We start from the raw sequence: 115343 nt of genomic DNA, 5'->3' as shown, positions 1-115343 counted from the left end.
ACGGCTTCGGTGGCGTATCCAGCTCCTCTCCATTAAGGGAAAACCATGGACGCACTTGCTAGGCATCCGATTTATGCACAGTATTGGCATGATAAGGCGCGACAGCAGCCGTATGAAGGTCGTTGTTTCATAAATGGTAGGTTTGTTGAAGCCCTTGACGGAGGGGTTTTCGATTGTTACTCACCTATTGATGGGCGGTTTTTGGCCCGTATCGCGTCAGGGAAATCTGCGGACGTAGATCTTGCAGTTGCAAGCGCTAGAACTGCATTTGAAGACAGGCGATGGGCCGGAATGCCTCTCATCATGCGTAAACAGATTTTAAACAAACTGGCGAATCTGGTGCTTGCCCGCAAAGACGAGCTAGCCCTTTTAGAAACCATGGATATGGGAAAACCAATTTCTTCTTCATGGAACGTTGATATCCCCGCCGTCGCGCAGTGCTTCCAATGGTACGCAGAAGCCATAGACAAACTCTACGAGGACATCGCACCTACCTCAGATGGACACTTGGGAATGATTACGAGGGAGCCTCTAGGCGTTGTCGGGGCCATTGTGCCCTGGAATTACCCTTTACTTACGGCTGCTTGGAAAGTCGCTCCAGCATTAGCAATGGGAAATTCGGTAATCCTTAAGCCTGCTGAACAGTCACCACTGACAGCCATTCGATTGGCTCAATTAGCGATTGAAGCCGGGGTTCCTAAAGGGGTCTTGAATGTGGTGCCGGGGTTAGGGCGTACTGCGGGAAAAGCTCTAGCCTTGCATAATGATGTTGACGGAATACTCTTTACAGGATCTACGGCAACTGGCCGTTTGTTGATGGAGTATTCCGCCAGAAGTAATCTTAAGAAAGTTAGCTTGGAGTTGGGTGGAAAGAGTCCATCAATTATTCTTTCGTCGTACTCGGATATCGAGAAGGCGGCTTCAATAGTTGCAGAAAGGATGTTCAGCAATCAGGTGCAAACTTGCATCGCACCCTCAAGATTGATCGTGGAGCGTTCTGTACATTCGCGAGTTGTTGATGCAGTGATGAAGGTTGCCGAAATGATGCAGCCAGCGGACCCGCTGTCACCTGCCACTCGTGTAGGAGCAGTGGTTGATGCTCGCCACGCTGATCGAGTGATGGGTTACATAGAACGGGCTGTTACAAGTGGTGCTCAACTTATCACAGGGGGGCAGCGTGCATTTGTGGAAACTGGCGGATCTTATATTGTGCCAACGATTTTTGACAATGTATCGAACGACATGGAGATAGTTAGGGAGGAAGTTTTTGGGCCTGTCTTATCAATAATAACTGTAGACAGTGCCACTGAAGCGGTCGCTGTCGCCAATGATACGTCCTATGGTCTCGGGGCAGGAGTTTGGTGTGATAAGCTTTCTGAAGCTCATCAGATTGCAAAAAAATTGCGGGCTGGAGTTGTATATGTTAACTGCTACAATACATGCGATTTAACGACGCCTTTTGGCGGTATAAAACAGTCAGGGCATGGTCGAGATAAATCTATGCGTGCTTTTGATGAGTGCACTTCAGTTAAGACGACTCTAATGGATATTAAAAATTGAGCAGCTGTCAATGAGTAATTCACCTGCTGCTGTCGACTCCATTGATCGGCTAATCATAAAGGCTCTGTCTGTTGATAGTAATGTTAAGCTCAAAGCGCTTTCCAAAATTGTTGGGTTATCATCACATGCGTGTAAGAATAGAGTAAGTAGGCTTTTGACTAATGGTGTGGTTAGGAGGTTTTCACTGGATGTTTCTATTGCGGCACTGGGGTTCGGTGTTGAAGCCATCTTACGAATCCGTCCAGAAGCAGGTGAGAGGGAAAATGTTTATAATATGCTAGTGCAGATGAAGAATGTTACGCATTTTGATACAGTTGGCGGTGACTATCCGTTCCATTGTCGTGCGTGCGCAGCCAGCTTGGAAGAGTTGGATAATAGACTTGATAGTATTAAAAAATATGCCTACGTAAATGTTGATGTGGTGATTACTTCGCCATTCAGTTCGCGTATCCAAGGGCTTTTATAGTGGTGATTAGTTGCGTAGGCTGGGAATTGTTCTTGGCTCAGTCGCATTCATAGTCGATTTATTTAGACAGCCCTCGTTTGCTACGATGTGGTTCCGATGCTTTTCGATTTTTCTTAATTTGTAAGATCGGTATGGGAATTGATACCGCCAAGAGATATAAATCGAGTCGATTGCGACTGCGGTCGTAATGGCGCTACCAAGAGTTCTCCTCCATCGTAGACAGGTCAGGACTGCTTCATTGAGATCGTGTCGAGTCTTTTCAAACAGGCGATCGAGATCTCGGTCTCCATCTCGTGTTTCAAATAGTTTGCGGAGTTGTTCTGCGTCGTTCAGTTTCCTGGGAGCCCAGCCACCGTACGAACTGTGATTCCGCACATTGAGTTGTCTCAAACTTGGTGCTGCCTTACAGCTATCGACCGATTACTAGGCGATGCCTGACCATGAGCGACAATCTTCCAGAATACATAGTATGCCTATTTTCTGAACTGTCTCCCTTATTTATGCAATCAAAGGTTGGCTGTTTCTGGTGATAATGGCTATTGCTTCACCGGTAAGGGCAATCATGCTTTGTGTAGTTGCAATGGAGGGTATATGGCTTTTAGGGCTGTTGCCCTTCGATATATGGCAAGCCACTGGCCCGCTCTATCCAACGCTTTGGAGAAATCCCAGCCCATCGTTTCAAAGCATTAGTAAAGCTCGAACTCTCTGTATAGCCAAGAATCTCGACGTGTCTTGAGATACTCATTGGGGTTTTCTATGTAGTAACAAGCGAGCTTTTTGCGTACTGAGTCGAATAGGCTGGAGAAGGTATGCCCTTCATCTTTGAGTTGACGGGTCAATGTCCAGATCTTGAGCCCTAAGCGGTTCGTCACCTGCTCGATGCGTGGCACTTCAGTATGGATGAACTCTACGATTTCGAATCGGACTCATACGTCCACGGTAAAGAGCACCGAGTTGGATAGTCGCAACACACTGAAGCTTTGTTCAGCGATGAGAAGGACCTGGGGATCCGAAGCGTTCAAAATCAAGGCGTTGGAGTTCTGTTAAAATCGAACTTCGGTATGAAAAGCTTTCTGATAATCGTGCCCGCACTCTGGTCGGCCATGGTGAAGTGCACATCTAGCGGTGACCAGTGCTCGCCTAAAGCCCTTCGCATGATATTGAACACGTTGCCCAAAGTCATTCGCAGATCGCTGCCACCTTATCGAGAGCGGTACACACATACGCTAACGGCTGGTTTCGGTTGAATGCAACACCTAAGCGACTAAGCCGAGCCTCGGCGATGATCGAGTTGTCCATCGGCGGGGCATCGATCATGGTCAACCTCAGATCCAGCAGCTATGCCCACGTTATCCGGGGTGAGACGCATCGTTGCGTTTTGGCTCGCTACCGCACCGATGGAAGTACGTGCCAGCACCGAGGCAGCATAAGTTCGGCTGATTGCTGCGTTTGTGTGTTCAAATCGCACAGCGTTTCTCCGCTCACTACGTTCTGAGCGAGCCGAATGAAAGTCCTGAGGCGTGAAGGAATGGGTGTTCGGCTTGCGACCCTGCGCGTAAACCAAGGTAAGTTCCATTGACCAGGCATTGGGCATTTGCCGCTACAGAAGCAGAACTGAAGGCGGTTAAACCACCTGTCACGCCAGTTGAGTCTTACCAGCAGCCCGCGTGTGTCTCAATCGCCGCAGCTTCCCCGCACGGTAGCTCGCAACTAACCGAGAATCGCCTAATGCGCTCGCGATAGCCAAGTCCAGCGCATCGGCGAAGACATCTTTGAGAAGCTGAACTAGAAGCTGCATATGGTAACCATCGAGCAACACGAGCGTGGCGATTGGGCCTGCCGTCATTGCGAAACGCTGATCGAGGCACCACTGCGGGCTCGAGTGTTTTAGGTGAGCGCCACGGCAAGTCATGGCCGAACGCTTACGACTCATTAGCCTAAATCATATGCAGCCTTAGAAAAGCAGGTTTGGCCTGGCTTTTTGATGCGGCCCGGCCAAACCTGTAGGGAGGTTAGAAAATCTTGATGGGGATCGTGGTTACTAGGCGGAATTCGTCGTAGCTGCCATCAATCTGTCCCGGGGAGCCACGGTGGTTGTAAACAATCGTCTTGAAATTCCATGCCTGCAATGGCCCTGATTGCACCACGTAAGATAAGAGTAAGCCGTTCTCATCATGGGTGGCGCCGTCAAGGCCTCTGACGTTGTAACCTGTGGCATGTCCATTTCGATCGCCATTGTAATGCGTTCCGTCGATGTCCCAACCCTTAGCATGCCAGAGGGTCAGAGCCAGGCCAGGTACGCCAAACACGGCGAAATCTAAGTCGTATCGAAGCTGCCAAGATTTTTCGTTGGGGCCGTTGTAATCCGAAAACAGGGCGTTAGCGAGGTAGTTGCTGGTCGACTCGAACACGTAATCGAAATATTCGTCGCCCATCACCTGCTGCCAAGCGAGCGTCAGGCTATGGCCAGCATGGCTTCCTGTGACGGCCAAGCTATATGCGTCATTCTTTATGTACCCGAGCCGCATCTCGCCTTGGTCTTGGGTGTGGTAGTAGCTGAAGGCAGTCTTGAGGGAATAACCTTCGTTGGAGACGAGCTTGTGGGTGATGCCGAGATAACCTTGATCCCACATATTCTCAAACCTGGAGCCAAATAAGCTGACGTCAAGGTTCGGGTAAACTCGGGCTGTTGCTCCAAGGTAATTCAGGCGATCACCCTTGATCGCCCTGTTGCCATAATATGAGGCAAGGTCTTCGGATCTGCTGCCCGTACGCAGAATCGCTTTATCGAAGCTGCCTGCCTGTATCTTCAACCAATCCCATTCGTTACTCGAAATAGCAGTGCCTTGAAAGCTGGATGGAAGGGCGCGGTTGTCTTTTGGGCGTAGCATGGGATTGTCGACCATCATCCGGCCCACTTTGATCTCCGTTTTCGAGGCTTTGAATTTTACGTCCGCAACAGCTAGGCGGCTCCACGTCGGAATCGCATCGCCGTCGCTATCCACGAGAACTCGGTCGGCACCGTTAGCAATCGCGCCATGACCCCGCTCGAGGGTTACTGCACTGAACATGCTGGCATCCAAACCAAATCCTATCTTCCCAAGTGTATATCCAGAAGAATAATTCAGCATCGCTGCCTGGACCCAGGTCGTTCGATCACGGGTGGTCTCGGCACCCCACGGTTTCTTTACACTAAGCAGCGTGGTACCCGATGTACGTTGAACTGCGTAAAAATTACGAAGGTTCAACGAGAGTCTTGACCCTTCCAAGAAACCCTCACTGTCAGCACTCGGTGCAGCGAGTGCAACTTGAACAAATGGTGCGCACAGTGAAAATATTGTGAGTAGAGAATATCGAGATGGCATGTTTCAAGCCCTATATCCTGCTTTTTATGATGTTGGGCGAACGTAGGCTAGCTGGTCGTGTAAGATGGTCACCTTACTATTCGCCCAAGGATGGTTTTTGGCAGAGCTGAAGTTGTCGTTACTGGGTATTTAAGAGGGTTGATTAGGCGTTAACGAGATTGTCTAGAACTCTGAACATGAATTGACGAGCGACTATGATTTTCATCAGTTCCTCAGAGTCCTTTTCGGACATTTTATTGTGTTCGCCAGTTGGTAATGCTGTTGACTTATGTTTCCAGAGATATTCCATCGTCTCCGGTAGCATTTCTGGGTGGGCTTGGAATCCCAGAACCTGGTCATTCCACGAGAAAATCTGGTTGCGACATGCCTCTGTTGAACCAAGCAGAATACATGTTTCCGGAAGGATGAAGGTATTCCGGTGAAAAAAATAAAGAGGTGTTTTATTAGCCACGCCTTTCAATAGCCTGCTCTGAGTTCCAGCGTCATTCAGCAAGACGGGCAACCAGCCTGATTCAGAGTGCGTATGAGGAACCAGCTTCCCTCCTAGTGCCTCAGCGAGTAGTTGTGAACCGAGGCAAATACCTAGGACTTTTTTGCCGGCTAGAATGGATTCCTTGATAAATTCGATCTCGTCCTGGAGCCAGGCCTCGCATTCCTCTGGGTTTCCTCCTAATACCACCAATAGGTCAAAGCTAGATAGTTTGGGCCAAATGATTTGTTCGTGCAAGTTTGTGCCAGTTAAAGTGTGGCTTCGCTCACGCGCCCAATACTCGATGTTGCCGATGCCAGCTCTTGGCATATGAGCTAGGAAATGGACTCGCATTTGATGCCTCCCAATCGTTTGTTTTTTTTGAGCGCTAACAGCATGATGGTGCTTGCCACTAGAAAACCACACAAAATGGAAAGCCCAAGTTGGTTGCTGCCGCTTATTTTAGACAAATAACCCATGAGGTATGGGCCGGCGAATCCACCTAGACCACCGCATGAGTTGATAATGGCTATTCCGGCTGCAGAACTTTTTCTCGGTAGTAACTGGCTAGGAATAGACCAGAATGGCCCGTTGAATGCAAAAACTCCAACGATCGCAACGATCAGTGCTCCCAACATGCTTACGGTACTTGTAAGTTGCCCGCTGATCATCGCTGCGTAAGCCAAGATCACTAACAGCAATGGGGCCGCCGCATGTGCGTAGCGCTCACTTTTGCGATCGGAACGTCTCGCCCACGCGTTCATAAATACGCCGCCCACGATGTAGGGTATTGCAGAGATCAAGCCTACCTGAGTTGCCGAAGCTGTACCTGATAGTTGCTTAACTATTTGTGGTAGAAAGTACATCAATCCAAGCGTTCCGCTGATGTAAAAAAAGTACAGGGCCGACAGATACCAGACAGTAGGGTGGGTGAAAGCACTATGATCCTGCTCGTGCATCGTAGCCGATCCACCGGCATTGACTTCCAACAATAATGCCTGCTTTTCGTCTTCAGTCAGCCAGTGCGCCTTCGGCGGGCTATCTGTCAAGTAGAAGTAGGTAATTGGTGCAAGAACGACAGCTGCAGCACCTTCAATGATGAACATCCAGCGCCAGCCTTCCAGGCTAAGGCCCGTAACATTGTCAATCAACCAACCTGAAATTGGGCCGCCGATGATATAAGCCACAGGAATCGCAGACATAAACATAGCCACGTTCTTTGCCATGCTCTTCTTTGGGAACCATGAGGCCATGTAGTAAATCAGACCTGGAAATAATCCTGCTTCAGCGAGTCCCAGCAAAAATCTTAAAATATGAAGCTGAGTTGCATTTTGAACGAAACCAGTCAAAATGACCACAACTCCCCAACTCATTAGAATGCGCGCGATCCATATTTTGGCGCCGAATTTAGCGAGTAAGATGTTGCTGGGTACCTCAAAGATAAAGTATCCGATGAAAAATATGCCCGCTGCGAGTCCGTAAATACTTGCATCAAAACCCAGCGATGCATTCATCTCCAGTGCAGCAAAGCTAATGTTCGCACGATCAATATAGGCAACTACATAAAGTAAAAGTAGATACGGTATCAGTCGTAGCGTAACCTTCTGGAGTGCTGTGTCGACTGTTGACGTCATGGCCTGGATCTCCTTCTAAAACAGGTATTTCGTGAGTGATGAATGGCAGATATTATTATTGAGCCCACAGTTGAATTCTACAAGTTTGTAGTCAGGCTGCAGTGCGCTTGAACGTTTTCTGGAAGTTTTCCTCGTTACGTATGCCGTTTGTCGCTCAGCGACGGTCCGTTAGCCAAGGCCTCATCTGAGCAGATGGCGCTGCCAGTGCCTCTTGACGTCGACGTGGAAGGGAATAGCCTTATTGTTGCTATAATGCCTAATATGATTAGATCCTCTATGAGAGTTCGTACGCTGGTTTCGAGTATCGTGAACTTGAGTTAATCCGAAAAGCAGAATAAACTTCGCTTAGGTATTAAAAAAACTAACACCGGAGGTCCGGGCTTGAATATTGACCGTCTGCCCCCCCTGAACGCAGTCCGTGCATTTGAGGCCGCCGCTCGCTTGGGCAGTTACGTTGCAGCTTCCCAAGCCCTGCACGTTACGCAGCCTGCCATCGGTAGGCATGTGAAAATTTTGGAGGATTGGCTGGGTGTTCGACTTTTTGATCGAACACCAAGAGGCGTGATCTTGACTGCCGCCGGAGCGGACTATTACCAAGCTGCATCGCAGGCGCTTCAGATCTTGGTAGAGGCGGGAGCCCGTCAATCGCAAAGAGCTGAGGAGCGCTGGCTGCGAATCCTTTGCGCTCCGGCGTTCGCCTCACGTTGGTTGACTCCTCGCATTGGTGAACTACGAGAGTTACGACCGGGGCTGAAAGTCGCTATTGAGCCAAATTCCTCCTTTACCTCAGTGGAGCATCGGCAGGCCGATTTGGGAATTGCTTATGGGTTACCGAGCAACCTTTCAGGCATACGAAAAGTTTTGATTCGTCCAGAGGCATTTGCGGTCTGTTCGCCTGGGTATCTCGCTAACCTGCCTAAACGACCCACGCTTGCTGAGCTGCCAAGCTGTCAGCTGATACACGTTGATGACGGAACGTGCTGGAATGCTTGGTTCGCTGCTCAGGGCCTCAAAATCCGCGTCAAAGCTGACGCTTCGCATATCAGCAACGAGCTGGTACTCCACCAGGCTGAGCGTGGTTACGGTGTCGCATTGGCGACAGAGGTGCTTGTCAGTGACGAGTTAAAGGATGGCACCTTGGTGCAGTGTGTAGAGCAGTCTGCTTTCATGGAGGCGTATTATCTTTTAACTCCATCACAACAGCTGAGCATTGATGCGGAGTGGTTTATGGAGTGGTTGACTAGAGCCCTTAGCGAGGCGTTTCCCAGAGCCGTGGTCTAGTGTCTTCGAAAGCTAATTTGCGGTCATGCTGGATTCTTCCTCCCGCCTTCGGCCGGCTTCTCTCTTGAAATTTAAGTCGTGAAGTCACGTCGGCGGCGAGTGTTGAAGGCTGTCCAACATCTTCGCCTTCACGCTGCGCGCATACGTCGAATGTCTAGGGCCTTGTCCAGGCATGGACTCTATATCATGGTCCTGTTTTTCCCAGCGCCAGGCCGTGAACGATTGTGCTGTCATCAGTTGAGGCCGAGCCAGTAATTGAAATCCTTGGAAAGAAGTCCAGAATCAAGGCTATTCCTTTTTAAGGGAACGTAGAAACCCCTTTATTTCAACGGCCCGCATGCCAGATGCGAGTCATATCATATCCTAGAATCCATCTTGGAGATTACCATTCAATGCTCAGGTTGATATGAAGTCTCACAGTGAAGAACCTGCCCGTGTGTCCTTCAATCCCTATGTCTATTCAGCACGCCGCCTAATCGTAACGCTGCTTCAATTTGTACCGGTCTTGGCTAACGCCCTTTCATTTAGCGTTGTCGAGAAAGTCTGCCCACTGCTGCATTAGCCCTATGCGCTTAGTGAACAAATCACCTCGGCGGTAAGCCGCTTCGACGCGATTTTCTACTGCATGAGCAAGCGCCATCTCGGCGACTTCGCGAGGCGCACTAGTGCATTCGGCGCACCAGTCGCGGAAGCTGGAGCGAAAGCCATGCACGGTAAAATGCCCGAAGCCCATCCGGCGCATCTGCATGAGGCCAATCATGTTTGACACCGGCTGCCCACGCTTGTGGTGCTCGAAAACAAAGGATCGTATTGGGTGTTGCATGGATTTAAGCAATGCAACAGCCTGAGGGGGGAGCGGTACTCGGTGAGCAACGCCGGCTTTCATTCGATCCTCAAGTATGGCCCAGACGCCGGCATCCAGATCGAACTCGTCCCAGCGTGCGTTCAATGCTTCGCTAGTACGCACGGCGGTAAGGATGATGAACTCCAGCACGCGCGGGCCGATTCCGGGCAAAGTGCGCACCTGTTGGACAAATGCGGGCACTTCTGCCCAAGGCATCGCCGGGTGATGGTGATGTTTGCTGAGACTCCTTCCGGATGGCAGCAGTTTCTCCAAATGACCGCGCCAGCGGGCTGGATTCTCGCCGCGGCGCAGCTCTTTGGCCTTGGCGTAGTCGAGGACCAGCTCGAGCCGATTGCGCACCCTGCGAGCAGTTTCAGGCACTCTGGTCCAGATAGGCTTCAACACATTCAAAACACCTTCGACGTCAACGCTGTCGACGGGGGTGTCGCCAATGAATGGGAAAGCGTAAGAGGTCAGGGTGTTGGTCCACTGTTGCGCGTGTTTGGCATTTTTCCAGCCAGCCCGATGGGTTGCAATGAAGTCTAGGGCGCAAGTGCGGAAAGTGTTCTCCAGCCCTTTCTCTTGAGCAACCCGGGCAGCTCTTCGACTTCCTGGTGTGTTTCGGCTTTCCGTACCAATGGATCGATGCCATCGCGGATCAATGCCCTGTGGGTGTCGGCGCGCGAGCGGGCCTCCTTTAATCCATAGCGAGGATAGGGGCCCAAGCCGATTTCCTTACGCTTGCCCGCGAGTTGGTAACGCAAAACCCATGCTTTTCCGGATTTACGGATGACCAGGCGAAGGCCGTCACCATCGTCGTACTTGCCGAAGTCGGTAAGGGTTTCAACCTGTTTCGCGGTGAGCTTGGGCATGGCGGAAGCCTCCAAACTTCAAATCTGGTCCCCCATTTGGTCCCCCACTCACAGCCTGGATGTGGAAGGAACACAGCGGAATAGGACAGAACGTACCAAGCTCTAAAATACGCCCAAGTAGCTGCTCTAGAGCGTCCGCACGTCACTCAGTGGATACCGGTGGTCGGGAGTGGAAAACTGCTGATAATGACTACGCTACATTCGAACTGATTTCCATATAATATTGATTTTTAACCAAAAAATCTTGACACATCGAACTATCCTGTTGAGTTCGAATCCCGGACCCTCCGCCAAACTCGGTTAGCGTGTTACGGGAAAGAAAGAAGGCAGAGACGTAACAGTTGGGGCTTCAAGCCAGGGGGCGCCAGATTAATCTGCAAGCGCTCGCTTAGTGTTGTTCCGAAGCTGATCTAAGCAGTTTGCCCACAGTTGCGCGGCTTTCCGGCCACTCAAGAGCTGAGCGCGTGCGTAAGCTGCTCCCAGCGCACCTCGCTTCCGATGCGATAGCGGCAGCTCCAGCACAATAGGATCGATGCCAAAATGCTCATGAGACATCTGCCTTGACGAGCTGGGCTTCAACGTTCAGTTACCCACCCCCGGCTCATTTCTTTCCTAGGCCAGTATTGTTTCTAGTCTGTCTCCAAGGAGGCGCCATGCTTCAGTTTTTTCCTTGGCATAATCATGGTGGAGGTAGTGCCTGCGTACTTTGGAGCCTGCGAGCAGGTGATTTTGGCAACGATCAATAATCTCTAGAGTGACGCCAAGTTCTTGCATCATGGTCGCCCCGGTACGGCGAAGGTCGTGTGGGGTCCATTCACCCTTTGTGCCGTTGTTCAGCACTAGCGAATCGTCATGGTGACGACCTGACAATGGTTTGCTGCGCTTCTTGAACCGGCACTGCCGATCACCAATCAGTTTACTCACGGTCTTGGTATCAACATGGCATTCACCGTGTTTGCTGGGGAAGCAGAAAGGGCTACTTCCAGTTTCTTCCTGCAAGCGTTTGAACTGTGCCAAAGCAAATTGTGATAGAAATACATGGTGATCCTGGCGCTTGCCTTTACGTCCTTTTGTGGCCTGTGCTGGGATGAACCAAGTGCCTTTCTCCAGGTCCACATTTTTCCATTCAGCTTTGAGTAGCTCACCTATCCGGCAGAGGGTGCTTAGGCAGATCCATACTGCGCACTGCACGCGAGAGTTAACAGGACGGATGCCGGAGTATTTCCGGCCGACGGGTAGGGTGTCATAGTCATGCTCCAGGCGAGCAAAGACGCCTTGTAGTTCATGGATTTCGTCGGGAGAGAGCAGGCGGTCACGTTCTTCTTGATAGTCGTGGTCTAGCAGTGTCCGCACATCGATCAAGTCGATTGGGTTGCCGTCAATCATCAACGATCGCCACGGTTTGCGCTTTTCGGCCCAGCGCAGCATCTGTCCAATGTCGTTGTATAGGATAACCACAGTGCGGTTTAGACCACGCGTACGAACTGCGCGTAAAGAAGCTAACAAGTCTTTCTCTGTCAGGGCACGCAATGGTTTTTTGCCAATGACAGGCAGTACGTCTTTCTTGAAACTGCGCTGCAGCTCCGCGTTGTCATCCTGTCGGGAGACACCGTCGCGCAACCATTCGTCGAACAAGTCTGCAAAAGTCTTGTTTTCCGCTGCATGGCGTTCGGCCTCTGCAATGGTGGCGGAGATGCTTGCTTGGGCTTCAATTTTGGCGGCTTTCTTGGCAGATGTCGGGTCAATACCGTCAGATACTTGTTGACTTGCCCTTCTATGCTCAGATCGAATTTCAGATAGTGTTCTACTCTTGCTGCCATTTTTGGCCCAGGTGCCGCAAGCATAGTCTTTGTGTTTTCCATCCCATTTGAAACGGTAATAGAAGCTCACCGAGACGCCTTTCTGACGAGAGATAACTTTGCCTAGTAGGTTGCCATCGTCTCGGATGGTTTTTCCGTGATCCTCAGCAGTGAGCGATTCGAGCTCTCTGACGGTTATCTTGGCCATTGTCTACCCCTTGCAGGCGGAAGGATGCCCCAAAAAACCCCTACTTATACCCCTACCGTGGCAGTGGCTCTCTGTAGAAATCTCTGGACTGGGTTAGACCAAATATTAGTCTGAAAGCCCCATGGTTGCTAGCTTTCGGTAATTCTTTTGAATGCTACTGATTTCCGCTGAATGCTTATAATTAACTGAATGGGGTGCAAGGGGTCGAGTGTTCGAATCACTCCGTCCCGACCATATATTCAATGACTTAGGCCATTTCCGAAAGGAGTGGCCTTTTTCATGTGCGTGACTTTTGCGTCACTTCTCAGGGTTTTACGCCTGCCGGCACTGTGCTTGCAACAGCTCGACCCGTACCTGGGCGACCTAGCCCTTGCGCGTAGCAGCGTGAGGCCATCCATGCCACCGGCTCGGCCCGGTGCTGGGCCGACATGTGCTAAACCGCACATCGGCCCAAGGCCAACTACAGGCTGGCCCATCGGCGCGGCATCCACCATGGCACTGATACAGAGTGATACGTCCCCTCAGCTGCCAGCGGCCCAGTGGCGCTGCTTGTCCATGATGAAGTCGACGAAGGCTCGCAGGCGCAACGGCATGTGTCGGCCTTGGGGATACAGCAGGGTAAACGGCCGCGAGCGGCCCGCGAAGGGTCGCAGCACCTCGACCAGCGAGCCCTCGGCAAGCTCGCGCTCGACGATGAAGCGGTAGGTCTGGAACAGTCCCGCGCCGTGCTTGGCCAAGGTCACGCCACCGAGCACGTCGTCCGAGCAGACGTAGCCGCCCTCGGTGAGGACTTCCCGCTCGCGGCCCTCCTCGTCGAACAGCCAGGCGATGCGCCGACCGCTGCTGGGCAGTTCGAACTGGATGCAGTCATGCCGCGCCAGTTCTTCAAGGCTCTGCGGCTCGCCCGCGTGTTCCAAGTAATCTGGAGTGGCCACCACCACCAGCCGGGCGTCTTCCAGCGGCCGGGCGATCAGGGTCGAATCTGGCTGTGCACGCACGCGGATGGCCAGGTCGTAGCCCTCGCCGACAAAGTCGATGTTGCGGTTGCCCAGGTGGATGTCGACCTGCACCTTCGGGTAGCGCCGTCGAAACTCGGGCAGCAGCGGCAGGATGCGGTGGTGCCCGTAGGTCGTGGGCAGGCTGATGCGCAGTGTGCCCGAAGGCTCCTGCTGCTGCCCTGTCACCACCCGTTCGGCCTCCATCAGCTGGGTCAGCGCCTGACGACACTGTTCGTAGTAGCCTCGCCCGCCCTCGGTCAGGCGGATGCTGCGGGTGGTACGGACGAACAGTCTGGAGCCCAAGCGCTCTTCCAGGCGGCTGATCGAGCGACTGACCGCTGCCGGCGTCACGCCCGCAGCGAGAGCGGCCGCGGTGAAGCTGCCCAGCTCCGCCGCCAGACAGAACAACTCGATGCTGCCGAGTAGGACGTCGTCGAAATGCCGCTGCATTGATTACACCATGTATCAACTTAAGTTCTCGCTGCCATATTTATCCTTATCTGAAGCAAAAATATAGTCCTCCCAACGGCGCACTTCGGCGCCACCTGATTGGGAGAAACGACATGAGCAACAGCAAAACGGTAGTGATCACCGGCGCCTCCAGCGGCATCGGCTTCGGCCTGGCCAAGGCTTTCCTCGCCAGTGGCTTCAATGTGGTCGGCAATGCCCGCTCCGCCGGACGCCTCGCCGAGGCCAAGGCACAACTGGACAGCCCCGCCTTCATCGGCGTGGCCGGCGACATCGCCAAGCCTGAGACCGCCCGCCGCCTGATTCAGGCCAGCATCGATGCCTTCGGCCAGGTCGACGTGTTGGTCAACAACGCTGGCTTCTTCCTGCCCAAACCCTTCATCGAATACAGCCCGGAAGACATCCAAGGCATGCTGGAGACCAACCTCAAGGGCGTGGTCTACGCCTCCCAGGCCGCCGCCGCGCACATGATCGAGCGGCGCCAGGGTCACATCATCAACATCACCGCTGCCGTGGCGCTGCAACCCAACATCGCCGTGCCCGCCGCCCTGCCGGTGCTGATCAAGGGGGGCCTCAACCAGGTCACCCGCGCCCTGGCGCTGGAGCTGTCGTCGCACAACATCCAGGTTAACGCGGTGGCTCCCGGCATCATCGAGACGCCGATGCACGATCCGGCCAGCTTCGACTTCCTAAACGGCCTGCAACCGGCCGGACACATCGGCCGCGTCAGCGACATTGCCGACGCCGTGCTTTACCTGGCCAACGCCGGGTTCACCACGGGCGTGGTGTTGCCGGTCGACGGCGGTATGAGTGTCGGCAAATGGTAATAGGCTGAACGTAACGGGGAGGCATCCCGCCTCCTTGCCCTGAATTCCCCACCCCATAGGAGTAATACCATGCCCTTCGTCAGCGTCCGCATCACTCGCGACGGCGTCACTCGTGATCAGAAAGCCCAGGTCATCAAGGAAATCACAGAGACCTTGCAGCGAGTGCTCGGAAAGAAACCTGAGCTCACCCATATCGTGATCGAGGAGGTCGACACCGATAACTGGGGCTACGCCGGCATGACCACCACCGAGTACCGCAGCAAAAAAACTCAGGGATGAGCTCCGAACTGCCCCGGCGGCGCGAATCAGCGCCTCCAGGGCGGCCTTGGCTCGACACGCTTGCGAAGGAGAACCCACTTGGAGACCGGGGTGGCCAATACGCTAGCGCATCTCGTATAGGGAGAGTCTCGCCCCATGTTACCGAGACTCAACTTCCTCAGGATAACGCTGGCACATAGACAACCTGGTCACGCCCCCCATGTTTGGCCGCATAGAGACCGCCGTCAGCGCGCTTTATTGCATCATCAATCTGCTCACCCTGGGTGAGCAGGGCGCATCCGATGCTCATGGTCATCTTCCGAGGGCCGCCGGGTAACAGAAACGGCGCGCTGCCGATTGACTGACGCAAGCGCTCCGCAATCTGCGTTAATTCTTGGCTATCTTTAACCCGTAGCAAGGCCACGAATTCCTCTCCTCCTTGGCGTACCAGCAGGTCATCTGGCCGAAGCGTAGCCCGCAGTCGGCGGGCGCACTCGCAGAGCACTTTATCGCCGGCATCGTGGCCATGCTCGTCATTGACCGATTTGAAACGGTCGAGGTCTGCGTATACGGCACCTAGCTGTAAACCTCGCTCCTCAGCCAAACGAAGCTCTCGGTTCTGAAATGCTGCCAATGCCCCGCGGTTCCATAGTTGTGTCAAAGGATCAAGCAAAGCCCTGCGCTGCCCGCGATCCATTTCAACACGCAGAGCGCGATTGACCTGAGCTAGGCTCCGCAGTTGCAAATAACCCTCGGTGAGCGTGGCTAAGTCCCGAAAATTAGCCTGTTGCGCTTCGCTGAGCTTCCGCGGCCGAGGATCGAACATGCACAGGGTGCCAATGGCTTTGCCATTTGAGGCACGTAACGGGTGGCCCGCATAGAACCGGATATAGGGTGGGTTCAGCACGAGGGGATTGTCCTCGAAGCGTGTATCGCACCTGGCGTCGGAAACCATCAAGGTATCTTCACCGAGAATCGCGTAGCCGCAAAAAGACACATTGCGCTTCGTCTCGCTTACCTCGATACCGATTCGAGCCTTGAACCACTGCCGATCCTGATCGATTAGGCTGATCAGAACGGTCTCCACCTGGGCTAGTTCTTGGGTGAGTCGTACCAAGGTATCAAGATAATGCTCCGCCGGCGTATCGACCAAGTCCATGTCATCAAGTGTGCGCTGACGAAGTGCTTCATCAGAGGGTAGGGGACAAGCTGGCATGTCTGTTACTCCACTCCTTGGTTCGTTTTTTCACAAATGCGGATAGAAAACTCTCAAGCATCTTGACCAATGCCGCACACGCTCGGCGCCTTCAGGCCAGGTCAGCCGGAATAGAGAGCATAGCAAACCGGTTGGCTCTATCCCGGATCCTCCAGTGGGTATACCTGCGGCGTTGATCGGCGCGGCTCGGTCGGTCGCCCAAGACCTCGACAAACTTCTCAGACCTACAGACGGCTTGAACGAACGGTTGAGGTTGTCGCCCCAGGCAGCCTTATTGGAAAGCCGGTATTGACCTCGAGTTAAGTCAAGGTTTTAGAGTGGCGTCCGGACGCTCTCGCTGCTTTCGGAAACGAACTCACAAAGGACCAGGAATGGACACTCCGACTTCACTACTGATTTTCCAGACCACCTGCTGCATTGGCTTGAGCCTGTGGCTGAGTATCAGCCTGATCAACAACCTGCAGGCCTTTGCCAGCTCAGCCGGGGCGATCGGGGAGACCATGTCGATGGCGCCGCTGGCCCAACCTCCCGGAATCAGCCTCCCTTTGCTGGTGCGAGCGATGACCTCTCACGCCATCCATCGCTTGGCCTTGTCGATCATAGTGCTGACACAGGCAGCCGCCGTTCTCGCGGCTTGGGTTGGCTGCTATGAACTGCTGCTTGGCGCCGGCTTGGAGGTGGCGCGGCCCTGGTTGAACCTGGCCTTGAGCGCAACGCTCGGGTTCCTGTTCGCGATGCTGCTGGGCGGGATATGGTTCGGCTACTGGATCCGCCAGGAAGGGTTGCAACTGACCCATCTGTTGTTGATGGTCTGGATCCTGCTGCACTTCGTCGTACTGAATGTTCGGTGGAGTTGAGCGGCCCAGGGAAGCTTGCAGCATTTCAGTTAAAAGGAGCAACAGATGAAGATGATGATCGTAGGCGCCGGAAGAGGGTTGGGCCGGGCTTTGCTCGAAGGGCTCGGCAAGCCAGGGGACACGCTGATCGGCGTATCACGCAAACAGCCGTCAGACTTGGCCCTTGCCCCGGGCATCGACCTGCAGTGGGTCGATGCCGACCTTGCCAAGCCAACGGCGGCTGTAGCACAGATCGCGGATCGGGCACCTGCCGATCTGGATGTCCTGATCTACAACGTTGGCATCTGGGAAGAACACGCCTTCAGCGAGCACTATGCATTCCTTGACGACAGCGACGAATCGATCACCAGGCTGGTCGAGGTGAACATCACGGCCACGCTGCTTCTGCTCAAGCGCCTGGTGCCCAAGTTGCTTGGTGCGTCCCGGCCGCAGTTGATCCTCACCGGTTCGACCTCAGCTCTTCGCCAGAGTGGGCGCCCGGAGGTAGCGTTCGGCGCCTCAAAGTTCGCCCTCAACGGCATGGCTGATGCGCTGCGCGAAGGTTTCAGGGATGACAACCTGGCGGTGACCGTACTTCACCTGGGTTATCTCAATACCGACGACTCCCTGAACACGCCATTGGCGCAAGCCGCAGCACGTGGCGAGCGGCGCCAGGTACCGGTGCATGATGTGGTCACTATGGTCGACGCGCTGTTGCGCTTGTCCGGGGCTTCGTTCGTACGGGAGCTGATCTTGCCGGCTATCGGTGATGAGCGCTTCTGACGCCAAAGCACCGGAGCCTTTGCGTGAGGGTTCGGCTTTGATGTCTCAGTCGATGGAACTGAATCTTGGACCGCGTCCAGCAAGAAAAGAGGCAAGGAGCTAGGTCGTTGGGTCGCCTTCAAAATCGGGAGTCGCATAGGTCTTGAAGGCACCCAGTCAATGATGAGTCATTCAGCGCATCATGCCCAGTTCAGCATCATCCATCAGTGCCTTGGCTAACGCGCAAAGGTAGTGCGAAGCCCAGATCAACTGAGGTTTATCTTCCATCAATCCATCCAGAGTCATGTCCCGTGCATAGCCCATCAGCTCGGACGCCTGTTCACGGGCGCTTTGACAAGGGATGCCGGCTTCGATGCGGAAGAGGGGATGGGTCTGGTTTTCACCTTGATAGAAGGTGGTTTTGCCGACGGTGAATTTGGTTTCTTCTGTGGACATTGTTCAGTTTCCCCAAGATTGCTTCAGCCTGTACGGGCCTATTCGCGGGTGAACCCGCTCCTACGGGAGCACGGCAGTCTTCAAGGCTGAGGGAGTGCCGGGGAGGGTATCCGTGAAGAGGCCGGCCCAGGCAGTACATCAGCGAGACGTCAGTGCGTAGTGCGAGGCTCAGTGGGCATCTGCACCTGGGCTATTGCGGACTCGAGCAAAGCTCTCAAGGTCTCCAGTTCATGCATCGAGGTCATCATCAGAATCGACGCGGGTGACTTGGGCTGCAGCAGCATTGCCTGATGCACGACAGTTGCAGCGCAAAGCGCGTAATCCGTGGCCTGGATCAGGGTGTCTTCAAGGCAGAGGGACCGGTGGGGTGGATCTGGAACGATCTTGAGCATGGCGTAACTCCAACGTCGGAAAGTGGAGCTACCTCAACCTTGCTGTCAAACAAGATGGTGGCAGCTGTACGCGGGTTGACAGACCGAGACGTTGGCACTCGGCGCACCACAGGGTGCCCACACGTACAGCCGCCATGAAAGCGAGCACATGAGGACAACGTCAGCGGTCTGTCAAAACCGGTCGCTGAATTGGCAGCGACAGGCCGAGACTAGGGCTGACTATTTCCATGTGCAACGAAAATCAGGCGCGAGGAGTATCTTTGGGAAATGGCCTACAAGGAAGGGGTAATTTCTGATTTTTCGACCCGCTCCCGTTCCCCAAAACGTCGACAGGAAACATGCGGGCAAAAGAAAGCCCGCCGAGGCGGGCTAAGTACTATCACGTAGGGATAGCTTCATCCTGCCCAAGCCACTGTGAAAATTGGGTGAAAGAAAGGTCCCCATAACGTGATCATCCAGAGGGCCCCGCGCCTTTCAAAGCTCGGCTTTCTGCCGCTGGTGGCGCTGAAAGCGGGTAACCGCGATCTGGACGGCAGCTGCAACGAGGCACAGCAGGCCGACTTTCCAGCTGCCCTCCAGGCCGTAATGCTCGGCGATCTTCCCTGTGATGATGACGCTAACGAAGATGGCGAAAGGCAGGATCAGTTTGTTCATCGGATCTTCCAGCAGGCTGCAGATGGCTCGGGTAAACATACAGTTCACCCAGTGGAAAGGCCGCGATCTTAGCAAATCCGGTTGCGGCGTGGGGGTCACATCCAGAGCGGTTGCAAGGTGTGCTGTCTGTATCGCGATAATGGCAAAGGGTCAGTATGGACTTGCGCGACCCAGCCCTCGAAACTGATCCATTCGCATCTGGACCAGGGCCGGTCATGAATAACCTGCAACGCACACTCTCTCTCATGCTGCTGCTGGCAGCCGCTTCATTGACCGCCTGCGTCCCCTGGAAACGCGAACGCGCCGCCTATGCGGACCTTTGCGAATCCGAGTTCCAGTTCAAAGTGCCAGGCCCGCAGGGGGAGACCACCCTCTACCTGGAAACCTACCTCTACGACCACGCCGCCCTATGGGGCGAAAAGCGCTATGAGCAAAGCCTGTACGTGCAGTACCCGGGCGAGAAGTACTCACGGCAGGAATTCTTTGTGCAAATGATCGCCTACAACAAAGACCGCCAACGCCCGTCGACCGATGCCAAGCGTGGCGAGCCGCCGATACCGGTGCTGTACGACAGCCGTCAGGCTTACATCACCTTTGAAGACGGCTCGCGCCTGAATGCGCGGCCCGAGGTGTACTTGGGCATCAACGAGACCTACGACTTTCCGTTGGTGAATGAGAAGACCGCCCGGCCATCGCCATACGACATCAACAGCGATGAAGTGCACCGGATGATTCCCAGGATGACCAACAACAAGCGCTATGGCTCGGCTTATGTGATCTTTCAGACGGACAAGTTCGAGGCAGATTCCAAGTGGACGATTCATCTGGGGGCACTGGATGTGCAGGGCCGCAAGGTGCAGATTCCGCCGCTGAAGCTCTGCTATCACCCCGTGAAGAAATGGATCGGGATCGAGCCGCTCATGCGGCCTTGAGTGGAAGGTGTCCGCCATGGGAGGTGTGGCGGCGCTCGATCTCACCGGCAACACAAACCCACCGGCGAACACCTCCCAGCCCCCCCATTGCGAATTTCCTGGTTTCAGCTAACTTATACAAAAACCTGTACAAGCATGAGAGGTTGTACATGTATTGTAAGTGGCCCTTCACCCTGTACTTTGACGGCGCCTGCCCGTTGTGCGCTCGGGAGATAGCCTTCCTGCGCAGGCAATCGACTGGGGGAAAGCTCATCCTGGTTGACATCAGTGCTGATGATTTCGATGCAGGGGCGTTGGGCTTGACGGTTGAGCAACTGAGGTCATGCCTGCATGGAAGGTTCGCGAGCGGGCAGTGGGTTACAGGCTTGGACGCCACCTTGTGGAGTTGGCGTGCTGCCGATGTGGGCCTGTGGGTCGCGCCACTGGCTTGGCGTCCGCTACGTCCCCTGTTTTCGGTGCTTTACAGGCTGTTCTGTCGATTGAGGCCACACTTGGCCTGGCTACCACATCCCGATGGCGGGCACCGTTGTAGCGGTGAGGAGTCCAAATGTCACATTCGTTAGCCGAGCACTATCATGAAATCCTGGTCGGTATTGGTGAAAACCCGCAGCGCGAAGGGCTTCTGGACACACCCCAGCGTGCGGCAAAAGCGATGCAGTACTTGTGCAACGGGTATGCCCAGGATCTTCACGAGGTCGTGAACGGTGCTCTGTTCGAGAGTGAAAACGATGAAATGATTGTGGTGCGTGACATTGAACTCTACTCATTGTGCGAACACCACATGTTGCCGTTTATTGGCAAGGCGCATGTCGCGTACCTGCCAACAGGACGCGTGTTAGGGCTTTCCAAGGTTGCACGCGTAGTGGATATGTTCGCCCGTCGTTTACAGATACAGGAAAACCTCACGCGGCAAATTGCGTATGCCGTGCAGGAAGTCACGGATGCCGCAGGGGTAGCGGTCGTGATCGAAGCCCAGCATATGTGCATGATGATGCGCGGGGTAGAGAAGCAGAACTCGGTGATGATTTCATCCGTGATGTTAGGTGCATTTCGCGACGCCCCCTCGACGCGGCACGAATTCCTGAACCTCATTGGACGACACAGTTGACGTCCGGTCCTGAACCGTCGCGAAGGGGCGCCCAGATGAATTCCGATGCTACTGCGTTATCTCCAAGCCGCTTCGCTGTCTTGGGTTACGGCGGTCTGCTGCCGTTTATTGGCTTGACGGCGCTCATCCTTTTTTGGGCTGAGTATCGAGCGTTTTTCTCGATGATGATGGTTGGCTATGGCGCGGTGATATTGAGCTTCGTCGGTGCCCTGCACTGGGGGTTTGCCATGACGTTGCAGGGTTTGCCCGCAAAGCAGCGTCAAGAGCGACTGGTGTGGAGCGTTATACCGGCCCTGATCGGTTGGGTTGGCACGTTGCTGCCTGTGCCGGTGGGGTGTCTGGTGTTGACCTTCGGTTTTGTCGGCCATCTTTGGCAGGATCGCAAACTGGCGCAAGCCGTGCCTGGGTGGTATCTGCCGATGCGCGTGCATTTAACGGCTGTTGCGAGCCTCTGTTTGCTGGTCAGTGCACTTTCGGTATCCGTTCATTTTTGAAACCCCCAGTAACCACCGCCGAACGCTGACGATCACTGCCGGCCGTGCTGACATGGGTTTGTGCAACCGACCCTGCATTACAGCTGCCTTCAAGGCCGTAACGCGCGGCGATCTTCCTGGCGATGACGACGCTGACGGTGATTTGTTTCTGAATGTGTGATCTCTCCCGCTCAGTCTTCGTCAAGAGGAATGCCCCTCGCCGTCGTCTGGGGATTGATACAGGGCCTTCCATGCAAACGCTGTTGAACGAGATTCTCGAAGAAGTACGTCCCTTGATCGGCAAGGGCAAAGTCGCTGACTACATTCCCGCGCTGGCTGACGTGCCGGCGAACCAGCTGGGCATCGCTGTCTATGGCAACGATGGCAGTTACCACTGCGCAGGCGACGCGCAGGTGCCATTCTCGGTGCAGAGCATTTCCAAGGTGTTCAGCCTGGTTCAGGCCATTGGCCATTCGGGAGAAACCATTTGGGAGCGGCTGGGGCATGAGCCTTCGGGGCAGCCGTTCAACTCGCTGGTGCAGCTGGAGTTCGAGCGCGGGCGGCCGCGTAACCCGTTCATCAATGCAGGTGCATTGGTGATCTGCGATATCAATCAGTCGCGCTTCGCGGCCCCCACGTTGTCGATGCGCGATTTTGTCCGACGGCTTTCAGGCAACCCCCACATCTCGATCAATACCCGGGTCGCTGATTCGGAATATCAGTTTCGCGCGCGCAACGCTGCCATGGCGTACCTGATGCAGTCATTTGGCAACTTCCATAACGAGGTCGAGACGGTGCTGCGCAGTTACTTCAGTTACTGCGCACTGCAAATGAACTGCCTGGACCTGGCGCGGGCATTCTGCTTCCTGGCCAATGATGGGTTCTGCAAGCACAGCGGTGAGCAGATCCTGACGCGGCGCCAGACCCAACAAGTGAACTCGATCATGGCCACCAGCGGGCTGTATGACGAGGCGGGGAATTTCGCCTTCAGGGTGGGTTTGCCTGGCAAGAGTGGCGTGGGTGGCGGGATCGTGGCGATCGTACCGGGGCAATTTACCGTATGCGTGTGGTCGCCAGAGCTGAATGCGGCGGGCAACTCCCTGGCCGGGATGGCGGCGCTTGAGCTGCTCAGTTCGCGGATCGGATGGTCGGTGTTCTGATCTGCGAACTCAGGGGGCAATCAGGCGTCGCCTTGGCGGGTCAGAACGCGTACACCAACGTGGCCGTGGCGCTGCGTGGGCTGCCATACCAGCCGCGCGCGCCAATCGCCGTGTAGTAGGTTTTGTCCAACACGTTGTTGAGGTTCAGTGAAACGCTGGTCTGCGGCGTGAAGGCATATTGAGCCATCAGGTCGACCACGCTGCAGGGGTCCTGGGTGAACGTTTCGTTGTTGGGCCCGGCGCTCTTGTAATACTCGGTACCCTGCCAGCGCACACCACCCCCTACCTTCAACTGTGGCAGGGTCGCCAGGCGGTAGCTGGTGAACAGTTTCAAGGTGTCTCGCGGTATTTCAGTGTTCAGGCGGTCGCCATCCGAATCCTTGCTCACCGCATAGGTGTAGCTGGCCGAGACCTGCCAATCAGGCAAAATCTCGCCCGCCATTTCCATCTCGAAACCACGTGTCTTGGTACCCGATTCGGCACGGTAGGCCTGGTTGCCGTCTGGCGCCAGGTTGCTTCCGTCGGCTACCGCCAGGTTGTCCTGGTGCACCTCGAAAACGCTGAAAGCCGCGGTCAGGCGCTGGTCCCAGAACTCACTCTTCAGACCGAGCTCGTAGTTCACGCCTTCCAGCGGGTCCAGGTAGGTACCGTTGATATCCTTGTTGCTCTGCGGCTTGAAAATGGTGGTGTAACTGGCATAGGCCGACCAGTGCTCGTTGAGGTCATACACCAGGCCAAGGTAGGGCGTGACGACCCCGGTTTCGCTACGTGAGGTGCGGCTTGTAGCGCCGGACGACAGGGTGGTAGAGGTTTCGTCGCGTTTCCAGTCGATCAGCCGCGCCCCGGTAACCAGCGACAGGTCATCCGCCAGGCTCCAGCGTACCGAAGCCACCAGGCCGTCCTGGGTTTCATCCAGCGCATCTTCCGAGGACTTGGCATGGATGGCGTCTGGTATCGCCAGCGAACCGTCCCAGGTGTAAATGTTGTCGATGGTCTGGATCGCCCACAGCGGGTAACCGTCGTTGCGGTAGTAGGCGCGGTAGTGACTGGCCCCGAGATAGGCCTGGTGCTCGCGGGACGACAGCGCGAACGGGCCCGACGCCGACAGGTCGAACGAGGTCTGCCGGGGCTCGCCGGCCCAACGCCCCGTCCAGGTGCTGATGCCACTGCCATCGGGATTGACGGTGCCGCTGGCCGCGGTGGCAAAGGCGTCGTCATAGCTGCGACGGCTGTGTTCGGCATTCAGTCTCAACTGCCAGCCGTTGTCCAGTTGATGCTCCAGCGTAGTGAATACCGTCTTGGTGCGACGCTTGTGATAGCTCCAGTCCGAAGCTGAATTGAACGTGCGGGAGGGGCTGAAGTGACTGCCATCTGAATTGAACATCGGGAAGCCGTGGTTGCCTGCCCCGTCGTTGTCCATCTCCTGATATTCCGCACCTGCTGTCAGCATCGTGCTGTCGGTGATGTCCCACTCCAGCACCCCATAGGCCACCTGCCGTTCCAGCGACTGGCGGTCGACGTAGCTCTGGCTGTCGGTATTGGAGGCGACAAAGCGCCCGCGGACATTGCCGCTTTGCGTCAACTTGCCAGAAACGTCCAGTTCGGTGCGGTAGTTGTCCCACGAGCCCGCTTTCAAGGTCAGCTTGCGTTGTGTTTCCAGGGTCGGCTTCTTGCGGATCAGGTTGACGGTGGCGCCCGGGTCGCCAGTGCCGGACATCAGGCCCGTGGCACCGCGCACTACCTCTACCCGGTCATAGGACACCATGTCGGAGAGGTCGTCCCTGAAGCCAAAGGTATCGGGGCGGTTGATGCCGTCCACCTGGATGCTGCCGACCTCGAAGCCGCGCACGTAGATATGGTTGGCGTCGCTTCCGGCGGGCCCCATGCTGTCAACGACCACGCCTGGTGTCTGTTCAAGCACCTGGGCAACATCGTTCAGGTTCTGGTCTTCAATCTGCTGGCGGGTGACCACGCTGACCGATTGGGGTGTCTCGCGTGCAGACAGCCGCAGCCCGGTTGCGGTATTGACCGAGCCGGTGGTGTAGCTGCCGGTGCCTTCGGTGGTGGCACCCAGGGCCATGCTGGAGACGGTGGTTGCCGCAAGCTCCATGGCGCCATCCTGCTCAGCGCTGACCAGCATGAAGTGCTTGTCGCCCGCTGCCTGCACCTGCAAGCCACTGCCTTGCAGCAGTTCTGCCAACGCCTGATGCAGTTCGTAATTGCCGTGCAGCCCTTTGCTGTGTAAGCCAGCGACTTCTTCTTGGCTGAAACTGATGACTGCACCGCTGGCGTCGGCAAACTGGTCGAGTGCGTGAGCCAATGACCCTGCCGGGATGCTGTAACCCACAGGCTCGGCCCAAGCATGTGCAGTGCCCAGCAGCGAGCCCGCGAAGCCGACCGCTAGCGCGGTTTGGCGAATACGGGTGGCGGGGGAGGAAAAGCGAGCGGACATCCATTGACTCCTTGCTGATCGAATACAAGTGCTCCCAGTAACAAACGTGTTGTTGACGGAAATACTTAGTAGCAAGGTGCTGATAGGGCTGAGGATCTACTTTGACAGTAATATCCTCATCGCAGCACAAGGCTGCTCCTGCCAGTGCTGTACAGGCTTTGAAACCGACATGCAGGCTCTCGGTACTTGCCCAGGGCAGCGTACGGACGGCGCCCGTGAACCCGCGCTTTCACCGGAAATGGAACCTACCGAAGATGACCCGCGAAGCGTTTGCTCCTTATCAGTGCCTTGCCACTGACTTGCTGAAGTATCTGCCGTCTGACCAGAATGATGGCTCCCACGACTTGGCCCATATTCAGCGCGTGTGGGTCAATGCGCACCGGATTCAGCGGGTAGAGGGTGGCGACCTTGAAATCTTGCTTGCGGCGACGGTGCTGCACGACTGTGTGGCGGTGGAAAAGCATTCGCCGTTACGTGGGCAGGCCTCGACGTTGTCGGCGAACAAGGCTGCATCAGTCCTTGCTGAGATGGGCTGGCCGAGCGGGCGTGTTGAGCAGGTAGTGCATGCGATCAAAACGCACAGTTACTCGGCGGGGTTGGAACCGCTGACACGTGAGGCCTGCATCCTTCAGGACAGTGACCGGCTTGACGCCATAGGCGCGGTGGGTATTGCCCGGTGTTTTTACGTCGCCGGGCGAATGGGGTCGGCGCTCTATGACGTCGAGAATCCTTTCGCGCAGCAGAGGGCGTACCAGGACGGGGCGTATGCCATCGAGCACTTCCAGACCAAACTGCTCAAGCTCGCCTCGGGCTTTAAGACCCAAGAAGGGGCTCGCCTTGCTGCCGAGCGTCATACCCGGCTTGAAACCTTTCTTACCCAGTTCATGGACGAGATTACCGGGGCCGGTTAGTCATGCCGGGCTTGTGCCGTCCTTGAATTCAGTCAGCCCAGCGCCACAGCGGCTCATCCAGCAACCCAACCCCCCGCAGCTGGGTTTGCCCTTGTATTTTTTCCAGCTCTAGCACATTGCACCCGTCACAGGCTGCCAGCGCGTTGATTAAGGGCGCACTGTGCGATACCACCCAAACTTGGCTACGGCCCGATGCACGAATGATCAGCCGTGCCAAGGCCGGGAGCAGGTCTGCGTGCAGACTGGTTTCCGGTTCGTTCAATACCATCAGCGATGGCGGCCGTGGTGTGAGCAGGGCAGCCATCAGCAGAAGATAACGCAGGGTGCCGTCCGACAATTCAGCACCCTCGAGCGGGCGCAAAAGCCCGTGCTGGTGCAGCCTTACACTGAACAGCCCGCCAGGTGGCGCATTGATCTCCAGACGGCTGCCGGGAAACGCGTCATTCAGCGCTTCCACCAGATCCTCCACATCGCCAATTTCGATAATGGTCTGCAACGCCGAGGCCAGGTTGCGCCCGTCGTGATGCAGTACCGGCGAGCGAGTGCCCAGTTGGGGGTGACGGCAAGGCGCATCACGGTCAATCCGGAAGTGATCGTAAAACCGCCAGCTGTTGATGAACGCGCGCAGGTCACCGATTTCCGGTGCCTGGCGTGGCCGGCCGACGATGTTGAAAAAGCTCTCGCCGCTGTCAGCATGCTGATCGAGCACTGCCCAGCGGTTGCCCTCGCGGGCCCGCACCAGGGCATTCTTGCGCTCGACCAGCAAGGAAGAGGGGCGATAGGCGCCAGCGCCCCAGATGGCCTCGCACTTTATTTCAGGGTCGAGCATGAACGCGCTCGGATACGGCAGGGGAATTGGCAGGCCGAGGGTGATGGCAAACCCGAGGTCCTCGGTGGCAAAGCCCAGGCGCAGGCGCCTGGCTTCGCTCGGATGCTGGCCTTGGATGGGCACTTCGCCGCGCCGCATTCGTGCGCTGGTTTCCGGGCCGGCCCACCAGGTCGAATCCAGCCCGCCCTCACGGGCGAGGGCTTCGACCACGCCGCCCTGTGCGGTTTCGGCCAGCAGGCGCAGCGCCTTGTATAGGTTGGATTTGCCGCTGCCGTTGGCACCGGTCACCAGGTTGAGTTGGCCCAGCGGCAGCACCAGGTGGTTGATCGAGCGGTAGTTGCCGATGGCGAGGGTAGTGAGCATGCAGTGCTTCCCAGCGTGGACCAGGCGACCGATTGTGGCCGAAGCGTGCCTGCCTTGTCAGCCACCCCTGCTGAGGCTGTTGCAAGTGAAGCAGGCGTGCGCACCGTCTATAGTGTGGGGCAACCTCTCGCGCAAAGGATGCTCACATGGCCAGATCAACAATCATGACAGCCATTGTCACCTCATTGGCGGTGGCCTTGGCCTCTGGCCCGGTGCTCGCCGACCCGGGTAATGGCAAAGGCCAGGGCCAAGGTCAGGGGCACGGCAAGGGTCAGGCGCCGCACGCCCAGGGCCAGGGTAATTCGGGCGGCCACAAGCAGAGTGCCGGCGGCAATGACTGGCACGGCGGCCCGTCCATCGACCGTGGCGATGTATTGGGCATCCTCGGAGGTCACCGCAACTACTGGAGCCCGGGCCCGGCATTGCCTCCAGGCATTCAGAAGAACCTGGCCCGCGGCAAGCCCCTACCACCTGGTATCGCCAAGAAACTGGATGGCCGTCTGCTGGGGCAGTTGCCTCACTATGACGGGTATGAGTGGATGCAGGCAGGCGCAGACCTGATACTGGTCGCCGTGGCGACCGGGATCATCTATGAGGTGTTGAACGGGGCGTTCGACTAAGGCCGCAGGTGCGAGCAGTCCGCCCGGTCCCTGCAGGCGCTGGCTTGCCTGCGATGGGCTGCGCAGCAGCCCAACCGCCTATCAACGCCGCCGTAACACTGCGGCCAGCCCAAGGGTCAGCACCACAGCGCACAGCATGGCCAGCCCGATGGTCACGCCAACGCCCCACGTTTCCAGCAGCCCCGCCAAGACCAGATAGAACGCAATCACCCCCACTGCGCCGATCGCATTCCCCCGCACCATCGCCGCCATCCCGGCTCGCCCGCCCTGCACATGGGCGAACACTACCAGCGGCCAGGCAATCACCGGAATCGGCGCCAGCATCCCGCTGGTCGCCGGGCCCAGCCAACTGGCCAGGCTGGTGGTGATCATCAGCAGGGAAGTGGCAGATACCATGCGCAACGGGATTTCCCAGTGCCGGTGCCGGGGGCGGGCCAAGGTATCAGGTTTGGGCTCGCGGCCGCTGGCGCGGATCAGCACGCCGATCAGCACCAACGCCACTGCAATCGACAGGTACAGGTTGCCCCAGTGGGTAAAGGCATAGGCGGCCAGGCCATAGAACAGCAATGCCAGCAGAACGGCCACGGCGATGCCGAGCGTGCGCGTGGCCAGCAGGTAGACGGTGTAGGTGGCCTGCACCGCCGCCAGGCCGCCCAGTGCGCCGGGCAATGCGCCCAGGGCGAAGGCCGTGCCCTGTTCCAGGCACAGGAAGGTCATCACCAGCGCCGAGGTGATCGGCAGGCCGGACAGCAATCCGCCTAGCAGGCCGCCCCAGCGCCGGGAGGCGAGGGAGATGGCCCACATCAGCAGGGGGGTGATGGTGAGTTTCAGGTAAAACAGGGTCATTGCGGGTGCATCCAGGCTTGATGAAGGTGCGCCCGCCTTCGACATTGGGTAGGGCGCGGAGGAATCAGCCGCGGCTGGCCTCCAAGGCCTGGGCCAGGTCGGCGATGATGTCGTCACTGTGTTCGATGCCGATCGACAGGCGCACCATGTCCCGTGGCACGCCGGCCTTCTCCAGTTCCTCGTCGTTGAGCTGACGGTGGGTCGTGGAAGCGGGGTGGCAGGCCAGTGACTTGGCGTCGCCGATGTTCACCAGGCGTACCACCAACTGCAACGCGTCGATGAAGCGCGCGCCAGCCGCCTGGCCACCCTTGATGCCGAACGACAGGATCGATGCCGGCTTGCCGCCGGTGTAGCGCTTGGCCAGTTCATGTTCGGGGTGATCGGGCAGCCCGGCGAACTTCACCCAGGCCACTTGCTCGTGGGCTTGCAGGTAATGGGCGACCTTTAGCGCGTTCTCGGTATGGCGCTCCATGCGCAGGGCCAGGGTTTCCAGGCCTTGCAGGATCAGGAAGGCGTTGAACGGCGACAGCGCGGCGCCGGTGTTGCGCAAGGGCACCACACGGCAGCGGCCGATGAAGGCGGCAGGCCCGAAGGCTTCGGTGTAGGTGACGCCGTGGTAGGACGGGTCGGGGGTGTTGAGCAGGGCGAAGCGTTCCTTGTTTTCGGCCCAGGGGAATTTGCCGGAGTCGATGACGATGCCGCCGATGCTGGTGCCGTGACCGCCGATGTACTTGGTCAGCGAGTGCACGACGATGTCGGCGCCGTGCTCGAACGGCCGGCACAGCACCGGGGTGGCCACGGTATTGTCGACGATCAGCGGCACCCCGTGGCGGTGGGCGGCCTCGGCCAGCGCAGCGATATCAACGATATTGCCGGCGGGATTGCCGATGGACTCGCAGAATACCGCTTTGGTACGCGCATCGATCAGCGCTTCGAGGGCGGCGATATCGTCATGGGCCGCGAAGCGGGTGTGGATACCCATGCGTGGCAGGGTGTGCGCCAGCAGGTTGTAGGTGCCGCCGTACAGCTTGGCCACCGAGACGATATTGTCGCCGGCTTCGGCGACGGTCTGGATGGCGTAGGTGATAGCCGCCATGCCCGAGGCTACGGCCAGCGCGCCAACCCCGCCTTCCAGGGCGGCCATGCGCTGCTCGAGCACGTCGTTGGTGGGGTTCATGATGCGTGAGTAGATGTTGCCGGCAACCTTCAGGTCAAACAGGTCGGCGCCGTGCTGGGTGTCGTCGAAGGCGAAGGAGGTGGTCTGGTAGATCGGTACGGCCACCGCCTTGGTGGTCGGGTCGGGGCTGAAGCCCGCATGGATGGCAAGCGTTTCCAGCTTCATGCAATCGTTCCTTGAGCGTGGGTGGAAGCGTTCGAGCATGCGGCGGCGAGCGCGCATGGGTCAAGGGTGTCGCTCTGGCGGATTACGGTTCGCGTGACAATTCGCTGATCGGCAGTTGATCCTGCTTCACGTCGGGTGCCTGAGGCGAGCGCACTCTGTTCGCCACCCCAAACGGTACATGCACCATCGGCAGGTTTCCCGCTGGCGATTGCAGGTGCGTGCGCTGGTCGTCGAAAAACACATGCGGCTTCAATATCGACAACACCCTGGGCTTATCCATGCCGCCTAGAAAAAAGCACTCATCCGGGGATACGCCCCAATCCTTCAAGGTCGTCACCACCCGCTCATGCGAAGGCGCGTTGCGCGCCGTGACGATGGCAATGCGCAGAATCCGCTGGTACGTCGGGTCCTCGGCCAGCTTGCGGTCCTCCAGCATGCGTATCCGCGAAAGCTTGCGGTAAAGGTCTGCCAGTGGCCCCGGCGAATGCGGGGTGCCCTTGTGCACGCGCTCGTGTTCCTGAAAGTCGTCCAGGTTGTCGTTGCGCTTGTAAACACTCTCTGCCTCGTCGTCGGCAATCACGCCATCGAAGTCGAAGGCCACCCGCAGCTCAGTGTCGATTTCATCATCGTAGATGCGCGTAGGCAGTACACGCCCGGCAGGGTAGTTGGCGTCGATGGCCTTTTGCACATCTTCCTCGTTGGCACTGAGAAACAGCGAGGCATTGAACGCCGGGATGTATTCGTAGGGCGAGCGGCCCGACATGAATGCCGCGCGGGTGATGTCCAGCTGATAGTGGCTGATGGAGCGGAACACCCGCAGGCCGGTTTCCGGCGAGTTGCGCGAGAGCAGCACCACTTCCACCGGCAACTGGTCGGGGAACGCCTTGTTGATGCTCAGGAAGCGGCGAATGAACGGGAGCGCCACACCCCTGGGGAACGGCTCGTCCAGGTTCTGTTCCTGGTGCTGGCGGTAAGCCTCGACACCTTGTGTCTGGTAGATGTCATCGGAAACGGAGAGGTCGAACAGCGCACTCGAGGCAACGCCGATGACCAGTTTTTCTTCAATGGGGTAAGGCATGCAGCGGCTCCTGCGAGTGGCATGAAGGCAAGTGTACGCGCACGTTCTGACGAAAGCCGTCAATTGCGCGACTGATCAGTGGATCCGGTAGTGTCATTTTGATAGCGTCTCGCCCCTTACCGCAGTATCCGGACAGTGATTGATGAACCAGCTACATGAACACGGCACCCTGACTCCGCTTGCCGAGGCGAATGGGAACACGATGCACGAAAGCCACCTTGAGGCAGACGCGTCGGCCCAGCAGGCCACCGAGCACGAAGCACTGCTGGCCAGTATCGAGGGGCTGAACAAAAAGCTCGTGGCAACTACCCTGGCCCGTGTGCAGAAGGAAGGGGCGATCCACAAGCGTCTTGAGCAGTGCCAGCAGCAACTGGCCGCCAGCAATCAGGCTCGGGAAGGGATGTCCATCACGGTGACCACGGCGCTGAAGAAGCTCGCGCTGGCAGCGAGCACCCAGGCAGACCGCGTGGACAGTGTGGAGGCGCGCTTGACCCGCCTGGCTGAGCGCCAATGTGAATGCACGTCGCAGTCAGCAGCCGGTTGGCCCGCGTATCTGGAGCGTCATGCCGTGTCGTTGGTTGCCTTGGCCGTGGCTGTGTTTACGCTGGGGCTGCATTTGCTCGGGTAGTGCAACTTCAAGGCTGCGCCGGGTTCAAGCGTTGAATTGCCAAGGCTTGCGGGTTGGCGACGTTCTTCGGCACCCCGTCGAAAAACGCCAGCACATTGTCGAAGGCGTCACCGAAGTACAGCTCGTAGCCGTTCTTCTCCACATACCCCAGGTGGGGCGTGCTGAGTACCCGTGGGTGGCGCAGCAGTGGATGGGCCGGGTCGAGTAACGGCTCCTCCTCATAAACATCCACCGCCGCGTAGCCCGGCCGCCCGGCATCCAATGCCTGCAGTAATGCGCCTGGTGCAATCAGTTCCGCGCGGCTGACGTTCACCAGCAAGGCGTCGGGCTTCATGTGGGACAGGTCGTCGAAGGTCACCCCATGGCGTGTCTGATCCGAAAGGCGCAGGTTCAGGCTGACAATATCCGCCTCGGCAAAAAACGCCTCGCGCGAGGCGGCAGCAGCGTGGCCATCGGCTTTGGCTGCGGCGCGGCTGTTGTCGCTGCCCCACACCAGCACGGGCATGTCGAAGGCCTGCGCATAACGCGCCAGGCGCTGGCCGATCTTGCCATAGCCCCAGATGCCCAGCGTCTGCCCGGCCAGCGCCTGGCCCAGGTTGACCTGCCATTGGCCTTGGCGGAAGGCATCAATGGCCGGCAGCAGTTGTCGGCGGGCATTGAGGATCAGCGCCCAGGCCAGTTCGGCAGGCGCTACCGGCGATCCGCGCCCCTCGGTCACGGCAATGCCGCGCGCGGTGCAGGCAGCCAGGTCGAGGTGGCTGGACACCTTGCCGGTCTGGCTGATCAGCTTGAGGTTGGGCAGGCGGTCGAGCAAGGCGGCGTCGATGCGTGTGCGTTCGCGGGTGAGTACCAGGGCGTCGGCATCGGCAAAACGTGCTGCAAGTTGTTCCAGCGTGGCAGGCGGGTGCTCATGAAGGACGCTGACAGCATGCCCGCTCAGCTTGCCGAAGCAATCGAGCGTACGGATTACATCTTGGTAGTCGTCGGGAATGACAATGCGCATGGTGGTCTGGCCCGGGCGGTACAGGGAAGCGTCGAAGATAACCTAACGGGGGGAATCGGTGTCAGATCAGGCTGCAGTCGCTGCACATCAGCACCGGCCTCTGCCGCCCAGTGATGCAACCGCCATGCGTTGGCGGCCCTGTCGCGACACGAGGCCGGCTCTACTGGCCACCAGATAGCTGCTCCACCAGAAAATCCACAAACACCCGCACCCGTGCCGGCATCGCCGGGCCGCCGACGAACACCGCATGAATCGGTTCCCGATCACCCGGGTTGTAAGCCTCCAGCAACGGCACCAGTTGCCCGTTGGCCAGGTCATCGGCCACGGTAAAGGTGCCGATACGCGCCACGCCGGCGCCCAGCCTGGCCAGCTGCGCCAGCGCCTCGCCGCTGCTGCATTCGATATTCCCTTTCACCTTCAGTGAGAACGTATGCCCGTCGCGGTGAAACGGCCAGTCAGGCATCGCGCGGCGGAAGTTGAAGCGCAGGCAGTTGTGCCTGGCAAGGTCTTCAGGTTCAAGCGGGGTACCGTAGCGTTGCAGGTATTCTGGCGAGGCCACCACTACCTGGCCGGTCTCGCCAATGGCGCGAGCGCTCAACGAGCTGTCCGGCAGGTGACCGAAGCGCAGCGCCACGTCGGCCTGGCCGCCGAGTATGTCGGCCACCTCGTCGCTGAGGGTCAGGTCAACCAGCACTTGCGGGTAGCGTGCGCTGAAGGCCGCCAGCAGCGGCACTACGGTCAACCGGGCATGGCCCAGCGCAGCGCTGACCCGCAAGCGCCCGCGTGGCACGCCTTGGTCAGTGATGGCTTCTTCCACTTCGAGCATGTCCGCCAGCACCCGCCGTGCGCCGCGCAGGTAGGCCTCTCCCTCGGGGGTGAGGGTGAGCGCCCGGGTCGTGCGCAGCAGCAGGCGGGTACCTAGGCGCTGTTCGGTGCGGGCGAGAATGCGGCTGACCGCCGAGGGCGTCAGGCCTAGCGCTCGGGCGGCAGCAGACAGGCTGCCCGCTTGCGCCACCTTGGCAAAAATCTCCATCTCGCCGGATCTGCCACTGAAGTCCATTTGTGCCTCTAAAGCAAAGGTGGTTCGCAAAAATGCAGTCTAGTGCGCGTTTTAAACGGATCGTAGCATTTGCGGCATAGATAAGGAGCTTGCCATGCGTATCAATCCACCGCTTGTCGCACTCGCCATCGGTGCCTTCGGCATCGGCGTTACAGAGTTCGCCCCCATGGGCATGTTGCCCAGTATCGCTACCGACCTTGGCGTTTCCATTCCTGCTGCCGGGCTGCTGGTCAGTGCCTATGCCCTCGGCGTGCTGATCGGCGCGCCGCTGATGACCCTGGCCACGGTGAAGATCCCGCGCCGTTACTTGTTGATCGGGCTGATGGCCATTTTCACCTTGGGCAACCTGATGTCGGCCCTGGCCAGCGACTACGCCAGCCTGCTGGTGGCCCGCGTGGTCACTTCACTCAACCACGGCGCCTTCTTTGGCATCGGCTCGATCGTCGCGGCCAGTGTGGTGCCGCCCGAGAAGCGCGCCGGGGCCGTGGCTGCAATGTTCATGGGTTTGACCCTGGCCACCATCGGCGGCGTGCCGTTGGCGACCTGGTTGGGTGAAATGCTGGGTTGGCGCATGGCGTTCTGGGGTATTGCCGGGCTTGGCCTGGTGGCGATGACCACACTCTGGTACGCACTGCCCAATGTTGCGTCGCCCAAGGGCGAGGGGGCCATGGCCGAGATCCGTGTGCTGGGCCGCAGGCCGGTACTGGCGGCCTTGTTGCTGACCGTGGTGGGTTCCAGCGCAATGTTCACCGTGTTCACCTACATTGCGCCGATCCTGCAGCATGAAGCGGCGGCGTCCACCCCCTTCGTGACGGCGATGCTGGTGCTGTTCGGTGTCGGCCTGACCTTGGGCAACGTATGGGGCGGCAAGGCGGCGGACCGCTCGATCGATCGCACCCTGATCCTGTCACTGGCTGGGCTGATTGCCGTGCTGCTGGTGTTTCCGCTGGTACTGGACTGGCCGCTGCCGACCGCCTTGGCGATCCTGGTCTGGGGTGCGGCCAGCTTTGCCCTGGTGCCGCCGCTGCAAATGCGGGTCATGGAAGCGGCCAAGGATGCGCCCAACCTGGCCTCGGCGGTGAACATTGGCGCGTTCAACCTGGGCAATGCGATCGGTGCGGCGCTGGGTGGCGCGGTGATCAACGCGGGGCTGGGCTACCCGGCGATTTCCCTGGCGGGGGCTGCGATGGCGACGCTGGGGCTGGTACTGGTGCTGCTGTTTGCCTGGCGTGGGCGAGGGGGGCTAGCCGGGCGGCAGGTTGCGGTGTAACAGGTCGGAACCTTGGGGCGCTTTGCGCCCCTCGATACACTTCCTTGCGGGTACTACGGGGTACCGTTTCGGCCATGCAAGTGATAGGCAGGGCGCTCGCTCAGGCGCTCGTAGTAATCGCGCACCGCGGGCAGGTGTGGGTGCTCGAACGGCGTTTCAAACCAGCGGTTGACCGACAGGCCGATCGGGATGTCGGCCAGGGTGAACTGGCTGCCGGCCACATAGGCACCGGTGCTGGCCAACTGGCGGTCGAGGATGCGCATGTAGCGTGACCACTCGGCACAACCGGCAGCCAGTGCTTGCGGGTCCTGGTGAGCGGGCGAATGCCTGACCAGCGACATGAACGCGTAGCTCCATGAGCGGTTCAGGTCCGAGGCCTGCCAGTCGATCCACTGGTCGATCCGCGCCCGCGCCTGGGCCTCGCCGGGATAGAACGCGGTGGCGCCGTAGCGGCTGGCCAGGTAACGGATGATGCTATTGGATTCCCACAGGGTGAAGTCGCCGTCCTGGATCACCGGAATCATGGCGTTGGGGTTCAGCGCGAGGAACTCGGTGCTGTCAGTGGCCTTGAAGCCAGAACCCCAGTCTTCGCGCTCGAACGCGATCTCGAATTCGGCGCAGGCCCACAGGACTTTTCGCACATTGATGGAAGAGGCTCTTCCCAGTATCCGCAGCATGGTGTTCGTCCTTGTGTGGGGGAGGTTGATCGTCCGCCACTGCGGGGGGCGGGTCAAGGGGGCTGAGCGGTGGCTTGGCGCTCCCTGTACAGGGTTCTTGTAGTCCATTTCCTAAAGTCACCCTTTCCACCCCTTTGTCATTGTAATGGGGTAGGCGGCGGCCTAGCCTCGGCAAGCGCCTAACCTTGAGGAATGGACATGGACAGCGAAACGCCGAAAAACAGCAGCAAGCCCTATGTCGTGCAAGCCGCGAGCCGCTTTGGCAACAGCGATGCCGAACTGGTGCAAATGAAACCGCAACTGCCAATACGCACCGCACTGATGGAAGCTTCGGGCATCATGGGCTGCATCACCGAAATTACCCGCAAGGCCATCGACAGGCCTGAAGACCGCCAGGTGATGATGAAGGCCACGCACTACCTGGCCGGGATGGCCAAGTCACTGATCGACGGCCAGCTGCTGCAGATGCGTCAGGCGCGCGAAGGCGGGGGCGAAGCCTAGCCAGGCTTGCCTGGGGGGCGCGAACTTGGCACCCTTGGGCGGTTTTAATCGTCTGTAACACGACTGAAGGAAGCATGCATTGAGCTGGGACAAGGTGGGGAAGCTACTCGTCGCCGTGCTGATCGGCCTGATGGTCCTGTTGGCCGCCTACGCGTTGCTCAGGGGCAATCCGCGCCTTGAGGCGTCACTGACCTATGCCTACCTCACTTACCCCAGCCAGTTCAGCGAGCGGATCAGCAAGGCCAGCGAGCAGCTCAAGTACGAGCAGTTGCAGGGGCGAATCAACGGTATCGTTCAAGGCCAGCTGGCCCATGATCAGGTCGAGCGGCTCATCGAAATGGCACAGGCCCCTTATGCCCAGCTGTTCGCCAAGCCTTTCGAGGCCGGGCTTGTGGACCACCGTACCGGCCTGCTGATCGAACTGCACAACAGTGGTGATGCGCAGGTCCGGCAGGTGAAAGTCCGCCTGCCAGCCAAGGGCCTGGTGCAGGTGCGCGATGCTGCCGGCAACGACACGCTGCTGGAAACCGCCATCGCCCAGGTTGATATCCCGGTCATCGAGCCAGGTGGCACCTGCAAGGTGTGGGTGTATTTCGATGCCGACTACTCGCAGATCCGCCATGGCGGGGTCAGTATCAGCCACGCCGACGGTGAGGCCCATGTGCAGGTGTACCGCGAGGTCATCGGTTTTCCGGCCATGGTAGCCCGTTACAGCCGTGAGCTGATGATACTGCTTGGCATACTGGCGGCCAGTGTACTGGCCTTGGCCTATGCCTGCCTGGCACGTCGTGCGCCGCGGTAAAACAGCCTGCAGAAAGGTGCGTGCATTCGTTCTGCAATCAAGGGTCATTAGCGCAAAACTCAACACGCCCCCGCAGACGACGCTCTATAGTGCTCGGCATGACGAAACCCCTGCCGAGCCTGCCTGATGATCCCTTCTCTGGACGCCATTTTTTCTCGCCTGCGCCTTCGCCAGTTGCGCTTGCTGATCGAGCTGGACCGCTGTGGCTCGCTGCATAAGGCAGCTGAAGCCATGGCCATTTCCCAGCCCGGTGCCACCAAGGCCCTGCGCGAGGTCGAGGAGGTGCTGGGCGTACCGTTGTTCCAGCGAATGCCCAGCGGCCTGGTTGCCAACGACGTGGGCCGCTGCGTGGTGCGCTACGCGCGGCTGATCCACAGCGACCTGGGGCATCTGCGCGAAGAGGTGTTGGGCATCGTCCAAGGCCAGGGCGGGCGGCTGGCGGTGGGCAGTATCATGGGGGCTATGCCCACACTGGTCAGCGCCCTCGGGCGCTTGCGCCGCAAACAGCCGCAGCTGGCAGTGGAAATCGCCGAGAATACCAGCGCCAACCTGCTCGCCCAGCTGGACGAAGGGCGCCTGGACCTGGCCATCTGCCGGCCAGGGCTGGGCCGTAACGCGGCGGAATATGGCTTTGTCGAACTGGCCCAGGAGCCGTTGGCGGTGGTCGCGCATCCGCAGCATCCGCTGGCCGGGGCGGCGGCACTCAAGATCAGCGACCTTAGCCATTATCGCTGGGTGGTTTATCCGGCCAACATGCCCATGCGCCAAGCGCTGGAACGCGAGTTGAGCGAGGCGGGGGTGGAGGTGTCACGGTATCCACTGGAGACCTTTTCCACCTTCGCCACCTTCATGCTGCTTGAAGATGACCCGACGTTGGTGGCAGTCATTCCCCGTGCGGTGGCGGCCTTTGCCGAGCAGCGCGGGTTGCTGGTGTCGCTTGCGGTGCCGCTACGGGCGCTGAGCGAGCCGTTCGGCATCGTGCACCGGGTCGCGGCGCCGTTATCGCCTGCGGCACGATTGCTGGTGGAGGAACTGACGGCGGGTGAAGTGTGACGGTCCCCATTGATTTCCAGTCCGTTGTCGAAGCGCTGGCAGGGATAAGCGGCGGTTATCGGTGGATCAGTTCTTTTCATTATCGGTGGCCCTGTCCCGTCCTCTAAATTGCCCCGGCAGCGCCTGTCAGTCACCCTGTCACCCTGATTGCATCAAGGAGCAAACCAATGGATCTAGGCATCACCGGCCGCTGGGCCATCGTCTGCGCGGCCAGCCAAGGCCTTGGCAAAGGCTGCGCCGAAGCGCTGGGCAAAGAAGGCGTCAACCTGGTCATCAATGCCCGTACCCAAGCCACCCTGGAGCAGACCGCCAGCGAGTTGCGCAGGGCCTGCCCGGGCATCGAGGTCCATACCGTGGCAGGCGATGTTGCCGATCCCAAGGTGCGCCAGGCGCTGTTGGCGGCCTGCCCGCAGGTCGACATTCTGGTCAACAACGCCGGTGGCCCGCCACCGGGGGACTTCCGTGATTGGGGGCGTGATGACTGGCTGAAGGCGCTGGACGCCAACATGCTCACGCCCATCGAGCTGATCAAGGCGGTGGTAGATGGCATGGCCGAGCGTGGTTTTGGCCGGGTGGTGAACATCACCTCCGGCGCGGTGAAGGCACCGATCGACATGCTGGGTTTATCCAACGGTGCCCGCAGTGGCCTGACCGGATTCATTGCCGGCCTGGCCCGGCAGCAGCGTCTGGCGGGCTGCAATGTGACACTCAACAACCTGTTGCCTGGGGCGTTCGACACGGCGCGCCTGCAAAAGACCTTGAAGGCTGCGGGTGGTGATGTGGAAGTCACTGCCCAGGCGCGGCGCAAAGCCATTCCGGCGTCGCGTTTTGGCGATGCCGCGGAGTTTGGCGCGTATTGCGCATTTCTGTGCAGCGCGCATGCCGGGTACATCACCGGGCAGAACCTGCTGATCGATGGCGGGGCGTATCCGGGAACCTACTGACGCCGTTGGCGCTATTGCTTGCAGCCGCCTTCGCCCTCATGCAGCGCCAGGCTCTGGCGCAATTGTTCAATCATGGCCGCACGCAGCGCCTGCGGCGCCTGGATGCGGATCGACCCCGCCTGGGACAGCAGCCAGCCCATCAGCGCGCGGTTGTCGTCGACGGTGGCCACCAGCGCTGCGCCGCCGCCAGCCTGCGGCGTCAGTTGCATATCGACGGACAGGGGGGATTGCTCCAGGCGGCGGGCCAGCGCGTCATCGACCCAGGCATACAGTACGACGTGTGTCGGTCGGGCAAGTGCGTCGGGTTGCAGCTGCTGCGCTTCGCCCAGGCTCAAGCCCGGTTGCCAGTACCAGCCATAAGGCATGCCTTTACTGTTGCACTGTAGGGGGAACAGTGCGGCGAGCTCGACCAGGTCGCGCTCGACCGTGCGTTTGCTGGTGGTATGGCCCACGGTTGTCAGGGCAGCCTGCAACTGGGTGGAGCTCATTCCCGGGTGGCGGCCGGGCAGCAACTTGAGCAGTTGCCACTGGCGGGCGATGGTGTGGCGGGTCGGGTGGCTGGGCAAAGGCTCGTCCTTGAAGGCAGGCACCGAGCCTGCCTGGGTAGTGGCGTTTAGCTATTGCCTAGCATACCCCGTCACAAGATGGGATCCAAGTTGTGGCGTAAGGCCTCGGTCAAGTGGTCCGCCGCCAAGTCAACGACGAGCGTGTCGTTGTGGTAGTGGTAATCAGTTGGCAAGCGCGAATGCTGAGCGGTCTATCGAGCGGCTCAGCGCGTCAGGTGATGACCCGCTGCAACGCCTCGATAAACATCTCCTCCGCCCGGCTGAATCGCTGCTCTCTGTTCCACAGCAGGTGAATGTCCACATCGGCAATCCCTTCGTGCGGCGACAGCTTCCAAAGCAAGCCCGCGTCAACATCCGGTGCCACCACATGTTCGGGCAGGCAGCCGATGCCAAACCCGGCAATCACCAGTCGGCGCACTTCTTCAAGGCTTGGCGATGACGCCACTATGCGTCCGGCAAACCCTTGTTGGTCGCGGAAAATGGTCAGCGGCGACAACATGCCGCCAATTTGGTCGCTGGTGAAACTGACAAAGTTCTCCCGCTGTAAATCGCCTTCGGCCTGGCCGAACAAGGCATGGTGCTTGCCACAGAAGAATGCATATCGTTGGCGCAGAAACAGCCGCTGCTCCAGCCGTGGCTGTGCACGCCGGTTGAGGCTGAGGCCCGCTGTAGCGGTTTTCTCCTGTAGGGCGGCGACGATATCGGAGCTGCGCATCACGTCGATTTCCAGCTCGACCCTTGGGTGCTGGCGATGGAAGTTGGCCAGGAAGTCATCGAAACGTTCGCTGACGATGCGACTGATCATCAGCAGGCGCACTTTGCCCACCAGCTCGTCCGCCGGTTGCTCCAGCAAGCCGCCGATCTGCGACATCTGCCCGTACACCTCGCCAGCCAGCTGGAACAGCTGCTCGCCCATTTCTGTCAATACGAAGCGCGGTCCGCGACGGGCAATGAGCTGGCGGCCAAGCTGCTCTTCAAGGCGTTTGAGCGCCTGACTCACTGCCGGCTGGGTGAGGTGCAGGCGGGCGGCGGCACGGCTGATGGACAGCTCCTGGCCGATGACCCGGAAGGTGCGCAGCAGGTTCCAGTCGAGGCGGTCGTTGAGCAAACGGTCAGGCATGGCAGGGCTCGATGATAAGCATGGCTAATAGTGCGCATAATAAATAGAAAATTGACTAATCATAGCCTCCGGCCGATAAATCGCAGTCATCGAAACCTGTTGCATCGACGTTGCCCCTCTTCGCGGGTGAATCCCCGCCTGCAGTGATCGCGCAGACGCTGTGGAAGCGGGTTGTCCCGCTGAAAAGGCACCATCGAGTCAACAGACCAAGCGCCAGCAGAGCGCCCCGTGACCCTTGCAACTCCTGCCAGAACAACAAGCAAAGGAGCCCCCATGAAGCCGACCGCTTCCGCTCAACCGCGTCGTGCCGCCGCCGCCGCATTCATCGGCACCATGATCGAGTGGTACGATTTCTACATCTACGCCACCGCCGCCGCGCTCGTCTTCGGTGCCTTGTTCTTCCCCTCCGACGACAGCCTGTTCAGCACCATGGCCGCGTTCGGTACCTTCGCCGTGGGCTTCTTCGCCCGGCCGCTTGGCGGCATCATCTTCGGTCACGTGGGCGACCGTATCGGTCGCAAGAAGTCGTTGGTCATCACCCTGCTGATGATGGGCATCGTCACTGTCTGCATCGGCCTGCTGCCGACTTACGCACAAATCGGCGCGGCCGCGCCGGTGCTGTTGATCCTGCTGCGCATCGTCCAGGGGATTGCCGTGGGCGGCGAGTGGGGCGGGGCGGTACTGATGGCCGGCGAGCATGCGCCCAAGGGCCGCCGCAACTTCTTCGCGTCGTTCGCCCAGTTGGGTAGCCCGGCGGGCCTTATCCTGTCGCTGCTGGCGTTTGGTGCGGTCACCCGTCTGCCTGAAGAGGCGCTGATGAGCTGGGGCTGGCGCGTGCCGTTCCTGGCCAGCGCACTGCTGCTACTGGTGGGGCTGGCTATTCGCCTGGGCGTGAATGAGTCGCCCGAGTTCATGGCCAGCCGCGAGCAGGCAGAAAAGGCCAGGTGCAAGGAGCAGGCTCCGGCCCTCGAGGTGCTGCGCACCGCCTGGCGCCCGCTGTTGCTGTGTATCGGCGCCAATACCCTGGGCATTGCCGGGGTCTACTTCACCAATACCTTCATGATCAGTTACACCACCCAGCAATTGCACCTGGAGCGCTCGTTGATTCTGGAATGCCTGTTCTTCGTGGCGATCATCCAGTTCTGTGTGCAGCCCCTGGCGGCCTGGCTGTCGGAGAAGATCGGTGCAACTCGCTTCCTGGCCCTGGTCGCCTTGCTGGCGATGGCCTCGCCCTACCCGATGTTTGTGCTGGTGAGCTCGGGCCACGGGCCCCTGATTGTGCTAGGCATCGCCTTGGCCGCTGCCTGCATGGCCTCTTTCTACGCGGTGATCGCCGGCTACGTCAGTGGCATGTTCGAAACCCGCGTGCGCTACACCGCCATTTCCCTGGCTTACCAGATCTGCGGCGCCCTTGCCGGCGGCCTGACCCCGCTGATCGGCACCTGGTTGGCCCACACCTTTAGTGGCCAGTGGTGGCCGATGGCAGTGTTCTACACCTTCATCGCCACCCTTTCGCTGGTCTGCGTGCTTGCCCTGGCGCGCCAGTACGCCCGTAGCCAGCACCTGGAACTGGCCTGATCCGATTGACTCTGGAGTACCCGCACATGTTGAAAAGCAATGGCGAACGCCTGTGGGCGAGCCTGATAGCCATGGCCGAAATCGGCGCCACCGCCCGCGGCGGTAGCTGCCGCCTGGCGCTCAGCGACGAGGACAAGGCGGGCCGTGAACTGTTCAGCCACTGGTGCCGCGAAGCCGGCCTGACGCTGACGGTGGATGCCATAGGCAACCTGTTCGCCCGTCGTCCAGGTAGTGACCCGAATGCCGCACCGGTAATGATGGGCAGCCATCTCGACACTCAGCCCGAAGGCGGTCGTTTCGACGGTGTCTATGGCGTGCTGGCCGGGCTTGAAGTGGTGCGCCGCCTCAACGAGCTGAACATCCACACTCGCAAGCCGCTGGAAATTGCCGTGTGGACGAACGAGGAGGGCGCGCGCTTCACGCCGGCCATGTTTGGCTCGGCAGTGTTCACCGGCAGCCTCGCGCTGGCCGAAGCGCTGGCTATCCGCGATGCCGATGGCCTCAGCGTCGCCGACGAACTGCAGCGAACGGGCTTCGCCGGCCAGCGCCCTTTAGGTGGCCCGGTGGATGCCTATTTCGAAGCGCATATTGAGCAAGGTCCGATCCTTGAAGACAACGCCAAGGCCATTGGTGTCGTCAGCGGCGGGCAAGCGATTCGCTGGCTGGACGTCACGGTCGAAGGCATGGCGGCTCACGCGGGTACGACACCGATGCCCCTGCGCAAGGATGCCCTGTATGGCGCGGCGCGGATGATCCAGGCGGTCGAGCAGTTGGCAGCGGACTTCGCACCCGAAGGGCTGACCACTGTGGGCGAGTTGTCGATTGCCAAGTCCTCGCGCAACACCATTCCTGGCCTGCTGCGCTTTACGGTCGACTTGCGCCACCACTGCGATGAAGCCATCGAAGCCATGGAGCGCGACCTGAGCCTGAAGCTGCAAACCATTGCCAGCCAGCGCGGCCTGCAGGTACGCATCGAACGCCACTGGGTCAGCCCGGCCACGCCGTTCGACCCTGCATGTGTGGCTGCCGTGCAGCAGGCGGTGGACGAACTGGGCTACGCCCAGCAATCAATCGTCAGCGGTGCCGGTCACGATGCCATCCTGCTGGCCCGATACTGCCCGACGGCCATGGTGTTCATCCCCTGCGTCGGCGGCCTGAGCCACAACGAAGCCGAAGACGTATTACCCGACGATGCCCGACAGGGTGCCGATGTGCTGCTGAACGCCGTGTTGGCCCGTGCGGGCCGTGTCGAACAAGGAGAAGGCTGATGCGTTGCTACTTCCACCCCGAACAACTGCTGCACCACCCACGCAGTTACTACTCGCGCGGCGCCATGCGCACCCCGCAGGAAGTCCCCGAGCGCGCCCAGCGCCTGCTGAAGGCGGCCAAAGACCTGGGTTTCGACATCCGCCAGCCCGACGATGCCGGCCTTGAACCGCTAAAGGCCGTGCATGGTGAGGCCTACCTGGCCTTTCTCGAAGAGGCCCATGCACGTTGGAAAGAAGTGCCCGAAGACTGGGGTGACGAGGTCATGTCCAACATTTTCGTGCGTGAGCCCAACGCTCTTCGCGGCATCCTCGCCCAGGCCGGCCGCTACCTGGCAGACGGTAGCTGCCCGGTGGGCGAACACACCTGGCACTCGGCCTATTGGTCGGCGCAAAGCGCGGTTGCAGCGGCCAAGGCCATCCTCGACGGGGAGCCCGCCGCCTATGCCTTGTGCCGACCACCGGGGCACCATGCGCGGTTCGATGCCGCTGGCGGCTTCTGCTACATCAACAACGCCGCCGTGGCCGCCCAGGCCCTGCGCAGCCGCTACAACCGTGTAGCGATCCTCGATACCGACATGCATCATGGACAAGGAATTCAGGAGATCTTCTACGATCGCCGTGATGTGCTGTATGTGTCGACCCATGGCGACCCGACCAACTTCTACCCGGGCGTGGCCGGGTTCGCGGACGAGCGTGGCAGGGGGGAGGGGGAGGGTTACAACCTCAACCTGCCGATGGCGCATGGGGCGAGCGAGGCGGACTTCATGGGGCAGCTGGAGGTTGCGCTGGCTGCAGTGACGGACTTTCGTGCCGAGGTACTGGTGCTGTCGCTGGGGTTCGATATCTACGAACTGGACCCGCAGAGCAAGGTGGCTGTGACCACTGAAGGGTTCGCTGCGTTGGGTGAGCGAATTCGGGCGTTGCGCTTGCCTTGCCTGATTGTCCAGGAGGGGGGCTATCACCTGGAGAGCCTGGAGGTGAATGCGCAGGCGTTCTTTGCTGAACAGGCGGACTGGCGATAAGTGCCAGAGGCCGGCATCGGTGGTTTGGCTGCCGGCCTTTTCGCGTGTGAACCCATTCCCATGGGCGCTTTGCAGCTTTCGAGTTTTTGCCCGCCATCGATAGGGGTCGACACCCCCTACATCCCACCCCGTCGCACGTGCTTCACCAACACCTTCTCCAACAACTCCCACATCGCCGGGTCCGTACTGAACGCCACGTTGAACCGCATCCACCCGGTCGCCTTGGCGTCGACCATGAACAACTGCCCAGGGCCTAGCATGATGCCTTTCTCCAGCGCATCGTCCAGCAACGCGGCACTGTCGGGAATCGCCGGGTGGCGGGTCCAGATGTACATGCCTTCATCCGATTCGGTGAACAGTTCGAAGCCCAATCGATGCAGATGCCGGCCAACTTCCTGATGCGCCTCGGCCAGGCGCTGGCGCAGGCGCTTGAGGTGCTTGCGCCAGCGCCCGTCGATGATCGCCGCATACACCACGCGCTCCATCACCTGTGAGGTGGTCAGGCCTGAGCGCATCTTCAGGTGCAGCAGTTTTTGCATCAGCTCGGGGTTGGCCAGCATGTAGCCGACCCGCACGTTGGGCGAAATGCTCTTGGAATAGCTGCCCACGTACACCACCTGCTGCAGATGGTCGAGGCTGGCCAGGCATGGCTGCGGCTCGGCGACCATGTCGGCGTACAGGTTGTTCTCCACCAGGCGGAAGCCATGCTGGCTGGCAAGCTGCAGCAGGCGGTGCAACTGCGGCAGCGGGGTGCGCGAGCACGTCGGGCTGTGCAGGTGCGGCTGGGTGAAGAACGCCGTCGGGCGGTGCTGGGTGAGCAGTTGCTCCAGCTGGTTCAGGTCGTAGCCGGCCGGTGTACGTGGCACGCCTACCAGGGTTGCGCCTTGGGTGCGCAGGATGCTCATGAGGTTCGGGTAGCCGGGGTCGTCCACCAGCACCACATCGCCTGGGCGCACCAGTGTGCGTGCGGCCAGGTCCAGCGCCTGGCTGGCGCCGTGGGTGAGCATCAGCTGTGCCGGGTTGGCGACGATCGACAGCTCTTGTTGCAGGTTCTGGGCGGTCAGCGCACGCAGCTCCATCAAGCCCATGGGGTCGCCGTACCCCGACAACTCCAGCGGGCTGCCGGCCACCTGGCGCAGGCCGCGGCGCAGGCCGTCTTCGTACATCCAGTCGTTGGGCAGCCAGCCGCACCCCGGTTTGTACGGCAACTGGCGGATTTCGAAAATCTGCTGCAGGTACCACTCGGAGTTGAACGTTGGTCGACTGGTGTCGGCCTCGGTGTTGTGCTGCTCCAGCAGTTCGCCCGCCGCACGGTTGACGAAGAACCCCGCATTGCCACGGCTCACCAGCAGCCCTTGGGCGACCAGGCGGTCGTAGGCCTCGACCACGGTGAAGGTACTCACCGAATAGCTTGCGGCAAAGGCGCGAATCGACGGGACCTTGGCGCCTGGCTTGAGGGTTTGGTTGTCGATCAGCTCGCGCAGCCCATCGATGATCTGGTTGACCAGCGGGGTTGAGGAGTCTGGATGTAATTCGAACATTCGGGGCCTTCAGGGTGCGTATCGCCTGGCGTCTGCAGGGTGTACTGCATGGGCGACCTATACAGTGCAGTGCGAGATTCATGCCACTGTGCATGGCTCTCTGCGTCGGACATTTTTACATTAGGTGTCGGATATCGCCACATAAAGCATGTTCAGTTCGCCTCAGGCAGTCGCCCTGGGGCGCGTCAGCAGGCCGCCATGGAAGGCCTGCGTGTGTAATTCACACCATCCTGCCCGCATTAGCACTGATGTACAGGTGAAATCGCCAGCCATCGGGGTTTCACAGTTTTCCTTGGATAAAAAGAAGCACGGGGTACACAACTGATGGACGCAACATCCACAACCACCACCGCGAAAAGCGGGCACGAGAGCAAGCTCAGTGCCTCGCTGAAGTCGCGCCACCTGACGATGATGTCGATCGCCGGGGTTATCGGCGGCGCCTTGTTCGTCGGTTCCGGCAGCGTGATCCACAGCGCCGGCCCAGCCGCTGTCCTGGCCTACCTGGCAGGCGGCATCCTGGTGGTGCTGATCATGCGCATGCTGGGTGAAATGGCGACTTCCTCGCCTGACACCGGCTCGTTCTCAACCTACGCCGACCGCGCCATTGGCCGTTGGGCCGGTTTCACCATTGGCTGGCTGTACTGGTGGTACTGGGTCATCCTCATGGCCTGGGAAGCCTATGTGGCGGGCAAGATCCTGCATGGCTTCTTCCCCGACGTCAGCGTCAACGTGTTCGTGCTGGCCACGACCCTGTTGCTGATCACCGTCAACTTCTTCAACGTCAAGCACTACGGTGAGTTCGAGTTCTGGTTCGCCTTGATCAAGGTGATTGCGATCGTCTGCTTCCTGATCGTGTGTACGGCTGCCGTGATGAACATCTGGCAGTTCGGTGAAGTGCGTGGCATCAGCCACCTCACCGCCGAAGGCTTCATGCCCAATGGCATCACCACTGTGATCGGTGCCTTGCTCGGGGTGATGTTCGCCTTCCTCGGCGCCGAAATCGTTACCATCGCGGCCTCCGAAGCCAAGGACCCGGCTGCGCAGATCGTCAAGGCGACCAACTCGGTGGTCTGGCGTGTGTGCCTGTTCTACGTCGGCTCGATCTTCCTGATCGTCTGCCTGGTACCGTGGAACGACCCGCACCTGGGTGTTTCTGGCTATGGCGCTTATCGCCGTACCCTGGAGCTGCTGGGCGTGCCGTATGCCGAGCTGTTGATGAACTTCGTGGTGCTGACTTCCGTGAGCAGCTGCCTGATCTCTGGCCACTACACCGCTTCGCGCATGCTGTTCTCCCTGGCCCAGCGTGGCGACGCGCCTTCGTTCTTCAAGATCACCCGCGCCGGTACCGGTGTACCGGTGTACGCGATCATGGGTTCGTGCGCCGTGGCCGTGGTATGTGCATTGATCAACTTCAGCGAGACCCTGCGCCCGAAAGACGTGCTGGACACCCTGATGAACACCACCGGCATGATCGCCCTGCTGGTGTACCTGGTCATCGCCTTCTCGCAGCTGCGCATGCGCCGCAAGCTGATTGCCGAGGGCAAGGAAGTACGCCTGAAGATGTGGCTGTTCCCGTGGCTGACCTACCTGGTGATCGCGTTCATCGTGGCTGCCCTGGTCACCATGGCCTTCATGCCTGACTACCAGATTCTGGTCATTTCCACCGGTATCGCTGCGGCGGTCGTGGTGGCGATGGGTGTGGTGCACCAGATCCGCTCTGGTAGCAAGCAGCACTAAGCGTCACTCGCGTCTGGAAACGGCCGGCTCCCTTGGGGACCCGGCCGTTTCGCGTTGTTGGGCCTGGGCTTTTTCTGCGGGCATGTGGAAACGCTGGTTCATCCACGGTGAACCGAGCAGGGCGGCCGCAGCGATCAGGGCCAGGATGGCGAGGGCGATGTAGGTCTTCACGGGCGTGCGCATGCAAGGACTGACTTCAAGCATAGGTGATCAGTTCCGGGGTATTCCGTTCGCAACCGTCCCGCCGGGCGACAGATGGCATATGCTAGGCACATAGTCCGCCCAAAGGAGCCGCACATGGCCTGGTCCGCCAACCAGTATTCCCTGTTCGAAGACGAACGCACACGCGCCGTACGCGACCTGATTGCCGCCATCCCGCCACGGCCGGTGCGCCACGCCACCGACCTGGGGTGCGGCCCCGGCAACTCGACCGAAGTGCTGCTGCAACGTTACCCCGATGCCCAGGTGACGGCATTGGACAGCGACCCGGACATGATCGACAAGGCCCGTGAGCGCAAGCGGCTGTGCATCCCGCGTGTGCGCACGGTCATTGCCGACATTGCCGGCTGGACTGCCCCCGAGCCGCAGGACCTGATCCTGGCCAATGCCTCGCTGCAATGGGTACCTGACCACGCCTTGCTGTATCCGCACCTGGTGCGCCAGCTCAGCGAAGGCGCCAGCCTGGCCGTGCAGACCCCGGACAATCTTGACGAACCGGCCCACCGGCAGTTGCGCGAGATCGCAAGCCAAGGCCCCTGGGCGGCGAAGTTCGCCGACTTGCAGCTGCCGCCACGGCACAACGCGGCGTTCTACTACGACTTGCTCAGCCCGCTGTGCGCGCGGGTGGACGTGTGGCGCACCACCTATCATCACCCGTTGGTGGGGGGCGCCGAAGCGGTAGTGGAATGGTTCAAGGGCTCGGCGTTGCGGCCTTATCTGGCCAGGCTTGATGAGCAGGAGCAGGCCGACTTCCTGCAGATGTACCTGCAGGCCATGCAGCGCGATTATCCGCCAGCCTCTGATGGCAAGGTCCTGTTGCCCTTCCCGCGGTTGTTCGTGATCGCTACCCGCTAGGGCGGCGCCAGCGCCAGGCCACGTAGCTGTAGATGCCGAGGTTCAGCGCCAGCACGAAAGTGCCCAGCAGCAGCTGGATCTGCGGGGTCAGGCCGGTGGGGTAGATCAGTGGCCAGACGTAGTGCTCGACGAAGCTGCCCTGGTAACCTGCGTCACCGGCGGCATTGCGCATGCGGTTTTCCCAGATGGTGAGCGGGCAGCCCAGGTGCAGGCACTCCACCGCCAGGCCCCAGGCCAGGACCGGCAGGTGCAGCAACAGGGCAGGGCGCCAGCGCAGCACCAGCAGCCCGCCGAACAGCACCAGCAGGATGAAGGCCAGGTGCAGCAGCACCAGGGTGTCGGCGGCAAGGCGGTAGAGCATGGGTTGGGTGCCCGGGGATTGGAGTTATCCCAGCATAGTCGGGTTGCCTGATCTGGCCCCTTCGCAGGGTCGCCCGCTCCCACGGCATCACCACAGATTCCGGATGCCGCGCAGGACCTGTGGGAGCGGGCGAGCCCGCGAAAAGGCCAGCACAGGCCTAGACTCCTTCCTCGACCATCTGCAGGAAAGTCGCCACCACCCGGCGCGTACGCTGCTCGCTCAGGCACACCAGGGTCTCGGTCAAATGCCGCTGGCAATCGACGATCGGCAATGCACACACCCGCGCATCGGCACCGAACTCCGCCGCCGACACCACGCCCACGCCAATCCCTACCACCACCGCTTCACGCGCCGCCTCCCGGCCTTCCACCTGGATCGCTGCGCGTATCCGCAGGCCGGCACGTTGCATCTCTTCCTCCAGCGTCTGCCGCGTCACCGAGCCGGGCTCGCGCAGCACCAGTGGCGTGTCGTCCAGGTCGGCCAGGCTGATCGAGCCACGGCTGGCCCATGGGTGGTGGTGGGAAACGAACGCCACCATCGGGTCACGACGCAGCGGCAGGCAATGCAGGCGCTCATCGTCGACATCGCGCCCCAGCAGGGCCAGGTCGGCCTGATAGCTGAACAGCCGCGCCAGCGATTCGTCGGTATTGCCGGTTTCGATCTTCACCTGGATGCCTGGATAGCGCTGGCAGAAGCGGGCGATCTGCGGCAGCACGTGCACCGGCGCATCCACTGCCAGCACTAGGCTGCCGGTGTGCAGCGCACGCGAGTCGTGCAGCAGCTCTTGTGCCTCGGCCTCGCAGGCGAACAGGCGCTGGCTGATGCCCAGCAGCCGCTCGCCAAGGTCGGTGAGCTGCACCGAGCGTTTGTTGCGGTGGAACAGCAATACGCCGAAGCGCTCCTCCAGTTTGCGTACCTGATCGGACACCGCAGGCTGGGTAAGAAACAGCTTTTCGGCGGCGCGGGTAAAGCTGCCGTGCACGGCCACCGCGTGGAAAGCCTTGAGTTGAGCGTGGGACACCGACATGACGACCTCAGTAACAAGCTGGGCTTATGTGTGTAATACGATAAATCGATTTTATTTATCTTACAGCAACTGTTTCCATGGATTTCAGCCCGACGCTGGCACCACGAATGCCGCCAGGGCCATGGCGCTCACACGGCGCCACCTGACCCGATGACAGCCTCGTCATCGCTGTGCGTAACACAAGAACAAGACAGGCGTTTCTTCACATTCTGCCGGCACACTTGAGCAAGAGGTCAGACTTACATGAATCAATCCCTAGCCGCGTTCAAACGCTGGCGTATCCAGATTTTCGCCATCACCTGGCTGGCTTACGCCGCCTTCTACTTCACCCGCAAAGCCTTCTCGGTGGCCAAGCTGGGCATCGCCGAAGACCCAGGCTTCATGCTCGACAAGGCCGCCATGGCCAACCTGGATGCCATCTACCTGGCCGCCTATGCCGTGGGCCAATTCACCTGGGGCATGCTTGCCGACCGCTTCGGCCCGCGCGTGGTCGTGCTGGGCGGGTTGCTGATTTCTGCGGCGGCGGCAGTGGTGATGGGCAGTTACGCAACCTTCCCGATCTTCGCCACCTGCATGCTGGTACAGGGCCTGGCGCAATCCACCGGCTGGGCCGGCTTGTGCAAGAACATCGGCAGCTTCTTCCCGGCTTCGCAGCGCGGGCGGGTGCTGGGCCTGTGGAGTTCCTGCTATGCCTTCGGCGGCCTGGTGGCCTCGCCGTTCGCGGGCTGGTGGGCCTACACCCTGGTGGGCACCTGGCACGCGGCGTTCTTCTCCAGCGCGGTCGTGGTGGCGCTGGTGGCGGTGCTGTTCTTCTTCCTGCAGCGCAACAAACCCGAGGACGTCGGCTTGCCGGCGGTTGAGCCCGAGCCGCAAAGCATGGCCCCGGCCGACAACCTGTGCAGCGTGTGGGCACCCCTGCGGGAGATCCTGCGCAACCGCACGGTGTTGACCCTGGGCCTGGCGTACTTCCTGCTGAAGCCGGCGCGCTACGCCATCTTGCTGTGGGGCCCTGTGATCGTCTTCGAGCAGATGCCCTCGGTGGGCAAAGTGGGCGCGGCAATCATCCCGACTGCTTTCGAACTGGCCGGGCTGCTTGGCCCGATCATGATCGGCCTGGCCTCCGACAAACTGTTTGGCGCCCGGCGCATGCCGGCCTGCGTGATCAGCCTGGTGCTGCTGACCGTGACACTGGCGGCGTTCATGGCGGCCATGAACACCGGCAGCGTGCTGCTGGTGGTGGCCTTGCTGTTCGTCATGGGCCTTACCCTGTACGGGCCGGACTCGATGATCAGCGGCGCTGCAGCCATCGACTTCGGCACCGCCAAGGCCGGTGCCACCGCAGCAGGTTTCGTCAACGGCTGTGGCTCGGTGGGCGCGGTGCTGGGTGGGCTGCTGCCGGGTTACTTCGACGGCGTCACGGTGTTCATCGTGTTCGCGGGCTGCGCGCTGTTCTCGGCGCTGGTGTTGCTGCCGCACTGGAACAGCCGCCCGGCCAGCAGCGCGCAAGGCACCGACGTGGCACCGAACACCAGCATGGCAATCAAGCCACTGCGTACTTAAAGGAAAGCGAGCGAATGAGACCCTTCTGGCTGCAACAGGCCCTGGATTCGGCGCAGGAGGCGGTATGTCCGCCGCTGCAAGGCGATACCCGTTGCGATGTGTGCATTGTCGGCGGTGGGTACACCGGCCTGTGGACGGCGCTGATGCTCAAGGAAGCGGTACCGGCCCTGGATGTGGTGCTGATCGAGGCCGACATCTGTGGTGCCGGTGCCAGCGGCCGCAATGGGGGCTGTGCGTTGTCCTGGTCGGCCAAGTACTTCACCCTCGAACGCCTGTTCGGGGCGGCGGAGGCGGTGCGGCTGGTGCGCGAGTCGGAGCGCAGCATCACAGACATCGGGGTGTTCTGCGCGGCCAATGGCATCGACTGCGACTTCCGCCTGGACGGCACGCTGTACACGGCCACCAACGCAGCCCAGGTCGGTGCCACCGACGCGGTGATCGCCGCGCTGGAGCACAAGGGCGTCAACTCGTTCCGCCGCTTGCCGCTGGAGCAGGTGCAGCGCTTGGCCGGTTCGGCACGGCACCTGGAAGGCTGGTTCTCGCCGGCCGCCGCCACCGTGCAGCCGGGCAAACTGGTGCGCGGCCTGCGCCGGGTGGCCTTGCAGCGCGGCGTGCGCCTCTACGAAGGCACCGCCATGACCGGCCTGGAGCACGGCGCCCCGGTGCAGGTACGCACGGCCCACGGCACGCTGCGCGCCGACCGTGTAGTGCTGGGCCTCAATGCCTGGATGGCCCGCGTCTTCCCGCAGTTCGAGCGCAGTGTGGCGATCGTTTCCAGCGACATGGTCATTACCGAACCGTGCCCCGAGCTGCTGCGCCAGATCGGCCTGGACAGCGGGATCAGCGTGCTCGACTCGCGTATTTTCGTGCACTACTACCACAACACCTCCGATGGCCGGCTGATGCTTGGCAAGGGCGGCAACACGTTTGCCTATGGCGGGCGCATGTTGCCGGTATTCGACCAGCCGTCGCCGTATCGGCGGTTGCTGCGCGAAAGCCTTGGCGGCTTTTTCCCGGCCTTGGCCGAGGTGCCACTGGCGGCCAGCTGGAACGGGCCGTCCGATCGATCAGTAACCGGCCTGCCGTTCTTTGGTCGGTTGGACGGGCAGGGCAACGTGTTCTACGGCTTTGGTTACTCCGGCAGCGGTGTTGGCCCGTGCCACATGGGCGGGCAGATTCTTTCGTCGCTGGCGCTGGGGCTGGACAACCCGTGGACCCGGTCGCCGCTGGTCAAAGGGCCGCTGGGGCTGTTCCCGCCCGAGCCGATCCGCTACCTGGGCTCGCTGATGGTGCGCAATGCCATCCGCCGCAAGGAGCAGGCCGAAGATCGTGGTGTGCGCCCGCGAAGGCTGGACGTGCGGTTGGCGCGGTTTGCCGCAGCGGCGGGCAAGGCCGATAAAGGCTGATGAGATTTCTTGTCGATCCCATGCTCGAGGGCGTATAAAATGCACCCACTTTTGGCCGGTCGCTTCCTGAACCGGCCGCTGAAACAAGAGAGTCGACATGGGCGCACAGTGGAAAGCCAAACATAGAGAAACAGCGGCCAATGCCAAAGGCAAGATCATGGGCAAGCTGTCCAAGGAAATCCAGATCGCGGCCAAGTCGGGTGCCGATCCCGACATGAACCCGCGCCTGCGCCTGGCCATCGTGCAAGCCAAGAAGGCTTCGATGACCCGCGAGACCCTGGATCGGGCAATCCGCAAGGGTGCAGGCCTGGACGGTGATGCCGTGCAATACCATGCGGTGAGCTATGAAGGTTTCGCTCCGCACCAGGTGCCGCTGATCGTCGAGTGCCTGACCGACAACATCAACCGCACCGTCGCGCAGATCCGCGTGCTGTTCCGCAAGGGCCAGTTGGGTGCCAGCGGTTCGGTAGCGTGGGACTTCAACCATGTAGGCCTGATCGAAGCCACGCCTGCGAGCGCTGACGCTGATCCGGAAATGGCCGCGATCGAAGCCGGTGCCCAGGACTTCGAGGAAGGTGAAGAAGAGGGCTCAACCCTGTTCATCACCGACACCACCGACCTGGACGCGGTGCAGAAGGCCCTGCCAGAGCATGGTTTCACCGTGACTGCGGCGAAAATCGGTTACACCCCTAAAAACCCGGTAAGCGCGGCCAGCCTGAGTGCTGAAGCGTTGGCCGAGGTCGAAGCGTTCCTCGAGGCGATCGACGAGCACGATGACGTGCAGAACGTCTATGTTGGCCTGACCGAGTAATCGTCGGGGCCGCGTTGCGGCCTGTTCGCGGGCAAGCCCGCTCCCGCAGGTTTTTCACGATGCTGAACCGTGTGAGAACCCTGTGAGAGCGGGCTTGCCCGCGAGAGGGCCCTTGAATTCCACCGCAGGGAGCCTGCATGAACCCCACCTTCGCCTCCCTAAGCCTCGCCCACCTGCGCACCCTCGACCACCTGTTGCAGCTTAAAAACCTCAGCCACGCGGCCGAGCGCCTGGGTGTCAGCCAATCGGCCCTGAGCCGGCAGCTGGCCCACCTGCGTGAAGCTTTCGATGATCCGTTGCTGGTGCGCCAAGGGCGTGGTTATGTGCTTAGCGAACACGCCGAAGCCTTGGTCGAGCCTTTGCGCCAGGTGCTCGAAGAACTGCACGCGCTGCGCCAGCCCGCCATCTTCGACCCGGCGCGTTGCGAGCGGCGGTTCTGCCTGGCCGCTTCGGACTATGTGGCCGAGCACATGCTGCCGCTGCTGGTGGCGGCGCTGGAGCGCGAAGCGCCAGGTGTGTCGCTGGAGTACCGCACCTGGCAGGCCGGCCAGTACGCCTTGCTGGCCAGCGGAGAAATCGACCTGGCGACCACCTTGTTCGACGAGTCGCCGCCCAACCTGCACGGACGGCTGTTGGGTGAGGACCGCGCGGTATGCCTGATGCGCCAGGATCACCCGCTGGCCGCGCAGGCCGCGCTCAGCCAGGCCGACTACCTGGCGTACAAGCATGTGCGCATTTCGGGCGGTGGCGACAAGGACAGCTTCATCGACCGGCACTTGCGTGCACAAGGCCTGCAGCGGCGGGTCAGCCTGGAAGTGCCGTTTTTCTGCGCCACGGTACAAGTGATTGCCAACAGTCAGGCAGTGGCCACGGTCCCCGAGCATATTGCCCGGCAGTTGTGCCGTTTACATCACCTGGCCTGGCGGCCACTGGGCTTCATTGACCACAGCCAGCGGTACTGGGTCGTGTGGCACCAGCGCCTGCAGGCCTCGGCCGAGCACCGCTGGTTGCGTAACCGGGTATTCGAGTTGTGGCGCCAGTCGCAGTTCGGGGTGCAGGGCGGGCATGCGGGTTCGCCATAGCAGCTATGCGTGAAGCGGGGTTATTCGGCTGGGGATAGGTGCCTAGACTGGGGCATTGTGTTGATTGTGCGGTTTCTTCGCGGCTGTAGGCGCGGGTTTACCCGCGAAAGGGCCAGCACAGGCAATGGATAACCCCCAGGAGAGCTAGCGTGACCCCCGAACAATTCCGCCAGTACGGCCACCAACTGATCGACCTGATCGCCGACTACCGCCAGACCGTGGGCGAACGCCCGGTCATGGCCCAGGTCGAACCTGGCTATCTCAAGGCCGCCTTGCCCGCAACTGCCCCTCAACAAGGCGAACCTTTCGCGGCCATTCTCGACGACGTCAATAACCTGGTCATGCCCGGCCTGTCCCATTGGCAGCACCCGGATTTCTATGGCTATTTCCCTTCCAATGGCACCCTGTCCTCGGTGCTGGGGGACTTCCTCAGTACTGGTCTGGGCGTGCTGGGCCTGTCATGGCAATCCAGCCCGGCCCTGAGCGAACTGGAAGAAACCACCCTCGACTGGCTGCGCCAGTTGCTTGGCCTGTCTGCCCAGTGGAGTGGGGTGATCCAGGACACTGCCTCGACCAGCACCCTGGTGGCGCTGATCAGTGCCCGTGAACGCGCCACTGACTACGCCCTGGTACGTGGTGGCCTGCAGGCCGAGCCCAAGCCTTTGATCGTGTATGTCAGCGCCCACGCCCACAGCTCGGTGGACAAGGCTGCACTGCTGGCAGGTTTTGGCCGCGACAATATCCGCCTGATTCCCACCGACGAACGCTATGCCCTGCGCCCAGAGGCACTGCAGGCGGCGATCGAACAGGACCTGGCTGCCGGCAACCAGCCGTGCGCCGTGGTTGCCACCACCGGCACCACGACGACCACTGCCCTCGACCCGCTGCGCGCGGTGGGCGAAATCGCCCAGGCCAATGGGCTGTGGTTGCACGTTGACTCGGCCATGGCCGGTTCGGCGATGATCCTGCCCGAGTGCCGCTGGATGTGGAACGGCATCGAGCTGGCCGACTCGGTGGTGGTCAACGCGCACAAATGGCTGGGTGTGGCCTTCGATTGCTCGATCTACTACGTGCGCGATCCGCAGCACCTGATCCGGGTGATGAGCACCAATCCCAGCTACCTGCAGTCGGCAGTGGATGGCGAGGTGAAGAACCTGCGCGACTGGGGGATACCGCTGGGCCGTCGGTTCCGTGCGTTGAAGCTGTGGTTCATGTTGCGCAGCGAGGGTGTCGACGCATTGCAGGCGCGGCTGCGGCGTGACCTGGATAATGCCCAGTGGCTGGCGGGGCAGGTCGAGGCGGCGGCGGAGTGGGAAGTGCTGGCGCCAGTACCGCTGCAGACCTTGTGCATTCGCCATCGACCGGCGGGGCTTGAAGGGGAGGCGCTGGATGCGCATACCAAGGGCTGGGCCGAGCGGCTGAATGCATCCGGCGATGCTTATGTGACGCCGGCTACACTGGACGGGCGGTGGATGGTGCGGGTTTCGATCGGTGCGCTGCCGACCGAGCGGGAGGATGTGCAGCGGCTGTGGGCACGTCTGCAGGACGTGATCAAAGGCTGAAGCCTTCGCGGGCAAGCCCGCTCTCACAGCATCGCATCAGGGCTTAAGCCTGTACGGTACCTGTGTGAGCGGGCTTGCCCGCGAAGGGGCTGCAAAGCAGCCCCTGCAATCTATCAGTGGCTCACCGCCTGAAAGCTACCTTTACGGCTGGCTTCATAGGCTGCCTTTTCCATCGGCTTGGCGTCCGGGTTGCCCAGGTCGTCCATCGCCAGGCGGTGGGTTTCCGGGGCAATGTAGGCCGCCAGGGCGCACACGCCGGTGATGAAGAAGGCCAGCCCACCGACTACCAGCGGAATGTTGTCCGAGCCGGGTGGGGCAACCATTGCGAACAGCGCAGGCAGCATGGCGGTCAGCATGGTGCCGATGTTCTGCGCGATGGCCATGGCCGTAACGCGGTAGCGGGTGTGGAACAGCTCTGGGTAGAAGCTTGGGAACACCGCGTTGTAACCCTGGTAGACCATGCCCCACATGACGATCGAGGCGGCGAACGCCATTGGCACGTTCTGGATGCTGATCGCATACAGGTAGACGAAGGCCAGCAGGCCAGAGCCCAGGCAGCCGGCGATCATGGTCGGGCGACGGCCGATCTTGTCCGACAGGTTGCCCACGAACGGGATCACCAGCACCGCGACGATGTTGCCGACCACCGGAATCCACAGGTACACGCTCTTGTCGAAGCCGATGCCATACGCCGGCTGAACCGCGTAGGCCGCACCGAAGATGGTGGCCACGACCGGGATCACGTTCATCAGGGCCATGAACATCACCAGCACCATGTGCTTCCAGCTGTGGCGGAAGGCCTCGCTGATGGGCGACTTGGCAACCTTGTCCTGTTTCTCTTCTTGAACGAACGCCGGGGTTTCGTGCACTTCCTTACGGATGATGAAGCCGGCAATCAGCACGATGGCGCTCATCAGGAACGGAATGCGCCAGCCCCATTCGGTAAAGGCTTCGCTGGGCATGAAGTAAGCCAGTGGCAGGAATACCGCCGCCGCCAGGACCTGGCCCGCTTGCACACCTTGCAGGGTGAAACTGGCGTAGTAGCCTCTTCGGCCAAACGGCGCGTGCTCCATGATCATCGAGCTGGCACCGGAAATTTCCCCGGCCACGGCAAAGCCCTGGATCAGGCGCAACACCACCAGCAAGGCCGGTGCGAGGTAGCCGATGTCGTGGTAGGTGGGTAGCAGGCCGACAGCCATGGTCGACAGGCCCATCAGGAACATGCACAGCAGCAGGACGTTCTTGCGACCGCGGGTATCACCCCAGTGGCCCAGTACGAAGGCGCCGATCGGGCGTGCCAGGTAGCCCACGCCATAGGTGGCCAACGAGGCAATGATGGCCATTTTCGGGTCGGTGTTAGGGAAGAAAATCTGCGGGAAAATCAGCGCAGCGGCCTGGGCGTAGATGAAGAAGTCGTAGTACTCGAGTGCCGAGCCTATCCATCCACTGGCGGTCGCTTTCTTTGCTTGCGAGCTGGAGTGAGCCATCGTTGTCTCCGTTGTTATTGTTGTTTGCGCAGGTTCCGCCAGAGGTTATGCCAAGGCAGGAGGCAACGGTCGGTGTGCCTGCGTCTGTGGTCCATGTTGACCACGGGCCCGCGGTCTAGCAATTCGCTAAAACGGGTTTTGTGCGATAATCGAACGCAAAACTAACCATTCCGTACAAAGAGATTGAAGCGACGACTTTACCTGCGAATAATCGATCGTGCCATAAACTGTGACAGGGGTTGTTTGCCCGAATGGCACCGTATTCCTCCAACAACAAGGAACTCCCGCCATGCAGCGTTCGATCGCTACCGTGTCCTTGAGCGGCACTCTGCCGGAAAAGCTCGAAGCCATCGCCGCCGCCGGTTTTGACGGCGTCGAGATCTTCGAGAACGATCTGCTCTATTACGCTGGCAGCCCGCGCCAGGTGCGCCAGATGTGCGCCGACCTGGGCATTGCCATCACCTTGTTCCAGCCTTTCCGCGACTTTGAAGGCTGCCGCCGTGACCGCCTGCAGAAAAACCTCGACCGCGCCGAACGCAAGTTCGACCTGATGCAGGAGCTGGGTACCGACCTGGTGCTGGTGTGCAGCAACGTCCAGGCCGATGCCCTGGGTGACGAGCAACTGTTGGTCGACGACCTGCGCCTGCTGGGCGAACATGCCGGCAAGCGTGGTCTGCGCATTGGTTACGAAGCGCTGGCCTGGGGCCGCCACGTCAACACTTACCAGCAAGTGTGGAACCTGGTGCGCCAGGCCGACCACCCGGCACTCGGGGTGATCCTCGACAGCTTCCACACCTTGTCGCTCAAAGGTGACCCCAGCGCGATCCGCGACATCCCCGGCGACAAGATTTTCTTCGTGCAAATGGCCGATGCGCCGATCCTGGCCATGGATGTGCTGGAGTGGAGCCGCCACTTTCGCTGCTTCCCAGGGCAGGGCGAAATGGACATGGCCGGTTTCCTGGCGCCGATCCTCGCCACGGGTTACCGTGGCCCGCTGTCGCTGGAAATCTTCAACGATGGCTTCCGCGCCGCACCGACCCGGCAGAATGCCGCCGACGGCTTGCGTTCGCTGCTGTACCTCGAAGAGCAGACCCGCTTGCGCCTGGAGCAGGAAAACACGCCGATCGAACCTGGCGTGCTGTTCTCCCCGCCGCCAGCCAGTGCTTATGACGGCGTGGAGTTCCTGGAGTTCGCGGTCGACGAAGCCGTCGGCGCGCGCCTGGGCAACTGGCTGAAGCGCCTGGGCTTTGCCGAAGCCGGCAAGCACCGCAGCAAAGAAGTGCAACTGCTGCGCCAGGGTGATATCAACATTGTGCTGAACGCTGAACCGTATTCCTTTGGCCACAACTTCTTCGAGGCCCATGGCCCATCGCTGTGCGCCACTGCGCTGCGGGTCAAGGACCAGCAAGCGGCCCTGAAGCGGGCCACCGCCTTCCGTGGCCAGCCGTTCCGCGGCCTGGTCGGCCCCAACGAATGCGAAGTGCCGGCGGTGCGTGCGCCCGATGGCAGCCTGCTGTACCTGGTGGAGCAGGGCACTGCCGGCCACACCCTGTACGACACCGACTTCAGCCTGGACAACAACGCAACCGCTACCGGCGGCCTACGCCGCATCGACCACATGGCCCTGGCCCTGCCGGCCGAGTCGCTGGACAGCTGGGTGCTGTTCTACAAGAGCTTGTTCGACTTCGCCGCCGACGACGAAGTGGTGTTGCCCGACCCGTATGGCCTGGTCAAGAGCCGCGCCCTGCGCAGCCAGTGCGGCACCTTGCGCCTGCCGCTGAACATCTCGGAAAACCGCAACACCGCCATCGCCCATGCGCTGTCAAGCTACCGTGGTTCGGGCGTGCATCACATCGCTTTCGATTGTGACGACATCTTCCGCGAAGTGGCGCGGGCCAAGCTGGCAGGGGTACCGCTGCTGGAAATCCCGCTGAACTACTACGACGACCTGGCGGCGCGTTTCGATTTCGACGACGAGTTCCTCAGTGAGTTGGCGTACTACAACGTGCTGTATGACCGCGATGCTCAAGGTGGCGAGCTGTTCCACGTCTATACCGAGCCGTTCGAGGAGCGTTTCTTCTTCGAGATCATTCAGCGCAAGGCGGGGTACGCTGGTTACGGCGCTGCCAACGTTGCGGTGCGCCTGGCAGCCATGGCCAAGGCCCGTAGCGGAGCGGCGCGCAAGCCGGTGCTGTAGTCGCCTGCACCGGCCTGTCTTGTGGGAGCGGGGTGAACCCTGCTTCCACAGGATCGTTACGGCCCGATTCAGTGACGCTCAGCCACCATCAACAACGACTGCGGCACCGCGCTCTGCGGATGCTGCGGTTCCTGCAGGCTGACCAGCCTCAACCCCGCCATGTCCAGCGCATTCAGCCAGCTGGCCAGGGTGCGGAAATACCAAGGCATCGGTTGCCAATCCCCGGCAAACCCGGCAAAAGACTCCTCTCGCCAGCCATCCTGATAATCCCCATCGGCCACGCTCCACGGGTGCAGGGTCTGGATCACCAGCGCACCGCCGGGTACCAGCAAAGCACGCATGGCCGACAACAGTTCAATGATGTCCTGGTGCAACAGCGCGAAGTTGGCGCAGATCAGGTCATAGTCCTTGCCAACATGCACCTTCGCCTCAGCCAACTGCGCATAGCTGGCCAGGTGCACCTCACCCGCGCCCGCAGCTCGCGCTGCATCCACCAGCGTTCTGTCGCCGTCGACGCCCACGGCCTCGATACCCCGGTCGGCCAGCGCGCGCAGCAGCCAGCCCTCACCGCAGCCCAGGTCGAGCACCCGTTCGGGCTGGCGGCCAAGGATGGCCAGCAGGATGGCCTGGTCAGTGACCTGGCGACGGCTCTCGATGGCGCTGTTGCGTACGGTGTCGATCCAGACTTGGGCGTTATGGTGCCAACTGTCGAGCAAGGCGTCTTCAGGGTTGCGCATGATCGGCTCCATCAGCGGAAAAGATGAAGGGCGAGCCCGGCAACGGCGCAGCCGATCAACACGTGTATCACCCCGCGCTTGTAGCGGAACAGCGCCACAGCCGCCGCGAGCGCTATCACAGCCGAGGACCAGTGGAACGCGCCATCGAACCCGTTCGGCCACAGCACGTGGTAGCCGAAGAACAGCGCAAGGTTGAGGATTACCCCCACCACCGCCGCAGTGATCCCGGTCAGTGGGGCGGTGAACTTCAGTTCGTTATGGGTCGACTCCACCAGCGGGCCTCCGGCGAGGATGAACAGGAACGAGGGCAGGAAGGTGAACCAGGTCACCAGGCTCGCTGCCACTGCGCCCGCTAGGAACGCCTGGTGGGCGCCGAACATCGGCTGCAGGTAGCCACCGACGAAACCGACGAAGGCCACCACCATGATCAGCGGCCCGGGCGTGGTCTCGCCCAGCGCCAGGCCATCGATCATCTGCGTGGGCGACAGCCAGCCATAGTGGCCGACAGCCCCTTGATAGACATAGGGCAGCACCGCATAGGCACCGCCGAAAGTCAGCAGCGCCGCCTTGGTGAAGAACCAGCCCATTTGCGTCAGTGTGCCGTGCCAGCCAAAGGTCGCCATCAGCAGGCCCATGGGCAGAAGCCAAAGCGCCGCAACCGTCAGCAGCAAGGTCACCAGGCGGCCCCAGCTGAAGCAGGCGTGCGCGGGTATCGGGGTATTGTCGTCTATCAGCGCCGGGCACTGGCGGGCCCTGACTGCGCTGTGGCCCCCACCGGGCGCGAACTGTGCTGGCCGCAGCCGGCCGCCGACATAACCCAGCAGTGCGGCCGCCAGCACGATCAGCGGGAAGGGGACGTCAAGCGCGAAAATGGCCACGAACGAGGCCGCGGCAATCGCCCATAGCCAGCCGTTCTTCAACGCCCGCGTGCCAATGCGGTGGGCGGCATGCACGACGATGGCGGTCACGGCCGGCTTGATCCCTTCGAAAAGCCCGGCGACCACCGGAACTTCGCGCCAGGTCAGGTACACCCACGACAGGCCGATCAGGATGAACAGCGACGGGAGCACGAACAGAGCGCCGGCAATCACCCCGCCCCAGGTGCGGTGCATCAGCCAGCCGATGTAGGTGGCCAGTTGCTGGGCTTCGGGCCCGGGCAGCAACATGCAGTAGTTGAGGGCATGCAGGAAACGCCGCTCACTGATCCAGCGGCGCCGCTCCACCAGCTCCTGGTGCATGATCGCAATCTGCCCGGCCGGGCCGCCGAAACTGACGAAACCCAGCTTCAGCCAGAACAGCAATGCCTGGCCCAGGCCGACAGAGGCGGGTGTTTGCCCGGCAGTTTCTTGCAGGTGTTCAGCCATGCGGTGTGCCCTTGCTTTCAGCCAGTCGCAGCGCGTTGGCGCTTGATTCGGTACATGTGCCCGTCAGCATGGCGCAGTAACATGTCGGCATCGTTGCCGTCTTCGGGAAAGCGGGCCACGCCAATACTGCAGGACGGTGCATCGATGCCGGCAAACTCGGCGTCGAGCGGTTCGGCCATGACCGCGAGAATGTGCTGTACGTGCGTGGCAATGGCCTCCGGCGACGGGCAGTCGGGCAACAGTACGGTGAATTCGTCGCCGCCCATCCGCGCTACCGTGCCAGCCGCCCCTACGCAGCGTTCCAGGCGGCGGGCCAGCGTGCACAGTACCCGGTCACCCACGCTGTGGCCGTGGTTGTCGTTGATCTGCTTGAAGTCATTGATATCGAGGAACAGCAAGGCCAGCCTGCGGTTGTGACGCCGGGCCGCGGCCAGGGCGGTGTCCAGCCGTTCATTGAACATGGCGCGGTTGGCCAGCCGGGTCAGCGGGTCATGATGGGCGAGGAAGCGCAGTTCGTCTTCGGCCTTGCGCTGGGCGGTAACGTCCCGTGCCACGCCGATACGCGCCTGGGCCTCATCAGACCAGCAGGCCGACCACAGAATGTGCACCACGCTGCCGTCCTTGCGAAGGTAACGGTTGCAAAAGTCGTAGTGCGGCTGGCCGTTCATCACCCGCATGATCGAGGCGCGCGTGGCCGCGAGGTCGTCAGGGTGCATGTAGCGGGTGATCGGCGTACCGATCAGTTCGCAGGCCTCGTAGCCCAGCAGTGCCTTGCAGGCATCACTGACGAACACGATCTGGTTGTCCCTGTCGACCACGAATACCGTATCCAGCATCAGGTGGATCAGCCTGGGATACAACGCTTGCAGGTCTACGGGCATGGCTCAGGGTGTCCGCGGCAGGGTGACCGATCATAGCCTGAAGGAATACGTCGCAGCTACGGCAGCCTTCAGGGTTGGTACCACCTTCCTTGAAACCGTGAACGACCGCATCGAAAAGGGCGGTCTGTACAGCGGTGGTTCGGGCCTAGGCAGGGGCAAAATGAACCAGGTAAATGGCATGGCACCTGACAAAACTGCCAGTTGTAGCGAAATCCGTCTGCACATCAAATGAAGCGCGAGTGTTCTGAACAGCCGCTCAAGTATTTGGCTCCCGCAATGTACAAATGGAGAGTGCCATGGATTATTCAACCGAAGAACTGGTCAAGTGGTTAGGTGAAGAATCACGTCTGTTGGGCTGGGACATGGTTTTCTTCTTTGATGGAGGAAAGATTAATGCGCTATTGAAGCAAACATCCATCCGGCGCTTCAATACAGCGGATCGTTTACCGCCCATTTCCGGATTCATCAGCAACGGGCCTGACTATCGTTTTGCCTTGTCCAATTGTAATCTCACTTTGCCTAGGTTGATTTTCGATGTGAACCTTGCCGGTAACAGGGCGCACCTGCTGATGACAATTGCTGAAGCCAATGTGTACTCGCTGATGTACAAGAGTCAACAGTGGCAAGTGCGCCAGTTGGATGTGCTAGGGGGTGTGCAACACGCTGATCTGAGTCTGGACATTGATCTGGAGGCGTCTGGTGGCCACGTGGATGAAACTGACACGATCAGTCTGGATCTCAGTGAAACGGAAAATTTTTCCATGCCGTGCTACACCGGCGAGACGCGCTTGTTGACCGAGTTTTTCAGGCAGAAATTTTCGGCGCTGCCTGATGAACAGCGTCAGTTTCCGATTGGCCATTTGTCAAAGCTCAATGTCGATTTGCATCGCCCCGTCTCGTTTAGCCTGCGTACCCAGGCCAGGGGAAGGGGGCCCACCGATGTGGAGGGTGCAGTCGTGCTGTTTGTCGATATGAAGGATGGAGCGGGAGGGAATTTTCCTGGCGCGGATTACAAGTACGCAATACCCAATGACGGTGACTATTCGGCAACCGTCCTGTTCAACACGGAACGGTTGTTGCTCGCGCAGTTCGTAAGCGCCTTGAGCCGTGTGATCAAGAATGCTGAGTTTGAGTTGCTCCGGCGTGATGGTGATTTACCGAAAGTTGTCTGCAAGGCGGGATATATTACACTGCCGCACCAGTGGGTTGACGAGACGGTAGCGATTCCTGCGTTTGGCACTCATTGGACAGTGACGGGGACTTTTGAGTTTTTGGAAGCCAACATAGACATGGCCGATGCGTTGACCATCAGCAATGTAGATGATCAGTGGAAGATGAGTCTGTCCATGCGTGGCAACCTGACGGTCGGGTTTAGTAATATCGATGACGCCACGGGTGAAATACGAAACAGACTGGTCTTCGAAGACTTTGACCTGGATGACTTCCTGGCGCGTGTGCAAGCAGATTTTCACTATGAAGCAGAGTTGACATACAGCTTTGATCCCGAAGGCGTGACACAACTGGTGTGCGAATCCTATGAATTTTCCGAGCGGGTTGGCTTTCAACCGGTTTTTGGCGACATAAAGCCTCCGCCTGCACGTGATTCTTCCGGCTCCGCGAGCGAGTTTCTCGCGTATTTGGTAAAGCCGGCGATGGGCTTGTTAAGGCAGTCGCTCAGGAAACGTCTTACCAGTTTTGGTACTTCGGGGTTTGTCTCGCTTCAGGATGGTTTGGTGGAAAACCTGAAAACCAATCTGATTTTCGAGTCTCGCACAAGTAAAATAGCGAGCGATGTGCTGAGGTTAAATTTTCAGAGCATTTTTACGGGGACAAAACTCTTGGCCCCGCACGATATAGCTTTTTTCGGCAAGGTAAATCCCGCTGCTGGTTATTTCAACGTCAGTCCGATGGAAACTACCCTGCTCGCAGGTAAAACCACGAAATTCGAGGCCGAGCCTGCCTGGGCGCGGGTACGTTGGTCCGTTGAGGCCGTTTCCGGCATTGCAGAAGGTGTTCCTCTTTCTATCAACGGAGGCTTCTTTACCGCACCCAGTGCCAGCGACATGACAAAGTCATGCGCACACCTGCTGGTAACAGCCACCAATATTTTGATTCCGGCAATTCAAAGCAAGGCCTTGATCACCGTGGTTCGCGAAATGCTGCAAGCCAACCCTGCGGTTGTGGTTGCCCAGGCAGGCAGAAACGTCGATTTCAATGCCTGGACGCTCGGCAATCCTGCGACCTTGCAATGGCGTTATCAGGACGAACCTGTGGGCACGGGGCAGGCAGTGACGGTCACCAGCCCAGCCGACACGGGCACGGTTGCTTATGTCGTCGAAGAAATCCAGGTGACAGACCCTGAAAGCCAACAAACCAGTACCTGTGTACTGATCACCGAGATGGGGCAGTTGACGCCCATGACGCTGAGCGCCACTGTTGACCCGGCTGGTACGAAAGCGGTGTTGGATGTCAGTCAAACCCCGTTCCCGCCGGAGGGCTTCAACTGGGAGGTGCGCTACGGACCCGGTAGCGTTTCGGCAGGAGTTTATACACCGGGTATAGACGAGACAGCCCGCTTCGCATTGATAAGCGCAACCTTCGATAGCGGTGATTACGGTGTTTTCGAAGGGTATGTCCTGCTAGTCCTGCCACTTGCCGAACACCGAAATATCACAAGCGTTCAGGCAGATTGAACGATGGGTAGATGGTATCAACCCCCACTGCGCCAATGAGCGTTGACCAGGCCCTGGCGCCACGCGTAATACTCCGCGCCCACCGGCGCGCTGCTGATCAGCCTTGGGGACCGTTGCCACCGGTCAGGCCTTGCTGGCCTGTTCGCAGTTCAAGGCTGCTCGTGCAGGGACACTGCATGGCTTGAGGTGGCTATCAATTGCTGACTATCAGCTCCGGCCCCAGGTAATCATTGATCTGCTCGATATCATCATCCCCCAGGCTGCCCACCGACGAGGCCAGCCGCAGGCGCGACATCAGGTAGTTGAGCTTGGCCTCGAACAGGTCATGGCGGGCGTCATACAGCAGCTCCTCGGCATTGAGCACATCCGAGTTGGTGCTGGTGCCACCTTCCTTGAAGCCCTTGCGGGTCGAGGTCAGCGAACGTTCGTTGGAGGCCACGGCCTTTTCCAATGCTTGAATGCGCAGGGCGCCACTCTGTACGCCACGGTATTCGCGGGTCGTGTTGGAAATCACCTCCTGGCGAGTGGCGTCCAGCTCATCCAGGGCCTTGGAGCTGTTGGCGCTGGCCTGGCGGGACAGGGCACTGGTGCTGCCACCGCTGTACAGCGGGATGTTCAGCTCCAGCCCGATCGAGCTGTAGTGGTTGCGCTGGTTCAGCTCGGAAATCGACTGGCTGCTGCCCGCGGTGTAGCCCGCCACGAAATCCAAGGTCGGGTAATGCCCGGCGCGGGCGCGGTTGACTTCTTCCTCGGCCAGCGCGTAGCTGTGCCGGCGTGCATGAATCAGCGGGCTGTCAGCCTGGGCCTTGACCAGCCACTCCTGCAGGTTGCCCGGCATCAGCGGCGGGGTGCTGAAGCTCGCCTGCAGGGTGGTCAACGCCTGCGGGGTTTCACCGATGTATTCCTCCAGCTTGCGCCGGGCGTTGACCAGGTTGTCCTGGGCGTCGATCAGATCGGCCTCGGCCAGGTCGCGCCGGGCCACCGACTCGTCGACGTCGGTGATGGTGCCGGCGCCCAGTTCCTTGCGCCGCTTCGCCGATGCCAGCTGTTCCTCGAACGCGTTCAGCTTGGCCTTGGCCAGGGTGATGGTTTCGCTGGCCAGCAGCACGTCGAAGTAAGCGTCGGCCAGGCGCACCGCTGCGTCCTGGCTCTTGGCATCGAACACCGCCACGCTGTAGTCGGCGCGTTGCTGGCCCTGGCGGTACTCGGCCATCTTCTGCTTGTTGAACAGCGGCTGGCGCAGGCGCACGTTGGCGCCCTTGGAGTCATAGTCGAGGTCATTGTCCTGGCCATTCTGGCGCTGGCTGCCATTGACCTGGTTGAAGTAGGCCGAGGCGTTGATCTGCGGCAGCAGGCCGGCCTCGCCGATGGCGCGGTTTTCGCCACCGGCTTGTTTCTCATGCACGGCAGCGCGGTAGATCGGGCCCTGGTACTGCAACAGGTCCCAGGCTTGCTTCAGGTCCATGGCACTGGCCTGTACGGCAACTCCCAGCAGGCACACCATCAGGCATGGGCGTTTCATGTCATTGCTCCTTGAACGCGGCGTCCACACGTTCGAGCATTGGTTTGAGCAGGTAGCTGAGCAGGTTGCGCTCGCCGGTCTTGATGGTGACGGTGGCAGGCATGCCGGGGCGGATGTGGTTGCTGCCCAGCAAGCCCATGCCGGCCGGCGTCACTTCGACCTGGGCCAGGTAGAACGGCTGCTTGCTTTCTTCGTCGAGCAGCCGGTCGGCGGAAATGGTTTTTACCCGGCCGGGAATGTTCGGTGTCTGCGCATGGTTGAAGGCCGGGAAAGCGATGTCCACGGCAAGGCCTGGGACCATCTTGTCGATCGCCTGCACCGGGATCATCGCATCGACCTGCAGCGGTTGGTCGAGCGGCACCACTTCCATGATCTTGGCCCCGGGCTGGATGATGCCGCCGACCGTGGCGATGCTCAGGCCTTGGACCATGCCGTCGATCGGCGAGCGGATCACCGTGTGGGTCACTTCATAGTCCAGTGCGCGCAAGCGGTCGGCCAGGGTGGTGTTTTCCTTGGCGGTATCGGTCAGTTGCGACTCCACCTCCTTCAGGTAGTCGTGCTGGCGCTGCAGGATGCGCAGCTTGATCTCGGTGGCCTGGCTGCGCGCCCGGGCAATGTTATTGAGGTTTTCGGCCTGGCCGGCGGACAGGTCGGCATTGCTGCGCTCCAGCTCCAGCAGGCGGTTGCGGGGTACATAACCTTCGGCGGCCAGTACTCGGGTGCCTTGCAGTTCCTGGTTGAGGAAGCCGATCTGCGAGGCGCGGGCGCCGTACACCTGCTGCAGGCCCTTCAGTTGCACTGCCGAGGCAGTGAGGTTTTCTTCAAGGATGCTCAGTTCACCGGCAAGGCCCGCGCGGCGGGTATCGAGCAGGCGCTGTTGCAGGTCCATGGCGGCCAGCAGGCGTGGGTCATTGGCGTAGTGTTCAAGCAGGGCAGGGTCGAACGTGACGGTATCGCGGCCATCGCGCTCGGCTTCCAGGCGGTTTTCCACGGTCTTGCTGACGATGTACTGGGCGCTGAGTGCGCCTTGTTCGGCCACTGCACGCAGGGCATCGAGGCGCACCACTTCCTGGCCTTTCTTCACCACATCGCCTTCGCGCACCATGATCGCTTCAACGGTGCCACCGCTCAGGTGCTGGACCGCCTTTCGGTTGCTGGTGACCTTGACCGTACCGGTGGCGACCACGCCGGCGTCCAGTGGCGCCAGGCAGGACCACAGCAGGAAGCCGCCGAAGCCGGCGATGACCAGCCATACGCCCCAGCGTACCGGGCGGCCCGCGTCCAGGTCGATCAGGTGGCTGCTCTCGGCGGGGATCAGTTCGGCATGTTGAGTCATCTGCATGGTCGGTTACTCCCGTACTTTGACCGAAGCCAGCGGTGCCGCAGCCGTTGCCGGAATCACCGCGGCCTTGCGCAGCGCGGCGAACACTTCGTCGCGGCTGCCAAGCATGTGCACACCACCGTCGCGCAGCATCAGTATCTGGTCGACCGCGCACAGCACATTGGGCCGGTGGGAAATCAGTACCACCGTAGCGCCGCGTGCCTTGAGCTCGGCCAAAGCATCGACCAGGGCTTTTTCACCCACGTCATCGAGGTTGGCGTTGGGTTCGTCCAGCACCACCAGGTTGGGCTCGCCATACAGGGCGCGGGCCAGCGCGATGCGTTGCTTCTGGCCGCCAGACAATGGGCTGCCATCGGCGGCCAGGCGGGTGTCGTAACCCTGCGGGAAGCGCAGGATCATGTCGTGTACACCGCTGCTGCGGGCGGCACGGATCACCGCGTCGCTGTCCACCTCGGCAAAGCGGGCGATGTTTTCGGCGATGGTGCCTTCGAACAGCTCCACGTCCTGCGGCAGGTAGCCCAGCCACGGGCCCAGTTCGGCTTTGTTCCAGGTGAAGATATCGGCGCCGTCCAGGCGCACCTTGCCGGCCTGGGCCGGCCACACGCCTACCAACAGGCGGGCGAGGGTAGACTTGCCCGAGGCTGAAGGGCCGATGACACCCAGGCTGTCACCCGGGGCCAGGCTGAAGCTTACCCCGCGTACGATGCTGGTGTTGCTGCCAGGGGCGCCGGCGATCACGTTCTCCACGGCCAGCATGCCCATTGGCCGCTGCAGCGACATGCTCGGTGGCCGTTGCGGGTAGTCCTGCAGCAGGTCATTGAGTCTGCCCCAGGCCAGGCGGCAGCCCAGCAGTTGTTTCCACGCGGCGATCACCTGTTCCACCGGGCCCAGGGCTCGGCCGGTCAGGATCGAGCAGGCGATCATCATGCCGGGGGTGATCGTGCCCTCGATCGCCAGCAGCGCGCCGGTGCCGAGGATCAACGACTGCAGGGTGATGCGCACGAAGCGCCCGATGCTGCTGATCAGCGCCGCGCGGTCGGAGGCCAGGGTCTGCATCTGCAGGATACGCAAGTGGCCCTGGTACCAGCGCTTGCCGATTGACGGCAGCATGCCCATGGCTTCGATCACTTCGGCGTTGCGCAGGTTGTTGTTGGCGTAGCTGGCCGACGACATGGCTGCCTGGTTGGCTTCGGCCAAGGGTTTTTGCGTGGCCTTTTCAGTGAGGTAGGCCAGGCCGACGAGGATCAGCGAGCCAATCGTGGTGACCAGCCCGAGCCACGGGTGGATCAGGTAGCAAACCAGCAGGTAGATCGGTGTCCAGGGGGCGTCGAAGAACGCGAACAGGCCGTTACCGGTGAGAAACTGCCGTACCTGCGCCAAGTCCTGCAGGGCCTGGGCCGGGTTACCGCCGGCACGGCTGAGGTTGCGTTCGAAGGCAGCGCTGAAGATGCGCCGGTTCAGGCTCATGTCCAGGCCGTTGCCCACCCTTATCAACACCCGGGTGCGAACCATCTCCAGCGCCGACATCAGCAGGAACAGCCCGACCACCAGCAAGGTGAGCATGCCCAAGGTGGTGACATTGCGGCTGACCAGGGCGCGGTCATACACCTGCAACATATAAATGGCTGGCGTCAACATCATGACGTTTATCACGCCGCTGAAGGCGGCCAGGGCGTAGAAGCTGCGGCGCAAGCGAAACAGCACGTCGGCCAGCTCGGAGCGGGTGCGTGGTGGCTTAGGCATCGGAGGCCTCCCTTTATCACAAAACGGGAAGCCCTTGCGGCGCCCCGTACAACGGCTGTTGTGGCTTCTTGGTCGGCTCGCAGGCGGGTCGCACTGATGGCGATATTGCTCAAAACGCTGCGCTGCTCCCCCAGGTAGCAGCGTAGGTTGCAACGAAACATCCAGTAATATCTTTTTGCTCTATAACTACTTTGAACTTTTTATAAGTCACATAAAAACAGTGAGTTGCATCGCATTATCATCGGCCGAGATTTTTTTGACGAAATATTGACAAGCTTTTGGCCTACGACTTTAGTCTGAAGTATTCGGGCCCTGTGCGAGCTGGGATTGATGCACGTGCGTTACACCTGTTGCGCACGGTTTACAGGGCCCCTCCCGCAACGGGGGTGCCAGCTTGCCAAGAAGAGGCCAGAGGTTTCGCACACGAGTGCTGGGCTACTGAGCCCGGTACACCCAACCAGATTCTGCGCACGTCAACACTGACTGGGCGCGGGAAGGACCCTGTTGCCCTGTGTCATCTCCGGACAGATCGAGGGCAACTGCAATGGCCAATTTCAGCAAGTCGGACCTTGAATTCATCCTCAAACAGATCTTCATCGCTGAGGCGCACGCCGATGGCGCCAGCCTGAGCGACCTGCTGCCCAACAGTCAGGTGCCCTTTGGCCTGCGCACGGTCGACGGCAGCTACAACAACCTGGTCGCCGGACAGAGCGAGTTCGGCGCAGCCGACAACTCGTTCCTGCGCCTGCTCGAAGCTTCTTACCGCGCCAACTATGTTGGCACCGGCAATGTCGTCGATTCGCAACCGCGCACCATCAGCAACCTGATCGTCGACCAGACAGCCAACAACCCGGCCGCCGTCGAGGCCAACGGCGGTGCCGCGCCGGTGATGAGCCCTGGTATCGATGGCGTGTTCGGCACCGCTGACGACAAGCCTGTGTTCTTCATCCCGAACGTGTCGCCAGACGCCGGGCTGACCGCCGGCTTCAACGCCTGGATGACTTTCTTCGGTCAGTTCTTCGACCACGGCCTGGACCTGGTCAGCAAGAGCAGCACCGACATCGTGTTCATCCCGCTGCGCCCGGACGACCCCCTGTTCGTGGCCGGCAGCCCGACCAACTTCATGGTGCTGTCCCGCGCCGTGCGCACCGCTGGCGCCGACGGCGTGGTGGGTACCGCCGACGATAGCCAGCCCAACACCACCTCGCCCTTCGTCGACCAGAGCCAGACCTACAGCTCGCACCCCTCGCACCAGGTGTTCCTGCGCGAATACACGGTCAACGCGGCAGGTGAGCCGGTGGCTACCGGGCGCCTGATCACCAACCGTGATCTGGGCGCCGATGACAAGTTCGGCACCGCCGACGATGGCAACGGCGAAAGCGGTGGCATGGCCACCTGGGCAGTGGTCAAGGCCCAGGCCCGCGACTTGCTGGGTATCAACCTGACCGATGCCGACGTGCATAGCGTGCCGCTGCTGGCCACCGATGCCTACGGCAACTTCCTGCGCGGACCCAACGGCATGCCGCAGGTGGTCATGCGCGTGAACAACGGCGCCGATGGCATTGCTGGCACCGCCGATGACGTCACCCAGCTGGTCGAGGGCGACCGCAATGCGCCGATCAGCCTGGCCAATGCCGTGAGCACCGGGCATGGCTTCCTTGACGACATCGCCCACAATGCCGCGCCCGTGGTGGTTGGGGGTGTGCTGCAGGCTGACGCCGACACCCTGGTGGGCAACGCACAGCCGGTCGGGCAGGGTGGCAACAACCTGACCTACGACAACGAATTGCTCGACGCGCACTACATCGCCGGTGACGGCCGGGTGAACGAGAACATCGGCCTGACTGCCGTGCACCATGTGTTCCACTCCGAGCATAACCGCCTGGTGCAGCAGACCAAGGACACCCTGCTGGCCGCGGGCGACCTGGCGTTCCTCAATGAGTGGTTGATCGACGACGTCACCGCCATCCCCACCACGCCTGCCGGCATCGCCGCGCTGGTGTGGGATGGCGAGCGGCTGTTCCAGGCTGCCAAGTTCGGCACCGAGATGCAGTACCAGCACCTGGTGTTCGAAGAGTTCGCCCGCACCATCCAGCCGCAGATCGATGAGTTCCTCGCCCCCAACGGCTACGACACCTCGATCAACCCGGCCATCCTCGCCGAGTTCGCCCATGTGGTGTACCGCTTCGGCCACTCGATGCTGACCGAAACCGTCGACCGCTACGACCCGGCGTTCAACCCGGTTTCTGCCGACCCGGCCAACCCCGACCAGCAGTTGGGCCTGATTGCCGCGTTCCTCAACCCGCTGGCGTTCGCCGGTAGCGGGGCCACGGCCGATGAAGCGGCGGGCGCAATCATCCGCGGTGTTACCCGCCAGGTGGGCAACGAGATCGACGAGTTCGTCACCGAAGCCCTGCGCAACAACCTGCTCGGCCTGCCACTTGACCTGCCTGCGCTGAACATCGCCCGCGGTCGTGATACCGGCATCCCCAGCCTGAACGAGGCCCGCCGCGAGTTCTATGCCGCCACCGGCGACAGCCAGCTCAAGCCCTACATCAGCTGGGTCGACTTTGCCGACCACCTCAAGCACCCGGCGTCGCTGATCAACTTCATTGCCGCCTACGGCACCCACAGCAGCATTACCGGGGCCACCACCGAGGCCGCCAAGCGCGCCGCCGCCGTGGCACTGGTACTTGGCGGAGACGGCGCCCCCCTTGACCGCCTCGACTTCCTCAACGGCACCGGTGCCTATGCCAACGTGACGCTGGCCGGCGCGGACGGCATCGCCGGCACGGCCGACGACATTGCCGGGGTGACCGTGACCGGGGTCGACGCCATCGACTTCTGGGTCGGCGGCCTGGCCGAGAAGAAAATGCCGTTTGGCGGCATGCTCGGTTCCAGCTTCAACTTTGTCTTCGAAACCCAGCTGGAAGCGCTGCAGAACGGTGACCGCTTCTACTACCTGTCGCGCACGGCGGGCATGAATTTTGGTACGGAGCTGGAAAACAACTCCTTCGCCAAGCTGATCATGGCCAACTCCGACGTCACCCACCTGTCCAACACCGTGTTCCTCACTCCCACGTTTACCCTGGAAGTGAACCAGGCCAACCAGTTCACCGGGCTGGGTGCCGACGGCAAGGCCGACCCCACTGGCGGCATCGAGATCAACGGGGTTGAAATCGTTCCGTTGGTGATCCGCGATAACCCCGATACTGTCGGGCCAGACGGCAACTTCCTGCATTACACCGGTGAAGACCATGTGGTGCTGGGTGGCACCGCTGGCAACGACATCATCATCTCCAGCGAAGGCGACGATACCCTCTATGGCGATGCCGGTGATGACCTGCTCGAAGGCGGTGCCGGCAACGACGCGGTGCTGGGTGGCGCGGGCGACGACATCATCACCGATTCGTTCGGCGACAACCGCCTGGAAGGCAACGCCGGCAACGACGTGATCGTCGCTGGCAGCATGGGGGTTGCCGGTAACCTGATCCTGGGCGGCGATGGCCAGGACTTCATCATCACCACCGAGGACATCAGCACCACCTTCGGCGGCCAGGGCGACGACTTCATCCTCGGCGCCAAGACCAACCTGCCACCTACCGGTAACGAAGGTGACGACTGGATCGAGAAGGGCACCCAGGACGGCGCACCTGGTGACAACTTCGCACCCTTGCTGGGTGACGAAGTCATTGGCAACGACATCTTCGTCGGGGGCGGCGGCTTTGACGAAATGATCGGTGAGGGCGGCGACGATATCTTCGTCGGCAGCGATGCCCAAGACAAAATGGACGGCATGTCCGGTTTCGACTGGGTCACCAACAAGAATGACCGCGTGGGTGTCACCGTGGACCTCAGCCTGGCCGCCTTGGCTCAGCCCCATGGCAACGCGCCTAACCAGAACGCTGGCGTGTTCAACCCGGTGGGCGCTTCGCCGGCATCGATTCTGGATCGGTTCGCCGAGGTCGAAGGGGTGTCCGGTTCGGCCTACGCCGATGTGCTCAAGGGCGACGACGTCGATGCCGTGACCATTCTCAACCATGGCGGCGCCACCGGCAGTGCGCTGACCAACGTGGCGCTGATACGTGGGCTGCAGCAGTTCCTGGCGGATGCCGGCCTGCCCACCACCGGCTTTGCCACCGGCAACATCATGCTCGGCGGCAATGGCAGTGACCTGATCGAAGGCCGGGGTGGCGATGACCTGATCGATGGCGACAAGTGGCTCAACGTGCGCATCGCCGTGTACGCCCCTGGCGACGTCGACCACACCGGCCCGGAAATCGCCAGCTTCGACAGCATGGCCGACATGATTCCGTTCATGCTTGACCGCACCTACAACCCCGGCCAACTCAAGGCCGTGCGCGAAATCCTGCCCGGCACTTCGACCGGCGGGGCCGCCTTCGACACGGCAATATTCTCTGGGCTACAGAGCGAGTACGTGGTGACCCAGAACACCAAGGGCACCGCCGATGTCGCCGATGACGTCTGGACCGTGACCGACACCGTGGCCGGCCGCGATGGCGTCGATACCCTGTTGCACATCGAGCGCCTGCAGTTTGCCGATAGCCAGCGCGTACTGGTGGAGGGGGTGAACGCACAACCCACCGGCAGCCCGACCCTGCTCGACAGCAACGGCGGTGCGATTACCGTGGGTGACATGCTGACGGTGAGCGTGGCCGCCGTGCGCGACGCCGACAATATCAGTGCGGGCAACCCGACTGGCTCGCTCGCCGACCGTTCGGTGTCCTACTACTGGCAGTTCGAGGCCGACCCGGGCAGCGGTGTGTTCCAGGACATCATCCTGCTACCGGCCGGCGACCTGGCCTTCCAGAGCGCCGATGGCACTTCGTTCAAGGTGTCTCCAGACCTGGCCGGGCTGAGCCTGCGGGTCAAGGCGATCTATCAGGATGCCCATGGCACCACCGAAGTGCTGTACTCGCAGCCTACCACCGTGGTGCAACCTGGCGCGCCCGTAGTGCCGACAGCGGCCACCCCGGTGGTGGATGCCAGTGACGGCGGTGCCGGCCTGCACATGGTGCGCTCCGACCTGAACTTCATCCTCGCGCAAATCAAGATTGCCGAGGCCGATGCCGCCGGGCAGGACATCCTCTCGCTGATCCCCAACGTCCGCGCAGCCATGGGCCTGCGTGCGGTGGATGGCTCGAACAACAACCTGATGAACCTGAACGGCAACAACAACACCCAATACGGTGCCGCCGACAACGTCTTCCCGCGCGTGACCGACCCGGTATTCAACCCGGCCGAAGGTGCGCCAGCCGGTTTCTTCGGCCCAGGTTCCCCGGCGATCCCGGGGTCGTCGTACCAGCAGACCAGCGGGCCGGTGTTCGATTCGCAGCCACGTACCATCAGCAACCTGATTGTCGACCAGACCTCCAACAACCCGGCAGCCTATGCCACCGCGTATGACCCGGGTGCCGATGGCGTGCTCAACTTCGGCGCCGCAGGCAACGACGACGTGCTCAAGGATGGCGTGCGCATCGTCGCCAGCCCAGGTATGGACGGCCAGTTCGGCACCACCGACGACCATGACGTGTACCTGTTCGAGAACACCGCTGCCGATGCCGGGCTGTCTGCGCCGTTCAACGCGTGGATGACCTTCTTCGGGCAGTTCTTCGACCATGGCCTGGACCTGGTCACCAAGGGCGGCTCCGGTACCATCTACATCCCGCTGCAACCGGATGACCCGCTGTACGTGGAGGGTGGCTTCACCAACTTCATGGTGGTAACCCGTGCCACCAACCTGCCTGGGCCGGACGGCATCCTTGGCAACGCCGACGACATCCGCGAACACACCAACACCACCACGCCGTTCGTCGACCAGAACCAGACCTACAGCTCGCATCCCTCGCACCAGGTGTTCCTGCGCGCCTATGTCATGACTGACGACGGCCCGGTCGCCACGGGCCGATTGATCACCAATCGCGACCTGGGCGCTGATGGCAGGTTCGGCACGGCCGACGACACCGAAATTGGCGGCATGGCCACCTGGAAGGTGGTCAAGGCCCAGGCCCGCGACCTGCTCGGCATCAACCTGACCGATGCCGACGTCGACAACGTGCCGCTGCTGGCCACCGACGCCTACGGCAACTTCATCAAAGGCCCCAACGGCTACCCGATGGTGGTGATGAAAGGCCTGGACGGTATTGCCGGCACCGCTGATGACCAGGAGGTCGAAGGCAACCCGCTGGCGCCGCTCGACCTGACCAACGCCGTGCGTACCGGGCACCAGTTCCTTGCCGACATCGCCCACAATGCCGTGCCGGTGTTCAGTGGCGGCGTGCTGGCGCCGGATGCCGACAACGTGGCCGGCAATGCCGTGCCGGTCAACCCGCAGACCGGTGCCAACCTGGCCTACGACAACGAACTGCTGGACGCGCACTACATCGCCGGTGACGGCCGGGTCAACGAGAACATCGGCCTGACCGCCGTGCATGCGATCTTCCACTCCGAGCACAACCGGCTGGTGGCGCAGACCATGGACACCGTGCTCGACTCGGGTGACCTGGCCTTCCTCAACGAATGGCTGCTCAACCCGGTCAGCGCCTTGCCAGTCACCCCGGCCGAGATCGGTGCCCTGGTGTGGAATGGCGAGCGGCTGTTCCAGGCGGCCAAGTTCGGCACCGAAATGCAGTACCAGCACCTGGTGTTCGAGGAGTTCGCCCGCACCGTGCAACCTCGGGTCGACCTGTTCTTTGCCCCGACCCAGGTGTACGACGTCGACCTCGATGCCTCGATCGTGGCCGAGTTCGCCCACACCGTGTACCGCTTCGGCCACTCGATGCTGACCGAGACTGTCGACCGCTTCGACATCGACTTCAACGTCATCCAGGACCCGGCCAGCGCCAACCCCGACCAGCAACTGGGGCTGATAGCGGCCTTCCTCAACCCGCTGGCTTATGCCGCCAGTGGCGTAACCCCCGAGGACGCCACCAGCGCTATCGTGCGCGGGGTCACTCGCCAGGCCGGTAACGAAATCGACGAGTTCGTCACCGAGGCGCTGCGCAACAACCTGCTCGGCCTGCCACTGGACCTGCCAGCGATCAACATCGCCCGTGGCCGCGACGTCGGTATCCCTTCGCTGAACGCTGTGCGCCGCGAAATCTACGGGCAAACCGGCGATACCCAGCTCAAGCCGTACACCAGCTGGGTCGACCTGGTGCAACACCTGAAGCACCCAGAGTCGCTGATCAACTTCATCGCGGCCTACGGCACCCACAGCACCATCACCGCTGCCACCACCCTGCTGGAGAAACGCGCCGCGGCCATGGCCCTGGTGTTCGGCGGCGATGGCGCACCCGCCGACCGCATGGACTTCCTCAACAGCAGCGGCGCCTGGGCCAACGTAACCTTGCCCGGCAAGGACGGTGTACTGGGTACTGCCGATGACCTCAAGGCAGTCACCGTGACTGGTGTCGATGCCATCGACCTGTGGATCGGCGGCCTGGCGGAAGCAAAAGCGCCATTTGGCGGCATGCTCGGCAGCACCTTCAACTTCGTGTTCGAGAACCAGATGGAGAAACTGCAGGACGGCGACCGCTTCTACTATTTGGAGCGCACCGCGGGCCTGTCGATGAATGCCGAGCTGGAAAGCAACTCGTTCGCCAAGCTGATCATGGCCAACAGCTCAGCCACCCACCTGCCAGGCCTGGTGTTCTCCGACCCTGGCTTCTACCTGGAACTGGACCAGACCAAGCAGTACAACGAGGGCCTTGGCAGCGCCGACCCACTGGGCGAAAACGGCGAGCAGGTGGTGTTCCGCGACAGCCCGCTGACGGCTGGCCCGGACACCCACTACATCCGCTATGCCGGTGCCGAGCACATCGTGCTGGGCGGCACCAACGGGGACGATATTCTGGTCTCCAGCGAAGGCGACGACACGGTCTGGGGTGATGCCGGCAACGACCGCATCGAGGGGGGTGACGGCAACGACCAGCTGCGCGGTGGGGCCGGCGACGACATCATCAGCGACATGGGCGGTGACGACAACATCCAGGGCGGTGACGGCAACGATGTGTTGCACGGCGGTAATGGCATCAACCTGATCATCGGCGGTTTCGGCAATGACTTCATCGTCACCGGTGAGGACGCCTCCGAAGCCATAGGCGGCCAAGGCAATGACTTCATCCTCGGCAGCAAGGCCAACGAGCAGGACATGGGCAACGAAGGTGACGACTGGATCGAGAAGGGCACCTCGGACGGCGCGCCTGGCGACAACTTCGACCCGCTCGGCAACGACCCGGTCATCGGCAACGACGTATTTGTCGGCGGCAACGAGAACGACAAGTTCAACGGTGAAGGCGGCGACGACATCATGGTCGGCAGCCTGGGGTTTGGCGACCGTTACATTGGTGGCTCGGGCTACGACTGGGCAACCTTCAAGGACTTGGCCCAGGGCGTGTCCATCGACATGAGCGACCGCTTCTTCGATGTGCCAACGGTACCGGGTTCGGGCGCTTCGACGCTGGTGCGTTTCGACATCATGGAAGGCCTGTCGGGGTCGACGCATGGCGACTTCCTGCGCGGCGACAGCGAAGACGCCACCTCGCTGCCTACTGCAGGTGCTACCGGCAGCGTGCTGACCAACATCAGCCTGATCGACGGCCTGGCCGGCCTGCTGGCGTCCGGGGCGACCTTCTATGACGGCGGCAACATCATCCTCGGCGGCAGCGGCAGCGACTTGCTCGAAGGCCGGGGTGGCGACGATATCCTCGACGGCGACAAGTGGCTGAACGTGCGCATCAGCGTACGCGCCAACCCCGATGGCACCGGCCCGGAAATCGCCAGCTTCAACAGCATGGAGCCGATGCTGCCGTTCATGCTCAATGGCACCTACAACCCTGGCCAGTTGGTGATCGTGCGGGAGATCCTCAGCGGTACCGACCACTACGACACGGCGGTGTTCTCAGGGGTGTCCACCGACTACAGCGTGGTGGTCGATGGCAACTCGGTGACCGTTACCGACCTGGTGGCCGGTCGTGACGGCGTCGACCACCTGACCGGCATCGAGCGCCTGCAGTTCTCTGACAGATCGCAGGCCTCTGGCGTCGGTACGGCAGTCAACGCCGGCCCCACCGGCAACCTGGCGATTCTCGATGCTACCACCGGCCTGCGCGACGATACGCCAGTCAGTGGCCAGCTACTGAGGGTCAGCAACCTCGCCGTGCATGACGCGGACAATGTCAGTGCAAGCAATGCGACCGGTGCGGTGAACGGCCCCGTGGCCTACTACTGGCAAGTCGAGGCGCTGCCGGGTTCCGGGGTTTATGAAGACATCACGGTAGTGGCCGCTGGTGAAGCGACACGGGCCACCGGTACGACCTACCGCGTCACGGACGATGTCGCCGGCCTGAACATCCGCGTGCGTGCGGTGTACCAGGATGCCAAGGGCACGCTGGAAATCGTCGATTCGACGCCGAACAGCGCGCCGAGCGCCGGGCCGACCGTGACCGGGCTGCTGGTGCAGAACCAGACGCTCACCGCCAACCCGGCCACCATCGTCGATGCCGACGGCCTGAGCAACCCTCAGTTCAGCTTCCAGTGGCAGTCCAACCGGGGTGTCGGTTGGGTCAACATCGCTGGCGCCATCAGCAGCACGTTCGTCCTGACCCAGGCGCAAGTGGGGCAGAACATGCGCGTGGTGGTCAGCTACGTGGATGACTTTGGCGTGCAGGAAAGCGTCGCCTCCGACATCCTCGACCCGGTGGCCAACGTCAACGATGCGCCGACCGGTGCGTTGCTGATCAGTGACACCACACCCGACCAGGGCCAGACGCTGACCGCACTCACCGGCGCAATTGCCGACATCGACGGCCTGGGGGCCTTCAGCTTCCAGTGGCAGCAAGGTACCGGCGGCACCTTCGCCGATATCGCCGGGGCTACGGCGGCCACCTTCACCCCTGGCTTCGCCCAGGGTAACCAGCAGCTGCGGGTGATCGTGCGCTACACCGACGGCTTCGGCACCCTGGAGTCGCTGACCTCGGCGGCGACCGCCGCAGTTACCGTGCCACCGGGTGTAGTACTGGTTGGCACCAATGCGGCCAACACTTTGACCGGTACAACAGGCAACGACGTGATTTCGGGCCTGGGCGGCAACGACACGCTCAACGGCCTGGGCGGCAGCGACCAGCTGTTCGGTGGCATTGGCAACGACATCCTCAATGGCGGTGACGACCCCGACTTCCTCAATGGCGAGGATGGCAACGACACCCTCAACGGCGGGCTTGGCGCAGATGCCATGAACGGCGGCGCCGGCAACGATACCTTCCTGGTCGACAATGCCGGGGATACCGTCACCGAGGCACTCAATGGTGGCACGGACCAGGTGCAGACCAGCCTGGCCAGCTACACCCTGGGCGCCAACGTCGAGAACCTGACCTATACCGGCAGCAGCGCCTTTACCGGTACCGGTAACGCGCTGGCCAACACCCTCACGGGGGGGGGCGGCAACGACCTGCTCAACGGCGGTGCGGGTGCCGACCGTTTGGTGGGTGGCGTGGGCAACGACACCTATGTGGTGGATGACGCCGGGGATGTAGTGGTCGAGGCGACGGGGGCCGGTACGGACCTTGTACGTACCACGCTGGCCAGCCACACCATGGCCGCCAACGTCGAGAACCTGGCGTATACCGGGTTGGGCAACTTCACCGGCACTGGTAACGGGCTGGCCAACATCATCGACGGTGGGGCAGGTAATGACACGCTCAGCGGCGACGGCGGTAACGATGTGCTCAACGGCAATGCCGGCAACGACATCCTCAACGGCGACGTCGGGAACGACCAGCTGTTCGGCGGCCTGGGTGACGACCAACTGCGCGGTGGAGGGGGGGACGACAGCCTCGATGCCGGTGGCGGCAACGACACGTTGCTGGGGGAGGCCGGTAACGACAACCTGAACGGGGGCGCTGGCGATGACAGCCTGGATGGCGGCAACGGCAATGACACCCTGCAGGGCGGCGATGGTAACGACACATTGTTCGGCGACGTGGGTACCGACACCCTGATCGGGGGGGCCGGCAACGACTTCCTCAACGGTGCGGCAGGTAACGATACGGTGGTGGGTGGGGCCGGTAACGACACCCTGATAGCCACCGATGGCAACGATGTGTTCCAGTTCGCTGCAGGCTTTGGCAACGACCTGATCATCAATTTCGATGCCATTGCGGCGGGTGGCCAGGACCGGCTGGATATCACCGCCCTCAACATCACCGCAGCCACCTTTGGTGCCAGTGTGACCATCGCCGATGTTGGTGCGGACACCTTGGTAAGCATCGGTGCTGCCGACTCCATACGTTTGGTGGGGGTGGCAGATGCAACCACGGTGACCGCCGCAGACTTCATCCTGGCCGGTTGAGGGGGCGCTGGGGTTAGCTGTTACGGGTACAGCAGGGGGCTGCGCAACAGCCCCCTTTTCCCGCGCAAGGGGTCGCCGAATGTTGCCCCGGGCTTGTCCCGCGACCACGGCAGTTGCTTCGCGTTATACTCCGCGCCTTTTGCCCGTGCCGGAATCCGCTCATGCGCCAGGTTTTGCTCATCGTCGATGTTCAGTCCACCTTCAGCCCGCCCGAGTGGCTGGTCGATGGTTTGCGGCGGTTGTCAGCGAACATTCCCACCATAGCCTCGGTCGAGTTGCACGATGAACAGGTCACGCCGTTCGAGCGCCAACTCGGCTGGCACCCGGCGGCCGAGGACGAGAGCCTGGTCGAGGCCGACCAGGTGTTCGTCAAGCATGGCTATGGGCAAAGTGCCGAAGCTATCGACTACATCCGGCAACTGGGTGTAGAGCGGGTGCTGGTGTGTGGGTTGCAGACCGAAACCTGCGTGCTGGCCGCCGGCTTTGCCCTGTTCGATGCAGGGCTGATGCCCACGCTGGTGACAGACATGACAATAGGGTCGTCGCTGGACCGCTCGGGCAAGCTGGGGACTGACCTGTGGAAGCACCACTTCCGCCAGGTCACCACCTCGGCCGAGGTGCTGGCTGAACTGGCCGGACGCGAGTAGTGCATGCGCTGGCGGGTCATCTTCGTTCAGGCAGAGGTGGCGCGTTCAGCTGTATCGGCTCCACGCGCCTGATGCTGCTTGCGCCTGCGGGTAAACAGCAGACGCAACAGGGTGTTCCAGCAATAGCTCACCAGTACCCCTCCAGCGAGTGCCAGGGCTATCTCGAACAGCGGGTGCCTGAAAACATGCTCCGCTACCGACTCGAACTGGAAATGCGTCAGGTAGATATACAAGGTTGACGAAGCGATCACCGCACCTGCCCGTGCAACCAGGGCGGGTACCGGCACCGAGCGGAACCAGACAAGTGCCAGCATCGCTGGCAGGGCGATGTCTACATAGTGTGTAAACGCTTGCCAGCCAACACCGGCAAGCGCCATCAGGTCCAACTCGCCAACCACCAGCACGGCCACTGCACTGGCCACCCATTTGCGTGAGGTCGTGTCGGCATGGTGCACGGCCATGCCCAGTACCATCACCGCCAGGAAGTGCTGGGGCACCCGGTTGAGCAGGGCGCTGGCGTCGAATACGAACTGGTTGAGGAGCACATCCAGCGCCACCAGTGCACAGGCAGCGATGATCAGCCAGCGAAACGGGTCGGCAATCAGCACCTGGCGCACGCGCCTGATCGACAGCACCAGGCCAATGATCACGATCATCTGCACCAACACTTCGATGTACCAATAGTTGAACAGGCTGACCTCGCTGGCGGGGAACCAGTTGGAAACCAGCAGCAGCGATTGCCAGTGCAGCCGGGCGAATACCAGCTGGATCAATGCGCTGTACAACAGTGTTGGCACCACGATGGCTGCCAGTGGCCTGAGCAGCGTGCGTGCATCGCCACGCGCTTCGATGGCCTTGAGCTGAAAGCGCGCCAGGGCGATGCCGGAGACCAGGAACAGCACCGAGGTTTCGCCGAGTATCGGCCAGTGGTCGAAATCACCCAGGTGGCCGACCACAATCAGGATGATGGCGAGCATGCGGATGAACACCGGCATTTCCATTACCCGCCACGCGCCTTTGGGCGGCGCACTCAGCTCGGCCAGCTGGCACACCGGCAGGGTTTCCCAACGTTCAGGCAGGTGACCGATAAGCGCCTCCAGCACACGCGAGGCCTGTACGAACGACAGCGAGTCGCCGCCCAGTTCGACAAAGCTCAACCTGGCGTCCAGGCGCGGTACCTGGAGGATGCGGGCCCAGGCTGTACTCAGCTTTTCGGCCAAGGGTGACAACGGTGGGTTGATACTGTCGTCAAATGCCGCAGGCAGCGCGCGTTTGTCGACCTTGCCGTTGGGGGTGAGCGGCAGGGCATCAAGGAACACGAACAGCGCCGGAACCATGTAGTCAGGCAGCTGGCCGCTGAGGGCCTGGCGCAGTTCGTCAGCACGGATGGCCTGCTGCGCGACGCAATAGGCCACCAGACGGGTCGATGCACTGTCGTGGTTGGCCAGGACCACGCATTGCCCTATGTGCGGGTGACGGCAGATGGCGTTCTCGATTTCCGCCAGCTCGATGCGATGCCCCCGGATTTTCACCTGGCTGTCAGCGCGCCCCAGAAAACGGGCGCTGCCATCGGCCAGATAGGTGCCCAGGTCACCCGTGCGGTAACAGCGGTCGGCCGCGTCAGCGGTGAACGGGTTGGCGATGAATTTGGCTTCGGTCAGCCCCGGGTCGTCCCAGTATCCCCGCGACAGGTAGGGGCTGCGGATCAGGATTTCGCCTGTCTCGCCCTCGTTGACCAGCTGGTTGGCCGGGTTGACCACCAGCAACTGTGCATCGGCAATGCCTTTTCCCAAGGGCACCCGGGCATTGTCCATTTCCGGGTCGAGGGTGTGGAAAGCCATGGCCTGAGGGGTTTCGGTGGTGCCGTAGAAATTCACATTGACGGCATTCGGTGCGATGGCGCGGACCTGCTGGTACTGCGTCGGGCTGAGTGCATCGCCACCCCAGAACAGGTAGCGCAGGTGGTCGAGAACCTGGCCGTTCAGGTGTACGCCAGTTTCGATCAGCTTGCCCAGCGGCGGGGTGAGGTGGATCACGCTCACACCGTGCTGGTGAAGCCAGCCGGCCAGCCGTGAGGGATCGGTCAGGGTCGACTGGGCCGGGCAGGCAATGGTCGCGCCCAGCGACAGTGGTGTGAACACGTCGCGGTATACCGGGTCGTGGCCCAGGCCAGAAAGCAGCGAGAAGGTGTCGGCCTGGGTAAAACCGTGCTGGCGCACATGCCAGTCGATGAAGTGCACCAGCGGTGCGTGGTGGGTAACGATGCCCTTGGGCTCACCGGTGCTGCCCGAGGTGAAGGTGATGTAGGCCGGCTGCTCAGGGCTGACAGCGGGCAGCGCGACAGGTTGGCCAGGGAAGGCCTGCAGCGCCTCAGCGGGGGCTTCAGGCACCGTGACGACCATGGGCTGGCCGACGTCGACGGTGGCCTCGGCGCAGCGCAGTATCACCGCAGGCTTCAGGGTGCTGACGATTTGCTCGATACGCGCGGCCGGGTAAGCGGCGTCAGCCACGGTGAAGGCCAGGCCGGCACGCAGGCAGCCGAGCATGGCGTACACCAGGGCGGCGCTGCGATGGGTGACGATGACCACACGATCGGTGCCGCTCTCGGCGTTTTTAACCAGAAACGCGGCAATGCCCGCGCTGATCTGCTCCAGTTGGGAGTAGCTGCAGGTTGTGTGCTGGCCAATGATGGCAATGGCCGCCGGGCAGCGGCTGGCCTGTTTGATGAACGCGTGGTGGATGGGCTGTTCGGCACGGTACGCCAGGCACAGCGTCGGGTTCGGGCGCAGGTCCGGCATGATGATCGAGTGCTCCGCAGGAACGTTGGGCTGGCTGGTAGCACAACGCTAGTGCAGGCTGGCTGATGGCGCCAATGCATGATCGCTGCTTGCGATAGCCGGGAGCTCCAGCGCAGCAAGCCAGCCCCCGCAAAACCCTGCTAACCCGACGGGTTAGCGGTTGTTCCAGGGGAGCCGCCTTGCGCTGCGACATGGATTGTCAGAGGCCTGGTTTTCAGGCCACATCCACGAGCACGATCTCGCTGTCCTCGATGGCGGTCACCCGCAGCACCGCTTCCTGCTCGATCGCCACGCCATCGCGCGCCTTGGCCCGCAATCCGTTGATCTCCACCAGCCCCTTGGCCGGCACCAGGTAACCCCGGCGTTCGGCATCGAAGCGGTACTCGGCGGTTTCTCCGGCTCGCAGGGTAGCAGCCACCAGGCGGGCATCGGTACGGATCTGCAGGCTGTCCTCGTCACCCGCGCGGCCGCTGGCCAAGGTCACGAAGCCCTCACCGCGCTCGCCTTTGGGGAACGGCCGGCTACCCCACTGCGGTGCTTCACCGGTGCGCTCCGGCACGATCCAGATCTGGAAAATACGTGTATCTATATCTTCCAGGTTGTACTCGCTGTGCACGATGCCGGTACCGGCGCTCATGACCTGAACATCACCGGCTTCGGTACGGCCCTTGTTGCCCAGGCTGTCCTGGTGGCTGATCGCGCCTTCACGCACATACGTGATGATTTCCATGTCGCGGTGCGGGTGCGGCGGGAAGCCGCTGCCGGCTGCGATCAGGTCGTCGTTCCAAACCCGCAGGTTACCCCAGTGCATGCGTGCCGGGTCGTAGTACTCGGCAAACGAGAAATGGTGGTGGGCATCGAGCCAGCCATGGTTGGCGTGGCCGAGGTTTTCGAAGGGTCGCAGTTGCAGCATGGTCGTGCTCCTTGTAATCAGTGGAATGACGCCATGATGCGCTATAGAAACATCGAAAATAAGCGTAAATATCGGCTTAAAACAATCTGTTTTATAGATGTTTTTTTCTGTGGCGTTTTATTCGCTTCATCGCCTAATCCACTGATCTGCAAGCATTCGCTGGCGATTTTTCGTCGATGCGGCGAACATGCCTGCTGTTTTGATTTTCAACGGAGTGACCGTGGCCCACGAGCAACCCCTGGCCCCCGCCGACCTTACCCCTCCTGCCCAGTTGCCCTGGTTTCGCCGCCTGGCCGCCCGCCTGCTGGGGCGTGGCCTGACTCGCCTGCAAGCCCAGCACCGCGACTCATGGTTCCTCGGCCACGCCACAGGCCAGCGCACTGGCCATGCCGATGGTGTACGTGAAGGGTTCGAGCGTGGTCGGGTGGAGGGCTATGAAGCGGGGCGCCAGGTGCTGGTGATCCGCGATACGCGCCCCGACAGCGCCGCCGTGCCAGGCCAGGATGACAATTTGTTCGACGACTGGCGCCTGCCGTTGACGGCCGAGTTGAAGAAGCGCTTCAAGGCCGATGTCGCCCAGCGCCTGCCCGCCGAAGCCCAGCCCAGCGCCGCGCAATGGAAGCTGATCTTCAGTGACACCCCGTCTACCTGCGTGGTGGCAGGCGCCGGGGCAGGCAAGTCCACGTCGCTGGTGCTGCGCATCCTGCTGCTGCGTCATTACCTGGGTTACGAGCTGGATGCGATGACCGTGGTCACCTTCACCCGCGAATCGCGCAAGGACTTCATCAAGCGCCTGCTGCAGGTGTTCGCCCTGTGGCAGATCAACCTGCAGCCTGCGCAGGCCCGCGAGCTGGTGCGCACGTTCCATTCGCGCATCCTGCCGCTGGTGCGCAGCCTGCCGGGCTTCGGCCAGGTGCGTGCATTTGAAACACTGGGCCACGAGATGCCTGCGGGGCGTGAGGCCGAGGCCGACAGCAACCCGTTCGACCTGCGCCTGAACGATGCCCAGCGCCAGCAGCTGAACCAGTGCTACAGCAGCTTGCTGGGCGAGAGCCCGCGTTTTGCCGAGCTGGTCGGCCAGTTGCGCAGCGAAGCCTTGCAACTGAAACCGCTGGACCCGAACAACCCCGATGTGCAAAAGCGCGCACAGGTGACCCAATTGGCCGCCCAGCGCGACGAAGAACTGTGCGACGTGATCGAGGACCTGTGGTTTGCCGCCGGCGTCTGGCCGATCAAGGGCATCGAGCCCTGCCGTGAAACGGTCGATATCCGTGGCAGCCGCTTCCATGTGCATGGCCGCCTGGAAGGCCAGGGGCCTTTGGTGGTGCTGGGCTTCGACCCCGCACAAAGCGCGCAATACCAGCGCCCCGGCGCCAAGCTGACCGTGCGTGCCGAGTGGGCGGTCAAGCGCACACTGTTGCAGGCGTTCTGCGACAGGCCGCTGATCTGGCTCGACAACTACGCCATGGCCAGGCGCCTGGCGGCATCGTTGGCGGGCGATGCCGTGGCCGGTCCTGGCTTCGAGTACAAGGTTAAAGGCGAACTGGCCCCGGCGCCGCTGCTGGATGCGTTCGTCAGTGCGGCCAATTTCATCGAAAACCTGGGGTTGGAGGTGAACAAAGCAGTGGCGGCGATGAGCTTCCCGTCCGGCGATAGCGATGCACTGTTCTTCGAGGCCCTGGCGCTGTACTGGAAGGCCCTGGAAGCGCACCTGCTGGACCAGTCGCCGCCGGTGATGAGCTACAACCGCATGTTCGCCCTGTTTGGCGAGAACAACCCGGAAAACCTGCACCTGCTGCCCGATCCGTTGCTGCGGCCGCTGGCGCACCTGATGATCGACGAGTTCCAGGACGTGTCGCCGCAGATCGTCAGCTGGTTGCGTGCCTGCCTCGCTGAAATACGGCGCCGCGGCCCGGCCATGCACACCGGGCGCCATGCCCAGCATTCGTCGTTGCTGTGCGTGGGTGACGACTGGCAATCGATCTACGGCTGGCGTGGCAGTTCGCCCAAGTATTTCATGGAGTTCACCAAGGCGTTCCCGTCGCCGGCCAACACGCGGGTGATGCTGGTCGACAACTACCGCTGCCAGCAACAGGTGATCGATGCGGCCGAGCACCTGGTCAAGGGCACCCCGGCGATTGCCGGCAAGAAAGCCCGCGCCAGTGGCCCGGCGGCCGAGTTGCCCGGCTCGCCGGTCAAGGTGTTCGACCGTGACGAGGCTGCGTTGGGCGAAACGCTTGTCGAGCACTACAAGCGGGGTGAGACGGTCATGATGCTGTACCGCAAGGGCAGTGACCGAGCGTTGATGAACGAGCACCTGCAAAGCGTGCTGCACGCCGAGGCGGCGCTACCGGCCGAACAGCGCCGGCTGCGTCAGCTGACCTATCACAGTGCCAAGGGTTTGCAGGCCGATGCGGTGTTCATGCTGGGTGACTGCCAGTACCTGACCAGCTCACCCTACAAGAACCAGGTATACCGCCAGGCTGGGCTGGGCAAGGCAGGTGATGCCCAACCGTTCGATACGGCACAGAAGGAAGAAGTGCAGCGCTTGGCCTACGTGGCGGTGACCCGTGCAGTACAACACTGCTATTGGCACGTAGAGGCCGCCAATGGTGACGCCGCAGCGGCCCCACGGGCGTCCAGCCAGGTGGACGGCAAGCAGGCCTTCTTCGAAGACCTGCGCGGGCAGTGAGTGGGGTCAGCGGCCGATTGTTTGCGTCTGGCGGGTGAGGCTGGTCAGCAGACCGGTTTCAACCTGCTGCTGCTCGGCAGTCAGCGCGTCAACGCCCTGGCGATACTGCTGCTCGTTGAGCACCACGCGACGCAGCCTGCCGTCAGCATCCACCGGGCTTTCAGGCATGACCCTGGCCAAGGCTCGTCGCACCGAGCTGTCCAGGGATGTCACCGGCTCGGCGGTTTCATCCAGGCAGTAATAGAGGTAATCAAGGCCTGGCCGCCAGAAGTCGGTGATCAGGCTGAACTGGGCTGCATGCTCTCGTTTCAAGTACTCGACCCAGCCCGGCTGCTGGGTCAACCATTGCTCCCGAGCGGTGGCATCCCTGTCCAGGGAAAGGACCTCAGCTTTCACCATTTCGATGATTGTGTCGTTGATTCTGGCCGTATTGCGGTACAGCATGCCTCGGCTCGGCTCAGGGTAGTCCAGCGCGCTGGCCAACGACTGGCGCAAAGCCAAACGTACCTCCACATCGTCCACCAGCCCCGTTTGAAGTTCGCTGTCCGGAAAGGCTGAGGGGTCGTCGAGCTCATCGTAGGGGGGGAGGTTTTCATCGAAGGCCCCGTCGAGCAGCGCCTGTTTGCGCAAGGACCTTCTCCAGCTGATGCGATCGGCCAGTTGATTGACCTGACTGCGTCGATACAACTTGCCATACAGGCTCAGTAGATCAGCCGGCCGACTGCCGGCGACGGCTGCGGCTTCGTGGGCCAGCACTTCTATCTCCAAGGCACTGAACGCGTCGGCACCCGCGTCGCCACAGGTTGGCGGGAAGTCGCCGGCCACGGTGGCGAGGCGCTCACGCAGCACGGTGTCGTGGGCAGCGTCATCCAGCAGCTTCCAGACGCGCGCCCTCAGGGCCTCGCCATCACGCTGCGCTTCTGCCGACTGGGCAAGACGTTCGAGTACGCCCAGCAGCGCTGCGTTTTCACCTTGGTCGAACAGCTCGCTCCACAGCTGCTCCTCGGCATTGCTCGCCTCGCCACGGAAAACGCCTTGCCACAGTGGCACGTCTTCTGCGTGTTCGAAGACGTTGACGCCGCTGCTGCCCAGGCGTGCACGTGTCTGGGCTTCCAGGGTGTTGTAGTTGAACAGCCAACGGCGCTCCGGCAAGTGCGCGGCGACATCGCGGGCAAAAGGGGTACGCAGCACACCAGGCAAGTCTGGCAGGGTACGAATGCGGTTGGACGACAGGTTCAGATAGCGCAGTTGGTACTGGGGCTGGCTCATCAGGACGGTCAGGCTGTCGGGCCACTGCTGCAGTTCGCAACGCTCAAGCTCCAGGTGGACAAGACGGGCCATGAAGCGCAGGTCGGGTGCCAGTCGCAGTGGGTTGCCTGACAAGTGCAGTAGTACGGGGTGGATCATGTCCTGAAACTGGGCAGCAAGGCTTTCGTCGAGGGTGATTTGATTATGGGCCAGGCCGAGGGCATCCAGGGGTAAGCGCGTCAGGAAGCCCAAACTGGTGGTGTCGAGTTGCAGCCGGTTGCGGCTGAGCCACAGGAGTCGCAAGCCGGGCATTGCCCCGATGGCCTGTTGGGCGGTGGGTGAAAGGGTGGTCAGGCCATTGTCGGTCAGGCCCAGCTCGCGTAGCCGCGGTGCCGACCTGAGCGCCTCGAACAATGTCTCGGCATCGATGTCCGGGTTGCCGACGATTTCCAGGGTTTCCAGGTTAGGGAAGTTTGCCAGGAAGCTGCCCTCCAGGTGCCGCATCTGCAGCCCCTCGAGCCTGAGATTGCGGATATGCAGCATGCGTGCAGTGAAAGCGGGTAGCGCTTCGAGCTGCATACGGTCCAGTACCAGTGTTTCGGCTTGCGCGCCACCTTCACGGCGGGAAGCGCTCATCAGTCGCTCGGTGCATTGCTGGCGATCAAAGCGCTCTTCAAGAGTGCGGGCGGTGCTTACCCAACGGTTGAGATCTCGGTTGAGAGTACGCTGCTCGACCTCCAGCTGGTTGATCGCGCTACCCAGGTCGCCTCCTCGAGCCAGTTCGGCTTGTAGCCCGGTGATTTGCTCGCTGCTGAGTTCGGGGTAGAGCGCCCGGAGTCGACGTGCAGCCGGCAAGGCTCGTCCCTGCAGGCCTCGGCCGCTCAGGGGATAGCCCAGCTGGCCGTTGGCCAATCGCAAAGGGGAGCGGAACCTGGGGTTGATGGGCTGTTGGCCAAGCAGTGAGGCGCAGTGCTGGCGATCACCAAGGGCAAGTTGCAGCAACCGGGCCGGTTCAGCCTGCGGGTGCGCGGCTTGCAGCGCGTGCTTGATGCGTAGACTGTCGTCGTTGGCCAGGCTGGGCCTGAACAGGCCGAGGAGGGCGCGGTCAAGCCGCGCTCGAGCTTGCAGAAGGCGTGCTTCCTCGGCAACGCGAAGCGGCACCCGGCCGTTGGTCAGGCGTTCCCGTTCGGCGTTGCTGATGTTGGCCAGCAATTCTTCAAGCGCGCTGTCCGGTAGCCCGGGAAACTGCCGGGCGAGGGTTTGTGCAGTGGGTGGGTGTGTGGGACGGCGTCGTTGTTGCAGGCTCTCGAACAGCGCCTCGCGATGCTGTTCCAGGTGTTGCGCGAGCTTGTTGTTCAGTGCGGACGATCGGTGCTCGGTTGGTGTGTCACCGAGCAACTGCTCAATGGCTTCTTCATCCATCTGATCCAGCACGGTCTGGCTCAACTGGCCATTGTCCAGGTCGGTACGGGTAATTTCGATTTCTGTCTGGCCCAGCGTGTGAGGGGGGCCGTAGCGCACCGATTCGCCCCAGGGTTCTGGCCCTTGGTAAACCTTCAGCACGTTCCCCTCGGGCCACCCCGGCAGGCGCAGCAACTCAGGCAAGGCAAAGTTCTTGTACGCAGCCAGCGGCAACCCATGGCGTACGCAGTTGATGATCTGTTGGGTCTGATTGTCCAGTTGCAACCGCTGCAGCGCGTCGAGCAACAAAGCGGGTGGACGCAGGCCCGCTGCCTGGGCACGGCGCAGCACGTCTGGATCGGTACCGGTAGTGCGCATGGCATGGTCCAGTTCGCTGTCGTCCAGGCCTGCACTATGGCTGCCGAGGCGGCGCGCGAGCTGTTCACGTTCCCATTCCAGAGGCTGTTCATGGGCCAGTTGCCAGCGGGCGTTACCATGATGCAGCAAGCGTGGGGCATAGGCCTGCGCATCCTCGGGGTGGCGCACGCGCCATTGCTGATCAGCGCCCTGAAACACTTCGTACAGGGTCCCATCCAGCTTCAGGTAGGTCTTTCCGTCGACGTGCACATGGCCGAGCAAATCGGGTTGAGCCCCCTCAGGAATAGCCGCCGTGCTCGCATAGGGTTTCATGTCGGGGTGCCAAAGCACTTCCTTGTCTTCATGCCATACACTTTTCAGTGCATCGACAAAGCCAGACGCCTGGACGATCCTGGTGCCCACTGCAAAGCCGGCAATCACGCCCGCGTTGATGGCCAATGATTCCAGCTGCGCCAGTGCCTGCCGGGTATCACCTTCTTCCCAGGCCTCGAACCCGGTGAAAACAGAGCTCATCAGGTCGTAAGCAAAAACGCCTAGCATGACCGTGTTCAACCCCGGCACGAAGAACGCGGCGACATTCAGCACGTTCATCCCCAGGTCGAACCAGTACTTCAGACGCTCATTGCGGGCGTTGGCGTCGACTTCGGCGGTAGGGACTGCAATGGTTTTTGCGTCGGCCTTCATGCGCGCAAGGTGTGCGTTGTATAGGTTCGTCCAAGGGTCGGTTCGGATTGGCGAGAGCGTGAAAGGGATCACTGGCATGATTCGGGGTTTGCGTATGCCCGCTTCATCCTCTTCGAACAGCGCAATTTCCAGCTTTACGGCAAGTTCTTTTTGCCTGTCCTTGTAGGCGAAATGCACCAAGGTGCGGCGAAACTCGCTTTGCAATAGCCGGCTGCGCAGGTGCTTGCCCGCTTCCTGACGAGAAGCGAACTCCCTTACCGGGTGCTCGCTGTCGCCAGGGACATACACAATGCAGGGGTTCTTGCGGTAAGGGTTGTCTGGCCCGATGAACAGTATTTCGTGGACGGGGATATCGAAAAGGTTGAAGTGCCAGCAATGCAACGCCTCGTTTTCATAGGTGGGGTGAGACTTGCCGTCGCACAGTTGCCCAAGCGCATCGAGCCCGGCCTCGCTCAGCAGGCCTTTGAGCCTGGCGATCAATGCCTGGACCCTCAAGGCCTCACGGTTCGCTGCAATCGACAGGCGCTGGATTTCAGCGCGATTGGCGCCTTCATGGGTTGCAAGCAGATGGTCTTGATAACGTTTGCCAAGGTCCAGCGCCCGACAATGCCTGACGAAGTCCGCCATCGTCAGGCCTGCCGGGGGCGTGTCGCTGCCTGGGGCGTTGGTGAGCCTGCTGTAGGGGCCGACTTCGTCCAGCCCCTCGAAGTTGTGCAGGGCAGCCTCCAGCAAGCTGCGTGTTTGCGGTTGGCCGACCGGGCGAGTAGCCAGCACATCCGCTTCCTCGTCCGGGACCAAAGGCGTTTCCACATCGGGAACGCCCACCCAGATGTTGGCCTCTGACTCAAAGGGCTGGAACACATACTGCGCCCTGTCTACAGGCACATTCAGCTTCAACCGCTCGGTCAACAGCGGGCCGCAGAACGCGATGATGTCCTTGAACTCGCCCAGCGCCTGTTTGACTTGCGCCAGCCGTTTGTTCCGGGTTTGCAATGCGTTGTGCAACTGCTCACGCGTTGGCTCATCGGCAGTGGCATACCACGCGTAAGGGCTGCCATCTTCATCGAGATATTCCTTGTACAGGCTCTGCACCACTTTGCGTGTATGCGTGGGTTGGAGCGCCTTGCTCCATTTCGGTAACGATCGGGTTATCTGGCTTTGGTGCAACGGTGTCGGGGTTGTCATGGTCACCATCTCTTTTGTGGGGGGAGATAGTCCACGCTGATCAAGGCGCCGGAGTGCGGTAGATAGTTGTTGGCCGCGGTCGGTCCTGCGCATGCGCGGGTCGGTGGGGGGCTGGCAGCGAGGGAGGATCTGCGAGAGGGTGAGGCAGGTCATGGTGCAGGCTTCAGCCAAGGAGAATTGCAATGCGTTCGCTGTGCAGTCCGAAAGACCACCTGCTAGACCTCGATGGCGTTGAAATAGCGGTTCGCACCTGGGGGGCAGAAGACGGTATCCCCATATTGGCCTTGCATGGCTGGCTGGATAACGCTGCCTCGTTCGAGCGCCTGGCACCGATGCTGGACGGCTGCTTCGTGGTGGCCCCCGACCTGATCGGCCATGGCCGTTCTGGCCATCGTCGCCACGACAGCGGCTATTACCTGTGGGAGCATGCCGAAGACATGCTGGCGGTAACCGACAGTCTGGGCCTGGCGCAATTTCACGTGCTGGCCCATGGGATGGGCACCGGTATAGCGTCGCTGCTGGCGGCCATGACCAGTGGCATTGCCAGCATGACCTTCCTCGACGGCATGGGGGCACCGTTCACGGTGGCCGAGGATGACCGCGTGCAGCACCTGGCGCGGGCCTACCGGCTCAAGCGCATGGTACAGCGCAGCCAGTTGCCGGGTTTTGCCGAGCCGGATGTTGGTCGCTTCGACGACCTGGACAACGCCCTGGCGCAACGCCGCGAGCGGCTGGACACCGAACTGTCGGAAGGTGCCGCTCGGCTGCTGGCGCTGCGCGACCTGCTACAGCTGGACGATGGCTATTGCTGGCGCCACGACCCGCGGCTGGTATTGCCCGAACCCATGCCACTGACCGAGCGCGAAGCCTGCGACCTGCTCAGCCAGATCCGCTGCCCGTTGTACCTGCTGTTCGGCCGCCAGGGGGCCTTCACCGGCGAGGCCTTTACCCGGCGTCAGGCCGCCTTGCCCAGCCAGGCGAAAGTCTCCTGGCACCCAGGCGGGCACCACTTCCACCTGGATGCGCCGGACCGGGCGCTGGTCGACCAACTGCTGCGTATCCTGACGCGCCATGAAGGGGGCGTACTGCAACGCTTGGTGAACGAGTAGCTGATTCTGGTCACGCCGGGTGAACCTGGGCTATGGTGGCGAACGTATTCGCAAACACGCCACAGGGAGCCCGGCATGCGGCCTTTCACCATCAAGCACATCGACCACCTGGTGTTGCGGGTCAGCGACCTGCCGCGCAGTGTTGCCTTTTACACCGAACTGCTTGGCTGCACCGTCAGCCGCGTGCGCGAAGACCTGGGTATGGTGCACCTGGCCACGGGCACGGCGATGATCGACCTGGTGACCCTGGATGGCCCGCTGGGGCAGCCAGGCGGAGCGGCACCGGGCGTGGAAGGGCGCAACCTGCACCATTTCTGCCTGCGCATCGAGCCGTTCGACGAGGCCGCGTTGACGGCCTATCTGGAAGCCGCCGGGGTAAAGGTGGAGCCTGCCGAGAAGCGGTATGGGGCCGAAGGCGAAGGGCTTTCGCTGTACTGCTACGACCCGGATGGTAATCAGGTCGAGTTGAAGGGGCCGGTAGTGCCTGGCGGGTGAAACCGCCCCCGCCAAAATCGTCAGCCAACCCGCTATCGCCCGGCACCCCGGTGCTGCGTGTCGTCCAGGCCGCCCTCTCGTGCAGGGCCCGGCGGGTGGATATCCAGCCAATCCCGATTATGCTTCATGAACCTTGCTGCGATCCGAGGCGGCCCGCCTCGTCGTGCTTCGCGCAACCAAAGCAAGCGCCAGGGCCTGGGTGCGACGGTGAAGTGGTTGTGAGGTGCTCCGGCCTATATGACAACATGACGGAGGCAACCCATGGCGGTTCTCGACAGCACATCCACGGGCAGCGCGCCCCAACGCGGTATCACCAAGGAGGAGCGCAAGGTCATCTTCGCCTCGTCCCTGGGCACGGTATTCGAGTGGTACGACTTCTACCTGTACGGCTCACTCGCCGCGATTATCGCCAGGCACTTCTTCGCTGGCGTCAATGAAACCACCTCGTTCATCTTTGCCTTGCTGGCCTTTGCCGCCGGCTTTGCCGTCCGACCGTTCGGCGCCATCGTGTTCGGCCGCCTGGGCGACATGATCGGGCGCAAGTACACCTTCCTCATCACCATTGTCATCATGGGCCTGTCCACCGCAGTGGTGGGCCTGCTACCGGGCTACGCCACGATCGGCGTGGCCGCGCCGATCATCCTGATCACCTTGCGCTTGCTGCAGGGGTTGGCGCTGGGCGGTGAGTACGGCGGCGCGGCCACCTACGTGGCCGAGCATGCGCCCAAGGGCCGCCGCGGCTTTTTCACTGCCTGGATCCAGACGACTGCCACCCTGGGGCTGTTCCTGTCGCTGCTGGTGATCATGGCCTGTCGCACCGCCATGGGGACGGAAGCGTTCGAGGCCTGGGGCTGGCGGATACCGTTCCTGCTGTCGATTCTGCTGCTGGCGATTTCGGTGTACATCCGCCTGCAACTGAACGAGTCGCCAGTGTTCATGAAGATGAAGGCCGAGGGCAAGGCATCCAAGGCGCCCCTGACCGAATCGTTCGCCCGCTGGGACAACCTCAAGGTGGTGATCATGTCGCTGCTCGGCGGCACCGCCGGCCAGGCAGTGGTGTGGTACACCGGGCAGTTCTACGCGTTGTTCTTCCTGTTGCAGACGCTCAAGATCGAGCCGCAGACCGCCAACCTGCTGATTGCCGGTTCGCTGTTGATCGGCACACCGTTCTTCATTTTCTTCGGCAGCCTGTCCGACCGGATTGGCCGCAAGAAAATCATCATGGCCGGCTGCATCATCGCCGCGCTGACCTACTTCCCGATCTTCAAGGCACTGACCGAGTATGGCAACCCGGATGTATTCGTTGCCCAGGAGCAGAACCCGGTGGTGGTGGTGGCCGACCCGGGCCAATGTGCATTCCAGTTCGACCCGGTGGGCAAGGCCAAATTCACCAGCTCCTGCGACATTGCCAAGAGCCTGCTGGCCAAGCGCGCCATCCCGTATACCAATGAAGCGGCGGAACCCGGCAGCGTGGCACAGATCCGCATTGGCGAACGGGTATTGCCGAGCTTTGATGGCAGCAGCCTGGCGGCGGCGGACTTCAAGGTGCAAAGCGAAGCGTTTACCGCAACCCTGAGTGGTGCATTGAAAGAGGCGGGCTACCCGGAAAAGGCCGACCCGGCGAAAATCCACTACCCGATGGTGCTGTTGCTGCTGACCATTCTGGTGATCTACGTGACCATGGTCTACGGGCCGATTGCCGCCTGGCTGGTGGAGCTGTTCCCGGCGCGCATCCGCTACACCTCGATGTCGCTGCCTTACCACATCGGGAATGGCTGGTTCGGCGGCTTCCTGCCGACCGTGGCGTTTGCCATGGTGGCAGCGACCGGGGATATCTATTACGGCTTGTGGTACCCGATCGTGATTGCCGTGATGACGGCGGTGCTGGGGATCTTCTTCCTGCCGGAGACCAAGGATCGGGATATCACTCACACCTGAAGGTCGAGTTTGCCTGTGCCGGCCTCTTCGCGGGTGAACCCGCTCCTACAGGTACCGTGTAGGAGCGGGTTCACCCGCGAAGGGCTGCAAAGCAGCCCCAACAATCTCTGCCCCCCTGCGGCCCCCGTAGGAGCGGGTTCACCCGCGAAGGGCTGCAAAGCAGCCCCAACAATCTCTGCCCCCCTGCGGCCCCCGTAGGAGCGGGTTCACCCGCGAAGGGCTGCAAAGCAGCCCCAACAATCTCTGCCCCCCTGCGCCCCCCCCCCGTAGGAGCGGGTTCACCCGCGAAGAGGCCGGCACAGGCGATCAATCAGTCGAAGTAGCCACGAAGCCCGAATGCATACCCGGTATCCACAGCGGTCGCCTCACCCCGGCTCCAGCGCTTCTTCAGCACGAACTCGAACGCTGGCTCGTACAACCCGTCGCGCACCAGTGCCCCCGCCAGCACCTCCACGTCGTACCAGCCATTGTCCAGCTCGATGATCGGCCGCCCAGGCAGCCGGTAACGCGCCATCAGGTCACCCAGGGTCTTGGGCGTGAAGTGCTGCAGGATGCGCCAGGTGTACAGCATCAGCGCACCGTGCTCGATCCGCAGTACATAGCCATTGCGCCGGTGCTTCAGGCGGCTGCCGGCCTCGCGCAGGGCCGGTGTGTGGTTATCGAGGGTGAAGAGGATGCGGTAGGGCAGGTTGTCGACACCGGCCAGCGGCAGCACGATGCCTTCGCGCACAGCCTGGTCGCCGCTGTCACCGTGGGTGAACGCATGGGCCAGGTCGTCGGGCAGTTGCTGGTCTTGCTTGAAGCGTTCGAGCAACTGGATATCGCCAAGCAGAAAGTAGTCGACCAGGTCGTTGAGCACTTCGCTGAATTCGTGGCGCATCTGTTTTCCTTGTGGGTGCGCATTGGGTTAAGGGCAAGCGGCTAGTGCTTCTGGGCAATCTGGATCAGGTTGCCGCACGTGTCATCGAACACCGCCACGGTAACCGGCCCCATTGTGGTTGGTGGCCGGATGAACTGCACACCGGCCGCACATAGCCGGGTGTATTCGGCCTGGATGTCACGCACGCCGAACGAGGTGGCGGGGATGCCATCCTGCTTGAGCGCGGCCTTGTACACCTTGGCCGCCGGGTGCGCGTCGGGTTCCAGCAGCAGTTCGACGCCATTGGGGTCGTTGGGCGAAGTCAGGGTCAACCAGCGGTGCCTGCCCATGGGGATGTCGTGCCTGGGCTCGAAACCGAGTACGTAGTGGTAGAAAGCCAGGGCCTTGGCCTGGTCGTCGACGAGGATGCTGGTGACCACGATCTTCATAAGCACACACCGTTTACCTGGGGCCGATGACTATCAGTAAAGACGTTCGGGCGTTTTTGACCAGTGGCTGCAGTGCCACGGGGGCCCGTTACAGGCGCAAGCGTGGTGCGGCGCCGGTTTGCGCAGGCCTGTGAGCCGATGTACTGGCAGACCCTACAAAAAACCTGCTCAAGGCATAGGTAAATCCTTCAGCGCTCAGCGCCCGCAGAGCGGCAGCCAAGGGTAAAGTGTGAGGCATGATCCCAGCCTGCCCAGACTCGCGTCAGAGAGGTACCCTGTGGCTGCCTATACCTTGCGACAACTGAAGTACTTCGTCACCACCGTGGAAGCGGGCAGTGTGGCCGAAGCGTCACGCCAGCTGTACATCGCCCAGCCGTCCATCTCCACGGCCATCAAGAGCCTGGAGGAAAGTTTCGGTGTGCAGCTGTTCATCCGCCACCACGCCCAGGGTGTGTCATTGACGCCCAGCGGCAAACGCTTCTACGCCAAGACCAAGTCGCTGCTGCAGATGGCCCATGAGTTCGAACAGAACGCCCTGGCCGACAACGATACCGTCGCCGGGCAAATCGACATTGGCTGTTTCGAAACCGTGGCGCCACTGTACCTGCCGCGCCTGATCGCCGGCTTTCGCCAGCGCTACCCGGGTGTGGACATTCGCCTGCGCGACGGTGAGCAGCAGGACCTGATCCAGGGCCTGACCGCCGGAACATTCGACCTGGCATTTCTCTATGACCACGACCTGGATGGCACCATCGAGGCCGAGCCGCTGATGCCGCCGCAGAAGCCCTATGTGCTGCTACCCGAGAACCACCGCTTTGCCGGCCAGGCCCAGGTCTCGCTGCGCGACCTGTGCCCCGAGCCGATGATCCTGCTGGACGTGGCCCCTAGCCGCACCTACTTCGTCAGCTTGTTCAATGAGATGGGCCTGGCACCGAACATCGTCTTCAGTTCGCCGTCGATAGAGATGGTGCGCGGCATGGTCGGTCAGGGTTTCGGTTTTTCGTTGCTGGTAACCCGTCCGCACTCGGAATACACCTATGACGGCCAGCGCCTGGTGATGCTCGACATTGCCGAGCCGGTGGCGCTGTCGGGGCTGGCTGCGGCGTGGTTGAAGCGAGTCCAGCTGACCAAGCCGGCGCAGTTGTTCGTGGAGTTTTGTCGGGAAGAGCTGGCGAAGTTCCTGAACTGAGCACGCCATGCCACCCCGGCAGGAGGAGCATGGCGTGGCGATTGCTCAGGGGTTGACCTGGTAGCCGCGCCCTTGCAGGCAACCGCTGTAGGCACTGGCATGGGCCTGGGTTTTGGCCTCGTCCTGGCCGCGCCGGTCCTGGCGCCGGTCCTGACGCTGGCGCATGCCACCGACCGCGGCCCCGGCGGCGGCCACTTCGCCGGCACGGTTCTGCCGGTATTGCTGCTTGGCATCGTCACCCGCCCGGTCATACAACTCGTCATGCTGGTTGCCGCGCACCTGCGCGCCTACAGCACCGGCGGCGGCACCCGCAGCTGCACCGCGAACCCGGCCACCGACATGTGGGTCGCTGGACGTCGCTGTGCCGTTTGCGGCATTGGTGGCGACGGTATTGCAATCGTTGATATCCAGTTGCATCTGCTGGCTGCTCTGGCCCTTGAGCGGCACCACCGACTGCGCCTGGGCCGCCGATGCTGCGCACAGCAGCATCAACAGGTAACTCCACGTGAACGTACGCATGGCACACCTCCACCGGGCGGAAAGCCCGTCTCACAGAATAGTTCGCCTCTGATGTCGTGATGGAAGTTTTGCCCAGATGGTCTACACCGGATATCAGACGCCGTTCCGATTAGCCTCCTGGCCTGATCCAAGGCTACCCGTGGGCAAACCATGAGCCAGACGCAAGATCTGATCATCTGCGAGTATTGCGACACGGTGTACCACCGTGCACCGCTGCTCAAACATCAACGTGCCCTTTGCCCGTGCTGTGGCGGCGTGCTGTACCGGCACAGGTCACTGACCATCGAGCAGCGGCTGGCACTGAGTGTGACTGGCGGCGTCCTGCTGGTGTTCGCCAACTATTACCCGGTGATGACCATCGGCATGCAGGGGCTGACCCACTCGGCCACATTGTGGGACGCCGTGCAGATTCTCAGTCACGGCAGTATCACCTTCATCGCCCTGGTCATGGCGCTGTCGATCATTTTTGCGCCGCTGCTGCAAATTGCCCTGTTGTGCTGGGTGTTGAGTTTTGCCCTTGCCGGCCAGCGTGCCCCCGGCTTTGCCCTGTGCATGCGTGGCCTGGAAAGCCTGCGGCCCTGGAGCATGCTGGAGGTGTGTCTGCTGGGGGCAATGGTGGCAGTGATCAAACTGGCGGGGCTGCTCGATGTGATCCCCGGTATCGGCCTGCTGGCCCTGGCCGCATTGAGCATGTTGATCATCCACATTGCCGGCAAGGACATCCGCGACTTGTGGGAACAGGTATGACTGCCCCGGTCAAGGCGCACGACCTTGGCTTGTGTCTGTGCCATGGCTGTGGCCAGGCATGCGACACGCGCAGTGGCGCGCACACCTGCAACCGTTGCGGCGCCGTCATTCACCGGCGCAAGGCCAATGCCATCAGCCGTGGCTGGGCGTTTCTGCTGGCCGCACTGATTTTCTACATCCCCGCCAACCTGCTGCCGGTGATGCACACCGAAATGCTCGGCAGTGGTACAGAAAGCACCATTGGCGGTGGCGTGCTGGAGTTCTGGGAAGCCGGGGCCTGGGACATCGCGCTGATCATCTTCATTGCCAGCGTGGGTGTGCCCGCCATCAAGTTCTTCTCCCTTGGCCTGCTGCTGTTCACTGCCCAGCGTGGTTCTTCCTGGGCCTGCCGGCAGCGTTCGCAGTTGTACCGCTTCGTCGAGCTGATCGGCTATTGGTCCATGCTCGATGTGATGGTAGTGGCGCTGGTGGCTGCGCTGGTGCAACTACGCGGGCTGGGCACCATCGAGCCGCGTGTGGGCATTCTGTTCTTTGGCATGGTGGTAGTGCTGACCATGTTCTCTGCGATGAGCTTTGATCCACGCCTGATCTGGGATAGCCATGCCAACGAGGGGAGGCCGCATTGATGGGGCAACAGACTGACAAGCGCGAGGGCCCTGGGCAGGTTGAAGTGCGCACCCGACGTTGGAGTGTGTCGCTGGTATGGATCGTGCCGATCCTGGCGATCCTGATCGGCGCTTCGCTGGTGGTGCGCAACTGGATGCAGCAAGGGCCGGTGATTACCATTTCTTTCCACAGCGGGGAGGGATTGGTGGCGCACAAGACCCAGGTAAAGTACCGCAGTGTGGTGATTGGCGAAGTGACCACGGTGGACTTGGCCGACGACAAGAAGAGCGTGGTGGCCAAGGTTCAGCTCTCCAACGATGCCCGCTCATTCGCTACCCGGGGAGCGCGCTTCTGGGTGGTGCGACCGCGCATCGGCGTGGGCGGGGTTTCCGGGGTGGACACGCTGCTTTCGGGCAGTTTCATCGGGGCTGATTCCGGCGAGTCGAAGGTGCCGGAAAAGTCCTTTGTCGGCCTGGAGCTGCCGCCGCCGATCACCTATGACGAAAAGGGCAAGCGCTTTGTTCTTGTCGCCAGCGACCTGGGCTCGCTGGATATCGGCTCTTCGATCTACTACCGCAAGATCCCGGTGGGCGAAGTGGTGTCCTTTGCCCTCCAGGACGATGGCAAGGGGGTAGAGATTGGCGTGTTCGTGCAGGCGCCCTACGACACGTTCGTCACTGCTGACACGCGCTTCTGGAATGCCAGTGGCATCGACATGCAGATCGGTGCCAATGGCCTGAAGGTCGATACCGAATCGCTGTCGTCGATTCTGGTGGGCGGGCTGGCCTTCGGCTCGCCCGATTTCGCCGCGCAAGCCGAGCCTGCTGCCGACCAGGCCCGCTTCCAGCTATTCGCCGACCGCGACATGGCGCTGTCGCCTCCGCATGGCCAGGCGCAGTACCTGCAGTTGCGCTTCGACCAGGCCATGCGCGGCCTGTCGGTGGGCGCGCCAGTGGAGTTCAAGGGTGTGGAGTTTGGCCGGGTCACCTCGATCCAGCTCGATTACGATGCTACGCGGCAGAGCTTCCCGGTAGTGGTCGATGCGGTGATCTACCCGCAGCGGCTAGGGCCGGTGCACCGCAAGATGCTGGCGGTGTTCAAGCACACCGAGGGCGACATGCAAGGGGCGCGGAAACTGATTGGCACCTTTGTCGAACATGGGCTTCGGGCCCAGGCGCGTAGCGGCAACCTGATCACCGGGCAGATGTTCATTTCGCTGGACTTTTACCCCGATGCCCCCAAGGTGGCCTTCGACATGGCTGCCGACCCCATCATGATCCCGACGCTGCCCGGCAGCCTTGAGCAGTTGCAGGAACAGCTGCAGCGGGTGGTGGAGCGCATTGCCAAGCTGCCGCTGGAAAGCATCGCCGGTAACCTGGACGGCAGCCTGCGTGAACTGCGCGCCAGCCTAAAGCAGTTCAATGGCCAGACGTTGCCGGAGGTGAAAGTGGCGCTGGACGAGGTGCACAAGACCCTGCGCACGGCCAACTCGGCCATTTCCGAAGATTCGCCGCAGCGCGAGCGAATGGGCGAAACACTGGACGAGCTGGAACGCATGTCGCGTTCGCTACGTGACCTTGCCGATTACCTGGGCCGCCACCCCGAGTCGCTGATTCGTGGCCGGCCGAAAGCGGCCGGGTCCGCAGACCTTGAACCCTGAGGAGACAGCCGATGCAACGACTGCGCAATGCATGTGTGGCCAGCCTGCTGGTGTGGCTCGGGGGCTGCAGCAGTACGCCGAACAACTACCACACGTTGGTACCGAGCGACCCGGTACGTGACAGCGGCCAGCGCATCCAGGTGGTCAGGGTGGCTGTGCCGCCCCAGGTCGACCGCCCACAGTTGGTGGTGCGGCAAGGGCAGAGTGGCCTGGCCATTCTGGAGACGGAGTGGTGGGGAGCCAACCTGGTGGATGAATTCCGCAGCGCCCTGCAGGACCAGTTGGGCGGCCCGGCGGGTGGCGGCAAGGCGTCGCTGCGGGTGGATGTGCAACGCTTCGACACGGTACCAGGGCGCTACGCCTCGCTGGAGGCCGTGTGGCGCCTGAAGCAGCAAGGGCAGGTCGAGCTGACCTGCCGTACGTCAGTGCAGACTGCTGCGGACAACAGCATCACCAGCCTGGTGAATGCGCACCAGGCCAACCTGCGCAAGTTGGCCGAGGCGGTGCGGGGGAGTGCCCGGCAGGGTAGTTGCCCTGCATGAACCGTGGTCTCATTACTGCCTGGTGCTGGCTGTTTCCTGTACCCCGTCGGCCTTGTCCAGCGGCAGGTGGTCGAACTCGCGCAAGCCATTCTTGCGGTATGGGTCGCCGATCCAGCGTGGTGCTACCACGAACTGTGGGCTCACCAGGCTCTTGGCCGGTTCATAGCGGTCATAGCTCAACCCGGCCAGGTCTGACAGGGTATGGATCAGGTGCGAACTGCTGTAGGGGCGATCGGCCATTGCCTGCAAGTCACGCGGGTGCTCGGCCTGCCACCTTGGTGAGGTCCACAGCAGGAACGGGATGGTGTACATCGGCCGGGTCGGTGCGCCTTCGTTGCGCCCCAAGCGGTCGTGGTCACCGGAGCTGTACACGTCTTCACCATGATCGGACAGGTACATCAGGAACCCATTGGGGTTGCCTGCCGCATAACGCTTGATCAGGCTCGATACCACATAGTCGTTGTAGCGCACCGCGTTGTCATAGAAGTTGTAGGTTTTTGCCTGGTCCGCTGTCAGCTTGGCTGGCACACCCTGCCTGTCGTTGAAGTGCGCATAGTCGTCCGGGTAGCGGTAGCGGTAGTCCATGTGCGTGCCCAGCAGGTGCACGATGATGAACTTGTTGGGCGCAGGGTCTTGCAGGGCTTTCTCGAACGGCGCCAGCACCACGTCATCGTACTGGCGGGCATTCTGGTTGCGCTGGTTGTTCAGGTACACCGGCGCGTCTGTTTGCTGCGAGAAGGTGGTGAGCATGGTGTTGCGCTTGGTCAAGGTCTGCTGGTTGGTGATCCAGAAGGTCTTGTAGCCTGCCTGTTTGAGCAGGTTGATCAGCGACGGGTCGGTGAGAAAGCGATCCGGGTTCTGTTCGTCGCCGAACGTGAGGATCTGCTGCATCACTTCGATGGTGTACGGGCGCGGCGATACCACGTCGCGGAACACGGTCAGGCCCGAGTCGCTGGCGGCCAGCGCGTCGAGGTTGGGCGTGGTGTCGCGGTCATAGCCATACAGGTGCATGTGCTCGCGGGTGGTCGACTCGCCGAGCACCAATACCAAGGTGCGTGGCGCAGTGCCACTGCTGTCGCGCAGGTTTTGCAGCGGTGGCAGTGCGGCATTCTGAGCCAGCAGTTTCTGCATGTTGTCCAGTTGCTGGCGGTACTGTCGGTAACCGACCAGCAACTGCCAAGGTACGGCCGGTTCCATTCGCTGCTGCACTTTTTCGAGCGCATCGGCGAAGTTGCGCTCCTGGGTCACCATCTGCTTGTAGAACGGCACGACCAGGTTGGCCACCAGCAATAGCACGACCACCGGCAGGCGACTGCGCAGTGGCAGGCTGACCGGGCGCACGCGCCGCCACAGCATTACCGCAACCAGCGTGTACAGCACCAGTGCCAGGCCCAGCCCCACGCTGAAGTATTGGCTGAAGTACTCACCAGCCTCGGCGGTGTTGGACTCGAACATCACAAAGATGACGCTTTGTGAAAACTCCTGGCGATAGATGCCGAAGTAGCTCAGGCCCACCAGCGAAGCCGCCCACAGCACCAGACCGATGATTGCCGCGGTGGCGCGTGTGAAACGCGGCAGCAACAGGACGGGCGCCAGCCACAGGCTGCTGAGGAACAACGCATCGCGAAAACCGGCGAAGCCGGTCGTCCCGCTGAACAGCAGCAGCGCCTGGGTTACACCGGAGAAATACCAGAAGAACAGCAAGAGCCAGCCGAGGCCGGCCCAGTCCACGCGCTTGTGCGCGGCGGGGGATGTAGTGTGTGACACGTATGCCTCGTTGTACCTTGGCGGCCAGCGGTTGTGCGCGTGGCCGGAAAGGGCGTGACGCTAATCTGCGGACTGTGAAAATAACGTCAACGCGTTGAATCCTGCGACCTGCATGGCCGTAGCAGGCATTCGCTGGGCCGTTCACCGCGTTTTCCCCGCGCCGCCGGGGTATGATGGCGGCAGCGAAAACGTACTGACAGGCCCCTAGACCATGAACCGTCGTAAGAAGATCAAGCAGCTATTGCAGGCGCATGCCAAAAAGGCCAGTGCCAAACTGGCGCCACGCAAGCCCAAGTACATTTGCAAGGCGGACCGCTTGAAGATGGAGGCAGAGGCGGTGAGCGAGAGTTCCCAGCTGGCTGACTGACACCGCCCCTGCACCGATCGCATGGGCTTCAACGGCGGTAGTAATAATGCGCGTCATGATGACGCTGGCGCATGGCGCGCTCATGGCGGCGCTCCCAATCACGGCGCCGTTCCCAGTCGCGCCGCCGCTCCCAGTCCCGGCGGGCTTGTTCACGCCGCCACTGTTCGCGGCGCCAGTCGCTTCGGTGGTCGTGCCAGCGATCGTCATCATGCGCCAGGAGCGTGGCCGGCTGTTCAACGGCCACGCTGGCCACGCTCGACCAAGGGTTGCCGGCTGGCTTCAACGGTGACTGGACGGCCGGTAAAACGGGTTCGGCGGCTTTCATCTGCGTTGCCGATGCCGTGCCCATCGCCGCGAGCGAGAACAGGCCGAGCAGCACCAACCTTGCGACATGTATTTTCATGAGCGTAGCCAACCTCTGATAACGAATGAGCCATCTGGCCAGCAGGTGTGGGGGGCGAACCTTGTCTCGCGTTCCGCTACCTTTCTGTGCCTCACACATAGACAGGGAATCAAGAAAAAGTTCGCTACAGCAACAACTTGTAGAAAATCGCCGTGGCGGTTGGTGCTGTGCAGCGCCCGCTAAAGGTGCCGTTGCACTCGGTCAACTGCCTGCAAATACCTCACGCAGATGCCGCCGATAACTGTCGAACGCTGCAATCGCCCCCGCTACCACCTCTGCTTCCTCCTGCTCCCCCAGCACCAGGCTGTCCAGCCTGGCAACAAATTCGCGCCAATGCAGCGCTCGGCCATCCGGGTGAGGGGCCAGGTGGCGGGCCCCCTTGTCACCCTCCAGCCCAAGACGTTGCGTGTGCTTGTAGAGAAACGCCGCCCCCAGGTTCGAACCTTCACTGCAATACAGCCATCCCAAGGCCTGGGCCGAGCTGACACGGACCGGTTGGGCGGGTGTTGGCAGTGGCAGGCTGAGGTCGCGCAGGTCGGCCTCGACTGCCGCGAACCGTGACAGCGCCTCCAGCCCCGGCAGTTGCTGGTTGAGCTGTTCATCCTGATACAACGCCAACAGGCTGCCATGAAAGCGGTGCTGCACCTGCAGGAAGCGCCCATAACGCTCGCGGTTCTCGAAAGGCCGCGCTGCCATTACCAGTTGATCGACGCTGTCATGATCCCTGCTGCTGGCCGCTTTCAGGCGTTTGCAGCGGCTGGGTTCGGTGAAGGGGAAAGTTACAGCGGTCATCGGCGTATCCGTGGCAATAGAGCAAGGTCCCCATGATGCTTGCCCTCCTTGGCAGGCAGCAAGCGTCACACACTCGACCCGACCGAGTTCGCAACGATGGAGTGCAAGGTCGATGCTCATTTATCATGGCGGCTGCTTTTACCATTGCCAAGGATACCTGCCATGAGCGCCCTTCAGTTCCGCACCCCCGTTCCCGCCGATGCCGAGCGTTGCTACGCCATCGAAATTGGCGCCTATGAAGGGGATGAGGCGGCCACGCTGGAGAAAATCCGCACGCGTATCACGCAGTACCCCCAAGGCTTCCTGGTGCTGGAAAGTGACGGCGAGATCGTGGGTTTCATCAACAGTGGCTGCGCCCACGAGGTCGTGATGTCCGACGAGGCCTTCAAAGAGCTGGTTGGCCATGACCCGGCGGCCGCGAACGTGGTGATCATGTCGGTGGTTGTAGACCCGGCCCACCAGGGCAAAGGCTACGCCAAACTGTTGATGAACGAATTCATCGGGCGCATGCACGCGGCGGGCAAGCAGACCATTCACCTGATGTGCAAGGAGCAGCATGTGGCCCTGTACCAGAAGCTGGGCTACCAATACGTGAAACCGTCGCCGTCGGACCACGGCGGCATGGCCTGGCATGAGATGGTCATGGACCTTTGAGTGCACATGACATCGTAGTGTGCGCTACCCGCAGCTTGTCTAGGTGACAGCGCAGCCCAAAGGGCTGCGCATGCCCTTCATTCAACCCGGCGATGCCGAGCTGATGCCAGGCCTCAAGTGCCACTGACCAGCTGATGGGCCAGCTGGTTGTGGCGTTCCAGTACGCGCGGCAGGTCGACGGTGGCCAGCTGGCCGTCTTTCACTACGACGCGGCCGTTGATCACGCTGGTATGCACCTGGGTCGGGGTGCAGAACACCAGTGCCGCCAATGGGTCATGGTGGCCGCCGGCATACGCCACATGGCCCAGGTCGAAGGCGACGAAATCGGCGACCATGCCCGGGGCCAGGGCGCCAATATCATTGCGGTTGAGCACTTTCGCGCCACCCAGGGTGGCAATCTCCAGTGCTTCGCGTGCGGTCATCGCGTCAGGGCCAAAGCCCACCCGTTGCAGCAGCAGGGCCTGACGCACTTCACCGATCATGCTGGCGCCGTCGTTGGAGGCAGAGCCATCGACCCCCAGGCCCACCGGTACGCCGTGGTCGCGCATCTTGCGTACCGGGGCGATGCCCGAGGCCAGCCGCATGTTCGAGCATGGGCAGTGGGCGACGCCGGTGCCGGTGCGGGCGAACAGCTCGATGCCGTGCTGGTCGAGCTGCACGCAGTGGGCATGCCATACATCATGGCCGACCCAGCCAAGGTCTTCGGCGTACTCGGCAGGGGTCATGCCGAACTTCTCGCGGCTGTAGGCGATGTCGTTGACGTTCTCGGCCAGGTGGGTGTGCAGCGACACCCCATACTGGCGCGCCAGCACGGCAGCTTCGCGCATCAGGTCGCGGCTGACCGAGAACGGCGAGCATGGCGCGACCACGATGCGGCGCATCGACCCGTGGCTGGCATCGTGGTAGTCCTCGATCAGGCGTTGCGATTCCTTGAGGATGTCGGCTTCCTTTTCCACCACCGAGTCAGGTGGCAGGCCGCCTTGGCTCTGGCCCACGCTCATGCTGCCGCGCGCGGCATGGAAGCGCATGCCGATCTCGGCCGCCGCGTGGATGCTGTCGTCGAGCTTGCAGCCGTTGGGGTAGATATACAGGTGGTCGCTGGAGGTGGTGCAGCCGGACAGGATCAGCTCGGCCATGGCGGTCTGGGTCGACACCGCGATCATCTCGGGGGTCAGGCGCGCCCAGATCGGGTACAGGTTGGTCAACCAGTTGAACAGCTCGCCGTCCTGAGCGGCCGGTACCACGCGGGTGAGGCTCTGGTACATGTGATGGTGGGTGTTGACCAGGCCTGGTATGACCACCTTGCCGGCCATGTCCAGAATCACGTCGGCGTGCTGCGGGAGGGTTTCGCTGGGGCCGACTTGCTTGATCAGGTTGTCTTCGATGAACAGGCCGCCGTTCTTGATTTCGCGGCGTTCGCCGTCCATGGTGACCAGCAGTGCGGCGTTTTTGACGAGGAGCGTTTTTGCAGGGTTTGTAGATGACATGGTGCAAGCCTGCGCAATACGCATCGGCGATTACCGATGTCATAGGCGCTCGGTATTGTAAGCAAGCTTTTTACTGATTGTATACAGCTCACAGCGCCAGTGCCGGCCTCTCGGCGGCTAGAGCCGCGAAGGGGCCGGCACAGGTTGCAGCCATGAAAGATCACACCGCCTCGCGGCTGCTTACACCCTCCAGCAACCGGGCAATCCCCAGCGGGTTAGCGTTTTTCAACGCATCCGGCAGCAGTGCGTCCGGGTAGTTCTGGAAGCACACCGGGCGCAGGAAGCGGTCGATGGCCAAGGTGCCCACCGAAGTGCCGCGGGCGTCGGAGGTGGCCGGGTAGGGGCCGCCATGCACCATGGCATCGGAAACCTCCACGCCGGTCGGGTAGCCATTGAGCAGCAAGCGCCCGGCCTTGCGTTCGAGCAACGGCACCAGTGAGGCAAAGGCGCGCAAGTCGTCAGGTTCGGCAATCAGGGTGGCAGTCAGCTGACCTTGCAGGTGACGCAATGCTTCGGCCAATTGCTGGGCATCGGCCACTTCAACCACCACGGTGCTAGGGCCGAACACTTCTTCCTGCAACAGCGGGTCGCCATTGAGCAGCAGGCTTACGTCGGCCTTGAACAACTGCGGCTTAGCCTGGTTACCGGTTTGCGGTTGGCCGGCCAGATGCTGGATACCCGGGTGCGCCAGCAGGTGCTGCACAGCGTTCTGGTAGCTGCGCAGGGTGCCAGCGTTGAGCATGGTCTGCGGGCCCTGGTCGGCCATGCGTGCCACCAGCGTTTGCAGGAAATGCTCGAAGTGCGGCGAGCGGATACCCACCACCAGGCCCGGGTTGGTGCAGAACTGCCCGCAGCCCAGCACCACCGAGGCGGCCAGCTCGGTCGCCACCTGTTCACCGCGAGCCTGCAGAGCCTGCGGCAGCACGATCACCGGGTTGATACTGCTCATTTCGGCGAACACAGGGATCGGCTGCGGGCGCGCTGCGGCCATGTCGCACAGGGCGCGGCCACCGCGCAGCGAGCCGGTAAAGCCGACTGCCTGAATGGCTGGGTGCTTGACCAGTGCTTCGCCCACACCGGCACCGTAGATCATGTTGAAAACGCCTGCCGGCATACCGCTGCTGGTCACTGCACGGTCGATGGCCGCGGCCACATGGGCCGCAGTGAGCATGTGCCCGCTGTGTGCCTTGAACACCACCGGGCAGCCGGCGGCCAGCGCCGAAGCGGTGTCACCGCCAGCGGTGGAGAAGGCCAGTGGGAAGTTGCTGGCGCCGAACACGGCCACCGGGCCCACGCCGATGCGGTACTGGCGCAGGTCCGGGCGCGGCAGCGGGGTGCGCTGGGGCAGGGCGCGGTCGATGCGTGCAGCGTAGAAGTCGCCACGCCGTACCACTTCGGCAAACAGGCGCAGCTGGTTGCTGGTGCGGCTGCGTTCGCCGCGGATGCGTGCTTCAGGCAGTGCGGTTTCGCGCATCACGTCCTGGATGAAGTCATCACCCAACGCGTCCAGTTCGTTGGCGATAGCGTCGAGAAAAGCGGCGCGCTGGTCCGGGCGGGTGCTGCGGTAGCTCGGGTAGGCCACCTCGGCGGCCTGGGCGGTGGCCTCGACTTCATCGCCAGTCGCCTGGTGGAAGGCGTAGGGCAGTGTTTCACCGGTGTGGGCGTCGAGGCTGTGCAGCAGCACGTCACCCTGGCCACTGAGCTGGCCGGCGATGTGGTTCAGGCGGTGTTCGATGGACATTTCGTTTCCCGTTGGCAATGACAATCGTTGGTCAGGACTGTAGGGGGCGAACGGCGGGGTGAATAATGATTAATACGGATCGGGTGATAACGAGCAGTTATCACCCGGGTTCTCGCGATGCCTTGCAGGAGCGGTCATGCAAGGCGTCAGGGCTCACTCGGCCATCTGCAACTCTGGCAGCTTCACGCGCAACGCCCGGGTCAGCCCCAGTAGCACCAACAGGCCCAGGCCCATCCAGCACAGGCCGATGGTGAACGACAGGCTGGTCAGGCTGCTCCATAGCCACAACGTGCTGAGAAAGCCCAGGCCGGGAATGGCGCCGTACAGCAGGTAGTTGCGGCAACCGCGCAGTTTCTGATCAACCAGGTAGTGCTTGACCACCGCCAGGTTCACCGCCGAAAAGGCGAACAGTGCGCCAAAGCTGATCATGTTCGCCACGGTATCCAGGGTGATCACCAGAGCGATCAGCGACAGCAGGCTGACCACCAGGATGGCAGTGGCCGGCACGCGCTTTTTCGTCACCAGCTGGCCGAATGCCCGCGGCAATGCGCCGTCGCGGCCCATGGCGAACAGTACGCGCGACACGCTGGCCTGGGACACCATGGCCGAGGCGAAGCAGCCCGCCACGTAGGTAGCGGTGAAGGCGGTTACCAGCAGCTCGCCGCCCACCCGGCGCATCACGTCCACCGACGCCGAATCCGGGTCGGCGAAGCTGCCCCAGTCGGGAAACACCATCTGCGCGCAATAAGACACCACCAGAAACAGCAGACCGCCGATCAACGACACCGCCAGAATCGCCACGGGAATGCGGTAGGTCGGGTTACTGGTTTCCTCAGCCATGGTCGACACCGCATCGAAGCCGAGGAACGACAGGCACAGCACGGCGGCGCCGGTCATGATCAACGGCACGCTGAAGCCATCGTGGTGCAAGGGGGCCAGCAGCGACACCGGCTCCGCCTGTCCGCTGAGCTTGAGAATGGACAGGGCGACGAAGACGATGATGAACACCAGTTGCACCACCACCAGGATCCAGTTAACCCGGGTGATCGACTCGATGCCAATCAGGTTGAGGAAGGTGACCAGGGCAATGGAACCCGCTACCCACACCCAGGCATGGATGGTCGGGAAGTATTCCGACATGTAGATGCCGATCAGCAGGTAGCTGAGCAGCGGCAGAAAGATGTAGTCGAGCAGCAGTGTCCAACCGGTGATGAAGCCGATATGGCTGCCGAAGGCCTTGCGCGTGTAGGTGTAGACCGAGCCGGAGTAGGGGTGGGCCTGGACCATGCGGCCGTAACTGTAGGCGGTCAGCAGCATGGCGGCGAGCGTGAGCAGGTATGCGGTGGGCAGGTGCCCTTTGGTCATCTGGGTGACCAGTCCGTAGGTGGTGAATACGGCCAGGGGCACCATGTAGGCCAGGCCAAACAGCACCAGGGCGGTCATGCTCATGGACTTGCGGAAGCGGCCGGTGCTGGTGCCGGGTTGCGAGGGTGCATGCGGGGCGGGGCTATGGGCTGTACTTGTTGTTGTATGCATTGCTAACTCCTGAAAAGGGATGCAGGACACCGCGGCAGGCGAGCAGGCTCGCGACCGTCAGGTGTTGTGCAAGGAGGTCGAGCGGAAAGCTCGCAGCGCTGGGGCGGGTTGATGCTCCCACACCCTGCAGGCACCCGGAATCACCCTTTGGGGTGAGCGGACACAGCCCTTGCCCGGCTCACCCCAAAGGGTGATTCCGGTGCCTGCAGCGCCGTGGGAGTATCTGCTCAACGACGCACCGCACTGGCGGCGGTGCCACTGAAAAGAAACGGCAGGCTTACAGTGACCAATCAATTGCTTTCAGAACAATGGTTCGAGCACCAGGCCAAGGTCACCGAGGCGATCGGCCGGCCGGGCTTTGCCGCCAGCCTGTTTGCTGCACTGGGTGTGATCCGGCCGATCCAGGCGACCACGGTGTACCTGTACCCGCACGATGGCATGCCCTGTGCGCTGTTCGAGCAGGATGACAAGGCGCCCTGGCAGCCCGAGGGCAATGTCAGCCGCTACCTGTCGGGCTTCTACCTGCTCGACCCGTTCTACGGTGCTTGTGTGGAACAGGTCGAATCCGGTTGTTACGGCCTGTTCGAAGTGGCACCCGACCACTTCGAGGTCAGCGAGTACTACCAATCGTTCTACCGCCACTCGCACCTGGAGGATGAACTCAACTACATCCTGCAGGTGGCGCCCGGGCAAAGCCTGGCGGTGTCGCTGGCCTTCACCGACAAGCTGGATGGACAAAGCCGTACCCGGTTCGGGCTCATCACGCCTTGGGTGCTGGCGGTACTCGGCAAGCATTTTGCCGGGCTGGACAGCCGCGCAGGGCGCTTCGAGAACATCCTTGAGCAACGTATTCATGCCGCGCTGAACAATTTCGGCAGCTCGCTGCTGACCGAGCGTGAATGCCGTATCGCCCAGCTGATCCTGCGTGGCCACTCGACCAAGTCGCTGGCCGAGCGGTTGGGAGTGTCGGAGGACACCATCAAGTCGCACCGCAAGAACGTCTACGCCAAGCTCGACATCGGCACCCAGTCCGAACTGTTCTCCCTGTTCATCGATGCACTGGCCAATGCCCAGGGCGTGCTGGGCAAGGACCCGCTGGAAAGCTACATGGGCAAGCTGCGCTGAACGCCAGCTGCCCTGCAACCCCACCGCAAAGGAAAACCAACAATGAACGCGCCTTTCGCCCCGCAACGCCAGACCCGTGACTACCAGGCAGCCGATGCCGCCCACCACATTCATGCCTTCCTCGACCAGAAGGCGCTGAACGCCGAAGGGCCGCGGGTGATCGTCGGGGGCGAACGCCTGCACCTGTGGGACAGCGAGGGCAAGCGTTACCTGGATGGCATGTCCGGCCTGTGGTGCACCCAGCTCGGTTATGGCCGTCGTGACCTGACGGCCGCCGCGGCCACGCAAATGGATCAGCTGGCCTACTACAACATGTTCTTCCACACCACCCACCCGGCGGTGATCGAACTGTCCGAACTGCTGTTCAGCCTGCTGCCGGGGCACTACAGCCACGCGATCTACACCAACTCCGGCTCCGAGGCCAACGAGGTACTGATCCGCACCGTGCGCCGATACTGGCAGGTGGTTGGCCAGCCAGGCAAGAAAATCATGATCGGCCGCTGGAACGGCTACCACGGCTCGACCCTGGCGGCCACGGCGCTGGGCGGGATGAAGTTCATGCACGACATGGGTGGGTTGATTCCGGATGTGGCACACATCGACGAACCCTACTGGTACGCCGAGGGCGGTGAACTGACCCCGGCAGAGTTCGGCCGCCGCTGCGCCCTGCAGCTGGAGGAAAAGATCCTCGAACTGGGTGCCGAGAACGTTGCCGGCTTCATTGCCGAACCCTTCCAGGGGGCAGGCGGCATGATCTTCCCGCCGGAAAGCTACTGGCCGGAAATCCAGCGTATCTGCCGCCAGTACGACGTACTGCTGTGCGCCGATGAGGTGATCGGTGGCTTTGGCCGCACCGGCGAATGGTTCGCCCATGAATACTTCGGCTTCGAGCCCGACACCCTGTCGATCGCCAAGGGCCTGACCAGCGGCTATGTGCCCATGG

92 protein-coding genes and 1 pseudogene (1 of these 93 cut by a window edge) are annotated in these 115343 nt (G+C 61.4%); 48 read left to right on the top strand and 45 right to left on the bottom strand.

Going from position 1 to position 115343, the window contains the following annotated elements:
• Nucleotides 1-45: 45 nt before the first annotated feature.
• Nucleotides 46-1560, top strand: coding sequence for an aldehyde dehydrogenase (locus AC3RCM_RS16785; RefSeq protein ID WP_103469104.1), 1515 nt, complete (start codon nt 46-48; stop codon nt 1558-1560).
• 10 nt (nt 1561-1570) lie between these two features.
• Nucleotides 1571-2026: an Lrp/AsnC family transcriptional regulator gene (locus AC3RCM_RS16780; RefSeq protein ID WP_103469103.1), complete on the top strand. Its 456-nt coding sequence runs from the start codon at nt 1571-1573 to the stop codon at nt 2024-2026.
• A gap of 2012 nt (nt 2027-4038) precedes the next feature.
• Here AC3RCM_RS16780 and AC3RCM_RS16775 read toward each other — a convergent pair.
• The 3 genes from AC3RCM_RS16775 to AC3RCM_RS16765 all read right to left on the bottom strand — a co-directional run bounded on the left by AC3RCM_RS16775 (nt 4039) and on the right by AC3RCM_RS16765 (nt 7494).
• Nucleotides 4039-5391 (bottom strand): OprD family outer membrane porin, encoded by a 1353-nt coding sequence (locus tag AC3RCM_RS16775; protein ID WP_103469101.1) that lies wholly within the window; start codon nt 5389-5391, stop codon nt 4039-4041.
• A gap of 142 nt (nt 5392-5533) precedes the next feature.
• Nucleotides 5534-6214, bottom strand: a complete 681-nt coding sequence (locus AC3RCM_RS16770; protein WP_103469100.1) for a type 1 glutamine amidotransferase — start codon at nt 6212-6214, stop codon at nt 5534-5536.
• Nucleotides 6196-7494, bottom strand: coding sequence for an MFS transporter (locus AC3RCM_RS16765; RefSeq protein WP_103469099.1), 1299 nt, complete (start codon nt 7492-7494; stop codon nt 6196-6198). The genes AC3RCM_RS16770 and AC3RCM_RS16765 overlap by 19 nt, the downstream gene beginning before the upstream one ends.
• A gap of 381 nt (nt 7495-7875) precedes the next feature.
• On the opposite strand from AC3RCM_RS16765, the gene AC3RCM_RS16760 reads away from it, so the two are divergent.
• The gene (locus tag AC3RCM_RS16760) at nt 7876-8775 is read left to right on the top strand and encodes a LysR substrate-binding domain-containing protein (RefSeq protein WP_103469098.1); all 900 of its coding nucleotides are present in this window, start codon (nt 7876-7878) and stop codon (nt 8773-8775) included.
• A gap of 520 nt (nt 8776-9295) precedes the next feature.
• On the opposite strand, the gene AC3RCM_RS16755 is transcribed toward AC3RCM_RS16760, so the two are convergent.
• The 5 genes and pseudogenes from AC3RCM_RS16755 to AC3RCM_RS16735 all read right to left on the bottom strand — a co-directional run bounded on the left by AC3RCM_RS16755 (nt 9296) and on the right by AC3RCM_RS16735 (nt 13946).
• Entirely contained in the window at nt 9296-10156 is an 861-nt protein-coding gene (locus tag AC3RCM_RS16755) for a tyrosine-type recombinase/integrase (RefSeq protein WP_492629694.1), read from the bottom strand.
• 5 nt (nt 10157-10161) lie between these two features.
• Nucleotides 10162-10491, bottom strand: a complete 330-nt coding sequence (locus AC3RCM_RS16750; RefSeq protein WP_232099756.1) for an Arm DNA-binding domain-containing protein — start codon at nt 10489-10491, stop codon at nt 10162-10164.
• A gap of 369 nt (nt 10492-10860) precedes the next feature.
• Nucleotides 10861-11052 (bottom strand): annotated as a pseudogene (locus AC3RCM_RS16745) (tyrosine-type recombinase/integrase); the annotation flags it as partial.
• 51 nt (nt 11053-11103) lie between these two features.
• Nucleotides 11104-12498 carry a tyrosine-type recombinase/integrase gene (locus AC3RCM_RS16740; protein ID WP_103469097.1) on the bottom strand — a complete coding sequence of 465 codons (1395 nt, stop codon included), beginning with the start codon at nt 12496-12498 and terminating at the stop codon, nt 11104-11106.
• 521 nt (nt 12499-13019) lie between these two features.
• On the bottom strand, nt 13020-13946 hold the full coding sequence (locus AC3RCM_RS16735; protein ID WP_064490815.1) for a LysR family transcriptional regulator: 927 nt from the start codon (nt 13944-13946) through the stop codon (nt 13020-13022).
• Nucleotides 13947-14059: 113 nt separating this feature from the next.
• Here AC3RCM_RS16735 and AC3RCM_RS16730 point away from each other — a divergent pair, with 113 nt between their 5' ends.
• The gene (locus tag AC3RCM_RS16730; RefSeq protein ID WP_014591532.1) at nt 14060-14791 is read left to right on the top strand and encodes an SDR family NAD(P)-dependent oxidoreductase; all 732 of its coding nucleotides are present in this window, start codon (nt 14060-14062) and stop codon (nt 14789-14791) included.
• Between the two features lie 69 nt (nt 14792-14860).
• Nucleotides 14861-15070 carry a tautomerase family protein gene (locus AC3RCM_RS16725; protein ID WP_014753565.1) on the top strand — a complete coding sequence of 70 codons (210 nt, stop codon included), beginning with the start codon at nt 14861-14863 and terminating at the stop codon, nt 15068-15070.
• 157 nt (nt 15071-15227) lie between these two features.
• On the opposite strand, the gene AC3RCM_RS16720 is transcribed toward AC3RCM_RS16725, so the two are convergent.
• Complete coding sequence (locus AC3RCM_RS16720; protein ID WP_064490814.1) at nt 15228-16265, bottom strand: sensor domain-containing diguanylate cyclase; 1038 nt, start codon at nt 16263-16265, stop codon at nt 15228-15230.
• Nucleotides 16266-16636: 371 nt separating this feature from the next.
• Between AC3RCM_RS16720 and AC3RCM_RS16715 the strand changes: the two genes are divergently transcribed.
• Complete coding sequence (locus AC3RCM_RS16715; protein WP_492629032.1) at nt 16637-17122, top strand: DUF2165 domain-containing protein; 486 nt, start codon at nt 16637-16639, stop codon at nt 17120-17122.
• 45 nt (nt 17123-17167) lie between these two features.
• Nucleotides 17168-17884, top strand: a complete 717-nt coding sequence (locus AC3RCM_RS16710) for an SDR family NAD(P)-dependent oxidoreductase (RefSeq protein WP_198747212.1) — start codon at nt 17168-17170, stop codon at nt 17882-17884.
• A 171-nt stretch (nt 17885-18055) separates the two neighbouring features.
• On the opposite strand, the gene AC3RCM_RS16705 is transcribed toward AC3RCM_RS16710, so the two are convergent.
• The 3 genes from AC3RCM_RS16705 to AC3RCM_RS16695 form a co-directional block, all read right to left on the bottom strand.
• Nucleotides 18056-18319, bottom strand: coding sequence for a DUF3077 domain-containing protein (locus AC3RCM_RS16705; RefSeq protein WP_003250694.1), 264 nt, complete (start codon nt 18317-18319; stop codon nt 18056-18058).
• A gap of 149 nt (nt 18320-18468) precedes the next feature.
• Entirely contained in the window at nt 18469-18711 is a 243-nt protein-coding gene (locus AC3RCM_RS16700) for a hypothetical protein (protein ID WP_014860884.1), read from the bottom strand.
• A gap of 474 nt (nt 18712-19185) precedes the next feature.
• Nucleotides 19186-19404, bottom strand: coding sequence for a hypothetical protein (locus AC3RCM_RS16695; RefSeq protein WP_014591528.1), 219 nt, complete (start codon nt 19402-19404; stop codon nt 19186-19188).
• A 176-nt stretch (nt 19405-19580) separates the two neighbouring features.
• Between AC3RCM_RS16695 and AC3RCM_RS16690 the strand changes: the two genes are divergently transcribed.
• The 5 genes from AC3RCM_RS16690 (at nt 19581) to glsB (ending at nt 23038) form a co-directional block, all read left to right on the top strand.
• Nucleotides 19581-20297 (top strand): hypothetical protein, encoded by a 717-nt coding sequence (locus tag AC3RCM_RS16690; protein ID WP_014591527.1) that lies wholly within the window; start codon nt 19581-19583, stop codon nt 20295-20297.
• Nucleotides 20298-20446: 149 nt separating this feature from the next.
• Nucleotides 20447-20860 (top strand): thiol-disulfide oxidoreductase DCC family protein, encoded by a 414-nt coding sequence (locus tag AC3RCM_RS16685; RefSeq protein WP_081273128.1) that lies wholly within the window; start codon nt 20447-20449, stop codon nt 20858-20860.
• Nucleotides 20845-21405, top strand: coding sequence for a GTP cyclohydrolase I FolE (gene folE / locus AC3RCM_RS16680; protein ID WP_003250704.1), 561 nt, complete (start codon nt 20845-20847; stop codon nt 21403-21405). The genes AC3RCM_RS16685 and folE overlap by 16 nt, the downstream gene beginning before the upstream one ends.
• A 35-nt stretch (nt 21406-21440) precedes the next feature.
• Nucleotides 21441-21899: a DUF3429 domain-containing protein gene (locus tag AC3RCM_RS16675; RefSeq protein WP_104887400.1), complete on the top strand. Its 459-nt coding sequence runs from the start codon at nt 21441-21443 to the stop codon at nt 21897-21899.
• A gap of 230 nt (nt 21900-22129) precedes the next feature.
• On the top strand, nt 22130-23038 hold the full coding sequence (glsB, locus tag AC3RCM_RS16670; protein ID WP_104887401.1) for a glutaminase B: 909 nt from the start codon (nt 22130-22132) through the stop codon (nt 23036-23038).
• 40 nt (nt 23039-23078) lie between these two features.
• On the opposite strand, the gene AC3RCM_RS16665 is transcribed toward glsB, so the two are convergent.
• Complete coding sequence (locus tag AC3RCM_RS16665; RefSeq protein WP_492629031.1) at nt 23079-25490, bottom strand: TonB-dependent siderophore receptor; 2412 nt, start codon at nt 25488-25490, stop codon at nt 23079-23081.
• A gap of 254 nt (nt 25491-25744) precedes the next feature.
• On the opposite strand from AC3RCM_RS16665, the gene AC3RCM_RS16660 reads away from it, so the two are divergent.
• Nucleotides 25745-26401, top strand: a complete 657-nt coding sequence (locus tag AC3RCM_RS16660; protein ID WP_409320279.1) for an HD domain-containing protein — start codon at nt 25745-25747, stop codon at nt 26399-26401.
• A gap of 28 nt (nt 26402-26429) precedes the next feature.
• Here AC3RCM_RS16660 and AC3RCM_RS16655 read toward each other — a convergent pair whose 3' ends face one another.
• Entirely contained in the window at nt 26430-27593 is a 1164-nt protein-coding gene (locus tag AC3RCM_RS16655) for an AAA family ATPase (protein WP_104887404.1), read from the bottom strand.
• Between the two features lie 146 nt (nt 27594-27739).
• On the opposite strand from AC3RCM_RS16655, the gene AC3RCM_RS16650 reads away from it, so the two are divergent.
• Complete coding sequence (locus AC3RCM_RS16650) at nt 27740-28213, top strand: anti-virulence regulator CigR family protein (RefSeq protein WP_029380671.1); 474 nt, start codon at nt 27740-27742, stop codon at nt 28211-28213.
• A gap of 81 nt (nt 28214-28294) precedes the next feature.
• Here AC3RCM_RS16650 and AC3RCM_RS16645 read toward each other — a convergent pair whose 3' ends face one another.
• From AC3RCM_RS16645 to AC3RCM_RS16635, 3 genes are all read right to left on the bottom strand, one after another.
• The gene (locus AC3RCM_RS16645) at nt 28295-29059 is read right to left on the bottom strand and encodes a hypothetical protein (RefSeq protein WP_064490806.1); all 765 of its coding nucleotides are present in this window, start codon (nt 29057-29059) and stop codon (nt 28295-28297) included.
• Between the two features lie 64 nt (nt 29060-29123).
• The gene (locus tag AC3RCM_RS16640) at nt 29124-30401 is read right to left on the bottom strand and encodes a bifunctional O-acetylhomoserine aminocarboxypropyltransferase/cysteine synthase (protein WP_064490805.1); all 1278 of its coding nucleotides are present in this window, start codon (nt 30399-30401) and stop codon (nt 29124-29126) included.
• An 82-nt stretch (nt 30402-30483) separates the two neighbouring features.
• A complete protein-coding gene (locus AC3RCM_RS16635; RefSeq protein WP_064490804.1) occupies nt 30484-31479 on the bottom strand; it encodes a 5'-nucleotidase in 996 nt (331 codons plus the stop codon).
• A 142-nt stretch (nt 31480-31621) separates the two neighbouring features.
• On the opposite strand from AC3RCM_RS16635, the gene AC3RCM_RS16630 reads away from it, so the two are divergent.
• Entirely contained in the window at nt 31622-32107 is a 486-nt protein-coding gene (locus AC3RCM_RS16630; RefSeq protein ID WP_064490803.1) for a hypothetical protein, read from the top strand.
• A 7-nt stretch (nt 32108-32114) separates the two neighbouring features.
• Here the strand turns inward: AC3RCM_RS16630 and AC3RCM_RS16625 are convergent, their stop codons facing one another.
• Together AC3RCM_RS16625 and AC3RCM_RS16620 are read right to left on the bottom strand one after the other, a co-directional pair.
• Nucleotides 32115-33110: a D-2-hydroxyacid dehydrogenase family protein gene (locus AC3RCM_RS16625; protein ID WP_064490802.1), complete on the bottom strand. Its 996-nt coding sequence runs from the start codon at nt 33108-33110 to the stop codon at nt 32115-32117.
• Between the two features lie 160 nt (nt 33111-33270).
• Nucleotides 33271-34170 carry a LysR family transcriptional regulator gene (locus AC3RCM_RS16620; RefSeq protein ID WP_060489578.1) on the bottom strand — a complete coding sequence of 300 codons (900 nt, stop codon included), beginning with the start codon at nt 34168-34170 and terminating at the stop codon, nt 33271-33273.
• Between the two features lie 94 nt (nt 34171-34264).
• Between AC3RCM_RS16620 and AC3RCM_RS16615 the strand changes: the two genes are divergently transcribed.
• Nucleotides 34265-35440, top strand: a complete 1176-nt coding sequence (locus AC3RCM_RS16615; protein ID WP_104887405.1) for an MFS transporter — start codon at nt 34265-34267, stop codon at nt 35438-35440.
• Between the two features lie 53 nt (nt 35441-35493).
• On the opposite strand, the gene AC3RCM_RS16610 is transcribed toward AC3RCM_RS16615, so the two are convergent.
• Nucleotides 35494-36117 carry a glutathione S-transferase family protein gene (locus tag AC3RCM_RS16610; RefSeq protein WP_010953466.1) on the bottom strand — a complete coding sequence of 208 codons (624 nt, stop codon included), beginning with the start codon at nt 36115-36117 and terminating at the stop codon, nt 35494-35496.
• Nucleotides 36118-36315: 198 nt separating this feature from the next.
• Here AC3RCM_RS16610 and AC3RCM_RS16605 point away from each other — a divergent pair, with 198 nt between their 5' ends.
• The 4 genes from AC3RCM_RS16605 to AC3RCM_RS16590 all read left to right on the top strand — a co-directional run bounded on the left by AC3RCM_RS16605 (nt 36316) and on the right by AC3RCM_RS16590 (nt 39417).
• Nucleotides 36316-36618, top strand: a complete 303-nt coding sequence (locus tag AC3RCM_RS16605) for a DUF3077 domain-containing protein (RefSeq protein ID WP_104887406.1) — start codon at nt 36316-36318, stop codon at nt 36616-36618.
• A gap of 79 nt (nt 36619-36697) precedes the next feature.
• Nucleotides 36698-37420: a hypothetical protein gene (locus AC3RCM_RS16600; protein ID WP_064490798.1), complete on the top strand. Its 723-nt coding sequence runs from the start codon at nt 36698-36700 to the stop codon at nt 37418-37420.
• Between the two features lie 126 nt (nt 37421-37546).
• The gene (locus tag AC3RCM_RS16595; RefSeq protein ID WP_020189917.1) at nt 37547-38473 is read left to right on the top strand and encodes a LysR family transcriptional regulator; all 927 of its coding nucleotides are present in this window, start codon (nt 37547-37549) and stop codon (nt 38471-38473) included.
• 167 nt (nt 38474-38640) lie between these two features.
• The gene (locus AC3RCM_RS16590; protein ID WP_010953470.1) at nt 38641-39417 is read left to right on the top strand and encodes an SDR family oxidoreductase; all 777 of its coding nucleotides are present in this window, start codon (nt 38641-38643) and stop codon (nt 39415-39417) included.
• Between the two features lie 11 nt (nt 39418-39428).
• Here the strand turns inward: AC3RCM_RS16590 and AC3RCM_RS16585 are convergent, their stop codons facing one another.
• Together AC3RCM_RS16585 and AC3RCM_RS16580 are read right to left on the bottom strand one after the other, a co-directional pair.
• Complete coding sequence (locus AC3RCM_RS16585; RefSeq protein WP_492629693.1) at nt 39429-39983, bottom strand: WYL domain-containing protein; 555 nt, start codon at nt 39981-39983, stop codon at nt 39429-39431.
• A gap of 211 nt (nt 39984-40194) precedes the next feature.
• Entirely contained in the window at nt 40195-41103 is a 909-nt protein-coding gene (locus tag AC3RCM_RS16580; protein WP_014591500.1) for a LysR family transcriptional regulator, read from the bottom strand.
• 273 nt (nt 41104-41376) lie between these two features.
• Between AC3RCM_RS16580 and AC3RCM_RS16575 the strand changes: the two genes are divergently transcribed.
• The 3 genes from AC3RCM_RS16575 to AC3RCM_RS16565 are packed head-to-tail and all read left to right on the top strand — an operon-like array spanning nt 41377 to nt 44971.
• Nucleotides 41377-42681, top strand: coding sequence for an MFS transporter (locus AC3RCM_RS16575; protein ID WP_064490797.1), 1305 nt, complete (start codon nt 41377-41379; stop codon nt 42679-42681).
• Nucleotides 42682-42707: 26 nt separating this feature from the next.
• A complete protein-coding gene (locus tag AC3RCM_RS16570) occupies nt 42708-43949 on the top strand; it encodes a Zn-dependent hydrolase (protein WP_064490796.1) in 1242 nt (413 codons plus the stop codon).
• Nucleotides 43949-44971, top strand: coding sequence for a histone deacetylase family protein (locus AC3RCM_RS16565; protein ID WP_064490795.1), 1023 nt, complete (start codon nt 43949-43951; stop codon nt 44969-44971). Before AC3RCM_RS16570 ends, AC3RCM_RS16565 begins: the two co-directional genes overlap by 1 nt.
• A 116-nt stretch (nt 44972-45087) precedes the next feature.
• Here the strand turns inward: AC3RCM_RS16565 and AC3RCM_RS16560 are convergent, their stop codons facing one another.
• Nucleotides 45088-46512: an aminotransferase-like domain-containing protein gene (locus tag AC3RCM_RS16560; protein WP_064490794.1), complete on the bottom strand. Its 1425-nt coding sequence runs from the start codon at nt 46510-46512 to the stop codon at nt 45088-45090.
• A gap of 324 nt (nt 46513-46836) precedes the next feature.
• On the opposite strand from AC3RCM_RS16560, the gene AC3RCM_RS16555 reads away from it, so the two are divergent.
• The gene (locus tag AC3RCM_RS16555; protein WP_004575400.1) at nt 46837-48249 is read left to right on the top strand and encodes an amino acid permease; all 1413 of its coding nucleotides are present in this window, start codon (nt 46837-46839) and stop codon (nt 48247-48249) included.
• Nucleotides 48250-48252: 3 nt separating this feature from the next.
• Here AC3RCM_RS16555 and AC3RCM_RS16550 read toward each other — a convergent pair whose 3' ends face one another.
• Nucleotides 48253-48432: a hypothetical protein gene (locus AC3RCM_RS16550; protein WP_004575401.1), complete on the bottom strand. Its 180-nt coding sequence runs from the start codon at nt 48430-48432 to the stop codon at nt 48253-48255.
• Nucleotides 48433-48546: 114 nt separating this feature from the next.
• Between AC3RCM_RS16550 and tam the strand changes: the two genes are divergently transcribed.
• Nucleotides 48547-49323 (top strand): trans-aconitate 2-methyltransferase, encoded by a 777-nt coding sequence (tam, locus tag AC3RCM_RS16545; protein ID WP_019438830.1) that lies wholly within the window; start codon nt 48547-48549, stop codon nt 49321-49323.
• Here tam and AC3RCM_RS16540 read toward each other — a convergent pair.
• Both AC3RCM_RS16540 and AC3RCM_RS16535 read right to left on the bottom strand, forming a co-directional pair.
• Nucleotides 49313-49684, bottom strand: coding sequence for a DUF2784 domain-containing protein (locus tag AC3RCM_RS16540; protein WP_064490793.1), 372 nt, complete (start codon nt 49682-49684; stop codon nt 49313-49315). The genes tam and AC3RCM_RS16540 overlap by 11 nt on opposite strands.
• 157 nt (nt 49685-49841) lie before the next feature.
• A complete protein-coding gene (locus AC3RCM_RS16535; RefSeq protein ID WP_064490792.1) occupies nt 49842-50711 on the bottom strand; it encodes a LysR substrate-binding domain-containing protein in 870 nt (289 codons plus the stop codon).
• A 243-nt stretch (nt 50712-50954) separates the two neighbouring features.
• Here AC3RCM_RS16535 and AC3RCM_RS16530 point away from each other — a divergent pair, with 243 nt between their 5' ends.
• The 5 genes from AC3RCM_RS16530 to AC3RCM_RS16510 all read left to right on the top strand — a co-directional run bounded on the left by AC3RCM_RS16530 (nt 50955) and on the right by AC3RCM_RS16510 (nt 57132).
• Nucleotides 50955-52271 carry an MFS transporter gene (locus tag AC3RCM_RS16530; protein ID WP_010953477.1) on the top strand — a complete coding sequence of 439 codons (1317 nt, stop codon included), beginning with the start codon at nt 50955-50957 and terminating at the stop codon, nt 52269-52271.
• A gap of 14 nt (nt 52272-52285) precedes the next feature.
• A complete protein-coding gene (locus AC3RCM_RS16525) occupies nt 52286-53677 on the top strand; it encodes an FAD-dependent oxidoreductase (RefSeq protein ID WP_104887407.1) in 1392 nt (463 codons plus the stop codon).
• A gap of 97 nt (nt 53678-53774) precedes the next feature.
• A complete protein-coding gene (locus AC3RCM_RS16520; protein ID WP_004575404.1) occupies nt 53775-54488 on the top strand; it encodes a YebC/PmpR family DNA-binding transcriptional regulator in 714 nt (237 codons plus the stop codon).
• A 137-nt stretch (nt 54489-54625) separates the two neighbouring features.
• Nucleotides 54626-55570, top strand: a complete 945-nt coding sequence (locus AC3RCM_RS16515; RefSeq protein ID WP_014860856.1) for a LysR family transcriptional regulator — start codon at nt 54626-54628, stop codon at nt 55568-55570.
• Between the two features lie 149 nt (nt 55571-55719).
• On the top strand, nt 55720-57132 hold the full coding sequence (locus AC3RCM_RS16510) for a DOPA decarboxylase (RefSeq protein ID WP_064490789.1): 1413 nt from the start codon (nt 55720-55722) through the stop codon (nt 57130-57132).
• A gap of 113 nt (nt 57133-57245) precedes the next feature.
• Here the strand turns inward: AC3RCM_RS16510 and AC3RCM_RS16505 are convergent, their stop codons facing one another.
• A complete protein-coding gene (locus AC3RCM_RS16505) occupies nt 57246-58619 on the bottom strand; it encodes an MFS transporter (protein ID WP_014860854.1) in 1374 nt (457 codons plus the stop codon).
• Between the two features lie 289 nt (nt 58620-58908).
• Between AC3RCM_RS16505 and quiC the strand changes: the two genes are divergently transcribed.
• The gene (gene quiC, locus AC3RCM_RS16500) at nt 58909-60816 is read left to right on the top strand and encodes a 3-dehydroshikimate dehydratase QuiC (protein ID WP_003250790.1); all 1908 of its coding nucleotides are present in this window, start codon (nt 58909-58911) and stop codon (nt 60814-60816) included.
• Between the two features lie 68 nt (nt 60817-60884).
• Here quiC and AC3RCM_RS16495 read toward each other — a convergent pair whose 3' ends face one another.
• Genes AC3RCM_RS16495 through AC3RCM_RS16485 form a run of 3 tightly spaced genes read right to left on the bottom strand, consistent with a single transcriptional unit; the run spans nt 60885 to nt 63798 of the window.
• Entirely contained in the window at nt 60885-61553 is a 669-nt protein-coding gene (locus tag AC3RCM_RS16495) for a class I SAM-dependent methyltransferase (protein ID WP_492629030.1), read from the bottom strand.
• 11 nt (nt 61554-61564) lie between these two features.
• Nucleotides 61565-62917, bottom strand: a complete 1353-nt coding sequence (gene chrA / locus AC3RCM_RS16490; RefSeq protein WP_064490787.1) for a chromate efflux transporter — start codon at nt 62915-62917, stop codon at nt 61565-61567.
• Between the two features lie 17 nt (nt 62918-62934).
• Complete coding sequence (locus AC3RCM_RS16485) at nt 62935-63798, bottom strand: sensor domain-containing diguanylate cyclase (protein ID WP_064490786.1); 864 nt, start codon at nt 63796-63798, stop codon at nt 62935-62937.
• Between AC3RCM_RS16485 and AC3RCM_RS16480 the strand changes: the two genes are divergently transcribed.
• Nucleotides 63797-64030, top strand: a complete 234-nt coding sequence (locus AC3RCM_RS16480; protein ID WP_064490785.1) for a hypothetical protein — start codon at nt 63797-63799, stop codon at nt 64028-64030. The genes AC3RCM_RS16485 and AC3RCM_RS16480 overlap by 2 nt on opposite strands.
• A 64-nt stretch (nt 64031-64094) precedes the next feature.
• Nucleotides 64095-66491, top strand: coding sequence for a hypothetical protein (locus AC3RCM_RS16475; protein ID WP_336087840.1), 2397 nt, complete (start codon nt 64095-64097; stop codon nt 66489-66491).
• 193 nt (nt 66492-66684) lie between these two features.
• On the opposite strand, the gene AC3RCM_RS16470 is transcribed toward AC3RCM_RS16475, so the two are convergent.
• The 3 genes from AC3RCM_RS16470 to AC3RCM_RS16460 are packed head-to-tail and all read right to left on the bottom strand — an operon-like array spanning nt 66685 to nt 71098.
• A complete protein-coding gene (locus tag AC3RCM_RS16470) occupies nt 66685-68013 on the bottom strand; it encodes a TolC family outer membrane protein (protein ID WP_064490783.1) in 1329 nt (442 codons plus the stop codon).
• A 1-nt stretch (nt 68014) separates the two neighbouring features.
• Nucleotides 68015-69355 (bottom strand): HlyD family type I secretion periplasmic adaptor subunit, encoded by a 1341-nt coding sequence (locus AC3RCM_RS16465; RefSeq protein WP_010953486.1) that lies wholly within the window; start codon nt 69353-69355, stop codon nt 68015-68017.
• Nucleotides 69356-69361: 6 nt separating this feature from the next.
• Complete coding sequence (locus AC3RCM_RS16460) at nt 69362-71098, bottom strand: type I secretion system permease/ATPase (RefSeq protein WP_020190310.1); 1737 nt, start codon at nt 71096-71098, stop codon at nt 69362-69364.
• Between the two features lie 544 nt (nt 71099-71642).
• On the opposite strand from AC3RCM_RS16460, the gene AC3RCM_RS16455 reads away from it, so the two are divergent.
• Nucleotides 71643-82469: a peroxidase family protein gene (locus AC3RCM_RS16455; protein WP_492629029.1), complete on the top strand. Its 10827-nt coding sequence runs from the start codon at nt 71643-71645 to the stop codon at nt 82467-82469.
• Between the two features lie 161 nt (nt 82470-82630).
• Complete coding sequence (locus AC3RCM_RS16450) at nt 82631-83116, top strand: isochorismatase family protein (RefSeq protein ID WP_064490781.1); 486 nt, start codon at nt 82631-82633, stop codon at nt 83114-83116.
• Nucleotides 83117-83142: 26 nt separating this feature from the next.
• Here AC3RCM_RS16450 and AC3RCM_RS16445 read toward each other — a convergent pair whose 3' ends face one another.
• Entirely contained in the window at nt 83143-85914 is a 2772-nt protein-coding gene (locus AC3RCM_RS16445) for an amino acid adenylation domain-containing protein (RefSeq protein WP_492629028.1), read from the bottom strand.
• A gap of 214 nt (nt 85915-86128) precedes the next feature.
• Nucleotides 86129-86827, bottom strand: coding sequence for a pirin family protein (locus tag AC3RCM_RS16440; RefSeq protein WP_492629027.1), 699 nt, complete (start codon nt 86825-86827; stop codon nt 86129-86131).
• 187 nt (nt 86828-87014) lie between these two features.
• On the opposite strand from AC3RCM_RS16440, the gene AC3RCM_RS16435 reads away from it, so the two are divergent.
• Nucleotides 87015-89519 carry a UvrD-helicase domain-containing protein gene (locus AC3RCM_RS16435; RefSeq protein ID WP_492629026.1) on the top strand — a complete coding sequence of 835 codons (2505 nt, stop codon included), beginning with the start codon at nt 87015-87017 and terminating at the stop codon, nt 89517-89519.
• A gap of 6 nt (nt 89520-89525) precedes the next feature.
• Here the strand turns inward: AC3RCM_RS16435 and AC3RCM_RS16430 are convergent, their stop codons facing one another.
• Nucleotides 89526-94415, bottom strand: coding sequence for an NEL-type E3 ubiquitin ligase domain-containing protein (locus AC3RCM_RS16430; RefSeq protein WP_492629025.1), 4890 nt, complete (start codon nt 94413-94415; stop codon nt 89526-89528).
• 182 nt (nt 94416-94597) lie between these two features.
• Between AC3RCM_RS16430 and AC3RCM_RS16425 the strand changes: the two genes are divergently transcribed.
• From AC3RCM_RS16425 to AC3RCM_RS16415, 3 genes are all read left to right on the top strand, one after another.
• Nucleotides 94598-95524 (top strand): alpha/beta fold hydrolase, encoded by a 927-nt coding sequence (locus AC3RCM_RS16425; protein WP_010953494.1) that lies wholly within the window; start codon nt 94598-94600, stop codon nt 95522-95524.
• Between the two features lie 75 nt (nt 95525-95599).
• The gene (locus AC3RCM_RS16420; protein WP_003250810.1) at nt 95600-96019 is read left to right on the top strand and encodes a VOC family protein; all 420 of its coding nucleotides are present in this window, start codon (nt 95600-95602) and stop codon (nt 96017-96019) included.
• A 261-nt stretch (nt 96020-96280) separates the two neighbouring features.
• On the top strand, nt 96281-97957 hold the full coding sequence (locus AC3RCM_RS16415) for an MFS transporter (protein ID WP_020193582.1): 1677 nt from the start codon (nt 96281-96283) through the stop codon (nt 97955-97957).
• Between the two features lie 310 nt (nt 97958-98267).
• On the opposite strand, the gene AC3RCM_RS16410 is transcribed toward AC3RCM_RS16415, so the two are convergent.
• Both AC3RCM_RS16410 and AC3RCM_RS16405 read right to left on the bottom strand, forming a co-directional pair.
• The gene (locus tag AC3RCM_RS16410; protein WP_104887412.1) at nt 98268-98837 is read right to left on the bottom strand and encodes a hypothetical protein; all 570 of its coding nucleotides are present in this window, start codon (nt 98835-98837) and stop codon (nt 98268-98270) included.
• A gap of 41 nt (nt 98838-98878) precedes the next feature.
• Entirely contained in the window at nt 98879-99265 is a 387-nt protein-coding gene (locus tag AC3RCM_RS16405; RefSeq protein ID WP_492629024.1) for a VOC family protein, read from the bottom strand.
• Between the two features lie 277 nt (nt 99266-99542).
• On the opposite strand from AC3RCM_RS16405, the gene AC3RCM_RS16400 reads away from it, so the two are divergent.
• Nucleotides 99543-100454 (top strand): LysR family transcriptional regulator, encoded by a 912-nt coding sequence (locus AC3RCM_RS16400; RefSeq protein WP_064493533.1) that lies wholly within the window; start codon nt 99543-99545, stop codon nt 100452-100454.
• Between the two features lie 45 nt (nt 100455-100499).
• Here AC3RCM_RS16400 and AC3RCM_RS16395 read toward each other — a convergent pair whose 3' ends face one another.
• A complete protein-coding gene (locus AC3RCM_RS16395; RefSeq protein ID WP_020190925.1) occupies nt 100500-100973 on the bottom strand; it encodes a YMGG-like glycine zipper-containing protein in 474 nt (157 codons plus the stop codon).
• A gap of 150 nt (nt 100974-101123) precedes the next feature.
• Between AC3RCM_RS16395 and AC3RCM_RS16390 the strand changes: the two genes are divergently transcribed.
• The 4 genes from AC3RCM_RS16390 to AC3RCM_RS16375 are packed head-to-tail and all read left to right on the top strand — an operon-like array spanning nt 101124 to nt 104528.
• The gene (locus AC3RCM_RS16390; RefSeq protein WP_064493531.1) at nt 101124-101720 is read left to right on the top strand and encodes a paraquat-inducible protein A; all 597 of its coding nucleotides are present in this window, start codon (nt 101124-101126) and stop codon (nt 101718-101720) included.
• On the top strand, nt 101717-102346 hold the full coding sequence (locus AC3RCM_RS16385) for a paraquat-inducible protein A (RefSeq protein WP_064493530.1): 630 nt from the start codon (nt 101717-101719) through the stop codon (nt 102344-102346). Before AC3RCM_RS16390 ends, AC3RCM_RS16385 begins: the two co-directional genes overlap by 4 nt.
• Nucleotides 102346-103986 carry a PqiB family protein gene (locus AC3RCM_RS16380; RefSeq protein WP_020190922.1) on the top strand — a complete coding sequence of 547 codons (1641 nt, stop codon included), beginning with the start codon at nt 102346-102348 and terminating at the stop codon, nt 103984-103986. The genes AC3RCM_RS16385 and AC3RCM_RS16380 overlap by 1 nt, the downstream gene beginning before the upstream one ends.
• An 11-nt stretch (nt 103987-103997) precedes the next feature.
• Nucleotides 103998-104528: a PqiC family protein gene (locus AC3RCM_RS16375; protein ID WP_064493528.1), complete on the top strand. Its 531-nt coding sequence runs from the start codon at nt 103998-104000 to the stop codon at nt 104526-104528.
• 12 nt (nt 104529-104540) lie between these two features.
• Here the strand turns inward: AC3RCM_RS16375 and AC3RCM_RS16370 are convergent, their stop codons facing one another.
• Entirely contained in the window at nt 104541-106295 is a 1755-nt protein-coding gene (locus AC3RCM_RS16370; protein WP_081273314.1) for a phosphoethanolamine transferase CptA, read from the bottom strand.
• A gap of 211 nt (nt 106296-106506) precedes the next feature.
• On the opposite strand from AC3RCM_RS16370, the gene AC3RCM_RS16365 reads away from it, so the two are divergent.
• A complete protein-coding gene (locus tag AC3RCM_RS16365) occupies nt 106507-106662 on the top strand; it encodes a DUF2986 domain-containing protein (protein WP_064493526.1) in 156 nt (51 codons plus the stop codon).
• Nucleotides 106663-106690: 28 nt separating this feature from the next.
• On the opposite strand, the gene AC3RCM_RS16360 is transcribed toward AC3RCM_RS16365, so the two are convergent.
• Nucleotides 106691-107065 carry a hypothetical protein gene (locus AC3RCM_RS16360; RefSeq protein ID WP_104887417.1) on the bottom strand — a complete coding sequence of 125 codons (375 nt, stop codon included), beginning with the start codon at nt 107063-107065 and terminating at the stop codon, nt 106691-106693.
• A gap of 201 nt (nt 107066-107266) precedes the next feature.
• On the bottom strand, nt 107267-107857 hold the full coding sequence (locus AC3RCM_RS16355; RefSeq protein WP_104887418.1) for a biliverdin-producing heme oxygenase: 591 nt from the start codon (nt 107855-107857) through the stop codon (nt 107267-107269).
• Between the two features lie 162 nt (nt 107858-108019).
• Between AC3RCM_RS16355 and AC3RCM_RS16350 the strand changes: the two genes are divergently transcribed.
• Nucleotides 108020-108511 carry a GNAT family N-acetyltransferase gene (locus tag AC3RCM_RS16350; protein WP_004575420.1) on the top strand — a complete coding sequence of 164 codons (492 nt, stop codon included), beginning with the start codon at nt 108020-108022 and terminating at the stop codon, nt 108509-108511.
• Between the two features lie 113 nt (nt 108512-108624).
• On the opposite strand, the gene AC3RCM_RS16345 is transcribed toward AC3RCM_RS16350, so the two are convergent.
• From AC3RCM_RS16345 to AC3RCM_RS16335, 3 genes are all read right to left on the bottom strand, one after another.
• Complete coding sequence (locus AC3RCM_RS16345) at nt 108625-109998, bottom strand: 8-oxoguanine deaminase (protein WP_029615658.1); 1374 nt, start codon at nt 109996-109998, stop codon at nt 108625-108627.
• 160 nt (nt 109999-110158) lie between these two features.
• Nucleotides 110159-111739 carry an aldehyde dehydrogenase (NADP(+)) gene (locus AC3RCM_RS16340; protein WP_492629023.1) on the bottom strand — a complete coding sequence of 527 codons (1581 nt, stop codon included), beginning with the start codon at nt 111737-111739 and terminating at the stop codon, nt 110159-110161.
• A gap of 153 nt (nt 111740-111892) precedes the next feature.
• Complete coding sequence (locus AC3RCM_RS16335) at nt 111893-113275, bottom strand: APC family permease (RefSeq protein WP_104887420.1); 1383 nt, start codon at nt 113273-113275, stop codon at nt 111893-111895.
• A 282-nt stretch (nt 113276-113557) separates the two neighbouring features.
• Between AC3RCM_RS16335 and AC3RCM_RS16330 the strand changes: the two genes are divergently transcribed.
• A complete protein-coding gene (locus AC3RCM_RS16330) occupies nt 113558-114400 on the top strand; it encodes a helix-turn-helix transcriptional regulator (protein WP_010953510.1) in 843 nt (280 codons plus the stop codon).
• 42 nt (nt 114401-114442) lie between these two features.
• Nucleotides 114443-115343, top strand: the 5' portion of a protein-coding gene (locus tag AC3RCM_RS16325) for an aspartate aminotransferase family protein (protein ID WP_003250846.1). The gene runs 482 nt beyond the window's last position; only the first 901 of its 1383 coding nucleotides appear in the window; its start codon is at nt 114443-114445; the stop codon falls past the right edge of the window.

Source organism: Pseudomonas sp. GW823-FHT05G12 (genome assembly GCF_058795575.1).
This window is presented reverse-complemented; position numbering and strand designations above follow the sequence as displayed.

Bases quoted from the DNA above. Each gene is read 5' to 3' on its own strand.
- AC3RCM_RS16785 (WP_103469104.1), top strand. From the start codon at position 46: ATGGACGCACTTGCTAGGCATCCGATTTATGCACAGTATTGGCATGAT.
- AC3RCM_RS16780 (WP_103469103.1), top strand. From the start codon at position 1,571: ATGAGTAATTCACCTGCTGCTGTCGACTCCATTGATCGGCTAATCATA.
- AC3RCM_RS16775 (WP_103469101.1), bottom strand. From the start codon at position 5,391: ATGCCATCTCGATATTCTCTACTCACAATATTTTCACTGTGCGCACCA.
- AC3RCM_RS16770 (WP_103469100.1), bottom strand. From the start codon at position 6,214: ATGCGAGTCCATTTCCTAGCTCATATGCCAAGAGCTGGCATCGGCAAC.
- AC3RCM_RS16765 (WP_103469099.1), bottom strand. From the start codon at position 7,494: ATGACGTCAACAGTCGACACAGCACTCCAGAAGGTTACGCTACGACTG.
- AC3RCM_RS16750 (WP_232099756.1), bottom strand. From the start codon at position 10,491: ATGCCCAAGCTCACCGCGAAACAGGTTGAAACCCTTACCGACTTCGGC.
- AC3RCM_RS16740 (WP_103469097.1), bottom strand. From the start codon at position 12,498: ATGGCCAAGATAACCGTCAGAGAGCTCGAATCGCTCACTGCTGAGGAT.
- AC3RCM_RS16735 (WP_064490815.1), bottom strand. From the start codon at position 13,946: ATGCAGCGGCATTTCGACGACGTCCTACTCGGCAGCATCGAGTTGTTC.
- AC3RCM_RS16730 (WP_014591532.1), top strand. From the start codon at position 14,060: ATGAGCAACAGCAAAACGGTAGTGATCACCGGCGCCTCCAGCGGCATC.
- AC3RCM_RS16725 (WP_014753565.1), top strand. From the start codon at position 14,861: ATGCCCTTCGTCAGCGTCCGCATCACTCGCGACGGCGTCACTCGTGAT.
- AC3RCM_RS16720 (WP_064490814.1), bottom strand. From the start codon at position 16,265: ATGCCAGCTTGTCCCCTACCCTCTGATGAAGCACTTCGTCAGCGCACA.
- AC3RCM_RS16715 (WP_492629032.1), top strand. From the start codon at position 16,637: ATGGACACTCCGACTTCACTACTGATTTTCCAGACCACCTGCTGCATT.
- AC3RCM_RS16710 (WP_198747212.1), top strand. From the start codon at position 17,168: ATGAAGATGATGATCGTAGGCGCCGGAAGAGGGTTGGGCCGGGCTTTG.
- AC3RCM_RS16705 (WP_003250694.1), bottom strand. From the start codon at position 18,319: ATGTCCACAGAAGAAACCAAATTCACCGTCGGCAAAACCACCTTCTAT.
- AC3RCM_RS16700 (WP_014860884.1), bottom strand. From the start codon at position 18,711: ATGCTCAAGATCGTTCCAGATCCACCCCACCGGTCCCTCTGCCTTGAA.
- AC3RCM_RS16695 (WP_014591528.1), bottom strand. From the start codon at position 19,404: ATGTTTACCCGAGCCATCTGCAGCCTGCTGGAAGATCCGATGAACAAA.
- AC3RCM_RS16690 (WP_014591527.1), top strand. From the start codon at position 19,581: ATGAATAACCTGCAACGCACACTCTCTCTCATGCTGCTGCTGGCAGCC.
- AC3RCM_RS16685 (WP_081273128.1), top strand. From the start codon at position 20,447: ATGTATTGTAAGTGGCCCTTCACCCTGTACTTTGACGGCGCCTGCCCG.
- folE (WP_003250704.1), top strand. From the start codon at position 20,845: ATGTCACATTCGTTAGCCGAGCACTATCATGAAATCCTGGTCGGTATT.
- AC3RCM_RS16675 (WP_104887400.1), top strand. From the start codon at position 21,441: ATGAATTCCGATGCTACTGCGTTATCTCCAAGCCGCTTCGCTGTCTTG.
- glsB (WP_104887401.1), top strand. From the start codon at position 22,130: ATGCAAACGCTGTTGAACGAGATTCTCGAAGAAGTACGTCCCTTGATC.
- AC3RCM_RS16665 (WP_492629031.1), bottom strand. From the start codon at position 25,490: ATGTCCGCTCGCTTTTCCTCCCCCGCCACCCGTATTCGCCAAACCGCG.
- AC3RCM_RS16660 (WP_409320279.1), top strand. From the start codon at position 25,745: ATGACCCGCGAAGCGTTTGCTCCTTATCAGTGCCTTGCCACTGACTTG.
- AC3RCM_RS16655 (WP_104887404.1), bottom strand. From the start codon at position 27,593: ATGCTCACTACCCTCGCCATCGGCAACTACCGCTCGATCAACCACCTG.
- AC3RCM_RS16650 (WP_029380671.1), top strand. From the start codon at position 27,740: ATGGCCAGATCAACAATCATGACAGCCATTGTCACCTCATTGGCGGTG.
- AC3RCM_RS16645 (WP_064490806.1), bottom strand. From the start codon at position 29,059: ATGACCCTGTTTTACCTGAAACTCACCATCACCCCCCTGCTGATGTGG.
- AC3RCM_RS16640 (WP_064490805.1), bottom strand. From the start codon at position 30,401: ATGAAGCTGGAAACGCTTGCCATCCATGCGGGCTTCAGCCCCGACCCG.
- AC3RCM_RS16635 (WP_064490804.1), bottom strand. From the start codon at position 31,479: ATGCCTTACCCCATTGAAGAAAAACTGGTCATCGGCGTTGCCTCGAGT.
- AC3RCM_RS16630 (WP_064490803.1), top strand. From the start codon at position 31,622: ATGAACCAGCTACATGAACACGGCACCCTGACTCCGCTTGCCGAGGCG.
- AC3RCM_RS16625 (WP_064490802.1), bottom strand. From the start codon at position 33,110: ATGCGCATTGTCATTCCCGACGACTACCAAGATGTAATCCGTACGCTC.
- AC3RCM_RS16620 (WP_060489578.1), bottom strand. From the start codon at position 34,170: ATGGACTTCAGTGGCAGATCCGGCGAGATGGAGATTTTTGCCAAGGTG.
- AC3RCM_RS16615 (WP_104887405.1), top strand. From the start codon at position 34,265: ATGCGTATCAATCCACCGCTTGTCGCACTCGCCATCGGTGCCTTCGGC.
- AC3RCM_RS16610 (WP_010953466.1), bottom strand. From the start codon at position 36,117: ATGCTGCGGATACTGGGAAGAGCCTCTTCCATCAATGTGCGAAAAGTC.
- AC3RCM_RS16605 (WP_104887406.1), top strand. From the start codon at position 36,316: ATGGACAGCGAAACGCCGAAAAACAGCAGCAAGCCCTATGTCGTGCAA.
- AC3RCM_RS16595 (WP_020189917.1), top strand. From the start codon at position 37,547: ATGATCCCTTCTCTGGACGCCATTTTTTCTCGCCTGCGCCTTCGCCAG.
- AC3RCM_RS16590 (WP_010953470.1), top strand. From the start codon at position 38,641: ATGGATCTAGGCATCACCGGCCGCTGGGCCATCGTCTGCGCGGCCAGC.
- AC3RCM_RS16580 (WP_014591500.1), bottom strand. From the start codon at position 41,103: ATGCCTGACCGTTTGCTCAACGACCGCCTCGACTGGAACCTGCTGCGC.
- AC3RCM_RS16575 (WP_064490797.1), top strand. From the start codon at position 41,377: ATGAAGCCGACCGCTTCCGCTCAACCGCGTCGTGCCGCCGCCGCCGCA.
- AC3RCM_RS16570 (WP_064490796.1), top strand. From the start codon at position 42,708: ATGTTGAAAAGCAATGGCGAACGCCTGTGGGCGAGCCTGATAGCCATG.
- AC3RCM_RS16565 (WP_064490795.1), top strand. From the start codon at position 43,949: ATGCGTTGCTACTTCCACCCCGAACAACTGCTGCACCACCCACGCAGT.
- AC3RCM_RS16560 (WP_064490794.1), bottom strand. From the start codon at position 46,512: ATGTTCGAATTACATCCAGACTCCTCAACCCCGCTGGTCAACCAGATC.
- AC3RCM_RS16555 (WP_004575400.1), top strand. From the start codon at position 46,837: ATGGACGCAACATCCACAACCACCACCGCGAAAAGCGGGCACGAGAGC.
- AC3RCM_RS16550 (WP_004575401.1), bottom strand. From the start codon at position 48,432: ATGCGCACGCCCGTGAAGACCTACATCGCCCTCGCCATCCTGGCCCTG.
- tam (WP_019438830.1), top strand. From the start codon at position 48,547: ATGGCCTGGTCCGCCAACCAGTATTCCCTGTTCGAAGACGAACGCACA.
- AC3RCM_RS16540 (WP_064490793.1), bottom strand. From the start codon at position 49,684: ATGCTCTACCGCCTTGCCGCCGACACCCTGGTGCTGCTGCACCTGGCC.
- AC3RCM_RS16535 (WP_064490792.1), bottom strand. From the start codon at position 50,711: ATGTCGGTGTCCCACGCTCAACTCAAGGCTTTCCACGCGGTGGCCGTG.
- AC3RCM_RS16530 (WP_010953477.1), top strand. From the start codon at position 50,955: ATGAATCAATCCCTAGCCGCGTTCAAACGCTGGCGTATCCAGATTTTC.
- AC3RCM_RS16525 (WP_104887407.1), top strand. From the start codon at position 52,286: ATGAGACCCTTCTGGCTGCAACAGGCCCTGGATTCGGCGCAGGAGGCG.
- AC3RCM_RS16520 (WP_004575404.1), top strand. From the start codon at position 53,775: ATGGGCGCACAGTGGAAAGCCAAACATAGAGAAACAGCGGCCAATGCC.
- AC3RCM_RS16515 (WP_014860856.1), top strand. From the start codon at position 54,626: ATGAACCCCACCTTCGCCTCCCTAAGCCTCGCCCACCTGCGCACCCTC.
- AC3RCM_RS16505 (WP_014860854.1), bottom strand. From the start codon at position 58,619: ATGGCTCACTCCAGCTCGCAAGCAAAGAAAGCGACCGCCAGTGGATGG.
- quiC (WP_003250790.1), top strand. From the start codon at position 58,909: ATGCAGCGTTCGATCGCTACCGTGTCCTTGAGCGGCACTCTGCCGGAA.
- AC3RCM_RS16495 (WP_492629030.1), bottom strand. From the start codon at position 61,553: ATGCGCAACCCTGAAGACGCCTTGCTCGACAGTTGGCACCATAACGCC.
- chrA (WP_064490787.1), bottom strand. From the start codon at position 62,917: ATGGCTGAACACCTGCAAGAAACTGCCGGGCAAACACCCGCCTCTGTC.
- AC3RCM_RS16480 (WP_064490785.1), top strand. From the start codon at position 63,797: ATGGCTCAGGGTGTCCGCGGCAGGGTGACCGATCATAGCCTGAAGGAA.
- AC3RCM_RS16485 (WP_064490786.1), bottom strand. From the start codon at position 63,798: ATGCCCGTAGACCTGCAAGCGTTGTATCCCAGGCTGATCCACCTGATG.
- AC3RCM_RS16475 (WP_336087840.1), top strand. From the start codon at position 64,095: ATGGATTATTCAACCGAAGAACTGGTCAAGTGGTTAGGTGAAGAATCA.
- AC3RCM_RS16470 (WP_064490783.1), bottom strand. From the start codon at position 68,013: ATGAAACGCCCATGCCTGATGGTGTGCCTGCTGGGAGTTGCCGTACAG.
- AC3RCM_RS16465 (WP_010953486.1), bottom strand. From the start codon at position 69,355: ATGCAGATGACTCAACATGCCGAACTGATCCCCGCCGAGAGCAGCCAC.
- AC3RCM_RS16460 (WP_020190310.1), bottom strand. From the start codon at position 71,098: ATGCCTAAGCCACCACGCACCCGCTCCGAGCTGGCCGACGTGCTGTTT.
- AC3RCM_RS16455 (WP_492629029.1), top strand. From the start codon at position 71,643: ATGGCCAATTTCAGCAAGTCGGACCTTGAATTCATCCTCAAACAGATC.
- AC3RCM_RS16450 (WP_064490781.1), top strand. From the start codon at position 82,631: ATGCGCCAGGTTTTGCTCATCGTCGATGTTCAGTCCACCTTCAGCCCG.
- AC3RCM_RS16445 (WP_492629028.1), bottom strand. From the start codon at position 85,914: ATGCCGGACCTGCGCCCGAACCCGACGCTGTGCCTGGCGTACCGTGCC.
- AC3RCM_RS16440 (WP_492629027.1), bottom strand. From the start codon at position 86,827: ATGCTGCAACTGCGACCCTTCGAAAACCTCGGCCACGCCAACCATGGC.
- AC3RCM_RS16435 (WP_492629026.1), top strand. From the start codon at position 87,015: ATGCCTGCTGTTTTGATTTTCAACGGAGTGACCGTGGCCCACGAGCAA.
- AC3RCM_RS16430 (WP_492629025.1), bottom strand. From the start codon at position 94,415: ATGACAACCCCGACACCGTTGCACCAAAGCCAGATAACCCGATCGTTA.
- AC3RCM_RS16425 (WP_010953494.1), top strand. From the start codon at position 94,598: ATGCGTTCGCTGTGCAGTCCGAAAGACCACCTGCTAGACCTCGATGGC.
- AC3RCM_RS16420 (WP_003250810.1), top strand. From the start codon at position 95,600: ATGCGGCCTTTCACCATCAAGCACATCGACCACCTGGTGTTGCGGGTC.
- AC3RCM_RS16415 (WP_020193582.1), top strand. From the start codon at position 96,281: ATGGCGGTTCTCGACAGCACATCCACGGGCAGCGCGCCCCAACGCGGT.
- AC3RCM_RS16410 (WP_104887412.1), bottom strand. From the start codon at position 98,837: ATGCGCCACGAATTCAGCGAAGTGCTCAACGACCTGGTCGACTACTTT.
- AC3RCM_RS16405 (WP_492629024.1), bottom strand. From the start codon at position 99,265: ATGAAGATCGTGGTCACCAGCATCCTCGTCGACGACCAGGCCAAGGCC.
- AC3RCM_RS16395 (WP_020190925.1), bottom strand. From the start codon at position 100,973: ATGCGTACGTTCACGTGGAGTTACCTGTTGATGCTGCTGTGCGCAGCA.
- AC3RCM_RS16390 (WP_064493531.1), top strand. From the start codon at position 101,124: ATGAGCCAGACGCAAGATCTGATCATCTGCGAGTATTGCGACACGGTG.
- AC3RCM_RS16385 (WP_064493530.1), top strand. From the start codon at position 101,717: ATGACTGCCCCGGTCAAGGCGCACGACCTTGGCTTGTGTCTGTGCCAT.
- AC3RCM_RS16380 (WP_020190922.1), top strand. From the start codon at position 102,346: ATGGGGCAACAGACTGACAAGCGCGAGGGCCCTGGGCAGGTTGAAGTG.
- AC3RCM_RS16375 (WP_064493528.1), top strand. From the start codon at position 103,998: ATGCAACGACTGCGCAATGCATGTGTGGCCAGCCTGCTGGTGTGGCTC.
- AC3RCM_RS16365 (WP_064493526.1), top strand. From the start codon at position 106,507: ATGAACCGTCGTAAGAAGATCAAGCAGCTATTGCAGGCGCATGCCAAA.
- AC3RCM_RS16360 (WP_104887417.1), bottom strand. From the start codon at position 107,065: ATGAAAATACATGTCGCAAGGTTGGTGCTGCTCGGCCTGTTCTCGCTC.
- AC3RCM_RS16355 (WP_104887418.1), bottom strand. From the start codon at position 107,857: ATGACCGCTGTAACTTTCCCCTTCACCGAACCCAGCCGCTGCAAACGC.
- AC3RCM_RS16350 (WP_004575420.1), top strand. From the start codon at position 108,020: ATGAGCGCCCTTCAGTTCCGCACCCCCGTTCCCGCCGATGCCGAGCGT.
- AC3RCM_RS16345 (WP_029615658.1), bottom strand. From the start codon at position 109,998: ATGTCATCTACAAACCCTGCAAAAACGCTCCTCGTCAAAAACGCCGCA.
- AC3RCM_RS16340 (WP_492629023.1), bottom strand. From the start codon at position 111,739: ATGTCCATCGAACACCGCCTGAACCACATCGCCGGCCAGCTCAGTGGC.
- AC3RCM_RS16335 (WP_104887420.1), bottom strand. From the start codon at position 113,275: ATGCATACAACAACAAGTACAGCCCATAGCCCCGCCCCGCATGCACCC.